The organism is Bacillus sp. 17RED48 (assembly GCF_019837545.1).
Taxonomy (GTDB): domain Bacteria; phylum Bacillota; class Bacilli; order Bacillales; family Bacillaceae_G; genus Bacillus_A; species Bacillus_A wiedmannii.
Genome location: NZ_JADAXG010000004.1, coordinates 57,672 through 173,014, shown reverse-complemented (window position 1 = coordinate 173,014; position 115,343 = coordinate 57,672). Strand labels below are relative to the sequence as shown.

Below are 115,343 nucleotides of genomic sequence, written 5' to 3'. Positions count from 1 at the left end.
TCAGTTTGTACAAGCTGTTGAAGAAGAAAAACCAGATGCGGTAATTATTGCAGGGGATTTATATGACCGAGCAATTCCACCTACGGAAGCAGTAGACTTATTAAATGATGTTTTACAAAAAATAGTGATTGATTTACAAACACCAGTTATCGCGGTTGCAGGAAACCATGATAGTCCAGATCGTATTCACTTTGGAAGTAGTTTAATGAAGAAACAAGGATTATTTATTGTGGGGCAATTTCAATTTCCATATGAGCCAATTATATTAAATGATGAATATGGCGAGGTTCACTTCCATCTCGTTCCATATGCGGATCCAAGCATAGTTAGACATGTTTTGAAAAACGAAGATGTACGTTCTCATGATGATGCGATGCGTATTTTTATGAATGAGCTTTCTGAAACGATGGATAAAGAAGCAAGACATGTATTTGTTGGTCATGCATTTGTAACTTCTGCGGGAGAAGCGGAAGAGAATACAAGTGATGCAGAACGATCACTTTCAATTGGTGGTGCTGAATACGTAAATAGTCATTATTTTGATAAGTTTCATTACACAGCGCTTGGACATTTACATCAAGCGCATTTCGTACGTAATGAGACAGTTCGATATTCAGGTTCTCCACTTGCATATTCTATTTCTGAAGAAAAACATAAAAAAGGATATTATATTGTGGAACTGGACGAGCAAGGTGAAGCAACAATTGAAAAAAGGTTACTTGCACCACGTCGTAAAATTCGAACAGTAGAAGCGAAAATAGATGAATTATTACAACATCCAGTAAGTGAAGATTACGTGTTTGTAAAATTATTAGACGAAAATCCTGTCTTGCAGCCAATGGAAAAAATACGCTCTGTATATCCAAATGCAATGCATGTTGAAAGATCTATTCAAAGACGAGAGTTCACAGAGTCAAATGAAGTAACTGTTTCAAGACATAAAACGGATGATTTATCGTTATTAAAGGCTTTTTATAAAGAAATGAAAGGCTTAGATTTATCAGAAGAGAAAGAACGTCTATTTGTAGAAGTACTACAAACAGTGCAAGAACGGGAAGGTGAACGAGGATGAGACCGATTCAGCTAATTATGACAGCATTTGGGCCATATAAACAGAAAGAAGTAATCGATTTTAACGATCTTGGAGATCATCGTATTTTCGCCATTTCTGGGAATACAGGAGCTGGAAAGACAACGATTTTTGATGCGATTTGTTATGTGTTATATGGTGAGGCAAGCGGAGAAGAACGTAGTGATACGAGCATGCTTCGCAGTCAATTTGCTGATGATAATATGTATACAAGTGTAGAACTAACCTTTCAGTTAAAAGGGAAACGTTATGAAATAAAACGACAACTTGGACATAAAAAACAAGGGAACAAGACAATTACGGGACATGCAGTAGAACTATATGAAGTGATTGATGAAGAAAATGTTCCAGCTGTTGATCGTTTCCATGTAACGGATGTAAATAAAAAAGTGGAAGATTTAATTGGTTTAAGTAAACATCAATTTAGCCAAATTGTTATGTTACCACAAGGGGAATTCCGAAAACTATTAACATCTGAGACAGAAAACAAAGAAGAAATTTTACGTCGAATTTTTAAAACGGATCGTTATAAGTTAATGCGTGAGTTACTTGATCAAAAACGAAAACAATGGAAAGACGTTTTACAAGAAAAGCAGAAAGAGCGAGAGTTATACTTCCGTAATGTTTTTAAATTACCAATCCGCGATGGAGCATTATTAGAGACATTAGTGGAACAAGAACATGTAAACACGCATCAAGTAGTAGAAGCATTAGAACAAGAAACAGCTGCGTATAAGGTAGAGGTTGAGCAATTACAACTAGAACAAGATGTTCAAACGAAGCAATTAAAAGATGCTGAAACTCGTTTTCATACAGCGAAATCTGTAAATGAGAAATTTATAGATTTACAACAAAAGAATGAGAAATATAATACTTTACAAGAAAATCGTACCGTTATTGAAATGAAAGAAACATCTTTTAAACGTGCGGAAGAAGCGAAGCGCTTATTACCATTTGAACAATGGTATGAAGAAGCAATGCAAAATGAGCAGAAGGCTGAAAGTTTGTTAAAACAAATAATCGCCAAAAAAGAAAATATAACGAGTAGCTTTGAACTTGCTCAGGAGAAATATGAAGCAGTAAAGAATAAAGAACCTGAGAGAGAAAATGCAAAAAAACTTGTTCAAAGATTAGAAGAGTTACAACCGATTATTGCATCATTGGCTGAGAAACAATTGAATTTAAAAAATGCAGAACTTCAAGTAGGGAAACTAAAAGAAAGTATGCAAAACTTAGATCGACAATTAGAGGAGCATACAAATCAAAAACAGCTAATGTCTGGTGAATTACAGCAATTAGAACGAGCACTTGAGCAATATGTAGCTAAAGTAGAAGAACTAACGAATATGCGAGAAGATGCAAAAGTTTTAAAGCAAGCATATGATGTTTGGCAAGAAAAACAAAAATTCGAGAACGAAAAAGAAGCGGCATACAATAAGATGCAAATGGCAGTGAACGCATATGAAAATATGGAACGCCGCTGGTTAAGTGAACAAGCTGGTATATTAGCTCTTCATTTACATGATGGTGGATCTTGTCCAGTATGCGGTAGTACGAACCATCCGAAAAAAGCTACAGAACAAAGTAATGCGATCGATGAAAAAGAGTTAAATGATTTAAGAGACAAGAAGAATATTGCTGAAAAGTTACATGTTCAATTAGAGGAGAAATGGAATTTCTATCATCTTCAATATGAGCAGGTAATAGAAGATGTTAAGAAGCGAGGCTATCGCTCGGAAGAATTAGTTGAAACATATAGTGCGCTTGTTCAAAAGGGAAAGCAATTAGCAACTGAAGTGAATACGTTAAAAGCAAGCGAAGAAACGCGTAAGCAAACTGCTGTGAATATAAAAAGCGTAGAAGAAAAAATAGATGCACTTCAAAAGCAAAAGCGTGAGGTAGAAACAGAGCAGCACCGTATAGAAATGGAGTGTATGCAGCTTCGTACGTCATATGAACATGATAAGAAAAATATTCCTGAAAACTTACAAACAGTCCAAGCTTGGAAAGTCCAGTTTGACCAAGCTATGCATGAACTCAAATTAATGGAGGACGAATGGAAGAAAGTGCAGGAAGCGTATCAACATTGGCAAAATGAAAATATACGAATTCAAGCAGAACAGGAAAGTGCTTCTAATCAATTTGAAGGTACAAAATTAAAGAAAGAAGAGACGTTTACGCGCTTTATGAAAGAGCTTGAACAGAGCGGATTTACAGATCAATCCACGTATAAAGAAGCTAAATTAAGTGATATTGAGATGGAGATGTTACAAAAAGAAATTCAAAGTTATTATTCATCTCTTGAAGTGCTTGCAAAACAAATTGAAGAGTTACATGCTGAATTAAAAGATAAAGAGTACATGGATATTACGGCGTTAGGTGAACACATAATAGAATTACAAATTAATCTCGATATAATAAAAGAAAAACGCCAACGTGCGCAAACTGCGGTAACATATATTTCTGATTTACATGAAAACATTAGACGAATTGATGAACAAATTCATGAGGAAGAAAAAGCTTTCCAAGAACTTGTTGATTTATATGAAGTAATGAAAGGTGATAACGAAAGCCGTATATCATTTGAACGTTACATCTTAATTGAGTATTTAGAACAAATTGTTCAAATTGCAAACGAACGATTACGTAAATTATCAAATGGACAATTTTATTTAAAACGAAGTGAACGAGTTGAGAAGAGAAATCGTCAAAGTGGATTAGGCTTAGATGTATACGACGCATATACAGGTCAAACACGCGATGTAAAAACATTATCTGGCGGTGAGAAATTTAATGCATCACTTTGTTTAGCGCTTGGAATGGCAGACGTCATTCAATCGTATGAAGGTGGTATTTCCATCGAAACGATGTTTATCGACGAAGGTTTTGGTTCATTAGATGAGGAGTCATTAACAAAAGCAGTTGACGCCTTAATTGACTTACAAAAATCAGGCCGATTTATCGGTGTTATTTCACACGTTCAAGAGCTGAAAAACGCAATGCCGGCTGTGTTAGAAGTAACGAAGCAGAAGGATGGGTGTAGTCAGACTAGGTTTGTGGTGAAGTAAGTTCAATTGTAATTCATGCACAAAGTATTGTTTGCGATTTTCTAGTAAAGAACTTATGAACAAACAAATGCCGTCTCTTTTTAGAGACGGCATTTGTTTGTTATTCAGAATTAAATAATTCACCTAAGAGTTATCTGTAGAAGGCGGTGTATTTTCCAAGCGATTATACGTTTTAAAGGCCGAAATTGCCGAGATAACACCACCGACTAAAAATAAAGCTGATCCACCGACCAATATGATACGACTGACATATGTTTCGTGCGCTTCTTCAACTTCTTCTTGTAACATTGTTGGCATTTGAAATCCCCCTAAACAACATTTATTTTGTAGATAGTATATACAAACGCCTAAAATATGTTAAAATCACTGGATAGTATTATGAGGATGTATATAGTTAGATGTGAATTGTTTGAAAAATCTTCATTACAAATTTATGCTAACTTCACATAGAGCACATATTAAAATTGTATTATGTATATGTACCAAATAAATAAAGTGAATTGTATTTCGTTCTGTTTTTAAAAATTTAAAATTCTATTATTTTTATATAAAGGTTTCACATCGGAGTTTTAAATATTTTGGAAATAGATCTAAATAAGAGGAATTCATATAAAAGGGGAATGTCTTATGACAACATATACGAATGAAATGAGAAAAAGTTTAGTTTCAGAAGAAGATGTAGATATTTTAAAAATCATGGCGCATCCAATCCGATTACAAATTGTAAATGAATTAAGTACGAGAAAAACTTGTAACGTAACACAATTAACAGAATTACTAAATATTCCACAATCGACTGTTTCGCAACATTTATCAAAAATGAAAGGTAAAGTGTTACGAGCTGAGCGAAGAGGTTTAGAAATTTATTATCATATTAATAATTTAAAAGCGAGTAAGATTGTAAGTGTTTTAGGATATATAAACTAATGAAGTGTTTTCATATAAAATAGCCGCTGCTGGTGAGCAGGGGCTATTTTTTGTTGTTTTATGTATTCGCATTTAAAATTTTATAGTTTTTATGATTTACAATTGTTCGATCAAATTCAAAAGTACCACCGCTTACATCTGTAATTTCAACTAAGACCGATTCAGTATAAAGTTTTAGTACAGATCCCGTAATTTTTAAATTATTTCGTTGAAAAAGTATAGTATCGCCTACGTTTGCTTTCATAGTACCTCCTCATTAAAGACAGAAATATTTTTTTATTATATATATTAAACCACGTAAAGCTATATTAGTGAATATTTAGTTTTATTTTTTTAAAAAATATTTGTTGTTTTATTGATTAATAAAACTAAAGTACATCGTAGTGTAAAAAGTGTTTTTTTCTGTTTGTATAGGAAAATCAAAATTTTGCAATCTAGCCATCATATAAATTGAGACATAATTTTTATAAAAGAAGATGATAAAACCGCTGTAAGTCGTATTGATGCAAAACATTATAATAGCTACTTACGTATTTAATAATTCGTTTTTTGTATTTCGACCTTCGTTTTCTGTAACTGATTCCATATTTTTGACGCTCTATCTTGTAAGTGCTTACATAATCAGGGACATCTTATACAATGAAGGTGTTAAATCAAATGAGGTGGCCAATATGAACATAAAAAAAGAAAATTTAGCGAATAGCATTGAAATAGAAAGAGGAGGCGGAATGATATGAAAAAATCAAATGTTAATCCATGGCTTGTTGTCCTTGGCACAGTCATAGTACAAATGGGACTTGGGACGATATATACATGGAGTTTATTCAATCAGCCTTTAGTTAGTAAATATGGTTGGAGTCTAAACGCTGTTGCTATAACTTTCTCAATTACTAGTCTTTCCTTAGCGTTTTCAACTTTATTTGCGAGTAAATTGCAAGAAAAGTGGGGACTTCGAAAACTTATTATGATAGCTGGACTAGCGTTAGGACTAGGATTAATACTTAGTTCACAAGCTTCCTCATTATTATTGCTTTATGTACTAGCAGGGGTTGTTGTAGGTTATGCAGATGGTACAGCATATATCACTTCACTATCCAATTTAATAAAGTGGTTTCCAAAGCGTAAAGGTTTAATTGCTGGTATTTCTGTCTCTGCATATGGTTCGGGTAGCTTAATCTTTAAATATATTAACGCACAGTTAATTGAATCAGTTGGTGTATCACAAGCGTTTATATACTGGGGTTTAATTGTTACAGCTATGATTGTCCTTGGCGCTTGTTTAATCCATCAAGCTGCAGATCAAGGAGCAGTTCATGAAACAAAAACTCAGGAATATACAACGAAAGAAATGTTAGGCACAAAACAAGTATACTTATTATTTATTATGTTATTTACATCATGTATGAGTGGCTTATACTTAATTGGTATGGTAAAAGACATTGGTGTTCAACTTGTAGGGCTTAGCGCAGCGACAGCAGCTAATGCGGTGGCTATGGTTGCAATCTTCAATACATTAGGTCGTATTATTTTAGGACCGTTATCAGATAAAATTGGCCGTTTAAAAATCGTTACTGGTACATTTGTTGTTATGGCAGCTTCAGTCTTGGTTTTAAGTTTCGTAGATTTAAATTATGGTATCTACTTCGTATGTGTAGCAAGCGTAGCGTTTTGCTTTGGTGGAAATATCACTATTTTCCCAGCTATCGTTGGTGATTTCTACGGTATGAAAAACCATAGTAAGAACTACGGAATTGTGTATCAAGGATTTGGATTTGGAGCACTTGCAGGTTCCTTTATCGGTGCTCTTCTAGGTGGATTCAAACCAACCTTCACGGTGATCGGTGTATTATGTGTCGTATCATTTGTTATCGCAATATTAATTCAAGCACCTAAGCAGAAAAAAGAAAAAGAAGAAGAGTATCGCAGTGTAGCATAAGTATATAAATCTTCTATCACACTATAAATACGAAAAAGCATCCTATTAAATAGGGTGCTTTTTTATGAATGGTTGTAACGAAGTTATATAATTTTTGGGATTTTTTGAGACAAAAAAGTTAGTGAAATACCAATTTGGATTATATTGGAATATTGAAAAATGATACATCATATTCGAAATACGAATTAAATCTTAAATTATAAACAAGACATACATTAGTAATTGCAAGATATATTTTATCGGTATTTTCAGAAAAATATTGAGAAAATATGTACTTGAGTTTTTGATAAGGCTTTGTAAATGAAGGTATCTACAGTTAATCTTCTACAAGTTTAAAAAGAGGGGGATGAATTAAATGTGTAATGTAAGTACTTATTAATGCTTTTAGATGTAATTGTATTGAGAATCACTAAAATTTTTTATCTGAAAAATAAAAATAGGTTGACAAGTTTATTGAGAAAGACTATCATTTCGGTGTAAGAATATTAAATGAAAAACATTATCAATGAATAATATTTTGATGAAAAGTACACTTGACCAATTAGTTTAGTAAGTGTATTATTTTTTACATCGATAATGATAATCGTTATCATTATTTGTTTAATTAGATTAATTTTCAAATGAAAGGATAGAGGAAATGAACATAGGGGAATTTGATAAGAAAACGGTTTTAGTAACTGGTGCAGCCCAAGGTATAGGTAGTGTTGTAGCAAACATGTTTTTAGAAAGAGGAGCTACAGTTATTGCGGCTGATCAAACTGAAGAGGGGTTAAACGTACTCTTAAATCAAAATGAATTAAATGAAACACGTGTGAAAACGTTTCGTTTAGATGTGAGTGATAGTGTCGCTGTTGAAGATATGGTAAAGAGTATTGAAAATGATATAGCACCGATAGATATATTAGTAAATGTTGCAGGAGTTTTACGTATGGGAGCAATTCACTCTTTAAGTGATGAAGATTGGAATAAAACATTCTCTGTAAATTCTACAGGAGTTTTCTATATGTGCCGAGCAGTAAGTAAATATATGATGCAAAGAAAGTCAGGGGCAATTGTTACAGTTGGTTCAAATGCAGCAAATACGCCCAGAATGGAGATGGCTGCGTATGCTGCATCAAAAGCTGCAACGACGATGTTTATGAAGTGTTTAGGATTGGAACTTGCAGCGTATAACATTCGCTGTAACTTAGTTTCTCCAGGTTCTACTGAAACTGAAATGCAAAGGTTACTATGGGCTGATGAGAATGGAGCAAAAAATATAATTGCGGGTTCTCAAGATACGTATAGACTCGGTATACCGTTACAAAAAATTGCACAGCCTTCAGAAGTTGCTGAAGCAGTATTGTTTTTAGCTTCAGATAAAGCGAGTCATATTACAATGCACAATTTATGTGTCGATGGCGGAGCTACATTAGGAGTTTAATAAAAAATTCAGGGGGTTACTATACTATGAATGAATTTACGGCTGTAAAGGAACTGTCAGAAAAATTACTAGAAGATTATAAGACTGAATCTTCATTCTTTTTTGCTTCACCAACTCGAACGATATTGACAGAAGGAGGATTTACTACAGTAAAGCATCGTGAAATTGAAAGTTTCCCAGAGCTTGTGCAAGCAGTATTACGTAATGCAAAACAAGCAGGAAATCCGAATCCTATCGTTGTCGGTGCCTTGCCATTTGATCGAAGAAAAGAAGTTCAACTTATCGTACCAGAATATAGTAGGATTTCCGAGTGTTTACAATTGGATACAACAAATCAGCTTGAAACACATGAGAACTTAACATTTGAAATGACGCCTGTACCAGATCCTGAAGTTTATATGAATGGTGTAAAGCAAGGGATTCAAAAAATAAAGGACGGCGATTTAAAGAAAATCGTTCTATCTAGATCGCTAGATGTTGAATCTTCCGAAAAGATTGATAAGCAAAAACTCCTTCGAGAATTAGCAGAGCATAATAAGCATGGTTATACATTTGCTGTGAATTTACCGGAAGATGAAAACGAGTGTAATAAGACATTAATTGGAGCAAGTCCTGAATTACTCGTTTCACGTAATGGTATGCAAGTTATTTCTAATCCGTTAGCTGGTTCAAGACCACGTAGTGATGATCCAGTAGAAGATAAGAGAAGAGCAGAGGAATTACTTTCTTCTCCGAAAGATTTACATGAACATGCGGTAGTAGTGGAAGCGGTTGCTGCTGCGCTTCGTCCATACTGTCATACATTACATGTTCCGGAAAAACCAGCCGTTATTCATAGTGAAGCGATGTGGCATTTGTCTACTGAAGTGAAAGGTGAACTAAAGGATCCAAATACTACTTCTTTGGAATTAGCAATTGCTCTTCATCCTACGCCAGCAGTTTGCGGTACGCCGATGGAAGAAGCGAGAGAGGCGATTCAAAAAATTGAGCCATTTGACCGTGAATTCTTTACAGGAATGCTAGGGTGGAGCGATTTAAATGGAGATGGTGAATGGATTGTTACAATTCGCTGTGCTGAAGTGCAGGAAAATACACTTCGATTATTTGCAGGAGCAGGAGTTGTTGCTGAGTCAAAACCAGAAGATGAGTTAGCAGAAACATCAGCTAAGTTCCAAACAATGCTGAAGGCTTTAGGATTAAGAGATAATTCGCTGAATCAAAAATAGGGGGAAGAAAGAATGTTAACAGGTTATACGGAATGGCCAGAAGAATTTGCAAATCGTTATCGAGAAGTAGGATGTTGGCCTGGAGAAACTTTTGGTTCGTTGTTAAGAGAACGTGCTGAAAAGCATGGAGATGAAATTGCGATTGTAAGTGGTGATACGCAAATAACATATAGTGAGCTTGATAAAAAAGTAGATCGCTTAGCTGCAGGCTTACTGGATTTAGGAATAAAGCAAGAGGATCGAGTTGTAATCCAATTACCTAACATTATCGAGTTTTTCGAAATATGCTTTGCGCTATTTCGCATTGGGGCACTTCCTGTTTTTGCACTACCTTCACATCGAAGCAGTGAAATTAGTTATTTTTGCGAGTTTGGTGAGGCGAGTGCTTACGTTATTTCAGATAAGGCTCTCGGCTTTGATTACCGAAAACTAGCAAGAGAAGTAAAAGAAAAAGTGCCTACTTTACAACATGTAATCGTAGTAGGAGAAGAAGAAGAATTTGTGAGTATAAATGAACTTTACATGGATCCCGTTCCATTACCAGAAGTTCAGCCAAGTGATGTTGCGTTTCTCCAATTATCAGGAGGGACAACAGGACTTTCTAAATTAATTCCTAGAACACATGATGACTATATTTATAGTTTACGTGTTAGTGCTGAAATTTGTAATTTGAATGCAGATAGCGTCTATATGGCTGTTCTTCCAGTAGCACACAATTACCCGATGAGTTCGCCTGGTACATTTGGAACTTTCTATGCGGGTGGAAAAGTAGTGTTGGCAACTGGTGGTAGCCCAGATGAGGCATTTGCTCTTATAGAAAAAGAAAAAGTTACGATTACTGCTCTCGTTCCACCATTAGCAATGATTTGGCTTGATGCAGCTTCTTCTCGTAATAACGATTTATCGAGCTTAGAAGTGATTCAAGTAGGTGGTGCTAAGTTTAGCGCTGAGGTTGCAAAGCGCATACACCCTACATTTGGATGTACGTTACAGCAAGTGTTCGGTATGGCAGAAGGGTTAGTAAATTACACAAGATTAAATGATCCTGAAGAAATCATCATTCATACACAAGGGAGACCGATGTCTACATTCGATGAAGTAAGGGTCGTTGATGAAAATGATAACGATGTGAAACCTGGTGAAGTAGGTAGTTTATTAACACGAGGGCCATATACAATTCGTGGCTATTATAAAGCGGAAGAGCATAATGCAAGGTCATTTACTGAAGATGGATTTTATCGCACAGGTGATCTTGTAAAAGTAAATGAACAAGGTTACATCATTGTAGAAGGTAGAGATAAAGATCAAATTAACCGTGGTGGCGAGAAGGTTGCTGCTGAAGAAGTTGAAAATCATTTATTAGCACATGATGCAGTACATGATGTAGCCATTGTATCAATGCCTGATGATTATTTAGGGGAACGTACTTGTGCCTTTGTTATAGCTCGAGGACAAGCTCCAACAGTAAGCGAATTAAAAATGTTTTTAAGAGAACGGGGTATAGCGGCTTATAAGATTCCAGATCGAATTGAATTTATTGATTCATTCCCGCAAACAGGTGTTGGAAAGGTAAGCAAAAAAGAGTTACGTAAAGTCATTACTGAAAAACTTATTACGGTAAAACAATAAAAAATATAAAAATTGGAAGGAAGTGATTAGATGGCTATCCCATCTATTTCAGTATACAAAATGCCAGTTGAATCAGAACTACCAAAAAATAAAGTGAACTGGAAACCAGATCCGAAACGTGCGGTTCTTCTAATCCATGACATGCAAGAATATTTTCTTGATGCATATAGCGATAAAGAATCACCAAAAGTAGAACTTATTTCAAATATTAAGGTGATTAGAGAAAAATGTAAGGAACTTGGTATACCAGTTGTTTATACAGCACAACCAGGTGGACAAACGTTAGAACAACGAGGGTTATTACAAGATTTCTGGGGGGACGGTATTCCTGCTGGACCAGATAAAAAGAAAATTGTCGATGAACTTACTCCTGATGAGGATGATATATTCTTAACAAAATGGAGATATAGTGCATTTAAAAAGACAAATCTATTAGAAATCTTAAATAAACAGGGAAGAGATCAACTTATTATTTGCGGTATTTATGCGCATATCGGCTGCCTTTTAACAGCTTGCGAAGCATTTATGGATGGTATAGAGCCGTTCTTTGTAGCAGATGCAGTTGCTGATTTTTCATTAGAGCATCATAAACAAGCATTGGAGTATGCATCTAATAGATGTGCAGTAACGACATCAACAAACATACTGTTAAAAGATTTACAAAGTGTAAAAAGTGATGAGAGTGAAGGAATCACTATACAGGAAGTGCATGAACTAGTTGCACAACTACTTCGTGAGCCAGTAGTGAGTATTGATATTGATGAGGACTTACTAAATAGAGGACTTGATTCGGTCAGAATTATGAGTTTAGTAGAGAAGTGGCGTCGCGAAGGGAAAGAAATAACTTTTGCAGATTTAGCAGAACGTCCAACTGTTTCCGATTGGTACAGTTTACTATCTTCACAGACAGCACAGGTACTGTAACAAATAGACTACATAATAAAGGGGTAGTAAAGAATGCCTAATAGTCAAAAGCTTCGCCATTCGTTATCATCTGCGCAGACTGGTATGTGGTTTGCACAACAATTAGATCCGCTGAATCCGATTTATAATACTGGGGAATATGTTGAAATAAATGGAAATATTAATCAAGGAATTTTCGAATTAGCAGTACGTAAAGTTGTAATGGAAGTAGAAGCACTACATGTTCGTTTCGAAGAGGATGAAATTGGTCCGTGGCAAGTTATTGAGAAATCGTCAAATTTTCATATGCATTTTATTGACGTTCGTAAAGAAGAAGATCCTGAAGAGGCTGCTAAAGTATGGATGAAAAATGATTTATCTATGCCTGTGGATTTAAAAGAGGATAAATTATTTACTGAAGCACTTATTCAAGTGGAAAAAAATCGGTTCTTTTGGTATCAGCGCATCCATCACATTGTGATGGATGGCTATGGATTTTCACTTCTTAGCCAAAAGGTAGCGAGAGAGTATACAAAACTTATAGAAGAAACAAATAAGAAAGAGAAACCATTTGGTACTCTTTCAAAGATTGTACAAGAAGATATTGTATATCGTGAGTCGAAACAATTTCAGGAAGATCGTACTTTTTGGTTAGAGAAGTTTGCTGATGAACCAGAAGTTGTAAGTTTAGCAGAAAGAGCACCGAGAACATCAAATGGATTTTTACGGGAAACAGCTTATTTATCTAGTTCTAGTACGAAAACTTTACTAGAAGATATTAATGTTTCGTTAACAAGTTGGCCAGAATTCATTGTGGCTGTAACAAGTATTTATATACATAAGTTAACAGGTGCAAATGATATTGTTTTAGGTTTACCGATGATGGGGCGTCTAGGTAGTGCATCAATTCATACACCGAGTATGGTAATGAATTTAGTACCACTTCGTCTCACTGTAACTCCAAATATAACTATTACGGAATTATTACAGCAAGTTTCTAAAGAAATCCGAGACGTACGTCGTCATCATAAATATCGTCATGAGGAATTAAGAAGAGACTTAAAGTTACTAGGTGAAAATCAAAGGTTATTTGGGCCGTTAGTGAATGTTATGCCTTTTGATTACGGTCTTAACTTTGCTGGGAATCGTGGTATTACACATAATTTATCAGCAGGACCTGTCGATGATTTATCGATAAATGTTTATAAACGTTTCGATGAAAATGAGCTAATGATTCATTTTGATGCGAACCCGGAAGTATATAATGGCTCGGAACTAGCATTGCATAAAGAAAGATTTATGAATGTATTAGAATTAGTGATAAATGATTATGAAAAAGGCGCGTCGATTGGAAGTATAAACATTACTCTTCCTGAAGAAAATCAAAAAGTTTTATTCGAATGGAATGAAACTAAAGAAGCGGAAGAGTTAATTTCTCTACCTATATTATTTGAAAAACAAGTACAAAAAAATCCAAATAAAATAGTAGTTACTTGTAATGGAATAAATCTTACGTATAAAGAGCTAAATGAACGAGCGAATGAACTAGCACACTATTTAGTAGAAGAAGGAATAGGGTCAAATCAGTTTGTAGCTTTAGTATTTCCAAGATCAACGGAAATGGTAGTTAGTATGCTAGCAGTATTAAAGGCTGGTGCAGCGTATTTACCGATAGATCCAGAATATCCAGCCGAGCGAATAAATTATATAGTAAATGATGCAAAACCAGCTTGTATTATAACGCATTTATCGGTTGCATCAACTTTAGTTATAGAAAATGATATAAAAAAGATCGAATTAAATAGTGAAAAAATGCAACTAGCGTTAAACACATATTCTCATATGAATCTACCATTTAGAAATGAAGAATCACTTTTAAAGCCTGCGTATACAATTTACACTTCAGGCTCAACTGGCAATCCAAAAGGTGTAATTGTTCCTATGAAAGCTTTAAGTAACTTTTTATTGTCCATGGATGATATGTTTTCATTACATGAAAATGATCATTTATTAGCAGTTACAACATTTGCGTTTGATATTTCTGCTCTAGAGATTTATTTACCTCTTGTTAGTGGTGCAAGTATAACAATCGCTCCAAAAGAGGTGATTCAAGAGCCTTCGGCGTTAACGGCATTGTTACAAGAAGAAAGAGTGACAATTATGCAAGCTACACCGACACTATGGCAGGCGTTAGTAACTGAATATCCAGAGAGGCTACAAGGACTAAATGTGCTCGTTGGTGGTGAAGCGCTTCCGGCCCATTTAGCAAATACATTAAAAGAATTAGGTTGCTCTATTACAAATTTATATGGACCAACTGAAACGACTATTTGGTCTACTTTCATGAACATCGATGAAAGGGAAAGTGGTATACCTCCTATTGGAAAGCCAATTTGGAGTACAGATGTGTATGTATTAGATGCAGGTTTACAACCAGTACCACCTGGAGTAATTGGTGAATTATATATTGCAGGGGAAGGGCTTGCGAACGGATATTTAGGAAAACCAGAGTTAACGGCTGAACGGTTTGTTGCAGATCCTTATGGAAAACCAGGGAAGCGCATGTACCGCACAGGTGATCTGGTAAAATGGCGTAACGATGGAGTGTTAGAGTACATGAGCCGCGCAGATCATCAAATTAAAATTCGTGGTTTCCGAATTGAATTAGCTGAAATTGAAATGGTATTACAACGACATGAATATATTCAACAAGCGGTAGTAATGGTACGAGAAGATCGCCCAAATGATAAACGAATCATTGCGTATATCGTTGCCGAAGGGAGTGAAGGGATTAACCTTTCAGAAATTCGTTCTTATGTTTCAGAAAGTTTAGCGAATTATATGGTGCCATCGGCATTTGTTGTGCTAGAAGAATTACCATTAACGCCAAATGGTAAGGTTGATAGAAAGAAATTACCTGCTCCTGATTTTAATGAAATGAATAAGGAGAGAGTTGCTAGAAATCCGAAAGAAGAAATATTATGTGATTTATTTGCAGAAGTACTTGGTGTTTCTCGCATTAGTATTGATGATAATTTTTTTGAAATGGGTGGCCATTCGCTTCTTGCATCTCGTCTAATGGCAAGAATCCGTGAAACGTTAAGTGTTGAATTAGGAATTGGAAAACTATTTGAATCGCCAACTGTTGCTGAACTTGCGAAACAATTGGATCAAGCAAAAACTGCAAGACCAGCTATTAAGAAAGTAAGTAGACCAAATGAAGTTCCACTTTCATTTGCGCAGCGCAGGTTATGGTTCTTAAATTGTTTAGAAGGTCCAAGTCCTACTTATAATATTCCATTAGTCATTCGTATTTCTGGAAAGTTGAACGAGGAATCATTGCAAGGTGCTTTTTATGATGTAGTTGAGAAACATGAAACGCTTAGAACGATTTTCCCTAACGTATTAGGTAGTTCCTATCAGAAAATTTTAGATATGGAAAATTTAAATCTAGAGATGATAATAACAAAAACATGTAAAGATGAATTAGAAAGTGTGCTTGTAGAGGCGGTAAGATATAGTTTTAACCTTGATGTTGAACCAGCAGTTCGTCTGCAACTATTTACAGTGAATGAAAACGAACATGTATTACTAATTCTATTGCACCATATTGTAGGGGATGGCTGGTCATTACAACCGTTAACGAGAGATTTTACAGCGGCATATAAAGCACGATGTCAAGGTAACAGAGTTCAGTTAGAGACACTTCCAGTTCAATACGCAGATTATGCACTTTGGCAACAACAGTTGCTTGGTGATGAAACTACACAAGAGAGTCTTATTTCAACACAATTAGAGTTTTGGAAGAAAGAGCTAGAAGGTTTACCAGATCAGCTGGAGTTACCTACAGATTATCAGCGTCCAATTGAAACGAGTTATCGCGGAGAAACAATTCATTTTCAAATAGATGCGGGTATGCATAGTAGGTTAGTAGAGCTTGCACGGAAAAACGGAGTTAGTTTGTTTATGGTGTTGCAAGCAGGACTTAGTGCGCTATTTACAAGATTAGGTGCAGGTACTGATATACCAATCGGTAGTCCGATTGCTGGAAGAAACGATGATGCACTCACTGACATAGTTGGTTTATTTGTAAATACATTAGTGTTACGTACAAATACATCAGGAGATCCAAGTTTTAAAGAATTATTAAATAGAGTGAAGCAGTCAAATCTTGCAGCTTATGAAAATCAAGATGTTCCATTTGAACGACTCGTTGAAGTGTTAAACCCAGTACGTACTCGAAATAGTCATCCGCTGTTTCAAGTTATGTTAGCTTTCCAAAATACGCCAGAAGCAACGTTTGATGCTCCGGATATAGAAGCGAACCTTGAAATTCAAAGCGTTGGTTCTGCGAAATTTGATCTAACATTTGAAATTAGCGAGAGTAACGGAGTTGATGGTACGCCAGACGGCTTAAACGGGTTACTAGAATTTAGTACGGATTTATATAAACGTGAAACGATTCAAAAATTGATTGAACGATTCATTTTGTTATTGGCTGATGCAGCGAAACATCCGGATCAATCAATTGGCACATTAGAAATATTAACTTTAGCAGAGAAAAATACAGTGTTAGAAAAGTGGAATGGTGGTTTTCAAATTGTACCAGAAATGACATTGCCACAATTATTTGAAAAGCAGGCTCATATAAATCCAAATTCTATTGCTGTCGTCTTTGAAGATGAAAAGTTAACTTATGAAGAGTTGAATAAAAAAGCGAATAAAATAGCTCGATTGCTAATTGCAAAAGGAGTTGGCCCTGATCAACTCGTTGCTTTAGCGATGCCGAGATCTTTAAATATGGTTGTAAGCTTACTAGCTGTTCTGAAAGCTGGTGCGGGATACCTTCCGTTAGATCCGGATTATCCGTCAGATCGTATTTCATTTATGCTCCACGATGCGAAACCATCATGTGTTTTAACAAATTCAGATGTGGAAATTGAATGTGATGAGGAACTGAAAATTTTAGTTGATGATGTGAAAGTAATAGGGGAAATTGAGAAATATAGTGAAGACAATATTGATGAAATGGAGCTCATGAAGCAGTTATCTCCTTCCCACATTGCGTATGTTATTTATACATCAGGCTCAACTGGTAGACCGAAAGGCGTTATGATACCTCATCAAAATGTAGTAAGACTTTTAGGCGCAACTGATCATTGGTTCCAATTTGACGAGAACGATGTATGGACAATGTTTCATTCATATGCTTTTGATTTCTCGGTTTGGGAAATTTGGGGACCTTTATTATATGGTGGGCGTTTAGTCGTAGTACCACATACTGTAAGTCGCTCACCGAAAGAATTTTTACAACTTCTTGTTAAAGAAAAGGTAACTGTTTTAAACCAAACTCCATCAGCGTTCTATCAATTGATGCAAGCAGATCGTGAAAATGAAGAAATTGGCCAAAAATTATCTTTACGATATGTTGTTTTTGGAGGAGAAGCACTTGAGCTAAGTCGATTAGAAGATTGGTATAGTCGACATTCTCATAACGCACCAAAACTTATTAATATGTACGGTATTACGGAGACGACAGTACATGTTAGTTATATTGAATTAGATGAAACAATCGTCTCTTTACGAGCAAATAGTTTAATTGGGTGTAGTATACCTGATCTTAAAGTGTATGTGTTAGACAACTATTTACAACCGGTGCCACCTGGAGTAGTTGGAGAAATGTATGTTGCAGGTGCAGGGCTTGCTCGTGGATATTTAGGAAGAGCAGGTTTAACTGCAGAACGTTTTATTGCAGATCCATTTGGTAAGCCAGGTACAAGAATGTATCGTACTGGAGACTTAGCACGTTGGCGTCAAGATGGGACGCTAGATTATATAGGACGTGCAGATCATCAAATAAAAATTCGTGGATTCCGAATTGAATTAGGGGAAATAGAAGCGGTAATAATGAAACATCCTAAAGTTGAGCAAGTAGCTGTTATTGTACGGGAAGATCAACCAGGGGATAAACGGTTAGTTTCTTATATCGTTGCATTAAATAATGAAATGATTGATACGAATGAAATGCGTAAGTATGCTGGAGGTAGTTTACCAGATTACATGGTTCCATACGCTTTTGTAGTAGTAAATGAGTTGCCTTTAACTCCAAACGGTAAATTAGATAGAAAGGCATTGCCGGCTCCAGAATTTATCGCATCATCTTCTAGTCGTGGACCAAGAACACCGCAAGAAGAAATGTTATGTGACTTGTTTACAGAAGTTTTAAGTGTGCCGCAAATTGGAATTGATGACGGATTCTTTGATCTAGGTGGCCATTCACTTCTTGCAGTGCAGCTTATGAGTCGTATTAAAGAAGCACTTGGGGTTGAACTAAATATCGGAACTTTATTTGCCGCACCTACTGTTGCGGGTCTTGCTGAAAGACTTGAGGTCGGAAATGGACAAAGTGCACTTGATGTGTTGCTTCCATTACGAGCAAGCGGAGAACAACTACCACTATTTTGTGTACACCCAGCAGGTGGATTAAGTTGGTGCTATGCAGGACTTATGAAATCTTTAGGGACAGATTATCCAATCTACGGTGTCCAAGCACGTGGTATCGCTAAAAATGAAGAACTTCCAAGAAGTTTAGAGGAGATGGCGGCGGATTATTTAAAACACGTTCGTGAAGTACAGCCTCACGGACCATATCGGTTACTCGGTTGGTCGCTCGGAGGAAATGTTGTTCATGCAATGGCGGCGCAACTGCAAAATGAAGGAGAAGAAGTAGAATTACTCGTTATGTTAGATTCTTATCCAGGTCACTTCTTACCGAATACGGAAGCACCTACTGAAGAAGAAGCGTTAATCGCATTACTTGCTTTAGGCGGATACGATCCAGATAATATGGATGGTAAACCACTTACGATGGAAAGTGCAGTAGAAATACTTCGTAAAGATGGTAGTGCATTAGCAAGTCTTGAAGAAGAGACTATTTTGAACTTGAAAGAAACATATGTAAATTCGGTAGGATTGTTAGGGAAATATGTACCGAAAGTTTATAACGGAGATATTTTATTCTTTAGATCTACTGTTATACCAGACTGGTTTGATCCTATCTCTCCAAATACGTGGCTAAATTATTTAGATGGGCAAATTGTGCAACACGATATTGATTGTAGACATAAAGATTTATGTCAACCAGGACCACTTACAGAAATTGGACAAGTATTAGCGAAATATTTGCAGAATAAGAAAGGGGTAAGTACAGTATGACGAATCCGTTTGAAAATGATAATTACACATACAAAGTATTAAAAAATGAGGAGGGCCAGTATTCTCTCTGGCCTGTCTTTCTTGATGTACCTATTGGTTGGAATGTCGTACATGAAGAGGCTAGTAGGAATGATTGTTTACAATATGTTGAAAATAACTGGAAAGATTTGAATCCAAAAAGTAATCAAGTTGGCGAAAAAATATTAGTAGGAAAACGATAATGAAGGCAAAAATAAATCCAAAAATAGTTGTAAGTATCGTATATATAACAGCGATGTTTATGGCTGCGATGGATGCAACGATTGTGAATGTAGCACTCCAAACAATAAGTAAAGAACTACAAGTGCCTCCATCTGCAATGGGGACGGTTAATGTTGGGTATTTAGTTAGCTTAGCTGTTTTCCTTCCGATTTCTGGTTGGTTAGGAGATCGCTTCGGTACGAAAAGGGTATTTCTAACTGCTCTTTTCGTATTTACAACTGCGTCTGTATTATGTGGAATAGCGAACGATATTACTTCATTGAATATTTTTCGTATCATTCAAGGTGCTGGCGGGGGGCTTTTAACGCCAGTTGGGATGGCGATGTTATTCCGAACATTCTCACCAGAGGAAAGGCCGAAAATTTCACGGTTTATTGTGTTGCCAATTGCTGTCGCACCGGCAGTAGGACCAATTATTGGCGGTTTCTTTGTAGATCAAATGTCTTGGCGCTGGGCATTTTATATTAATGTACCGTTTGGAATCTTAGCGTTACTATTCGGTCTTCTATTTTTAAAAGAGCATATTGAAAAATCAGCTGGTCGCTTTGATTCTCTCGGTTTTGTTCTTTCAGCACCAGGATTTGCGATGCTTATTTATGCACTTAGCCAAGGACCATCAAAAGGCTGGGTTTCTCCAGAAATTATGAGTACTGGGATAGCTGGGATTGTACTCATTACATTGTTCATCATTGTAGAACTTAGAGTAAAGCAACCGATGTTAGATTTACGCTTATTAAAAGAACCAGTCTTTAGAAAAATGAGTCTTATTTCATTGTTTTCATCCGCTGGTTTACTAGGAATGTTATTTGTTTTTCCACTTATGTATCAAAATGTAATAGGAGTTTCCGCATTGGAATCAGGTCTTACGACATTCCCAGAGGCGATTGGGTTAATGATATCGTCACAGATTGTCCCATGGTCATATAAGAAATTAGGAGCTCGAAAGGTAATTTCTATTGGACTAATTTGTACGGCGATTATTTTTGTTTTATTAAGTTTTGTAAATCACGATACGAACCCATGGCAAATTCGGGCATTATTGTTTGGTATCGGTATTTTCTTAGGTCAGTCTGTTGGAGCAGTTCAATTTTCGGCATTTAATAATATCACGCCACCTTCTATGGGGAGAGCTACGACTATATTTAATGTGCAAAATCGATTAGGTTCAGCGATAGGAGTTGCAGTTTTAGCTAGTATACTAGCCGGTTTTGGAAATAATAGTGTACAAAATAATGCTCAGTCAGATTTCTTACCATATCAAGCTGCATTAATTGGATCAGCAATATTTTTACTTGTAGCATTACTATTTTCTTTACGTATTTCTGATAAAGAGGTAATGGCAAAGAAGAAGAAAAAGCCGTTACCTGTATTACAAAAAGAGAAAGAAGCTGTAAACGAATAAGTTAATAGCATGATAATATTTTTGAAATAAAGTGATATTCGTACTAAGAAGGAGAGAGTTTACATGATAGAGAGTAAAGTTGTAGATTCTGTACCAACTCTTAATGAGAATAGTTGTCAAATATGGTGGGCAAGAATTTCAGATTTACAATCAGGGCATTACAATTTACTAAACGATGTTGAACGAGAGAAAGCAAATTCATATCATCAATCGGCAGATCGTGCACGATTTATAATAGGTTGTGTAATTAGTAGATTAGTTCTTGGAAAGATCCTTTCTATGTCGCCAGTTCAAGTACCGATTGATCGAATGTGCCCTGTATGTAAGTTACAACATGGTAGACCACAATTACCAGAAGGAATGCCGCAAATATCTGTTTCACATTCGGGTGAGTGGGTTGTTGTTGCATTTACAAAGTCTGCACTTGTTGGCGTTGATGTTGAACAAATGAATCCAAATGTAGATGTTATGAAAATGGCAGAGGGCGTATTAACAGACATTGAAATAGCACAAGTTATGAAATTACCTAATGAACAGAAAATAGAAGGTTTTTTAACATATTGGACTCGAAAAGAAGCAGTACTAAAAGCGACAGGTGAAGGACTAATGATTCCGCCAGTACATATTACTGTGTCGGCTCCAAATGATCCTCCAAATTTGTTAGTTTTTAAGGATAGGCAAGAATTAGTAGAAAATACAATGATGGCAGATATAAGGCCTAGTGTAGATTATATGGCTTCAATTGCAATATTTAGTAAAGAAGTAACTGAAATCACACAGTTAGATGCAGTAGCGCTTTTAAATTATAAATAAGTTAAATAAAAAATCTTATAGAAGAGGTGTTCCTCATGTTAGTAGCGGAAAATAGAACAAATGAATTCACTTATAATGTACAAGCAATAAAAAATATTTTATTTTCTGGAGATACATCATCTATTCATGCATTAGAAAAGCTTTTGAATGATACAGTTCAGTTTGATGTTCTCGAACAAGAGGTACTTGATAGACAGTACATCCCAAAAGAAGCAAAGAATTTCTTTGATAAAAACGGAACATTTCTTTACCGTGTATCCAATGTTAGTTATAAAGGAAAAGTGTTATCTGAGAATCTAATTTTTGCGGACACTTCGTTTTTACCAAATACAATTAAGAGTGAATTAGAGAGTGGAAATATTCCAGTTGAAAAACTTATAGAAAAGATGGAAGTAAGAAGAAACGTACTATACGAAGGATATCAGCCATCTGGGAATATTATTGAATTGTTTGATGGATGCTCTGTTACGGCGAATGTGTATCCAACTAGAAAATATCAAATTGTAAGTAACTGCAAATGTATATTTTATATTTGTGAAGTGTATCATGCTGAGAATATAAAGGAATTACTTAAATAAAACAAGAAACCAGCCTATAAAATGGCTGGTTTCTTGTTTATTTAACAGCTTCTTTTAACTCTTTACCTGCTTTAAATGCTGGAACTTTACCGGCAGCGATTTGAATTTCTTCGCCAGTTTGCGGGTTACGTCCTGTACGAGCAGATCTTTCGCGCACTTCAAAAGTTCCAAAGCCGATTAATTGAACTTTATCGCCTGATTGTAATGCAGTAGCAATTGTGTCAAATACGGATTGTACCGCTGCAGAAGCTTCCTTTTGAGAAATATCAGCGGATTGTGCCACGTTTTTAACTAATTCTGTTTTGTTCATGTTTTCACCTCATAAAAAGTTTTTTAGAATGAATGTTTTAGTATAATGGATAGTATAGAGAAAGCTATTTATATGGTTAGAAAGAATACTATATAGTTATGTTAATTTCGTTGTAAGAGACTGAATCCCTGCTAATAATTAGGGATTAATTAAGAATTGATGTATAGAAAACGCTGTAATATGAGGATGAGGGGGAGAATATGAATGATTTTTCGTGAAAAGAATGAGAAAGAAAGTATATTAATTCGTCAACATGATCATGGTTTTTTAGCTGGAGAGATTGCAAAGCATATAAAAGAAGATTTTTTTGAAGATGAAACATACTTAAAAGAGACAATTGATGCAATATATGAGCATGATAGAGGATGGATAGAACTTGATAAAGTACCAATTTTGAATGATGCTAAAAATATTCCATATACATTTATGGATTGTCCAAGTTCATTGCGTTTTGTTTTTTATACGATTGGTTTGAATGAAATTGAAGATTCAAATCCATACGGAGCATTACTTTGTAGTAAACATTTTTTATCATTTCCATTAAATGATGAAGATGAAGAGATGCTTTCATTTTATACAGGGGAATTGGAACGACAAAAAAGAATATTGAAAACGTTAACAAAAGAACAATTTGCGATGTTCGATAAACATTATAGATTATTAAAGTTTTGCGATGAACTTTCTTTATATGTGTGTATGAATAAACCTGGCGTAGAAAAGACAGATGAAATTGATTTGTTTAAAGATGGTTTTGAAGGAACAGAAATGTTTAATAGTAAAGTGGAGAAACCTATTCAAGCTGAATGGGTGGACGAGGAAACAATTCGGATTACACCGTTTCCATTTCAAACGGAATTTCATACGTATGTAAATTATAAAACAATAAATAAACGTGAAATTGAAGAAAAAGGAATTGCAAAAGCTGATAGAGAATCGGAAATGGAGAAACAAAACATTCGTTTCGTACAATAAGGAGGCGATTTAGATTGAAAGAGTACATGTTAAAACAGGTGGATTACCATGCTTGGGCTAATATACGGTTATTCAATCGACTAAAAGAATTACCAAGCTATGAGACTATTTTTAATGAACAGATACAGAGTGTATTTCCATCAATTAAGGATACTTTTACGCATATTTATATTACAGATCAAGTGTGGTTACACGTATTGCATGGTAAAAGTATGAATGAAGCAATACAAGACCGAGAAAATTTACGCAAACAAATCGAAACTAAATCGTTACATGAATTAGAAAAAATGTTTGAAAACATGGCAAATCAATATAAAGACTTCTTAATTACAATACAAGACGTGAATGCTGTATTTGTTATTGAGAATCCATATGCAGGGAAATTAGAAACTTCAATTTTAGAGTTAGTACAACATGTTGTAAATCATGGGACATATCATAGAGGAAATATAACAGCGATGATCCGTCAACTTGGTCATTCATCGACAATGACGGATTTTGTGCTATATTTACATATGGTTAAAAAGCAGGGGGAGTAATATAGTTTGTAAGAAGGAGAGGCTTTAATTGTAGAAGTCTCTCCTTCTATTTTATTTCGTATTAATGATAGATCGACTGATTAAAGTTTTGCTTTATTTCTTAAGAAGCTTTATTTTCTTGTAATTGCTTAGCGTATTGTACAGCCTTATATGCATTGACTCTACCGTTTTTCCAGTACGTACCTGTACCACTAATTTTATCAGTAGTAGACTCAATAATTTGGCGGATTTGTGTATTGCTATATCCTTGATTTGCTAAAAGAGCAGCGACTCCTGCAACATGAGGTGTTGCCATAGATGTACCACTTAATGATTGATACGTGCTTCCTTTATATGTGGAATATATATTTGAACCTGGTGCTGCAACATCTACCCAGCTACCATAAGTAGAAAATGAAGATTTCTTATCTGATTGATCTGTAGAAGCAACTGCAATCACTTCGCTGTAATAAGCAGGGTAATTAGCTTTTGTATTTCCAGCATTTCCAGCAGCTGCAACTATAACAGAACCTTTATTCCATGCATATTGAACGGCTTGTTGTAATGCAGTACCACCATTTGGAGCTCCTAAACTTAAACTAATTACTTTTGCACCCGAATCAGCAGCTTCTCGAATACCTTGCGCTACAGCATCAAGAGTCCCACTTCCTTGATTATCTAATACGCGGACAGCATAAATTGAAGTTTGTGGGGCAACACCAGCAATTCCGACACTGTTATTCGTAAGTGCTCCAGTAATTCCAGCGCAATGTGTACCATGACCATTACCATCATCAGATGTATTGTCGTTATCAACATAATCATGCCCGTAAATTACTTTCAAAGCCAAATCAGGGTGTGAGCCTTGAACTCCTGTATCAATAATAGCTACTTTTACACCAGGATCACTTCGTTGGCTATCCCAAGCTTGTGGAGCTTGAATCTTTTGCAATCCATATTGATTTTTAAAATATGGGTCGTTTGGAGTCCAAAAGGCGTGAACGTAATAATTCGGTTCTGCATATTCTACATCTGGATTATTTTTATAACTCTTTATTTTTTCTTTTACAGTACCTTTCGAAAATTGAACGACTTCAAAACCTAACTTATCATCTTTAGATAAGACATTGGCTCCGACAGATTTATGAAAAGATTGCACATTACTTAAAGATGCATTTTGCTTGAACTTAACGATTAATTGGTTAGGAACGTAATCAGTAGATGATGTTTCAGCGCTTGAAGTATTCGTGTTAAAGAAGAAACCACCAATAATAAAAGATAAAACAGATAGGAAAACAATGATTTTGTTTTTCAAAAGATTTTTCCTCCCTTTTCTTGTATGAGTTTTTCAGCGACACTTTAATGTCGCATTCTTTTTCAACTATATAGTTAGACCATACGATTTATGACATTTATGTGAAAAACTTTTGGAGGAATAAAAAGGAGTAAACATTGATATAAATATATTTTTAATGAAAGTAATTAAGTAAAAGAGGGGATAAAAAAAGGAATGCTCATCATGTATGAGTCATTCCTTTTTTCATAGATTAACTTGCCTGTTTTTTATGACTTTCTTTCAATTTTTCTGCTTGTAAAAAGCGATTTGTTTCAGCAACAACAATACCACTTAACCCAATAAGGCCAATTAAGTTTGGAATCGCCATAAGTCCATTTGCAATATCAGCAAACGTCCATACGATGCCTAATTTTAAATTCGCACCAATTGCAATCATGACGATAAAGATTGCTTTATAATATTTAACAGCACCTTCTCCAAACAAATAAGCCACGCACTTCTCGCCGTAATACGACCATCCTAAAATAGTAGAGTAGGCAAATAATATAATTGCGATACCAAGAATCATACTACCAGCAGTGCCAAATACAGATTGGAACGCAAGTGTCGTCGCTTCAACGCCAGTTTTACCTGATTTCCATGCACCTGTAGTAATTAATACTAGCCCTGTAATTGTACATACGATAAACGTATCTAGAAAAGTACCAGTCATAGAAACTAAAGCTTGCTTTGCAGGCGAATCTGTTTTTGCAGCCGCTGCTGCAATAGGGGCGCTCCCTAAACCAGCTTCGTTCGCAAATACACCGCGCGCCATTCCAATTTGAATTGCAGATGCAATTGTTGCGCCAATAAAACCACCAGCAGCTGCAGTACCATTGAATGCGCCAGAAAAAATAAGTGAAAATGCTTCTGGAATTTGATCGTAGTGATAGAAAATAATAATAAGTCCAGCAATGATATAAAAGAAAGCTTTAATAGGAACGATGTATCCTGTCACTTTCCCGATTTTTTTCACACCGCCTAAAATAACAATGGCGATTAAAAACGACATGAATATACCAGTTAAAGCAGGGGGGAAAGAGAAATTAATTCGCATTGCCTCTGCAACTGAGTTAGATTGCACCATATTACCGATACCGAAAGAAGCAGTTGTACCGAATATAGCGAATAAAACAGCAAGCCATTTCTTACCTAAACCACGTTCTAAATAGTACATTGGACCACCTGAATATTCACCATTTTCATTACTAACACGGTATTTCACCGCAAGAATGGCTTCGGCATACTTTGTTGCCATACCGAACAAAGCAGTAATCCACATCCAAAAGATTGCACCGGGTCCACCAATTGTCACAGCAGTTGCAACACCGGCTATATTCCCCATACCAATCGTTGCCGCCATAGCTGTCATAAGTGCTTGGAAGTGGCTAATATCTCCAGAGGAGGATGTATCTTCTGATTTTTTAAAAGCTAGTTTGTGAGCGTATAATAGTTTACTAAACTGTAAACCTTTTAAACGCACTGTGAGAATGATACCAGTACCAACGAGTAACAACAACGTTGGTAATCCCCACACATAGTGATTGATTTGTTCTAATACTGTACTTACTGTCTCCATCTGTATTCTCCTTTTTATGAAAAAATAAAAACCACTTCAAGAAAATGAAATGGTCTCTGGAGAAACAAGGGATAGAAAAATAAACCGATACAAATCGGCATTTTCTTTCGCTTGTCTCTGTCCTTTTACCTGAGAGATTATCCGCTATAGTAGCGGATTTGCTCCTTCGGTGCTCGTTTTCCTCCGCGCTATATAAAGCGAGAGGGAGTCTCTCCAGAGATTCGTCCCCATGCAGTTCTACTTGTAACCAAGACCTGAGAGTTTCAAAGTTGATTCAGCAACTTTTTGCCCCGTCGGTAGATCAATAGACCTTCTCCTGAATGGTTCATCCGAATTATAAAATTTATAAAAACATTGATTGTAAATCAATAAAAACATTATAGACAGACAAAATGTGAATTGCAATCTTTTTTTATTTTAAAATAGTAACCAGTTTTATTTTTTTGCGAGTCCTAATTTAACTTCAACTTCATTTAACGTAGATAAAGCGAGGACAATATGTTGGTCCGCAAGTCCTAAAGCATGTTTAGTATTTTCAATTGTTTCATTGGATGGAGTAGAGTTATTTGCTCCGTCTATAATTAAATCTGCTGCATTTTTCATAAATTTAGAAGCAGTCTTAAATTCAGTTTTGAAATAAATTAGTTGTTCTTGTATTTGTACTTCCGATATATTTTCTTTAATTTTCACAGTGTCTATTTCGTTTATAATTTTTTCATATTGCTTGGAAATAGCAGTCATTGTGACTAATAGTTTATTTCTGTCTACTGAATCTCCGTTCGTGTTAATCTCTTCCCAGGCAGGCAACCAATCTTTTTCGATGATGTCATTATAATTTGTAGTTAATTCATCAATTTTTGGTTGTAATTTAGTTTTAAAAGTTTTTGTATCAATTGTTTCTACGGTGGTTTTTTCGTTATTATTTTTATCTTTAGTTGTGTAGAAAATCGTACAGGTAATAATAAAAATAGAAATAACTATTGTCCATTTATTAAAAAATAATTTCTTCAATGGGTAATCCCTCCAAAAATAAACATCTTATAATTATAATATATAACAATAATATTATTAATGGTAGAGAATATAGTATGTAATTGATTTTAATTATATTTTTTATATACATAAATAACTAAGATTAGTAAAATGATGAAAGTAATATGTGAGAAAAGAGGGTTTTTAGTGAAAACGAATAGAAAAAAGCTAGTTTCAAATATTTCAATGGCTATGATATTAGTTGGCTTATTTGCACTCATATATCTGGACAAAGAATCTAAAATGGAAGATTTTCCAGTACCAATGTCAGCAATCCATATTAACGATGATAATGAAGCGGATTATAAATATATAAGTGTAATACCTATTACAAAGGCAAGTGGATGGGAGCACTTAGGGGAAAATGGGCATACTAATAGTTTTAAAAAAGGGGAGCGGAAGGTAACTGTATTACATTATCCAGGAGAAATTACATATTATTTATTTGAACAAAAGGTGAATAAGAAAGGGAGATAAGATAAAGTTGTAATTCGTTAAGGGTTACAGCTTTTCTTTTAATTCTGAATTATTTGAAATGAAATCAGATAAATGGTTTGATAGATGTAGTGATAAATATGATTAGTTCTATATGTCTATAAAGAGTATTAGAGGATTATAAAATTATTATGTGAACTAAATGTTGTGAGAAGAAAATAAATTATATTCTAAAGGGGGAATTAAAAATGTTACTAAAAACAATCTATTGTAAAGTGGAAGAAGAGAAAAAAGAGTTATTTTCAATCGCACAAGAAAAATGGCGTGATATACAGCATCTAGATGGTTTTCACGGACAATTTGGTGGATGGAATGAAGATGAGGCGTGTGTTTATACTTTATGGAATGATAGGGGTGCGTATCAATCATTTATGAATGGTGTTCACGATACCATTTATTTAAATAGTAATCAAGAGGATACGTTTCTTTCATGTGAAATTGAACTGTTTCAAACATTGTATGATATAACTGATATGCCTTTGAAAGAGGTTGTTACAGAAGGGTCATTTGTCAGAGTTGCTATATGTGATGTAAAACAACAGAGAGAAAAGCAGTTTTTACATAAGCAAGAGGAAATTTGGAATAAAGGAATGGAAAAAGCAAACGGGATGATAGGTGGAGTAGTTGGGAAGTCTTTAAAAACTGAAAATCGTTACATAGTGTTAACTTATTGGAAAGATGAAATGGCGCATCAAAATTATGTAGAAGAGATTTTCCCAGAGCTGTATAAACTAGCTAATATTCATGAGGATTTAAAAGACATAAGAGGTAAACAAGCTGTATGTAAGGAAGAGTGGCTTGTATATTAAGTGTTCAAAACGTGCATAAATGAATGTATAATAAAGATATTTTCTTATAAACGAGTAATTAATAGAAGACGTTATATACCCTTTCATGTTAATATATTTAAGTTATAATAGAAGGCTTACCCTTTTGTATTGTACGGTAGAATCAGTGTGAGCTAGAATTTTTTTGAAAAGGATGTGCCTAATTTGCGTATCAATAAATTTATTAGTGAAGCTGGAAAAGCGTCTCGACGTGGAGCAGATAAACTAATTAATGAGAGAAGAGTAATTATTAACGGTAAGGTTGCAAAAATTGGTGACCAAGTAAATCCAGGTGATGATGTACGCGTAAATGGAGAGCAACTTCGTATTGCTCGAGATCACGTATATATCGCTTTAAATAAACCAGTAGGTATTACATGTACGAGTGAAAAAGCTGTAAAAGGTAATATTATCGATTTAGTGAATCATCCATTACGAATTAGTCACATTGGACGTCTTGATAAAGATTCAGACGGTTTAATTTTATTAACGAATGATGGTGATATTGTTAATGAAATTTTACGTGCTGAAAACAAACATGAAAAAGAATATATCGTTTCAGTAGATAAGCCAATTACACCTGATTTTCTAGAGAAAATGGCAGCTGGTGTGAAAATTTTAGGAACGAAAACCCTTCCTTGTGAGGTAACACAGTTATCAAAATATGAATTCCAAATTATTTTAACTCAAGGGTTGAATCGTCAAATTCGTCGTATGTGTGAAGCTTTAGGTTATCAAGTATACACGTTAAAGCGTACAAGAATTATGAATATAGAATTAAATAATTTACCTGTTGGACAGTGGAGAGATTTATCGAAGAAAGAGAAACGACGTCTATTTTCAGACTTAAATTACGAACCACAAGATTGGTAAAATTGAGAAGAGGAAACCAAAAATCTATTTTTGGTTTCTTTTTTTATTTAATAAAAAATCATTTTTAAACACTTGCAAAAATAAAATGAATAAGATATAGTAAATAACAATTAATGGATGTACTTTTAAAAGCAAAGAAAAGGACACGAGTTATTTTATCCGGTTATACAGAGAAGGAAGGAAAGCTGAGAACTTCCTAACGCAGAAAAATAACTTACCACCTTAGAGCTGCACTAGGGAAACTAAGTATCTAGTGCCGTGTAAGCGACGTTATCGCAAAAGAAGCCATTATGTTTTTTTGTGATGGGAATCTGGGTGGAACCACGGATATAAGCATATTCGTCCCTATTTTAGGGATGAATATGCTTTTTTGTATTCAATTTCATAATAAGCGAAGAAAAGGACACGAGTTATTTTATCCGGTTATACAGAGAAGGAAGGAAAGCTGAGAACTTCCTAACGCAGAAAAATAACTTACCACCTTAGAGCTGCACTGGGGAAATTAAGTATCTAGTGCCGTGTAAACGACGTTACCGTAAAAGAAGCCATTGTATATTTACAATGGGAATCTGGGTGGAACCACGGGTAAAAGCACGCTCGTCCCTATTTTAGGGATGAGTGTGCTTTTTATTATGAAATGGAGAGATGAAAAATGAAAGAACAGATGATTGAAATGAAATTTCCGGATGGAAGCGTTAAAGAATTTGTAAAAGGAATTACTTTAGAAGAAATTGCGGGATCCATTAGCAGTAGTTTAAAAAAGAAAGCAGTTGCAGGGAAAGTAAATGATCAGTTATATGATTTACGCCGAAATATTGAAGAAAATGCGGAAGTAGAAATCGTTACTATAGATTCAAATGAAGGGGTAGAAATTGCAAGACACTCTGCGGCACATATTTTAGCGCAAGCTGTAAAGAGAATACATGGTAATGTAAACCTTGGTGTAGGACCTGTTATTGAAAATGGATTTTATTATGATATGGATCTTCCGAGTAGTGTAAACGTAGAAGATTTACCGGAAATCGAAAAAGAAATGAAAAAAATTATAAATGAAAATATAAAAATAGAGCGAGTTGAGGTTTCACGAGAAGAGGCAAAAAAACTGTTTCAAGAAATGAATGATCACCTGAAATTAGAATTGTTAGAAGCAATTCCTAGTGGGGAAAGTGTAACACTATATAAACAAGGTGAATTTGTAGACTTATGTAGAGGACCACATGTACCGTCAACAGGCTATTTGAAAGCATTCCAATTAACTCACGTTTCTGGTGCATATTGGCGAGGTGATAGTAACAATCAAGTGCTTCAGCGTATATATGGTGTTGCGTTCTCTTCTCAAAAAGAATTAGAAGATTATTTACATTTCGTTGAAGAAGCAGCAAAAAGAAATCATCGTAAATTAGGTAGTGAGCTGGAGTTATTTATGTTTTCTGAAGAGGCTCCGGGAATGCCATTTTATTTACCGAAAGGACAAATTATTCGTAATGAATTAGAAGCATTTTTAAGAAAAATTCAAAAAGAGTATAAGTATCAAGAAGTACGTACTCCGTTTATGATGAACCAAGAATTATGGGAGAAATCAGGACACTGGGGACATTACAAAGACAACATGTATTTCTCTGAAGTAGACAATAAAAGTTTCGCATTAAAACCAATGAACTGCCCAGGACATATGTTAATGTTCAAAAATAAATTACACTCTTATCGCGAATTGCCAATTCGTATGTGTGAGTTCGGTCAAGTACACCGACACGAATTTAGCGGGGCATTAAATGGATTATTAAGAGTACGTACTTTCTGCCAAGATGATGCTCATTTATTTGTAACTCCAGAACAAATTGAAGATGAAATTAAATCTGTAATGGCGCAAATTGATTACGTTTATAAAACTTTTGGATTCGAATATGAAGTAGAGCTTTCTACTCGTCCAGAAGATTCAATGGGTGATGATAAGTTGTGGGAGCAAGCAGAAGAGGCATTAGAAAATGTATTACATTCATTGAATTATAAATATAGACTAAATGAAGGTGACGGTGCATTTTATGGACCGAAAATCGACTTCCATATTAAAGACGCCTTAAATAGAAGTCATCAGTGCGGGACAATCCAACTAGATTTCCAAATGCCAGAGAAGTTTGATTTAAATTATATAGATGAGAAGAATGAAAAGAGAAGACCAGTTGTCATTCACAGAGCAGTTTTAGGATCTTTAGACCGTTTCTTAGCGATATTAATTGAGCACTTTGGAGGCGCGTTCCCGGCATGGGTGGCACCGGTTCAAGTGAAGGTCATTCCAGTTTCGAATGCAGTCCATGTACAATACGCAGATGAGATTGCGGATAAATTAGCACAAGCTGGCATTCGTGTTGAAAGAGATGTACGAGATGAAAAGTTAGGATATAAAATAAGAGAAGCACAAATGCAAAAAGTTCCTTATGTTCTTGTTATTGGGGATAAGGAAATGGAGAACGGATCTGTAAATGTACGTAAATACGGTGAAGACCAGTCAGAAGTTATTGAACTAAATGGGTTTGTGGAGAGTATAAAAGAGGAAATAAAAAATAAGAAATAGAGATTGAAAATAAAATACACCATTAACATGTATTACTGAATTTAAAGTAAGTAAAGAACCATAATAAATGATGAAGGGATAGCGATTAAGCTATCCCTTCATCATTTATTGCCATATACTTCACTTCATACTGTTAAATCATTTTCTGATTTTATATTAATGGCTTCTTGTAAGAGCTTTTGGAGAACTGCAGCAAAAATAGCAACCAAGATAGAGGTGAAAATAATGATTAGTCCAATTGGTATAAAACTTGGAGGATCAATTTTTTTTGCCATAAGATAGTAGAGCGGCATACCTAGTAAGTATATGGTACCGATCGTGAGAGCACAGTATTTTATATTTTTTAAAGACTTTACTGATAATTCCGAGAACGCTTTGTTCTTATCAATATAACTTAAAAGTTTAAAAACTTGATACAGAGCAAAGTAAAAAGGTATCGTTGCTACGTAAATATCGATTAAAACGAGAGATTTCATATAAGCGATAGCTGGATACAATTCTCCAGCAAAATTCCCGATTTTAGGCACTAAAAATATGCACAATGCAAGTACTACTATACCTATAAAAACAATAGCTAGTTTTAAAAAGAGTGTTGTAACTTGTTTCATAAAAAGCACCTCGTTTATTTAATAACAACATGATTTTATCATATAATTTATCGTTTTAAAATAAAATTATATTGTTTTTTAATTTGTTATTATTGTTATTTATGTCTCCTATTCATTTTGATGAAAATAAAAAGCTTTTTCATTACAAAGAAAATTCCCTTATAAAGTGGTCTGTCATATTTTTACCTTACAAAAATGTAAGGTAAATGTAAGCGAAATCGAAGGAACGAGTTTTAGAAAAGTGAGAATATGAAATAGGAAAAAGGTTTACGTTACTCGTGTAATCCTTACTGATTGAAAAATTAAAAAATTCTTAAGGGTTTACATGAGAAAAAGATAAGAAATATGTGAGAAAGTAATTTTATACAAAAGGGATGGAGTGAAAGAGATGTCAACAAATGTAGTTACTGTGGAAAGTGTAGAAAAAACGTATGGGAAAAGAAATGAGAATCAGTCAAAAGCATTAAGGGGTGTGTCATTAAGTATAAAAGAAGGAGAATTCGTCGGGATTATGGGTCCTTCTGGGTCTGGAAAAACGACACTACTTAATGTGATTAGTACACTGGATCAAGCGACAGGTGGCAGTGTGACAATAGCTGGCACAAATATTACTTCAATGAAGGGGAATGCTTTATCTGATTTTCGATCTCAAAAATTAGGATTCATTTTTCAAGATTTTAACTTACTAGAAAACTTATCAATTTATGAAAATATCGCTTTACCACTTTCTCTGCAAGGCGTACCTTCAAGTGAGATTACGGGGAAGGTAAATGAGGTTGCAAAGAAATTAGGGATTACTGAAATTTTAACAAAATATCCAACTGCTGTTTCTGGTGGACAAAAGCAAAGAACGGCGGCAGCACGAGCTTTAGTACATAATCCAGCAATCGTATTAGCAGATGAACCGACTGGTGCGCTTGATAGTAAAAATGCAAAAAGCTTATTAGAAGCGATGCAAGATTTACATGAAAATCACAATGTAAGTATTTTGATGGTTACACACGATGCATTTAGTGCGAGTTATTGTGAGCGTATTTTATTTATTCAAGACGGTCTTCTTTATAAAGAGTTAACGCGTCAAGGAACGCGAGAAAATTTCTATCAAGACATTTTAGGCGTGCTCGCTCATATGGGCTCAGCTGCTGAGTCTAAGTAGGGGGCGAGACTATGTTATTCAAATTATCACGTCATAGTATGAAAAAGATGTTAAAAGATTATATGGTTTTACTTATTGGTCTCGTTATTAGTATTAGTATTTTCTACATGTTCCAAACGATGGCGATGAATAGTGAATTTACGAAGGATAACAGTCTTATTAGTAGTATTAGACTCGTATTCTGGGTAGGTGCCATACTATTATCGTTCATTACTGTATTTTATATTATATATGCCAATTCTTTCTTACTCACATTAAGAAGAAAAGAACTCGGTATGTACATGATGCTCGGTGCGAAAAAGAAAAAAGTAGCACAGTTATTATTTATTGAAACATTCGGTATGGGGATTGTCAGTATTATTATCGGGATCTTAGTGGGGATGTTGCTTGCAAGTGTAGCAGGAAACTTTTTAATGAATGGTATGGAAATTTCAGCGAAAGGTAGTTATTCATCTGTATATACACCAGCAATCTTAGTTACAGCTATTTTCTTCTTAATACTATTTTTTATTACTGGTTTAATGAATAGCATCCGGTTATTACGTAAAACAGAATTGGAGTTAATTCGTGAAGATGAAACACTAGATGAAGTAAAGAAAAGTAAAACTCGCATTATTATAATGACGGTACTTGGTATATTGCTAGTAAGTATAGGATACTACTTTATGATCAATGTAAAAATATATGCTGAATTAGGCTTTATAATAGCGACAATCGTTACAACTCTTGGAACATATTTTATCTTTAGTTCATTACTCCCATTTTTTGTGATGAAAATTAAAGGGAATAAAAAACGAAATGAAACGGGCTTAAATAGTTTTACATATGCACAGCTGCGCTTTCGCGTAAATAGTTTATCGAGAGTATTAGGCACTGTAGCGATGTTAATTGCATTAGGCGCAGGTGCGATGACGGCAGGGATGGCATTTCAAAAAAATGTAGGTATTATGACAGACTTCTCACGTGTATATGATGTTGTAATTCATGATCCAAATGATCAAGATAAAGCGGCATTAAAAGAAATGGAAATTGTGGAAGAAAGCAAGTATAAATATAAAGTAGATGGAGAAGCGGTGTATTACTTACGTAACGACTTAACGGCGAAACCACCACTCGTTTCCGATCACTTTGATACAAAAACTTTAAAAGAGCCAGCTCGAAAACGTGTGGCTGAACCTTTAACTGAACCTGTTTATTCTGCTTTGGAAGCTCCCGAAGCAGCCAATAAACTTCCTCGTATGCCAAGGGATTGGGAAGATGCGGTTGTAAGAGAAATACAAATTACACATAATCAATTTAACGGAAAACCGGTAAGAATTGCTGATGAAGAACACTACAAAGCAGTTCAAGGAACGGAACATAGTGTAACATTAGCAAAAGTAGATGATATGAAAAAATATAAACCGTTGTTGCTCGATATAGATAAGAGACAAAAAGAACAAATTGAAAAAACAACAGGTACAAAAGTAGACTTATTTACAAAAATGACAATTTATCAGTTTATGAACAGTTTCATGAGTGGAACAATGTTTATGGGATTTTTCCTTGGAATTGCCTTTTTAGCAATGATGGCAAGTTCGCTAATGTTCAAAATATTAACAGGTGCTTCTCGTGACGTACGCCGTTATGAAATGTTACGAAAAATCGGTGTGAGACGTAGTATGTTAACGAAAAGTATTTATAAAGAAATTTCATATTTATTTATCTTCCCAGCAATTATTGGAATTTCCCACGTGTTAGTAGGGCTTAACTTATTTAGCTTTATATTAGTTGACCCGTTTGTGAAGGTATGGGTGCCGATAGGGATTTTCTTAGTCATTTATTTCATCTATTACTGGATTACTGTCCAGCTTTATAAAGGTATGGTAATGCCGAAAGAAGAGGTTGCGAAATAGTTAAAGGAAAAAAGTCTTTGTTTTGAAAACAAGGGCTTTTTTCTTTATTTTTAATACATTGTGATCGAGTCATTCTATGAATTTTATATTGAAAATTAAGGGAATATTAAGAGTTTATATAGCGGAAAGTTAAGAAGTGTATGGGATATTAAGAATGTGCAAAAGATCAAGGTGAAATTGTTGTATATTTATATTTTTTTGAGGTAGTTTTACTGAACTAAATTGATGTTTTTATAAATTTAAAAGAAAGGAAACTACTTATGAAGAAGATAAAAAAATTAATAAAACTTATTGGAGTCATCATTTTACTATTATTAATCGTAGCACTAATATTTCCTACATGGACCTCGCAAATAAAAGGGAAAAACAGTATAAGTACATTAGAGCAAGTAGAGATAAATGGAAGTGATCATGAAATTATGATACGCGGAAAAGATAAGAACAATCCGGTTATTATTTTTGTACATGGTGGACCAGGTACTTCAGAAATACCATATGCGCAAAAATACCAAAACTTATTGGAAGAGAAATTCACAGTTGTTAATTACGATCAAAGAGCGAGTGGGAAGTCGTATCATTTCTTTGAAGACTATTCGAATCTTACATCAGATCTTCTTGTAGAAGATTTATTAGCTATGACAGATTATGTTTCAAAACATCTTGGTAAAGAAAAAGTAATATTGGTTGGTCATTCTTACGGTACATATATCGGAATGCAAGCTGCCAATAAAGCCCCTGAAAAATATGAAGCATATGTTGGCATAGGGCAAATGAGTGATACAGTAGAAAGTGAAATGGATAGTTTAAACTATGTGATTGAACAGGCACAAAGTGCTGGGAATACAGATGAGGTTGCCTATTTAAATGAGTTGACTGAAAAAATTAAAAATGGTGATACATACACTCCGAGGAATTATGTTGCAAAATATGGTGGAACATCAAGACTCATTGAAAATCCAGATGGTGATAATATTGGGATGCTACTCAGTAATGAATATAACTTTTTAGATGTAATTCGTTATAACGTTGGATTATCACATTCTCAAACTGTCTTATTAGAAAAGGATTTAAAGAACCCATTGCCTACTAAGGTGACTGAAATGAAGCTACCGCTTTATTTCCTTATGGGAAAATACGACTATAATACTTCATTTCATGCAGCGAAAAAATATTTTGATATGATTGAAGTGAATCAAAAAGAATTCATTACTTTTGAAAAGTCAGCTCATTATCCGCAATTTGAAGAGAAGGAAAAATTTTATGAGTGGATGTGCGATACATTCATAAAATAAATAAAGTATATCCGAACTTTAGAGAATTAAAATAGTTAGCGAGACGTATAAAGATTTTAGCTACATATCATTACGTGAAGCGAAGTTAAATAAAAAGACTCTTGTATAAAAAACATGAGTCTTTTTTTTATTGTGCTCTATACAGAAGGAAAAGATTGGATAATGGTCGAAAAATATAATGTAACTTCCGAGAAATGACTGAAAAAATAAAATTTTGTCGAGAGAAAGGGTTAGAAGTATGAAAGAAATGCTACAGTTATTTCGTAACAAAGTGTATGCACGTTTTTTTCTAGCAAATATTTTAGAGCGACTCGGTTCTATGATTGCTGGAGTTTCTTTAATGTTTTATTTGTTAGACCAATACGGAAAACAACCAGTTTACGCAACGATGACACAAATCATGATGGCATTACCTGCATTAATCTTTTTTCTATTAGTAGGGACAGTAGTGGATCGTTTTGATAGACAACGTATTTGTACGGTAAGTAACATATGTTGTTCGCTCTGTAATATCGGAATTCTAATTTCGCTTTATTACGGAATGATTATACTCGTCTTTATATTTTTATTTTTGGAAAATGCATGTATACAATTTTTCTCTCCATCAGAACAGTCGATGATACAGGGAGTAGTTCAATCCGACCAATACGGTGCAGCAGCAGGTGTGAATCAAATGGTGAATAGTTTGTATGCTTTGTTTGGTGTAGGAATTGCAACGATGGTGTACTGGACTTTTGGAATATACGGGAGTATTTTAGTAAATACGCTCACTTTTATTATGAGTGGTATTTTGATTCAAACGATCTCCATTCCAGAAAAAGTGCGTTTGCCAAACGGTAGAACAAAATGGAAAGAAGTTAATTTGAAAATGTTAATAACAGAGTTTCAAAAAGGGATCAAGTATATATATCAAAATGACACTTTAAAAAAATTACTTTTAGGATTTATCGTGTTTGGACTATTAAATGGTATTTTAAGCGTATCCACAACTTACATATTAAAATATAAATTAGCACCAGCAACGTATGAAAGTTTAGCGATGGTGGGTGGTGTAGTTGGAGGGATTTCATTACTAATTGGAAGTGTAGTAGCAACAAGTGTAGGGAAGAAATATGCACCCAAGCCTATTATTGTCTTTGGTATGGCTGGCTCAGGGGTCTTTTTCGGTATGTGTTACTTTGTAAACCACGTATGGTCTTTTTATGTATGTATCGCTTTTGCGACTTTCTTTTTACCGTTTATTAATGTTGCAATTATGGGCTGGATGTATGAAATTGTAGAAGAATCATTCATGGGACGTGTTCAAAGTTTACTTAGTCCATTAACGACAGGATTCCAGCTGTTATCTCTCGGTGCGATAGCGATGTTGTTCCCGAAATGGATTCGTGCAGATACGTTGTATATTATTTTATTTGGTTTATTATTTTTTGTTACGTGTTTATATCAAACCATTTTACCGAGTGGGAAGAAACGGGTGCAAAGTATAGCTGAAGAGATGTAATATATGTGGTTTTTGATTTCTGAATATTCTATCGGATGGTAAGGGGAAATCGTTATGTTGATGCGAATTGCTAAATGGTGTGGGGTTACTTGTTTACAACTAGTAGCTGCAATTTTATGTATAATCTGTCTAGGCGCGCTACCGCGTTTATTTAAGGGATTGCAAATTGATTTAATCGGTTTTTGGAACACGATTGTCTTTCTTGGAGGGAAGATACTTCAACCGGGTGAAATTACATATGGATTTCGAGACTCAAGAAAATTATTTCCGCAAATATGGATTCATTATTTTAAAACGATGATTGTATTTCTATCAGCGTTTGTACTATCTTTGCTTATAGCGTATATACTTGTCGTTTGGGTATTGCAGCGTTCTTATATGAAACAGAAAATGTGGAACGGGGTTTTTCTTACGCTTGAGAGTATACCGGATATTTTACTTATTTTATTATCGCAACTTCTTGTCGTAAATATGTTTCAAAAAACAGGATTTATGCCGGTCAAACTGGCTGGATTAGGGGAAGAAAGGATACGTTTGTTACCAATTATATGTCTTACAATACCAACAACATTATTGTTTATTAAACTGTTGTTATTTCGGTTTAAAGAAGAATTAGAGAAAGATTATAGTTTGTTTGCCAAGAGTAAAGGGCTAAGCTTCCGGCATATTTTGACACATCATATTTCAAGAAATGTTTTATTAACGACAATTTATTACGCGAAAACAAATATTTTATTTATGCTTTCCAATTTATATATTATTGAATGGATATTTAATACATATGGTATGTTTGTTTTTGTGAAAGAAAATCCAAAATTAGAAATATTTACAGTGAGTCTAGTAATATTATACGTACCGCTTTTTATACTATTTCGTATATTACATACGCTTTTACAAAATGTTATAAAGGAGCGTGTGTAACATGTGGCAAGTTGTAAAAAGAGATGTGAGATTTTGGATAGGTATTACTTTTTTGAGTGTACTAATGATTGTTAGTATTGGATATACGGTGTTTTTTGATGGGAATATTCGTGAACTTACGATGATGTATAACGAAAAAGGGGAACTAGAGGCAGCACCATTTTCGCCATCAAGTAAATTTTGGTTTGGAAGTGATGTGAAAGGTCGTGACCTTGTTCAATTAATAATAGAAGGTGCAAAATGGACAGTTGGAGCGAGTATAATTATAGCGATTTTACGAGTTATAGTTGGAGGGGGAGTTGGTTTACTTCTTGGTATGTATGGTAAACGTTCTTTTCCAGTTATTTCATCCTTTTTTGATCCTTTTAGTATTGTACCGATGGTTATGATTTCTTATTTTATGTTAAATGAAGTTTTAACGTTTGATAGTGGAGCAGAAGTTGTGCCGTTGTATTTGCGTGTGGCATTTCAAATTATAGTTCTTGTATGTCTTGCTGTACCAACGGTTATGTTGTATGTAGCGCAAGAAGTAAAGCGTATTAAGAAAGAAGAATTTATGTTGGCAGCTACTGTGCTCGGCGGAAGTAAGTGGCATAGGTTGAAGCGCCATATATGGCCGCATATGTTACCGCCATTTCTTTTATTAGTAGCGCAACAATTTGTAAGTACTTTATTACTACTTTTACACCTTGGTTTGTTGCAATTATTTTTTGGTGGAACAATAATCTTCAGTGGAATGGATCCAGATAGTGTAACAAAAGAATGGACTGGCCTAATTGGTCAAAACTTCCGCCATTTAACTACACATACATGGATTGTACTTATACCAATTGCTTTTTATAGTATGACAATTTTAGCGGGAAATCTAGTTAGTCATAGTATGCAAGATGCGATTAAACTAGGAAATGTAAGAACACCAAGGAGCAAGGATAAAGAGGTAAAGGAAGAGAAGCGAGTACAAACTAATGTGAATGATTTTTCCTTTTATAGAGAGATACAAAAATAAAAAAGATAGCTGAAGACAAATTGTTTTCAGCTCTCTTTTTTGTTTATAGTGGTGGTAAATCAATCTTACCTTCTTCAAATAATTCTTTTATCATATGCTTCGTATAACCAGCGGCTTGACCAAAGGTGATTTTTGCTGGCATTGGTGCTTCGTTTGCATCTACAACTATATCAATAATACACGGTCTATTTTGTTTTACCGCATTTTCGAAAGCAGGAAGTAGTTCATCTAAATTCTCAACTCGGTATCCAATACCTCCGCACGCCTCTGCGTATTTTGCAAAATCAGGGTTTGTTAAGTCTGTGCCAAATTCGATATTCCCCATAACTTCTTGTTCGAATTTAATCATGGCGATCTTATTATTATTTAAAACAACGACCACGATCGGCAGTTTATATTTAACAGCTGTTACGAAGTCGTTCATTGTCATTCCAAAACCACCGTCACCACAAACTGCAAATACTTGTTTATTCGGGTAAGCAATTTTTCCAGCAAGTGCACCAGGTAAACCGCAGCCAAGTGTTGCGAGCCAACTAGAAATGATAAATTGTTGATTTGTCATACGGAAGTGTCTTGCTGTCCATACTGTTACATTTCCGACATCGACTGATAATATTGCATCATCTTGAGCTACTTGTTGCAGTGCATGCATAACACGTTGTGGCTTAATTGGAGTAGATGTATCGTCTTCTTGATTGTGTAATTTTTCCTCCCAATTTTTCATCATTTCTTGATGATGCTCTAAGAAGGAATGGTCCTCGTGTTTTTCTACATTTTCAATTAACCATTTTAATGTTTTATCAGCATCACCGGCTAAGCCGATATCTGTTACGTAACGTTTACCGATTTGGGCCGGATCAGTATCGATATGAATTGTTTTTGCTTTTTCGGGTAAGAAACCGGTGAATGGATAAGAAGTACCAATCATAATTAAAGTATCTGCATGTTTCATTGCATCATAAGAAGGTTTCGTTCCAATTAATCCTAATCCGCCGATGCAAAGTGGATGTTCATCAGGGATAATCCCTTTAGCTGGTAATGTAAGTACGATTGGAGCACCGATGTGTTCTGCGAAAGTAAGTAAAGATTCTCTCGCATGTTTCGCACCTTTTCCAGCTAAAATTACAGGCTTTTTCGCTTCACTTATTGCGAGTTTTGCAGCATGTAAATCTTCTTCTTGCGGAAATAACTCAGGTAATGTAAAAGAAGTATTTGTAACACGAGCACCACTTTTTACTTCGAATTTCGGAACATCATCTGGAATCGTAAGAACAGATACACCTTTTTTCGTATAAGCCATTCGAATCGCTTGATTCACGACAGCAGGCAACTGTTCTGCTGACATAATGCGCTGGTTATATACCGCAACATCATCGAATAATCTTTCTAAGTTTACTTCTTGGAAAAAATCCGTCCCGAGTAAATCTGTTTCTACTTGACCTGAAATTGCTAGAACAGGGGCTTTATCGAGTTTAGCATCATATAAACCATTTAATAAATGGATAGCGCCCGGCCCTGCGATTGCCATACAAACGCCGAGTTTTCCTGTTAACTTAGCATAGGCAGCTGCTGCTAGTGCACCAGCTTCTTCATGGCGGACTTGAATGAATTTGATTTTATCTTGTTTTTTTCTTAAAGCTTCAATTATAGAATTGATAGAATCTCCAGGCATTCCGTAAATGTGTTCTACTCCCCAGTCAATTAATAGGTCAACTAATGCTTCACCGGCTGTTTTCCCAAACATAATTTTTCCTCCTTATAATAGGTAGATACTATTATGTTTTGGAGAAAAAGGAAAAATATACAAATGATTATATTGTTATCTTTAATGATGACCAGTAAATAGTGTAAATACTGTTATTAGTAAAAACCCGCTAGTTGCCCATGTTAAAAATGTAAGGAAGGAGAGCTGTTTTTTAGCCTTCCAAAGCATTTCATGAATTGTGACATAGCCAAGTGAACCGATAGCGCTCCCCATAATGAGCCCTTGTAAATGTAGAGCCTTTCCTTCCATCAAAATACCAAAGACAGTACCAGTTCCGAGAATAAGTGAAAGTAATAAAGTCGTAAATAAAAATGAAATGCATTTATGCTTTGTAAAGAGGAAGGGGATGATTAATGCTAGGCCTTCAGGAATATGGTGAATTATAATCGCAAGTAAGAAAGGAATGGCAGAATCATTATGATTTATAAATGCTGTACCTAATGCAAAGCCACTCGGCAAATTATGAATAAATATAGCAAAAGAAAGAAAAAGGAAAGTTTGCCACGCTTGTTGATCTTTTTTATGTATCATTGGATGATGACAATAGTTATCTAATAAGTTCATAACCAAAATACCGATAGCTATACCAAGTATAGGCCCAATTATTTCATAGCTTGCAAATGTTTCAGGAATAATTTCAAGGGATAAAAGGCCAAGCAAAATTCCGCCACATAATGCATATAAACGATGCATTTTTTCTTCAATTAGTTGGCGCGTAGCAATGCCGACAGCACCGCCTAATAGTAATCCACCGAATGAAAAAAATGTAACTATCATAGGAATCCATAATCGTTCCATCGTATCACACTCCGATTCTTCCACTTATTTTTAGCTTACGAAAAGGAAAGTTAGATTAGTCCAAGTAATTGTGTTTGATTATAGAGAAAAAACTAATAATTCGTTATAATTTATATATTAAACTTAAGTGGAAATATGAAATGGGGAATACGTTTGCAAACAAAATGGAGTCTATCTGAATACGAAAATCCAAAACGATATGATATAGAAAATAAAAGTCTGTCAGATTTTCCGTTCTTACTATCATGGGCACAAAAACTAAATATACAAAATGAATGGATTCTAGATATTGCCTGCGGAACAGGAAGGGTTACAATTCCATTTATAGAAAACGGATATCAAATGATTGGTGTAGATATACATGAAGGTATGCTTGCTGAAGCGAAGAGAAAATCTATGGATTGTAAAAAAGTAAAATGGTTACAACAAGACTGTTTACAATTAAAGATTGAAGAAACAATTCTGTTAGCATTTATGGTTGGTCATGGATTTCAACACTTACTTACGAACACAGATCAAAATAAGTTATTAACATCTATTCATCATGTGTTAGCTGATAATGGTATATTTATATTCGATACACGTTTTCCTTCAAAAGAAGAATTAATACAACCATCTACAGAAGAATATTGGACAACTATTATTGATGAAAAGGAAAGAAAATGCGATCTATATACTGAAATGACATACGATTCAATTCAGCAAATACAGCATTACATAACAACAAGAAGGTTTTATGAGGATGATGTGAAAGTAGAAGAACTGAAAACAACGATCGATCTTCGCTATACATATCCGCAAGAGTTAGAAAGATTATTAGTAGTGAATGGTTTTGAATTATTACATATATATAATGATTGGGAAGGAAATAAGTTAGGGGAAGACTGCTATTCTATGGTAGTAGTTTGCCGGAAGAAAAAATAGTGTTATTTTTAAAATATGAGTGTGAAAAGCTTTTAAGGAGAGAAAAAGATGACTTGGTACTTAGATAATGTTTATGAAATAAACAAAGAAGCGCCCTATACATTCTATCTTCCTAGTTCAGAAGTGTTGGAGAAATTAAAGGTTGGAGATTTGGTAAAGCTAATTTTTGTATCTAAAAATGAGGAAGAAGATGGATTTCATGGTGAAAGAATGTGGGTTGTAATCACTGAAAGAAATGAGAAGAAGTTCGTAGGGGAACTGGACAATGATCCGTATCGTTTAGATTTAAAAATAGGTGATAAAATTTCATTTGGAATTGAAAATATATGTGATACGGAATATGATGATCCAGCTTCAAGTGATTGGGATTTTTATTTTGATACGAAGGTAATTGTTAGTGATGATGTACTTGAAAAAAGAGAATTTAACTTTATGCTTAGAGATAATCCAACAGCAGAAGGCGATCCAGGTTGGTCAATTTTAAGTGGCTATGAAAGTGATGACTATGTCAATAATCCTAAAAACTTTCAAATTATTTCAATTGGAGTTATTTTGAATATAGATGATTCTATTTTAAACTTTCTTGAGGAACCACCTTTATGTGCATATGAAAGAAATGATGAAGGTAGATTCTATAAAATTGAAGACTATGATTGGGATGCTTATTTAAATGGATAGATGAAGTTACTATGTTCTAAAGAAAGCGATATATATTATTTCATGCTATGTGCTGGATGAAGGTTTTACAGATAATAATTGAAGAGAATAGTAGTAAATGGAGGAACTAATTATGCAGCAAATAAAAAAAATAGGAAACTCATTTTGGTATATGACACCTGTTTCTGAAACAGATAGACCTATATTAGGAATGGTCGTTGGACAAGAAAAAACATTAATGATTGATGCAGGGAATTCAGAAGAACATGCACAATTATTTCTAGAAATGCTAAAAGAACAAAATGTATTAAGTCCTGATTTCGTAGCATTAACGCATTGGCACTGGGATCATATTTTTGGATTGCCTGTACTACAAGATGCATTAACTATTGCGCATGCTGAAACGAAAAAAGAAATGCAGTCACTAGTATCTTATGAATGGACAGATGAAGCGTTGGACGCACGTGTAAAAGAGGGTACTGAAATTGCATTTTGTGCGGATTGTATCAAGAAAGAGTTTGAAGAAAAAGTGAGAAATATTAAAATCATTCCTCCGGCCTTAACATTCCAGGATCAAATTGAATTAGACCTTGGTGAAGTGACATGCGTGTTAAAACATGTCGGTGGAGATCATGCACATGATTCAGTTGTTATTTACGTGAAAGAAGAAAAGATATTATTTTTAGGAGACTGTATATATGCAGATATCTTTTCTTCAAAATGGAACTATACGACGAAACGAACGTTCAAATTAATCGAAGAATTGGAGTCATTTGATGCTGAAACTTATATTCTTTCTCATGGGACAGCTATAAGTCGGGATGAGTTTTTACAAGAAATGCATTTGTTAAAAACAGTAGGAACTTATACAGAAATTCATAAAGGCGATGAAGAAAACATAAAGGAAGCGTATAAACGAGACGTAAATAGAGAATTAAATGAAGATGAATTAGAAACAATTACGTTTTTTGTAAATGGTTATGAAATGAATAATTAGTAAGACACTACACTAATCAAATATAATTAAACTGCATAAAAAGAGTATTGAAAGTTAATTCAATACTCTTTTCAATAGTTAAATATGTAGTTTCAAACAAATTCTAAATATGGGGTTTATCGTCTGAAATAATGCCATTCTATTTATTTTTCATATAGATAGTGGTTCAAGTGGAAGCTTTCTTCGCTAATTCAGTTATATAGTTAAAAAATCCATTGTGGTTTACATCATATACTACATTTACAGGTCGTCCAGCAACAGTTTCCACCGTACGCCCCTGGCTAGGTCCATATGTATGAATAATACTATTAATTGTTTGTAATTTTGCAAGGCCAGATTTCCCGATAAAGGCAGCAGTTAATACATCCCACAAATAGTAAGTAGAGTTAGTTGAGAAATGAACGAGGGGAGGAACCATTGCATAGCATTGACCAAGAAAATCAACACCAATATATTTACGCTCTTTTGCCCAACTTTCACGTATGTCTATAGTTAATGGAACTTGGTTTGTACTTTCTAGCGTTACTAAGTCGATTTTAATTTTTGATTCCCACACACGAGCTACTGCTTCAGGATCCCAAAACGAATTCCACTCAGCAGTTCCATCATGTTCTGGTTCATGTACATTGCCGGCAGTACGAAATGTTCCTCCCATCCAAACAAGGCGCTCAATTTTCCCCTCGATTACAGGTGCTTCATATAGTGCACGCGCTAAATCGGTAAGAGGCCCTGTAAATAATAAAGTTGTTTTCTCTTCAGTTTGTAGTAGGGTTTCAATTAAATGATGATGTGCAGGTTTTTCTGCTACGGGTGTTACAACTTTTCCAAACTCATTTAAAATTGGTAAAGCATCTACATAAAATGCATGCATCCGCCAGTCTTTTGGAAATGGATTTTTCGCACGGGAATTTGATGCAGCTACTTCAATATTTTCTTTGCCGAAGCGATCAATAATTTTGCGACTTGCAGACATTGCTGGTTCTAAATAGCAATCTGCAGGGATAACTGAAACACCTGTAAGCTCGACATTATCCATCTGTAGTAATAAAAATAGTGAAATTAAATCATCTACACCACCATCATGATTGAAGTACACTTTTTTCATCTTTGTTAATCTCCATCCTATATGATTTAGTTAGGAATTAAATATGAATTGCAGAAAAATCATCAATAATTTCCACCACTTCGATTTTTCCATTAATCAGTAACTCCGGAAGTTCATTATTTACATTTCCCTTCCAATATCCTCTAGCTTGCTCAATTTTTTGAGAGAAAGGAATACCGTCTTCTTTCGGTAAAAGATTTCCGTCACCTTCAAAACAATGTCCAATTACTCGTAGTTTAACAATCTGCAAAACTTCTCGATTGTAAGAATCAAATAATGCTTTCCATTTTAAAGCATCATCATAGCTCTTTGCAGCATATAAACAAGATAATCTTGAAGGGTATTCAGGAAATTCTTGTAGTCTAACCATTTCTACAATCGTTTCTCTAACCGCTCTAATTGTTTGATCGATATAACTCATAACTACTTTAGCATTTTCATTTTTTATATGTAATTCTTCATTTGTATAATGTTCTTTTAAAATTTGTATAGAATCTTCACCGTTAGAATTGAAATGTTCCTTTTCAAAAAAGAAATGAAATAGGGTATTCGTTTGATTTTTATCGAAATGAATGATTTGTCCGATGCTCATTTTTTTCCTTGTTACGATGTGATATGTGTAAAACTCTTGTTTATACATGGTTATCCTCCTAGTAGTAATGTAATTCAATGTTAAATTTAGTAATTCAACATTGAAATATATAAAACCTTTATAAGTCTTAGTAAGAATTTGATCAGAAAGTATAGTGAATATATGATAACGCTTTAAATTTGTTCACAAAATGTTCACTTACGAAGAGGTTTCCATAATCGATATAATGACAAAGACTTAAACAGAAAGGATGATAGAAATTGCCAACAACAAGAAAGGAAAACCTCCAATTTGGTATGATGATGTGCCTTGGGATGGTTATTGTAATGACGTTTTATAATTTATTACTGAATGGAGCAGGAGGGCCAATTCATATTAAGGAGATCACATTAGAACTACTAATTGGATTCATTATTGCATTATTAATTGAAATATGTATCGTTGGACCTTGTGCGAAAAAACTTGTATTCATGTTACCGTTTGATAAATCGAAGAAAATAAATATGATAGTTGCGATGGCGACAGCTATGGTAATTGGAATGGTTTTCTTTATGTCTTTTTACGGAATGGCTATGATGTATTTACATGGTGGACTACAAGGAGACTCATTTGTATCGATGTATTTTTCAATTTTCATTAAAAATTTCATTTTGGCGTATCCATTACAATTAATTATTATGGGGCCACTTGTGCGTTTCTTATTTGGAAAGTTTGTTATGAAGAATAAAACTGTTAATATAGCGTAGTTATAAATATTAAAATATTATATAACGATAAAACAATAAAAAACACATCTCAAATATTTTGAGTTGTGTTTTTTATTGTTCATTTGTAGCTATTTTCATACTGATGTGTCATTTGTCCTTTTGCCTTTATAGGATTATAACTTTTAATTAAGTCAGAAATAGAAGATTAGGAGATGATTTTTTGAAGGGCGTTGTATTTGCTATTTTAGCTGGCGTATTTATTACACTTCAAGGTACATTTAATGCGAAACTTAGTTCACATATCGGTATATGGTCAACGAGTATTATTACGCATTTCATTGGATTCCTTATTGCAACAACAATATTTTTGTTAAAGAAAGAAGAGAAAATAGCGGATTTAAAGGATGTGAAAAAAATATATTTAGTAGCTGGTGCACTTGGCGGATTAATTATTTGTGCAAAAACAGTAGCGATACATGAAATGGGAGTTACATTAACAGCTGGAACACTTATGGTTGCTCAATTATTAACAGCAACTCTAATTGAAATGAAGGGATTATTTCAAATAAAAAAGATACAGATGGAGAGATATCATATTGTGGGAACAATAGTAATGATTATAGGTATTGTTGTATTTAATATGTAAATGAAAGGAGGAAATGAAAATGGAGAATAGATCAGATTTAATTATCCATTATTTGAAAACTAATAAAATGCTTGAAATTTTTTCAGAGATAGATGCAGCTTATTTTCAAGTAAATCATTTTGAAAAAGGCGAGCTTATTTGCAATATAGATGACGCAATGGCTCGTTTATATTTTGTTGTTAAAGGTAAAGTAAAAGTTTATACGATTACACCAGAGGGAAAGAAACTGATCCTTCGTTTTATCAATCCATTGGCGGTTGTTGGCGATATTGAATTCATACAAAATAGCAAAGCGCATAATGTCGTTGAAGCTTGTTCAGATGTTATAGCCATCTCTATTTCTCATGCTGTAATTAGAAATAAGTTATTACATGATCCTATATTTATGAACTTCTTGCTTGAAAACATTGCAAACACATTAAAAATATCGACTCGTTTTACAGCACTTAATTTACTTTATCCAGTAGAAGTACGTGTAGCTAGTTATTTACTTTCTATTTCTACTGATAGTAACGGGAATATGTATAAAAAAGATTTGGATGCAACTTCGATATCAAGTATTGCGGATTTTATAGGAGTAAGTTATCGGCACGTAATTCGGTTGTTACAAAAATTTTATAAAGAAAAATTAATTGAAAAGAGAAATGGAGTTATTGTAATTAAAGATTTTTTTAGAATGAAGGAAGTTGCTAAAAATAATATATATGAGCAATGAAAAGGGGAGAGGGAGTATGATTGGATTTAGTTTAGCTATATTAGCTGGAGTATTAATTAGCTTACAATCTGTTTTTAATACGAAAGTGAATGAAAATGTAGGGCAGTGGTTAACAACTGCATGTGTTCTTGGAATAGGTTTCATAAGTTCTATTCTATTTTATATCATTACAGAAAACAGTATTAGCATTAAAGTGTATACTACAAATTATTTGTTTTATGTAAGTGGATTGTTTGGCATCGGGTTAATAATTTGTATAATGGGTGCAATAAAGAGTTTAGGTCCAGCTTATACGGTGCTAATTAGCCTTATTACTCAATTAGTTGTTGCTCTCTGCATTGATACATTTGGATTATTTGGAATAGAAAGGGTTCCCTTACAAATAAATAAATTACTTGGAATAGCTATATTAATTGTAGGGGTAGGAATTTTTAAAGATCTTTTTTCGAATAAGAAAGATATTAATATAAATGAGGATAGAGCTTAAATAAATTACAGGGAGAGTTGTAAATGGTTAGAGAAATAGTAGTGAATGCTCTTCTTGTGAAGATGTCACATTTATTTGAGGAAATCGTAAGTTAACAATTAGCATAGTTGAAAAATAAGTAAACAAGCCTTAGATAAATTGTGATCTTTTATATAGCACTTATTATTTTGAAGTTATGTGAACTATCGTAGTAGGAGAAGTGCTATAAAGTAGGGTATGATTAAAGTTAAATATTACCTAGTATATTTAACTAATGAATACAATGTCTTTTTCAGTTATTATGTTGTAAATAATTTTATGGTAAAATCTTTAACATAATGAAATAAAGGGGTAGTATTCTATGGGTTATTTCTCAAACAGTTTATTAGTTTTGTTTGTCCTGATCGTCTGTAGCTGTATGATTTTTGGTTAATAATATAATGATGGATTTATATAAAAGGAGTTAACTGAGGAGAGGTTAACTTCTTTTTATTTTAAGTTGAGAAGGAATAATATTATTCTTATGGAAGTTTGTATAAATTAATTTCAAAGTAAAGATAATTTTATGAAATAAAAACAAACGAGAAAATAAGGAGTATTTACATGAATAATAGTATAAATTACACATTTAAACACCCAACAAATTTCAATGGATTATTAACTGTATATGAATCTTTAGGATGGAATTCTCTTCAATTAACGGTTAACGAGTTAGAACAAATGTGTAAACAAAGTTGGTATGCAATTTATGCTTTTGATGATAAGAAGTTAGTAGGGATGGGGCGTATTATATCAGATGGCGTAATAACAGGCGTTATTTGTGGTGTTTGTGTATTGCCAGAGTATCAGTCCATTGGTATTGGAAAAGAAATAGTAGAAAGATTAATCCAGCACGGTGAACAAAACAAGGTTATTCCCCAACTTATGTGTGTAGAAAAATTGCAATCTTATTATGAATCTATAGGGTTTGAGGCATTCTCTATTGGGATGACAAAAACTATTAAAAGATAGTGTGGCTTTATATTTTCGGTGTAGTTGTGCATATTTTCAAACTTCATCATAAAGGAGACGGACTATATGGAGATTGCTAAAGGGGTAGAAATGTTACAACTTGAGTTTCAAGAATTTATTATTCACCCAATTCTTTTATGGGATGATGAAATGGCAGTGTTAATAGATACTGGTTTCCCTGGACAATTTGAAGATATACAAATAGAGATGGAGAAAGTTGGGGTATCTTTTGATAAGCTAAAAGTTGTGATTTTGACACATCAGGATATAGATCATATAGGTAGCCTTCCTGATTTATTGGAGAATGGTGTAAGTGATATTAAGGTTTATGCGCACGAGCTAGATAAACCTTATATTGAAGGGGAGTTTCCTTTACTGAAGGATGGACAAGTAAAGAATCTACCAAAAGGAAAAGTGAGTGATACTGTGATAAATGGGCAAGAAATTCCGTATTGCGGTGGGATACTAATTCTACATACCCCAGGACACACTCCAGGTCATATTAGTTTATATTTGAAACAAAGTAAAACCCTTATTACAGGAGACTCGATGTATAGTGTGAATGGAAAGTTAGAAGGAATTCACGCCCCAACAACTTTAAATGTTAAGGAAGCACAGCAGTCTTTGAAGAGGTATTCAAATCTAGATATTGAATCGGTAGTTTGTTATCATGGGGGATTAAGTAAGGAGAATATAAAGATTCAAATTCAAAATTTGTAAAAGTTGAAGAGGAATTTTTTGTTAAACTGTGCTGAAGTATAATCTAATTAATAGTAAATAAATAATAAAAGAGCATGTTTGAAAAAAATTCAAACATGCTCTTTTATTAAATGAAATCTATTTAAGATTAACGGCCTAACCCGTTCCAATAAAAAGAAACGATTTCTTGGGCTAATTCATCTATATTTGTAAGAATAGGATTGTGATTTTCATCTTTAAAATTCCCAATTGATAATAAAGATACGAATGCATGAGCCGCAAATGTAGCGTTTCCTCTTGGGATTTCTCCAATTTGCATTGCATCATCAAGTGCTTTTTCTAATACTTCATACATGTTGTCTTCAGCATTTTTTAATTGTTTCAATTGTTCTTCAGATAATGATAGTTTTGCATCTTTCATAAAATTCTTCATATCAATATCCATCGTTGCGTGTAAGTAGACTTTAGCGAAGTCCAATAATCTTTCTTTTAAAGTCTTATTTGTAGAAAGGATTTGAGACATATTTTCGCGTATACGTACCATCATTTGAATCATAGTAGCGGTAAATAAATCTGCTTTTGTTGAATAGTAATAGTAGACGGTTGCTTTCGTAACACCACAAACTTTTGCAACTTCATCCATGGAAACGACTTGATAATTTTGAGTAAGAAATAGTCGAGTTGCAACTTCCAAAATGGTTTCTTTTGTAGATTTTGTATTTTTATTTTGACGAGGCCTTCCGAGAGGACGTTGTTTTTGTTCCAAATCCATTCGCTCCTGACATGTATTGTTGAGATAATTATAACACAAAGTTTTATTCATTCTTGATTAATTAACCGACCAGTATATATAATTAATGTTAGAGGAAAAAAGGAAGGTGGGTTTTTATGAAAAAGCACCCGTTACATATGTTAGGGAGGCTTGTAGCAGGGAAGCATACACAGTGGATAACTTTATCGATTTGGATTCTTATTACATTATTACTTTCATTTACATTGCCACAAGTAAACAGTACGAAAGAACCGAATCCAAAAAATTTACCTGAAACAGCTATGTCGCAGCAAGCGGAAGCACTTATGAAAAAAGAGTTTCCGAATAATGCAGGGAATCCTTTATTAGTAGTATGGTATAAGGATGGTGGATTACAGTCACAGGATTATAAACTCATACAAGACGTTTATAAAGAGTTAAAAGCTAGTCCTTTAAAGGAGCAATCAACGTTACCGCCATTTGATACATTACCAGAACAAGTATTATCAAAAAGTGCATCAAAAGATGGTACATCATTTGTTACACCAGTATTCTTTAACAAGGCAGCTGGAACAGATATATTAAAAGGAAATCTTGATGATTTAAAAAACATAGTGAATAGTAAGATCGATGAAGATCCATTCAAACGAAAACTAAGTGACGCTGGTTTACACGTTCGATTATCTGGACCTGTAGGTATTCAAACGGATGCAGTTAGCTTATTTAGTCAAGCAGATGTGAAATTATTAATTGCTACTGTATTACTCGTATTAGTTTTATTAATTTTACTGTACCGTTCACCGATTTTAGCAATTTTACCCTTACTTGTTGTCGGCTTTGCATACGGTATTATTAGTCCTACACTTGGTTTTTTAGCTAATCACGGATGGATTAAAGTAGATGCTCAGGCAATATCAATCATGACAGTATTATTGTTTGGTGCTGGAACGGACTATTGTTTATTTTTAATTTCAAGATATCGAGAGTACTTGCTAGAAGAAGAAAGTAAATATAAGGCGCTGCAACTTGCAATTAAAGCTTCTGGTGGAGCAATTATAATGAGTGCGCTTACTGTTGTACTTGGATTAGGAACATTATTACTTGCTCATTATGGTGCCTTTCATCGATTTGCAGTACCATTTAGTGTTGCTGTATTCATAATGGGAATTGCTGCTTTAACAATTTTACCAGCATTATTATTAATTTTCGGTAGAGCTGCATTCTTCCCATTTATACCGAGAACAACTTCTATGAATGAGGAGTTTGCAAGAAAGAAAAAGAAAGTCGTAAAAGTTAAAAAATCAAAAGGTGCCTTTAGTAAAAAGCTTGGAGATGTTGTAGTACGAAGACCGTGGACAATAATTATGCTCACTGTATTTGTATTAGGTGGATTGGCTTCATTTGTACCACGTATTCAATACACATATGACTTATTAGAATCGTTTCCAAAAGATATGCCTTCCCGCGAAGGGTTTACGTTAATTAGTGATCATTTCTCAGCTGGTGAATTAGCGCCAGTAAAAGTTGTTGTTGATACGAAAGGAAAAGAGCTTCCTATTAAAGAAGAACTAGAGAAGTTTTCTTTCGTACAAACTGTGAAAGATCCAAAAGTGGGCACAGAAAATAAGCAAATACAAATGTATGAGGTTTCTTTAGCTGAAAATCCATACTCAATTGAAGCGTTAGATCAAATCCCTAAATTAAAAAACAGTGTAGAAAAAGTATTAAAAGATGCTGGGGTTAGTAATGCAGAAAATCAACTATTGATTGGCGGAGAAACAGCGTCATTATATGATACAAAGCAAATTACGGAACGTGATGAAGCAGTTATCATTCCAGTAATGATTAGTATTATAGCTTTATTATTACTTGTTTACTTACGATCAATTGTTGCGATGATTTATTTAATTGTAACTGTTGTATTATCGTTCTTCTCGGCACTAGGAGCAGGGTGGCTATTACTTCATTATGGTATGGGAGCGCCGGCCATTCAAGGTGCGATACCGTTGTATGCATTCGTATTTCTAGTTGCTTTAGGTGAAGATTATAATATCTTTATGGTTTCAGAAATATGGAAAAACAGAAAGACACAAAATCATTTGGATGCAGTAAAAAATGGCGTTATACAAACAGGTAGTGTCATTACATCCGCGGGTTTAATTTTAGCAGGAACTTTTGCGGTATTAGGTACACTTCCAATTCAAGTTCTTGTTCAATTTGGTATTGTAACTGCAATTGGTGTATTATTAGATACATTTATTGTTAGACCATTACTTGTACCAGCAATTACAGTTGTTCTAGGTCGCTTTGCTTTTTGGCCAGGAAAGCTTTCAAGAAAGAGTGAAGAAGTACAAAAGGTGGATGCATAGTTAAGAAAGCCAAGGATATTTTCCTTGGCTTTCTTCTATGTAGTAGTTTATTAATTTTTTGAAGTCAAATCATCAGTTACAGCATGATCAGCATCTTCAATAGCAGTTTCTGGCATTCCATATAAGCCATTCATTGCTTGTTCTTCTACATTAAGGTTTACAGTATTATTATTTTGAATAGGTGTATTGTTTGCGATAGCATTATCTTTTTTATTTACATTTTTGTCATTCATGTTTGAATCCTCCAAACGTCAGTTGATTTATTAATAGTATGTGGTTGGATTCCAATAAATATGTGAATGGATTTTTGCAGATGTTATATAATTAAATAAAAAACTTGAGGATAAATTTAAAATATAAGGAGTGAACAGGTATGGTGAAAACAAGAAAGTTAGCCTTCTAAAATAAAAAAATTTTAGGAGGCTATTACAATGAAGTTTCATATAATTGACATAGAAAATTGGAATAGAGAGCAGTATTTTGAACATTATTTAAAATTGAAATGTACGTTTAGTATAACTGTAAATATTGATATAACGATGTTGTTAAAGGAATTACATCAAAAAGGAATAAAATTTTATCCCGTTTTTATATATTTAATTTCTAGAGTAGTAAATAATCATAAAGAATTTCGAACATGTTTTAACGATGAAGGAGTTTTAGGCTATTGGGAGGAAATGATACCAAGTTATACAATCGTCCATAAAGATGATAAGTCTTTTTCAAGTATATGGACGGATTATTCTAGTGATTTCCACATTTTCTATAAAAATTATGAAGAAGATATGAGATGCTATGCTAATGTTCATGGTCTCTTCACGAAAGAGAATATTCCGCCAAATACTTTTCCTATTTCTAGTATACCTTGGGCTAGTTTTACTGGATTTAATCTTAATATTAATAATGATGGTGATTTTCTATTACCAATTATAACTTGTGGGAAATATTTTAATGAAGAAAATAGGGTTATACTACCAGTTTCATTGCAAGTCCATCATTCGGTTTGTGATGGGTATCATGCGAGTCAATTCCTAGAGGATTTACAGGAGTTAAGTAATAGTTGCAACGAGTGGCTAAAGTAATATCTAATTTTTAATAATATACAATTAAAAATAAATAAAAGAAGAGAACATGTTTATATTGCATGTTCTCTTCTTTATTCATTAATATTGAGTTACAATGGAAAATATAGGTTTATTTGTAGTTTAATAGTAAATGAGATGATTAATTTTAATTTTCTTTATTTTATAACTATAAAGTTCATAAAACTTATTATTTTGTAACAATGAAGGGGAAAACAAAAATGACGATAATATGTATAGAAAAAGCTACAATTTTAGATGCTGAAAAGTTAACAGAAATAATGACAAGAACATTTGATGAAGAAGCAAAACGATGGCTATGCGGTCAAGGTGATGTAATTGACTATAACATTCAACCACCAGGTTATTCTTCAGTTGAAATGATGAAATATTCGATTGAAGAATTGGATTGTTACAAAGTGATAATGGATGGAAAAATAATCGGAGGAATTATAGTTACGATCTCAGGTAAGTCATATGGCCGAATTGATCGTATTTTTGTAGAGCCTGTTTATCAAGGAAAAGGAATTGGATCACATGTTATTAAATTAATAGAAGAGGAATATCTAAGCATAAGGATTTGGGATCTCGAAACATCTAGTAGACAAATTAATAATCATCATTTTTATGAAAAAATGGGCTATGAAATAATTTTCAGATCTGAAGATGAGTATTGTTATGTAAAAAGAATAACTGTAGAGTCAGCTAAAGAGAACCTGATTAAAAATAATGATATGAAAAATAGCCAATATGAAAACTGTAATCTAGCAAATACAGAGTATTATCAAGTGAATTTAAAAAATAGTTCCTTTGTTGGTAGTAATATAATGCATATGAATATGAGTAATTGTAATGTAAGTCAATCAAAGTTTAGAAATATAAATTTAAAAAGTTCTTTATATGCAGATTTAAATCTTTCCGGTAGTAAATTTTCTTTTGTGACTTTAGGTGGAGTTCATTTTAAAGATACAAGCCTTGGAGAAGATAAACATCCTATTTCATTTAATAGATGTGATTTGGAAGGTAGTACGATAAGTAATAGTAATCTCAAAAATATGGAAATAGAAAATTGTGATATAACTGGTATGAAAATAAATGGTATTCCAATTGAAAATCTGCTTGAGTTATATAATAAAGTGAAAAGTTAACCCGCATGTGAATTGTAGATAAGCTGGTCGTAATTTGGATATTATACCGAAATAATTGTGTAAAAATAACATAAAGAAATATAGAAGGGAAGGGGTTTCACCCAGGGGTCTAGAATGATATGTATTGTTATGAATATGGAGGGGAGAAAATATGGAGATTAAACTAAGAGCGGTAGAAATACAAGATGCTAGAGCAATTCATCGTATATGCATACAAGATGATGTTTTACCTTATATGGTTTTCTTACCTAGTATGCGTGTAGATGCGATGGAAAATAGAATTCGTAATTTAGCGCCAAATCAATTTGAATTTGTTGCAGAGTATGATGGAGAAGTTGTTGGATTTGTTGGGTTAACCCAAAGCCCAGGACGTAGATCTCATTCGGGTGATTTGTTTATGGGGGTAGATAGTGAATATCATAATAAAGGCATTGGGAAAGCACTTCTTACAAAAATGCTTGATTTGGCTGATAATTGGTTAATGTTAGAGCGAGTAGAGCTTGGTGTTTTAGCAACGAATCCTAAGGCGAAATCGCTATATGAAAAATTTGGATTTGTAGAAGAGGGAATAAAAGTAGGGAATTTGAAGGCTCACGGAAAGTTCATTAATGAAATTATGATGAGTCGTTTTAGACCTGATGGTTTAATCATACATAATGGATAGTGAAAAGCATGACAGTATACTGTCATGCTTTTTATTTGTTAGTTGTTGTTAGGCAGTTTTGGCTGCACTAAAAATAATGCTAAGCCAATAAAAATAACTGTAATGCCTAGTCCTTGTTGTAAAGAAATAGTCTCATTTAATATAAAATACGCTAGTATACAAGTTCCAATCGTTTCTCCTAAAATACTCATAGAAATAACAGTAGCGCTCATCCATTTTAGTAACCAATTGAATATCGTTTGACCTAAAATCGTAGCAATGAAAGCTAAGCCAATAAAGCACAACCAAGTTTGTATAGAGTAATGGATGAAAGATTCTTGCTGCATGTAGGCAAATATACCGAGAAAACAGGCGCTACTTCCATAACTAATTACCGAATACGGTATAAGTGATAAATCTTTACGAACATGTTGGCTAATGAAAAAATAAGCGGTAATAATTCCGGCCGCAATAAATGCTAAAATATCTCCGTATAATGCTTCTCCGCTGATTTGGAAGTCTTGCCATCCGATGACGCTACTTCCTGAAATAGCGATGAGGCAACCAATAACCGCTCCTTTCGTAAATCTCTCTTTAAATAGAAAGTAACCACCAATCATTGAAAATAAAGGTTGTAATGTTACGATAACTGTAGAACTCGCTACAGAAGTGTATTGTAATGATTCAAACCATAGTACATAATGTGCAGCTAAAAATAGCCCGGATATGAATCCGAATCCCCATTGTCCTCTTGTTACTGTTTTTAGCTCGTTTCGATTATTTTTATTAAATAGTAATAACGGTAATAGAATCAGTGTAGCAAAGAATAATCGGTAAAAAGCAATGATAGCCGCAGGAGCATCTGCCAATTTTACGAAAATTGCTGAAGTTGATAGGGCGAATACGCCGAAAAATAAGATGCAATATGAAAGAATAGGTGATTTCACAGTTTGTCCCTCCGATAGACTGTTTATTATAATGAACTAAATAAGATATAATGTACAAAGGTAAGTATATAAGTCCCAGAGATGATAGGAAAGGATTATTTACTTTTGTTTACTATGTCAGCACAAAGGCAATGAAACATGCAATATGATGGACGAAAGGAAGTTTTTATTATGATACATGATAGACTCGGACAAACTGTATTAAGTTATCGTAAGAAAAATAATATGACAATTCGGGAATTTGCTGATTATGCAGGGATTAGTACTTCACTAATTAGTCAAATTGAACGAGGATATGCGAATCCCTCTTTAAGTGTATTGGAATTAATTGCGAAAGCATTAAATGTACCACTATTTACACTTTTTATTAATGAAATTGATACAGATTCACTCATTTCTAAGAAAAAAGATCGAAAAAAAGTATATCGGGAGAACAATGATCACATTGTATATGATGTATTAACACCGGATTTTATGAAAGCACGTATTGAAATGTTAATAATGGATTTAAATAAACAAGCAAACACAACGGAAAGTCACTATTCACATGAAGATAAGGAAGAAATTGCTGTTGTTATGAAAGGGGAAGTGTATGTGGAGTTAGAAGGAAAAGAATATTTTTTAGAAGAAGGCGACGTTGTACGTATACCGCCAAACGTGAAGCATCGGTTTTTAAATAAAAGTGATGAATCCAATCATATTTTATTTGTATTGACGCCATCTTTAGGATGAGTATTAAATGATTTTTATTACGGGGGAAAAATAGATGGAAAATAAAATCGTTTTAAAAAGTGGCCTTTCAATTATTTCTCAATGTAAAAGACAGACAAATAATATTTGGCATGCGCATTTTGGAGCAGCTGCAATTGCTAGTTATTTCTTTATGAAAGACAACAATATGGATGAAGAGATAACTCATAATATGTATTACCAAACAAAAAGGATGCTGAACAAGCAAAACTTAGGTGAAGTCATTGATGATAAAGAGGAAATTGATTTTCAAAGTGCTGAAAAAATGATTATAAAATCATTGGAACATACAATTGATGAACTTCATTGGGTGGGGCATAATGTCATTTATGCTGCATTAAGTTTATTAGCTATGAAAGAGTTACAAAAATGGGGCGATAATCAAGAGATTGAAGGGATTACTAACCTTATAATATCGTTTCGAAAAACAATTCCTGGTAGATCATGGATTGGTTTTACAACAAAGGAAGTAAAACAATTAAGTATAAAAGATGAGATAGAAAGTGAATTAAGAAATCCGAAACAATTATCTACGTTTATTTTAAACGAGCTCTCGCAATTTAATATTATTTATAGAGCGGAATCACATCATGATTTAATTGGTCATTTACTTACTTTTTCTCATGCAATTAATATTATGTATGACTTAGGTCATAGAGATATATTCCAACGAGGTATACGTCCGCTGTTGAAACTAGTATACGTGTTACGTGCTAGTCAAAAATTAACGTCAAATAGTAAAATAACTTTACACTCACCGATAGATTTTTTACCTTTAGTCGAATCTAAACGAGCTCATGTATTACCAACAGAAAAAGAATTTTGGCTAAAAGACTATAGTACATTTGATTGGGATTTCGGACATATCTTTAAATTCTCATATAGTTATTTTGATCATATTAAGAGAGCTCCAAAATATAAAGATATAACATTAGAGAAATTCCGATTTATTATTAATGCGTAATGGAGTCTAATGATCTGTATAAAGGGCTAAATTAAAAAATTCTTTGTTGAAAATATATTATTTTGATATTTGTAAGATTTTACATACTTATTTTACTTTTACTAATTATGTAAGTAGGCTATACTAAAATACATACATTTTATTATTGGAGAGAAATAAAACGACATGGAATTAGTGAAATTAGAGAAAGTAATAGAAATTAAAAAAGAAGAGCTGTTATATTTAGTATCGGATTATGGAATTCAACATGAAAAAGTACTGGCATTAAGCCAAGAAATAGACAAATTGATTAATTACTTTATGTTTTTGAAATAGAAAGAACTATGACATGATGTGAAAATGTTATAGTTCTTTTTATTTGGAAATTCAGATGAATATTCTATATACTGATAGTTAATGGAATATTCCGTTTCAAAGGAGGGGCATATATGATTTTACATACTAACATTTCAGGCGAAGGGGAACCAATTGTGCTTTTACATTCTGGTGGTATGACAGGTTTAGAAGAATTTGATGAGCAGGTAGCATTTTTTCGAGAAAAAAATTATCAAGTCATTCGTCCGGATTTAAGAGGACATGGAAGATCAGGCGGGACATTGGAGAATTATTTCCTACGTTCTGTAAAGGATTTACATGATACGTTAGTGCATTTACAAATTGATAGATGTCATATAGCTGGTGTTTCCCTAGGAGGATTAGTCGCTTTATTATTCACAAAAAAATATCCAGATAAAGTGAGAACATTAACTTTTTCTGGTATCTTTCCGCTTAAGGGAGAAAATTGGGAGGAGTCTCAGGAGTATGAAGCGAATTGCCATCAGCAATTGATGGAAAATGAAGAAGTTGTAACTTATATGAATCAAATTCATGAAAAAAGTGATTGGAAAGCATTGCTTGAATCGTGGCAAGTTAAAGATTGGTACCCATTCGATGAAACTGGTGATGTAGCTAATCTTCAAGTACCTACACTTTGTATTGCAGGGGGAGATTCGGAAGATGAAGTTACAGCTGCTACAATGTTCAAACAATTAAATGAAAATATTCATATTGCTATTATTCCGTTTGCTGGTCATTTAGTGCACAACGATCAACTAGAAATATATTCGAATATATTGTCTAATTTCTTACAGAATGCACAAGCTGCTAGTCGAATATAAGGACTTTTGGGTATAATAATAAAGGAATTATTAATTGTATCGGTTAGGAGCGCAGCACATATGAAAACAGTTGTTGTTATCGGTGGAGGTATAACGGGACTTTCTACTATGTTTTATTTAGAAAAATTAAAAAAGGATAATAATATCGATTTAAATTTAATCCTTGTAGAAAAAGAAGAGTACTTAGGTGGTAAAATCCATAGTGTAGAAGAAAAAGATTTTATTATGGAATCAGGAGCAGATTCTATCGTTGCTCGTAATGAACATGTTTTACCGCTTGTAAAAGATTTAAATTTAGAAGAAGAAATGGTATATAATGAAACGGGTATTTCTTACATATATTCTGATAATACTTTACACCCAATTCCATCTGACACTATATTTGGGATACCGATGAGTGTGGAGTCGTTGTTTAGCAGTACGCTAGTTTCAACGAAAGGGAAAATTGTTGCTTTAAAAGATTTCATAACGAAAAATAAAGAGTTTACAAAAGATACTTCGCTTGCTGTATTTTTAGAAAGCTTTTTAGGGAAAGAGTTAGTGGAAAAACAAATTGCTCCGGTGCTTTCAGGTGTATATTCCGGTAAATTAAATGAGCTTACTATGGCATCGACATTACCGTATTTACTGGATTATAAAAATAAATATGGAAGTATTATTAAAGGTTTTGAAGAGAATAAAAAACAGTTTCAATCAGCAGGAAACAAAAAGTTCGTATCATTTAAAGGTGGACTATCTACGATTATTTATCGTTTAGAAGAAATGCTGACTGAGACAGTCGTTAAGAAAGGCGCTGTAACGACTGCTGTAAGGAAACAAGGTGATCGCTATGAAATCTCCTTTGCAAATCATGAATCAATCCAAGCTGATTATGTTGTATTAGCAGCTCCTCACGATATCGCACAAACTTTATTACAGTCTAATGAGTTAAACGAGCAGTTTCATACATTTAAAAACTCATCTCTTATAAGTATTTACTTAGGATTTGATATACTTGATGAACAATTACCGGCGGACGGCACAGGATTTATCGTAACGGAAAACAGTGATTTACATTGTGATGCGTGTACATGGACAAGCCGGAAGTGGAAGCATACATCGGGAAAACAAAAGCTATTAGTAAGAATGTTTTATAAGAGTACAAATCCAGTATATGAAACGATTAAAAATTATAGTGAAGAAGAATTGGTACAAGTCGCTTTATATGATATTGAAAAGAGCCTAGGAATTAAAGGGAAACCAGAAGTAGTTGAAGTTACAAATTGGAAAGATTTAATGCCGAAATATCATTTAGAACATAATCAAGCTGTTCAAATATTACAAGAAAAAATGACGGATCTTTATCCTAATGTATACTTAGCTGGAGCCTCATATTACGGTGTCGGAATTGGTGCGTGTATTGGAAATGGAAAAAACACTGCAAATGAAATAATTGCAACATTAAAGGAACTGTCAAAATAGAATACATATATAAATAAAACGTCCCTCCAGTATATTGGAGGGACGTTTTATTTATTTCACTTGAATTGAGATTTTTTTATTAGTTGTATTATTCTCAGTAATCGTTAATGTTATGTTCCCGGATTCTTTAAATGAATAGGATGAGAGTTGATAAAGCTCTTTTATGCCATGTTTCTCTTTTAATTTATTGGCTGGAAGTGATGTTATGTTCGGTTTCCATGATTCTTGCTTACCTGAAGGATAGTTAACTATTATTTCTGGATTATTTAATTGCATTGGTTCCCATGAGGCAAAATATAGTTCAATTTCTGTATCTTTTTTTAGTAATTCTTCTGAGAAATACCCAAGCTCCCCAACATTACCGAAAACAGTAAAGTTTTGATTTTGTAACGTGATATCTAAATGTTTAGGTTGATATGTTGCTGCGTGGTAGATACCATAGGAAAGTGAAAGAGTGGCGGCGATTAACATGCCAATTGAAAATGTTTTAAAGCTATTGCCTTTAAAACTAGTCATCATGAATGAGTTTGGAGCGAACTTTTTTGCAAATAAAAATATGAGTAATATGAGTAAGAGGGATAAACTGATGAATATATACATAGAAAATATACACCTCCATAACAAAATATATTTTAACTATATTTTACCATAAATGTATGGAGGAGGGTGTTATTTTAGAAGGGAAAAGTGAGTGTGGAAACGAAATTATAAGATATGTTATTACGAGTGGAGTGATGGAGATGAAAAGAAAACAATTAATTTTTATAAATAAAGGTAAGAACAGGATAATAGGAGGGGATGTGATTGTATCCTTTTGTTAATGAGTTAGATACACTACTTAGAGAAACTGGTTTTTCAAGTATAAACTGGAGACAAACAGCTCCATGTCATTGGGCATTAGTTGCATATAAATAGAGTATAAAGAGATGGTCAAAATACTATGATCATCTCTTTATTTTTTCTAATCATGTAAAAGCAAGAAGGGTTACTTTTAGTTCGTATTGAATTAAGAGAATAAGCTTCTCTAGAAATATTTGATTAATGGGACATTAAGGACTTTCCTAATTTGAAATATTTTTTCTGCTATAATGAATGTGTAGAAAGAAAGGAATGATTCTATGGCGTTTCCTATATTAGAAACTGAACGTTTACGTTTAGTTGAAATAGAACAATCTTATTGTCAAAAAATATATGAAATTTTTTCATTGGATGAAGTAACATGTTATTACGGTATGAATTCCTTTACGGAGTTTGGACAAGCGTCGCGTATGATTGAATCTTTTTCAAAAAATTACTTTGAGAAAAAGGCAATACGATGGGGGATTGTATTAAAAAAAACAAATACGTTAGTCGGTACAATTGGATTAAATAATTTACAACTATGGAGTAAACGATCTGAAATTGGATATGACTTACATCCTCGTTATTGGGGAAATGGTTATGCCTCAGAAGCGGCTCAAGAAATTATTCATTATGGATTTCGAGATTTAGGCTTATTTAGAATTGGAGCTATTACATACCCTGAAAATGTTACTTCTTGTAGAATGTTATCTAAAATAGGCTTTCATAAGGAAGGGTTATTACGTGGATATATTCATCAAGGAAATAAGCAACATGATGCACTATTGTATTCTATAATTCGAACGGATATAGAGGATATAAATTTATAATAAAAAACCCCTCTTATAAAAGAGGGGGTAAGTAAAAATTAACCTATTTTAGGTAATAAACGTTCTCCGCTTTTCATGCTACTTTTACATAAAGGGCATTTAGGCTCTTCTTCAAATGAAAAGTTCTTTCTCATCCATCCTAAACAATCCTCTGATTCACATTCCCAGACAGGGGTTTGTTCTGGTGGTACTTCTGCTACATCATTCTTTCGATTGCGATACATATAACCACTCCTTTTATGTAAAAAATTTTAGTTATATATTAAAAAGGCTGTTAACCGAGCTGGTAACAACCTTTTTATTGTTTGAATTATAGCTTTACAACGTTTTTAGCTTGAGGTCCACGGTTACCGTCTTCAACTTCGAAGCTAACTTCTTGACCTTCGTCAAGAGATTTGAAGCCGTCGCCAGTGATAGCTGAGAAGTGAACGAATACGTCGTTACCGTCTGCAACTTCGATGAAACCGAAACCTTTTTCGCTGTTAAACCATTTTACTTTACCTGTTAATGTCATGGTAGTGCCTCCTAAAATTTAAAAAGATTACAATATGATCGGCCTTATTTGAATGAAAAATAAAAGTTCACATATTATCAAACACCCATAAGGAGTATAAAATAATCCTGATTGATACTTGATAATATGCAAAGGAAATATGGTGTTAAATTGACCTTAATTACTATCTTACAACAAATGGTGGGAAATAGCAAGTGCTGGTAATACCAGTGTGCAATAGGATGGAGATAATGGGAAAAGACACAAAGACATCTCTTTTATTTATATATTATTCCTAATTTTGGTTTATGCTAAACGGAGAACATTTTTATTGAAAGTTTGCATTAGAGAAACAATATATAGTATTAATATATTTGTTAAGGAGGCGAGAATATTGCAATTTATTCAATTTAAAATAATTGAAGCAGCCAAAGAAGGAAGAAGAAAAATTCATCCAGTATTCGCTGTTATACTTGCAATTGTATTTTTAACTTTAGGTGAATTGTTCATGTTATTTATGTTGTTTTTACCGAAAGCAGAAACACTTTTAATGAAGGCGATTTATAGTGACATTGAGATGATATTGACGTTTGGCGGAGCTGTATTTTTTGTTTTTTTATGGGTTAGATTTGTAGAGAAAAGATCAATTTCATCCATTGGGTTTTGGAGAAATCAGTGGATAAGAAAATATTTGAGAGGTGCATTATTAGGGTTTGTTTTCATTTCAATACCAGTAATGATACTTTTATTAACAGGAATTGTACAACTACAAATGCAACAAATTACGCCAACCGCTATAATTGGAATTGTGGGATCTTTAGTTGCTTTTTTAATACAAGGTGCAACAGAAGAAATTGTTGTTCGAGGTTGGTTATTTCCGGTCCTATCTGTTAGAAGTCGTATATGGATTGGGATTGTTGTGACTTCTTTTTTATTTGGTTTTCTTCATTTACTAAATCCAGGTATTACAATTCTTTCAATATCGAATATAATATTAGTTGGTGTATTTGCAGCTTTTTACGTTTTGAAAGATAGTAGTCTTTGGGGGATATGCGCATGGCATTCCATTTGGAATTGGGCACAATATAACGTATTCGGATTTGCAGTAAGTGGAATGGCAATGTATTCTACACCACTTTTTAAACCTGTAACAAAAGGATCGGAAGTCCTTCATGGGGGCTCGTTCGGTATTGAGGGGAGTATCATTACAACAATCATGCTTTCTATCGCTTCCATTGTTTTATGGAGACAGTTATGGGGGAAAAATGCGAAGCAAAGAGATTTAAGTTAATGAAAGTGGGAGAAACTATGGGGATTATAGCGTTTGAGGGAGCGAGTGCGGTTGGTAAGAGTAGCACGTGTCGTGAATTAGAAAAAAATTATGGTGCGTACATTATACCTGAAGTGAATGTTTTATTTGAAAGACCAAAAAACGAACATAGAACATGGTATTTTGAAAAACAAGTAGAGCGCTGGAAAATAGCAGTGCAGAAATCAGAGCAATATGAATTAGTAATACTTGATGGCGACATTTATCAACCACTTAGTTATAATTGGTGTTTCCATTTTGATATATTTAATCAGCCGTTATCTTTAATAGAAAACTTTTATAAAGAAAAGCTAATACATAGGGAAATTGGTTTTCCCAATCAATATTTTTATTTATATACGAATGATGAAGAACTTAGAAAAAGGAAAGAATCTGACGAGACAAAAAGAAGAAGAAACTTTGAAAAGCATTTACATATATCAAAATCGTTTCAACGTTATTATGAAAATTTAAATGCTGTTACAGACGGGTACTGCAAAATGATTGATGCGAAAAGTGTAAAATCGAATGAATTAGAAATTGTGAAAAGTGTAAACAGTTTAAATGTGTGTGAAGAGACACGTTTTGATGTTTCGAGGTTAGATGCGATTACGAAGTGGTTAAAAGAATATCGTGCATAAAAACAACGAGTGCCTAATAAGGTACTCGTTGTTTTTTATGTATTATATATTGATTTTATAATTTGTAAGTTTGCTTTTTCATTTTTCTTAATAGCATTTGCATATTTAGCTAGAAAGAGCTCAGAAGGATAAACCGGTAGTTCACCACAAATGTCGATACCATAGACATTTTTATTCCTAATAAGAGAATGTAAACATTTTAATAGTGTAGAAAGTTTCATATGTCCTTGATCCCAATTTGTAATAGTTACTTTTGCATCTAAAACATCTTTATCAATGCTTACATATACAGTCTTTGTATGAATATGCGAAAGTATTGTATGTGCAGATATTTCATTAGCTGTATCTATTGGGAACACTTCTACGCATGAATAATCATTAGAATGAATGGTTAAAGAAGAAGGTCCAATAATAATTACTTTCTTTAATTTCGAATTATTTTGAAGAGCGAATGATACCTATGACCCGCAAGAAATAAGAGTATGTTCATTTTCTTCTTTTAAGTTCATATCAGTGTGATGATCAAATAAAATAAGGCTAAATGGTTCATCTATTTCTTTTAGTAGCAAATCAGATACATAATGATAATTTCCAGAACCGATAAAGGTGATTCCTCTTTGCTTTCTACGATATAACTCCCGTTTTATACGCTTTAAAGAAGGAGTCTCGCAATACAGGTTTGCGTGCTCTAAATGACTAAAATCAATATCTTCATGTGAATAAGAATGAAGGTTATTTTGTAATAAATACGTATCATCAAAGTTTAAAAAAGTTAAACCGATATACAATAAACTCATATTTATTCATCTCCTTTATATGTAGGCTAGCATATATTTTTATAAAATTAAAACGAAATGCTTAGAGATGGATCTGCATTTGAAAAAGATCGAGATTTTTGACGGAATAATCTTTCAATTTATAAAGAAAAGAAATACAATATAAGGAAATATACATGTGGTTCAAGAAATAGAAAATATGAATGGGATATGTGGGAGGAAACAAGCAATATGAAAACATTTTTTAAAATAATAGGTATTTTAGCTGGTATGGCGGTAATCGGCGTAGGTTTAACATATGGTATGCTGTATTATCTAAATAATAGTAAACCAGCTGCGAAAAAGGCATCACCAGCTGCTCCGGCAGCAGAAGTACTAGCGGATAGTAAAGTAAAAGCTGAAGATGCAAAGCTTTTAGAAAATGGCAATCATTCATTACCAAATAGCGGTTTTAATAAAAATTTTAAATGGACAGATGAGAACATACAGACAGCATTACATGAAATGGCACATCAAAAAACGAAAGCTGATCAAAAGTGGGGCTATATTTTTATCACACAAGAACGAATTGAAAGTTTACTTGATATTGTAAAGAGTAATGATCTAGTACAAGGAAATACATATACAGATATTTTAGAGAGATGGAAACAAGGGAAATATGAAAAGATGGACGCGGATCACAACAAGATTTGGAAATTACAAAGCGGGAATTTAGGCGAAGGAAAAGGTGTAATGTCAGAAGCGGAACAAAAAGAGTTAATTAATCAATTGTTTATGCAAAAAGGTACATATTCAGGCAGTAAATTAATTGCAGGTGGGGGACAGACTAATAAATAAGATAATATTGGAAGAGAGTAAGTGCTTATTAGGCAGTTACTCTTTTTTGTGTGCAGCTTTTAGTCTTGTTCTAGTAAGGAAAGAAATGATTGTAAAACGGGTGAAATCCATCTAGATTTATGATAGATTACATAGCTTTGAATAACTGCTGGAGTTTCGATAGGCTGAAAACAGAGTTGTTCTTTTTGACAATTTTCTTGTACAACGATGTAAGGAAGAATTGAAATTCCTAACTCACACATTACAGATTGTTTAATGACTTCAACGTTGGAAGTTTCAAATGTTTTAGCTGGAATATTTCCGCTTTGACGTAAAAATCGATCTACCATTGGTCTATAGCCGCAGCTTTGTTCTGTAAAGATAAATTGAGTATCATTTAGTAAACAAAATGGATTAGAGTGTGTAGAGTAATGTGGAGGTAAAATCCATCCAAATGCTTCATTACAAAAAGTACGCGTAATAAAATCATTATGTTCCATACTTTCTCCAATTATGAAAATAACATCTGATTCTCCTTCACGTAGCTTATTCATTGCTTGTTCGTTTGTAGTTGTTTCCAGTACGATATTTACTTTCGGATTCTCCTGTTTGTACATACGTAATAATTGTGGTAATCGGTACACTGCTAATGATTCGTTAGATGTAATCGTTAATGTTCCCTCTAAATCATCACTATTTTGAGGGATTTCTTGCGCTTTTTCATAAATAGCTAGTAATTCTAGAGCATAAGGATGAAATTGATGACCTGCTTTTGTAAGAAGTACTTTTTTCCCTAATCGATCGAAAAGAGGGAGATGTAAATCGTTTTCTAATGCTTTCATATGCGCTGTTACAGTAGATTGCGCATAACCTAACGCATGAGCAGCTTTAGAAAAACCACCATATTTAACAATCGCACAAAATGTTTTAACGTGTCTCATTTCCATAAGCAATCCCTCTTTTATTATCATGATTTGTGAATGATTATATCACGTATTTCAATTTTCCAAATGGTTAAATTCTTTATAAAATGAAATTGTAGAAATATTCATTTAAGTGATATTGGAGGAGAAAAGATGATCAAAAAGGGCTATCATGTAGCTGTAGTCGGGGCTACAGGTGCAGTCGGACAGAAAATTATTGAACTGTTAGAGAAAGAAACTCAATTTAATATAGTTGAAGTTACATTGCTTTCGTCAAAACGATCCGCTGGTAAAGTAGTGCGATTTAAAGGACGGGAGATAATAATAAAAGAGGCAAAAACAACTAGCTTTGAAGGTGTAGATATTGCCTTTTTTAGCGCTGGAGGAGAAGTTTCTAGACAATTTGTCAATCACGCAGTCTCTAGTGGTGCTATCGTAATTGACAACACGAGTGAATACCGAATGGTACATGATGTACCGCTCGTTGTTCCAGAAGTAAATGCGCACACTTTAAAGAAGCATAAAGGGATCATTGCAGTTCCGAATTGTTCAGCATTACAGATGGTGACGGCACTTCAGCCAATTCGAAAAGCATTCGGATTGGAACGAATTATTGTTTCCACATACCAAGCTGTATCAGGTTCAGGAATTCATGCGATTCAGGAATTAAAAGAACAGACTAAGTCAATGCTTGCAGGTGAAGAGGTTAAGGGTACGATATTACCTGTGAAAAAAGATAAAAAGCATTATCCAATTGCGTTTAATGTACTGCCTCAAGTAGATATATTTACAGATAATGATTTTACATTTGAAGAAGTAAAAATGATTCAAGAAACGAAGAAAATTTTAGAAGATCTCAATTTAAAAATGGCAGCTACTTGTGTGCGTGTTCCAGTTGTTTCAGGGCATTCAGAATCGGTTTATATTGAACTTGAAAAAGAAGCGACTGTTGCAGAAATAAGAGAAGTGTTGCTGGATGCACCAGGTGTTAGACTGCAAGATAATCCTAGTGAACAGCTGTACCCAATGCCAGTATATGCAGAAGGGAAAATAGATACATTTGTCGGGAGAATTAGAAAAGACCCTGATACACCAAAAGGATTCCATCTTTGGATTGTTTCCGATAATTTATTAAAAGGGGCCGCTTGGAACTCGGTTCAAATTGCAGAAACGTTGGTGGAGGAAGGGATAATATAGTATAGGTAAACTAGGAGACTGTTAATGATTACAGTTTCCTAGTTTTTATTTTATAATTGTTTTCTTTATTCCAGCCAAATTTGATTTGAAAGACAGTAAAAAACATCAAGAATGAATAAAGTCCTTTTAGTATGATATAGATATAATCAATACGAGGGGGAAATATGATGTATGAAGTAAAGGGGTACTTTTCATCATTAAAAGGAAGTCATTATGATATTGGAAGGCAACAAGGAGAGTTTGTGAAAAGTCATCCGTATCTCATTCCACAATTTATACAACAAGAACATTTAGTATCAGATAATTATTGGACAGAATCTAGAAATATATTACATCAATATTGTCCTGGAATTAATGATGAAATTGAAGGTTTTTGTGAAGTGTTGAAAATTCCTGCTAGAAATATGATGTATTATTATCAAACACTATTAAAAGCAGGATGTAGTCATTGTGTCGTATTACCTAAAAAGACAGATTCAAAGCACACATATGTATTAAGAAATTATGATTTGTCACCAAAAATAGATGATATGCGTTTTTGCTCTACACATGTTGAAGGCGCGTATGCCCATAGTGGATTTTCTACTTTTTATTTTGGTCGAACTGAAGGTGTTAATGAGCATGGGTTAGCTGTTACATTTTCAGCATGTGGTCAACCAGTAGGGAGTATTGAAGGCTTACGAGAGCCGGTGTTAAATGGTTTACAATGTTTTGCGGTAATTCGAGTATTATTGGAGAAATGTAAAAATGTGCGGGAGGCGATATCACTAGTTGATGAAATGCCAATTGCAAGTAATATTAATCTAATTGTAGCAGATCCTTTAGACGCAGCGCGTATTGAAATATTTGACGGTTTTAAATCAATAACCACAATTGATGAGGAAAGCCATGATTTTATCGTATCAACAAACCATGCGATTAGTTTACCTATTCAAAAATTGAATAATAGAAGATTAGAACAATCTACAAACAGATATCACACATTGTATGAATATTTAAATCAAAATGAACTAGTGAGCATGAAGTCTTTAAAAGGATTAGTAGAAAAAGAGTATCCTACTGGGCTGACAGTACATAATTATGAAGAATGGTTTGGAACTTTGCATTCTGTCTTATTTGATTTGCATAACCGTACAATGAATATTTGCTTCGGATCTCCACTATTCAACGACTGGTACTCATTGAAAGTTGGAGAGAGCCTATCCTTTTCTAAGTTGAATGTGAAATTTAATAATAAAACGTATACTGACTTTTGGAAAGAAGAACGCTATTAATTGATTCAAGAAGAATAAATGAGATAAAATGGTAATAGTGTATATACGAGAGGGATTGCCATTGCTAAAAGTAATGTTACCGATTGTTCTTATCTTATTTGTTGTCGTTTCAATGTATATTACTTATGAAAAAAGAAAAAAGCAGGGGTAAAAGGATTGAAGAGTGCGTTACCTTCAATTTGTTTCTTTGCAATTGCGATTTTAAATTTCTTTGCATATTGGTTTAGCTTTGGCGGTATGTTTACTTGGTTGTTTTCAATCGTATTATTGCTAATTGGAGCATATTTCACGAAATATATTCCAATATCTAAAAAGGTACATTGAAATCTATATGAATCTTAATATGATGTTTTATTTTGAAAAGAGATTATTCTACTAGGTCGTTGTGAAGCGATTTTATAGGATAATCTCTTTTGTTCGTTTAGCTTTGTAAAGAACGTACTGTTCTATTTAGTTGCTCAATAAACTCTCGAGTTGCAGCACACATATATTTATCTTTTCTATATATAAGTCCAATTTCTATTGTTGGAGTAGGATTTTCTATTTTAATAGCTTGAATGTTTTTATTTTGTAAAAAGTCTATATACGGTTTTGGTAACACTGTAATTCCCATTCCTTTAGAAACCATTTGGATTAAAGATTCCATCGTACTAATTTCTAAAATTGGTTTTGGTTTAAAATTGAATTTTTGACAATGAGATGTAATTAGTTCGGTTAAAAAGAAATTTTTAGGTAATAGAATTAAAGGGTAGTTCTGTAATTCAGCAATAGATACATGATTACGTTCAGCTAATCGATGACCGGTTGGTACGACTAATGTAAGTTCACTTTTGTATAGAGGGATAGAAATAATCTCCTTATCTTGCACCGGGAGAAATGTAATGCCAATATCAAGTTCGTTTTGTAATAATTTTTCGCGAATATCTCCTGTACGAAGCCCTAATACAGAGAGTTCTATATTAGGATATAATTGATTAAAATTTAAAATAGCGGGTGGTAGTAAATAATTTACGACGGTTAACAATGATCCTATTGTTAAGGAACCTTGTTGTAACCCGTTTAAATCTTGAATAGCAGAACGAGCTTGTTCGACTTCATGAAAAATGGTTTTACTATGTAATAATAAAATCCTTCCTGCATTAGTTAAAGATATTCTTTTACCAATGCGATCGAAAAGCGGCATTCCTACTTCATGTTCTAATGCACGTATTTGCTGACTTAGAGAAGGTTGTGAAATATTTAATTTCTCAGCTGCTTTTGTAAAATGCAATTCTTTTGAAACAGCTAAAAAATATTCAAGTTGTCGTAATTCGATTGGAATCACCTCAAGTTTAATGATAGGTTATACCTATCATTATTATATAAATAATTGGATTGAACAATGATTTTGTTGAGCTTATAATCACTTTATTAGAGAGGGATTGAAAAGTTTTTGAAGTAAGGATAGATAAGTATCGGAGCAAGGATATTTGAGTGGTTATTACATTTGCTGATCTTTTGTCATTTTAAATGAAAAATAGACAGAGAGTTTGAAAGTATAAATTAATCTATTGAAAAATTGTGGGGTAAGTAAGAGGAGCGATTAAGATGAATAAAGTATATGAGGTACTATCTTTAAACATAGGGTTACCAAAAGAGGTTACATACGGCGGAAAGGTAATTCATACAGGTATAAATAAGAATCAAGTAAGGGAACCAGTGTTTTTATCCTTTTTAAAATTTAATGGAGATGGGCAAGCGGACTTAGTTCATCATGGCGGAGTAGATAAAGCAGTTTGTGTGTATTCTGGAGAACATTATAGATACTGGGAAAAAGAGTTGAATGAAGACCTTGTATATGGAGCATTCGGAGAAAATATAACAATTAGTGGTCTGTGTGAAGAGGATGTTTGTATTGGTGATACATTTCAAATTGGAGAAGCGATTGTACAAGTGACGCAACCAAGACAACCTTGTTTTAAATTAGCTAAGAAATACAATATTCCAAAGTTACCACTATATTTTCAAGAAACAGGATATACAGGATTTTATTTTCGCGTATTAAAAGAAGGATGGGTATCACCTACTGATACGTTAAAATTACTGAAGTCTGATCCAAAAGGTGTTACGGTAGCATTTGCTAATCGTATCATGCATAAAGAAAAACAAAATGTAGTAGGGCTAAAAAGGATTTTAGAAGTACAGGCGCTTTCTACGAGTTGGAGAAATACATTTGAAAGGCGAATGAGGGGAGAAGAAATTAACACGCAGGAGAGACTAGAAGGAAAAAAATAATAAAAAAATATTTTTTATAAATGGTGCATTTCTATTAGTAAAAACGACTTAGAAAGCACTATTTTTATATAACAAACTTATTAATATTCAAAAATCCTAATATTATTTTATTCGACTTATTTTCAAATAGTCAAAACATAAAATAAATTAGACTTTTTTTTTATATTTTATGATAGTATATTGATTGGTAAGACCTATTACTTTAAGAGTAGGTTCTACAACTACATCTAATTTGATGGAATTAACGTATGGAGGGACAACATGGGGAATGTTGAAAATTTTGAAAAACTTCTTTTAGAAGAACCGAAAAGAGAGCAGTTATTTCCTTTATTTGAAGAAGTGTTTGGGATTACAATTCAAACATTGAATGATTTTTCAGAGAGAGGTTATTGGGATGATACATACAAAGCTTTATCATTTTTACAAGAAGATAAAGCAATTGCAAATGTTGCGGCATTTTCGCTACCATTGCTAGTAAATGGTGAAAGAATAAATGCAGCGGGAATTCAATCGGTAATGACACACTCTAATTTTCGTAGACAAGGACTCATGACACAATTAATGAGTAAAATGATAGAAGAAATCGATAAGAAATGTGAATGTACTTTATTGTTTACGGAAATACCTGAACTATATGCATCATTTGGGTTTAAAGTTGTGCAGGAGTATTTGATGACTATTTCATATGATAAAAAGAATAATAATGATTCTTTACTTAGAAAGTTAGATTATTATATGGAAGAGGATAGAAAGTTAATACATGAAACTATTGATAGTAGCCAAAGACTTTCAAATAATTTTGCAACATTAAACTTCCACCCTTCGTTTTATTTGAATATGTATGACTCGGAATGGAATGAGAAATTGTATTATTCAGAGAAGCTAGATGCTCTTATTGTGTATGAAGTAGATAATGAAATGTTGAAATTATATGGAGTGTTTGCACCAGTACTTCCAGTTTTAGATGAAATATGCGAGGAAATCGCTGAAAGATTTACAGAAATCGAATTTTACTTCTCACCAGATCAATTAGGGATTGAGGATGTACAATTTACAGAATTACAGTCAAGTAAGTGTTTAATGGTTCGAAGTAATAAAGAGCTAGATTTTAAAGGATTTAAATTCCCAGTGTTAACGGAATTTTAAATGTTTATATAGATATTTTTGAGGGGGATACAAGTATACATACTATTAAAATAGGTCTATACATATGAAGTCCACTTGAAAAAATGAATTTGAGATTGAATTTTGCAAGCTAATAAATAAATAGAAAAACCGTATTCTTTCTATTTGAGAATACGGTTTTTCTATTTGCGTAATATAAAGCACATTTATTGACCGGAAAGTCATAAATGCTTATCATTTAATAATGTTAAATATTAATTTGCATAATATAATAGAAGTACTGGAAAACTCAAAATTATATAGCTTAAGTAAGGAGGGTATGAATTATTAAATGGTAATTTCATAGGAAAAAGGAGATGAAGTATGAAATCATTTCGCAAATTATTACATTATTTAAAACCATACATGTTCTTCGCTATTATTGGACCACTATTTATGGTACTTGAGGTTGCGATGGACTTAATTCAACCGACTATTATGCAACATATTATTGATGTTGGGATAGCAAATCGTGATTTGAATTATGTAATAAAAATGGGGCTTCTTATGATAGGAGCTGCAGCACTCGGTTTAGTTGGAGGACTTGGGTGTATGATGTATTCTACAAAAGCAGCTGTTAATTTCGCTACAGACATACGAAAAGATGTATTTGCGAAAATAGAAACATTTTCTAGTGAAAATCGTGATTCATTTGGAACTGGGAAATTATTAACGATTGTGACAAATGATATTACTTCTATTCAATCGGCGATGACGATGACATTACGTGTACTTGTTCGTGGTCCTTTGTTATTTATCGGAAGTATAATAATTGTTTTTGTAACAGCACGCGAGTTATTTCCTATATTACTTGTAGTTGTTCCAATTTTATTACTTGCGATTATATTCATTGCAAGTAAAGCGAGCGGAACGTTCAAAAAAGTGCAAGAAGCATTAGATAAAGTGAATACAAAGCTACAAGAAAATTTATCTGGAGTACGTGTTATTAAAGCGTATGTAAGACAAAAATATGAAATTACTCAGTTTGGAAATGTTAATACAAATTTAACGAAGATAAATATTCGAGCGGTGCAGCTTATTTCTTTAATGATGCCAATCATTATGTTAGTTGTAAGCGGTGGGATTGTCGCAACATTATGGATTGGTGGAGAAAAAGTATTTGATGGAACGCTTCAAGTAGGAGCTATTTTAGCGTTTATAAACTATTTGAATATTATTTTAATGTCACTTATGTCTATAAGTATGGTATTTATGCAAATCGCGCGAGCATTTCCATCTGCGGATCGTGTACAGCAAGTTTTAAATACTGAGGTTGATATTACGACGGAAACAAATGCAGTTGCACCTAATCAAATTGAGGGACAAATTGACTTTAAAAATGTTAGTTATAGTTACACGAAAAATAATGAATATGTTTTAAAAGATATTTCATTTAACATATGTAAAGGTGAAAAAGTAGGAATTATCGGTTCTACAGGAAGTGGTAAATCTACTTTAGCAAAACTGTTACCGCGTTTATACGATGTTGATCATGGGGAAGTATGCATTGATGGAATAAATGTTAGAGCATACGATTTACAAAAACTTCGTGCTTCAATCGGGTTTGTACCTCAAAAGGCATTATTGTTTTCAGGTAGCATAGAAGAGAACTTACGTTATGGTAAAGAAGATGCAACGAATGACGAACTGGAAGTAGCGGCTTCATCAGCTTGTGCGACTGAGTTTATTAACAAGTTGGAAGATTCATATCAATATCATTTAACACAAGGTGCGACGAATTTATCAGGTGGACAAAAACAACGTGTATCAATTGCAAGGGCACTTGTGAGAAAGCCATCCATTCTTATATTAGATGATTCTACATCAGCAGTTGATGCGAAATCAGAATCTAACATTCAATCGGCATTAAGAACAGAATATAAAGGAACAACAACATTATTAATCGCCTCTAAAATCTCATCTATAATAGATGCTGATAAAATTCTCGTTTTAGATAACGGTGAATTAGTTGGTGATGGTACACATGAAGAATTGTTAGAACAATGTGAGGTATATCAAGAAATCTATCTTTCCCAAGGTGGCAATTTACATAAAGAAGGTGGGAAAGAACATGCGTAATTTTCAAGGGCAATTTGCTAATAAAGGTGGACGTAAAGCCCCTAAGATGGGTAAAGCTAGAAATACTAAAGGAACAGTACTGCGAGTATGGAACTATATGGGGTATCAAAAGGCTGCTCTTACGTTCGTTATATTTTTAGTATTTGTTACGACGTTACTTGGATTATTAGGTCCTTATTTAATGGGAGTAATTATAGATCAATATATTGTACCGAAAGATTTAAGTGGAACTGCAAGAATGTGTATGTTACTTATCGCCATTTACGGTGTTACAGTGTTTTTAACATGGTTACAAACATTTGTTATGATTAATGTTGCATTAAAAACAATACAAAAAATACGACAAGATATTTTTGAGAAAATCCAAACGCTTTCTTTACGGTTCTTTGATGTACGTTCTCAAGGGGATTTAATGAGCCGTGTTACAAATGATATAGATAATTTGAATCAAGCGTTGACGCAAAGTGTTGTACAAATTATTTCATCAGCATTAACCTTTATAGGTGTAACGATTGCAATGTTCGCATTAGATTGGATTTTAGCAATTGTTACTTTAATTACAGTACCTATTATGTTTTTCGTTACAAAAAAACTAGTTACTTATAGTGGTAAAAACTTTGCAAAGCGTCAACGAGATTTAGGAGAATTAAATGGTTTTATTGAGGAAGCTATAACAGGAGCGGATGTTACAACGTTATATGGGAAAGAAAAAGAAACCGTACAAAATTTCAATAAAATTAATGAACAACTAAGAGTTTCAGCTACGAAGGCGGATACATTTTCAGCTTTTATTTTTCCAAGTATGAACTTTATAAATAACTTAGGTATGGGGCTTGTAATTGGGACTGGTTCAGTTATGGTTTTAAATGGAATGACAACAGTAGGTGTCATTGCGGCTTTTATTAATTATTCTCGTCAATTCTCAAGACCACTCAGTCAATTCGCAACTTTAATGAATACAATTCAAGCGGCAGTTGCTGGTGGAGAGCGTGTATTTGAAATTATGGATGAAGTACCGGAAATTCAAAATAAAAAAGATGCATGCATTGTACAAAATTTACAAGGGCATGTTGCACTCGAGAATGTTTCATTTGGTTATGAGGAAAATAAAACGATTTTAAAAGAAGTGAGTCTTAAGGCACAGCCAGGGGAGACAATTGCTTTAGTTGGTCCAACTGGATCGGGCAAAACAACAATCATTAATTTGCTAACTCGCTTTTACGATATACAACAAGGGCAAATTCATATCGATGGAAAAGATATAAAAGAGTATGATATGAATTCGTTGCGGAGTAAAATAGGGGTAGTTTTACAAGATACGTATTTATTTGCTGGGACAATTATGGATAATATCCGTTATGGTCGACTAGATGCTAGTGATGAAGAAGTAATCAATGCAGCTAAGGCAGCATCTGCACATTCTTTTATTAAACATTTACCGAATCAATATGAAACAAAAATTGCTTCAGAAGGATCGAATTTAAGTCAAGGACAAAAACAACTTCTTGCGATTGCGCGGGCGATTTTAGCAGATGCAGATATATTAATTCTTGATGAAGCGACATCTAATATTGATACGAGAACAGAATTACAAATACAAGAAGGACTAAACAATTTAATGAGAGGTCGAACAAGTTTCGTAATCGCTCATCGACTGAAAACGATTGAAAAAGCAGATCAAATCCTTGTTATAAAAGATGGAAGTGTTTTGGAAAGAGGGAATCATGAATCTCTTATGGAAGATAGAGGGTTTTACTTTGATTTGTATACGAGTCAGTTTAAAATTTAATAAAAACTTTAATATGATGCGGTTTCTCTAGGAAAGAGAAACCGTATTTTTATATTTGTAAACATTATTATCCAAATAGTTGTTCACTAAATGTTTTACCTGCGTATTCTTGCATCCAAGGTAAAACATGCGTAAGGTTATGAAAACACCTTTATGACCCCAATCGTTCACTTGTAATTTTTGGATGTAAAAATTGTTCCAAAAAAGTGTTGTATGAGGAAACTTAAATAGGTGAATTTAAGTTTCTCTATAATATATGAAACTACAATTAGAAAATCACTTATTTTTTAAAGGAGTTAATGGGTAATTGTACGTGCTAAAATCTTTATTAAAAATATCTTGTACTAATTGGATAGTTTCATAATCATAAAAACTATCGTATGTTGGGAGGCGTGGGAATAAAGGATCGGTAATATCAGCATCTGCAAAATCACCTCTAAAAATCGCTCTTTCCTTCTGATGATGCCATGATTTGGTTAGTATGTGTAAAGGAGAAGTTTTTAATTGATATGTTTGTTCTAAGTGCGCAATTTCAGTAGAGAAATTTTCAAGGTAGATATACTTCGTAACAAACTCCTCCTCAGCTGGTTCATATTGCTGCATTAAATGTGGATCTACTTGTTGTAAATCTTTCATTTGCGCTTTTAAATAGTAGAGAAAGATTTTAAATGAAATAGGCTTATTACAAAATTCATTACCATAATAAAAATTCCGAATAGGATTCCATGCTGGGTTTTCTATGTGAGGGGGGGCAATTAGTGAAAAGAATGAACTTACAGCTCTTGTATAGGGGTTTCTTACTAATTTATAGGAATCTTTTCCGTTTGTATATAAAGCCGCAGCTAGTTCAATAAAGTAGTCGGAGGAGTTTTTGTATATTTCATTTTCATAATTATGGATGAAGGAATCGTATTTTATGGCTTGTTTAAATAAATTTATTTGATAAAAAAACCAATGTGCAAGTGAAGTACAGCCACTTTTCTGACTCCAAAATAAAATCAAAGGGAAGTTAGAGTTAAAGTGCGGAACGCGTCCGTATTTAATAATATTTGCAAAATACATAGTTAGCCTCCATTCAGTTATGTCAATTATTTTTAATTTATGAATAAACAACTCGGCATATGAACAAGAGAAGAGGGGTAGAATAGATAATTTAATAACAATATAACTTTGAAATGAAAGCGTTATTTTATAGGGATATGAAAAGAGCACACAAAAAATGTGTACTCATAACAATCTAAATTATTTTAAGGACCATGATATATCATCAAGGGCTTTATAAATATAACTATACATGCGGTAAAAGAGATACTTTGGATTGTATTTTTGTTTCCAATTTATATTGATCACCTCTCGTTAGCAAAAACTAGCAGCTTCAGTGACAAATGGAAGTATTAATTTACGCGGAATTGTAATAATCTCAAGTGCCATCTGTGCTGAATAGAGAAGTATTGGAGTTAATTCTAAAGCGTGAGTTAATAATAATATAAAGCTTGTTAGGATTGCAAAGCTCCCCAAAAAGAAATTTTTTGAAGTGTTACGGAAATCTTTTATTTAGGAAAAGAAAGAAAAAAATACTGTAACAATGAGTATCAAAAATTTATATTTATCAGCCATTAAACCCCTTCTAAAGAACAGAAACTTATATTATAGCTTATTTTTGTGTATTAATATAAAAAGATTTTAAAATGAATAGTTTAAATACGTGAATGCCGCAACTTAAAAATATTAGTTGGGGTATTTATGAGATCTTTGTTTTAGAAAATAAATAATCTTGAATTAAAAATTTAAAAATAGATTAGTGCCCAAATTTTGTTTGCTGGAGATGTACAGGATATTTGACCGGACAATAAGACGAGCTTTGAATATAGTAATAAAAAAGGGGATGTTGAACAATGGCTAGATATAGTTTACATGCAGGTCACAATAGTATTGTACAGGGTGCGAATTATGGAAATCGGAAAGAACATATTATGGATCGCCAAGTGAAGGATGCAGTTGTTGCTAAATTAAGAGCATTGGGGCATACAGTGTATGATGATACTGATGAAGTAGGGACAACGCAAGCTCAAAATTTAAATAATATTGTATCAAAAACAAACTCACATGATGTAGATTTAGTAGTTTCATTTCACTTAAACTCATATGATACGAAAGCTAACGGTGTTGAAGTTTTGTACTATGACCAACAAGCTTTATCAGCAAAAATAGCAGCGCAACTTTCAAAAGATATTGGCTGGTCAAATCGTGGTGCAAAGGAACGAAAAGACCTTTATGTGTTATCGAATACGAAAGCACCTGCAATCTTAATTGAACTTGGATTTATTGATAATGAAGCAGATATGGCAAAATGGGATCCAGATAAGATTGCTAATTCAATTGTATATGCATTAACGGGGCAATCTGGTGGGACAACTCCGCCAGCCCAAAAAAATATCATTCAATCAGGAGCTTTTTCACCATATGAAACACCCGATGTAATGGGAGCATTAACGTCACTAAAAATGACAGCTAACTTCATCTTACAATCTGATGGTTTAACATATTTTATCTCTGAACCAACTTCAGATACGCAACTTAAAGGAATGACAGATTATCTTGATCGTAAAGGCTGGTGGTATGAAGTTAAGTAAAGATTTTAGTTTAGTGGAACAGAATATTTAAAAATCAATAGTCCGAAAAAGAGGATTACTTATAATGAGTAATCCTCTTTTAAAATTTTTATCTCGTATGAATAAGGTTAGATATAGGAGACGCCCGCCTTGAAAATTGATAAGTAATGCATGTAAGTGGGAAATTCATTGGGCATCTTAGCAATATTTTTAAAAAGAAAAGAAATTTAGAATTTGAATTTAAGTGATTACAATTGAAATAGCACTGAAAACTAATAAAACGGCCATAATGATGTTAAATGATTTAGTATGTTTTAATAAAAGTTTTTGGAACATGGAACCAAATAAGCTCCAACTAAATGTGCTCATTAACCCGACTACACCTAGAAATAATGAGGAAAGTAGAAAACTTGAATATGAATTATAGTAAGGGAGAATAAAAGTTGACACTACAGTCAGCCCGAATAGTATCCCTTTAGGATTGACAAATTGAAGAAAAATCCCCACTGTAAATAAGTTTTTATTATGTTTTTCATCGGGATCTGTACTAGTTTTACTAGTGAGTATTTTAAAAGCTAAATATAGCATGTATGCTACACCTAAAATTTTTAAAGGGAATTCGATTATGGGTAGGATATTAATTAGTACAATATTAAAGAAGCTACATAAGGAAGTGAGGATGAAAAACCCGAAAGCTACTCCAAAACAAAATTGCATACTCCTTTTTAAACCATGTTGATTGGCGTATGTCATAGCTAAAAAATTGTTAGGTCCGGGTGTGAAGCTACTTATAAAAACAAATAACAAAAAAGAAAATATAGGCATTTCAAAACCCCCTAAATATATAGTGTGTGTTATAATGACCGAAAAGAACAATATAACGTGTGCTTTTTATTATACATAACGGTCGTTATATTGTATATAGTGTAGGGGTGTTTCTTATGGAAGAAATTCAACTTATTTTAGCAAAAAATTTAAAAACAATACGTGAAAAAGAGAAAATGAGTTTAGAAAAGGTCTCTCAATTAACAGGTGTGAGTAAAACGATGATTGGACAAATTGAACGAGGAGAGTCAAGCCCAACATTAACAACGATATGGAAAATCGCTAATGGTTTGAAAGTGTCTTTTACTTCTTTAATCAATAATCCGCAACCAGATACGAAAGTTGTTTTACGAAATGATGTACAAGTATTATCAGAAGACAATGGGAGATATAAAGTGTATCCTTCCTTTCCTTTTCAAGATGATAGGAACTTTGAAATCTATACGGTTGAAATTGAAACAGAAGGAAAATTAAGTTCGGAAGGCCATAAAGAAGGGACCGAAGAATTTATTACGGTGTTTGAAGGGGAATTGACAATTGAAATAAATGATTGTCAATATAAATTAAATAGCGGGGATGCAATTCGCTTTAAGGCGGATAAATCGCACTCGTATTATAATTCCGGACGAACGCTAACTCGGTTAAGTATGACCATTTATTATCCAACTTCATAAACTTGCGATTACTTTAAGGATATAAAGAAATGTGTGTTGATAAACCATCTATAAGAGATGGTTTTATTTTATGAATTCATAAAAAAAAGACACTCGTTTGAGTGTCAACATAGTATTGCTCTCGCGTATAGGATTGGAGTAGGTTTATCAAATACATATTGAGATGGTTCGCAATTGATAAACTGTCTTCTTACTCAATGTAACATTGGCAGGGAGAAGTGTAAATTGATAATATATATACGGAAAATTTAGTATAGATAATTTCTACTATCAATATAGTACAAATTGTTTTTATTGCTTAATCACTGTCGTGAAATTATTGAAATATTATTAGATTTAGGAATGACGTAATAGTTACTACTTTAGCAGCTAAGAATGTTTATTATAAAAAAGAATGAATCATTTATTAATCGATTCGTATAATTGTTAAAGAGGCACCTGTTGAACCACCTCCAACTAAATTAACTATGGATAATACGCCGAATAGTTGAAGGGAAATTGTATTACCAGCAATTAAATTGGTTATTAAATTATTATTATAATTTGAAGTTGATATTGCGGGTGAAAAAATAGATCCGGGAAGTGGAGTCGAAGAGTTTAATAGTAGCCTTGTACCAGCAAGTAGTGCAGTTGTCGTATTAACTTGGTAGGTTAAATAATATCTCCCAGTAACAGGAATTGTAAATATATCATTTGTAGCGTTCACTGTAAAATTACCGAGACTTTGGTTATTAGAAAGTGGAATATTAGTTCCACCTAATATGACTGAGATGGGACCACCTAACGTATTATTAGCGAACATAGAGTTTGTTGTAATAATGGGTCCAGTAATGCCTGTGGGACCGGTATTACCTGTGGGACCAGTAGGACCTGTAAGTCTGTATGGAAGAATAATTTCAAGAGCCAGTGATAATAGTTCTTTTTTTATTTTTTCATTCTTATCTTGAATATAAATCACCTCATTTTTAAATTAGAACGTAACCGTTTTAGTATTTTGAAATGGACCTATCATTTTATTATATTAATACTACTAGCTATAGCAACGGTAAAAAGTTTATTATATGTAAAAGTCATTTTAGTATGAAAAAGTAGTTATAGAATTTTTCCAAAATGATAGATGTTATATTTTGTTAATTAGTAAACAAAAATGTGGAATGAGGTATTAAATTGAACCGCAATGACAAATTATCGTTGAATAAAGGTATGGTAAGATTTGAAAATATTGGACCTACCTTTCCAGTTCTTCCGCCAATTTATATTCCAACGGGAGCAACAGGTCCAACGGGAGTAACAGGAACAACGGGAGCAACAGGTCCAACGGGAGTAACAGGAACAACGGGAGTAACAGGAACAACGGGAGCAACAGGTCCAACGGGAGTAACAGGAACAACGGGAGCAACAGGTCCAACGGGAGTAACAGGAACAACGGGAGCAACAGGTCCAACGGGAGCAACAGGAACAACGGGAGCAACAGGTCCAACGGGAGTAACAGGAACAACGGGAGCAACAGGTCCAACAGGAGTAACAGGAACAACGGGAGCAACAGGTCCAACGGGAGTAACAGGAACAACGGGAGCAACAGGAACAACGGGAGTAACAGGAACAACGGGAGCAACAGGTCCAACGGGAGTAACAGGAACAACGGGAGCAACAGGTCCAACGGGAGCAACAGGTCCAACGGGAGTAACAGGAGCAACAGGCTCAACAGGTTCAACGGGTCCAACGGGAGTTATTGGTCCCATAACAACAACTAATTTATTATTTTACACTTTTTCAGATGGAGAAAAACTTATATATACAGATTCAGATGGGATAGCTCAATATGGTACAACACATATATTACCTCCTGATGAGGTTTCCTATATTAATTTGTTTATTAATGGAATACTTCAACCACAACCATTATATCAAGTTAGTAATGGTCAGCTAACTTTATTGGATAATCAACCACCAACGCAAGGTTCTTCAATTATTTTGCAATTCATCATTATTAATTAAAAAAGACAGATTCTTAAATAACAAGAATCTGTCTTTTTGTTCTACATTAAAGTAGTTAAACTAAGTGACGATAAATTCGATTGTAATTGGAATTCCGCCGTCTAATGCATCTCCGCCAGGAATTGTAATAGCACCAGTAGGTCCAGTAGTAATACTGGAGTTCACACTAGGTTGAAGAATACCGTTTACATAAAAGTTGTAATACGTAAAAGTCGGAAAAGCAGTTGCAGTAGTACCAGCATCGTTTAAACAAGCTGTAGCAGCAATTGCAAAAGCTGCACCTGTTCCTGTTCCAGCTCCTAGTGTAGATGTAAATCTTCTAGATGCCATAAATGGTTGGATGATTGGCAATTAATTCTCACCTCCTACATTATTTTTTGAACGAAGTGTAGAATAACTTGTCCGATATATTGTATGAGAGTTTTCTATAATAGAAACGGCTTCTTAATTATTGAGAGAACATAATTTTAGTAAAGATATTGTTACTTATCTGAAAAGATGGTGTTGTTACTTGTTGGTTATATGCAAATGCTTAGTTTTAAGATTTAAATTAAAATGTGCTTTTGGACCTAAGAGATAAACGTGGAAAATTAAAATAAACTCTTAAGTTTAGGTGTTTAATCTAAGCAGTCAATTATTAAAAACATATAATTAATATGTGAGTCATGAACATAATTAAATATCGTTTTTTCAGTTTAATTATAATTCATGTTTCCTATTTTAAGTGAATGAAACCTATACACAATTTTATAGTTCTTATAATAGGAAAACACTCAAATATAAGATAAGTAAGGAGGAAATAAATGTCACATAACAATTGTTTTGGTCATAACAACTGCAATAATCCGATTGTTTTCACTCCAGATTGTTGTAACAATCCACAAACGGTTCCAATTACTAGTGAACAATTAGGAAGATTAATAACTTTACTAAACTCTTTAATTGCGGCTATTGCAGCGTTTTTTGCAAATCCAAGTGATGCAAACAGATTAGCTTTACTCAATTTGTTTACTCAACTATTGAATTTACTAAATGAATTAGCACCTTCTCCAGAAGGGAATTTCTTAAAACAATTAATTCAAAGTATTATTAACTTACTACAATCTCCTAACCCAGACCTAGGTCAATTACTTTCTTTATTACAACAATTCTTCAGTGCTCTTGCACCATTCTTCTTCTCTTTAATTATTGATCCTGCAAGCTTACAACTTCTATTAAACTTATTAGTTCAACTAATTGGTGCTACTCCAGGAGGTGGCCCAACAGGTCCAACAGGTCCAACAGGTCCAGGAGGCGGAGCAACAGGAGCAACAGGGGCAACAGGGGCAACAGGAGCAACAGGCCCGACAGGAGCAGGAGTAACAGGCCCAACGGGAGACACAGGAGCAACAGGAGCGACAGGCCCAACAGGTCCAACGGGAGACACAGGAGTAGCAGGCCCAACAGGTCCAACGGGAGACACAGGAGCAACAGGAGCGACAGGCCCAACAGGAGACACAGGCCCGACAGGAGCAACAGGCCCAACAGGTCCGACGGGAGACACAGGTCCAACAGGAGCAACGGGAGCAACAGGATTAACAGGAGCAACAGGAGCAACAGGAGCAACAGGTGGCGGAGCTATTATTCCATTCGCTTCAGGTACAACACCATCTGCGTTAGTTAACGCATTAATAGCTAATACAGGAACTCTTCTTGGATTTGGATTTAGTCAGCCTGGCATAGCTTTAACGGGTGGAACAAGTATCACATTAGCGTTAGGTATAGGTGATTATGCATTTGTAGCACCACGTGCAGGAACTATTACGTCATTAGCAGGTTTCTTTAGTGCAACAGCTGCATTAGCTCCATTATCACCTGTTCAAGTGCAGATACAAATATTAACTGCACCAGCAGCGAGTAATACGTTTACAGTACAGGGCGCACCTTTATTATTAGCACCAGCATTTGCTGTAATAGCGATTGGTGCTACAGCATCGGGAATCATTCCTGAAGCTATTCCAGTAGCTGCTGGAGATAAAATACTGTTATATGTTTCATTAACAGCAGCAAGTCCAATAGCTGCAGTTGCTGGATTTGTAAGTGCAGGTATTAATATCGAATAACTTGTGGTAATGTATTCTGTATATAGCCCTTCCTAATTTTATTAGGAAGGGCTATATTTTATGGGAAGATAGGTGATAAATCAAAATGTATGATTTATACTTTATTATTTATGGAATAAGTTAAATGATTTGAAAAAATTACCTATAAATAAAAAAGATGAATTCTATTAAAAATAGAATTCATCCATTACATAAACGGTATACAAGGAAAGTAAGGTATTTATCGTGAACGTTGAAATGTTATAGTTCAAATTAGTAATAAACTATTTGTTTTTATTACAGTTACATCCTTTTTTCTTTACATAGCCTTGCTCGGCTAAATCTCTTTGTGATTGGGAATTGGAAGATTGAGAATTCGAAGACTGAGAGGATGCTGATGAACTACTATTTTTATTATTAGAGTAGTTTTTTCGATAGTTATAATTACTCATAGTACTATCACCTCCAATTAAATATATAAATATTATATGTATGTACTCTATTAATTGTTACGAAAAAAATAGGAATGGTGGATATACAATAAAAAATCTCCTACGAATTTTCCGAGGAGATAAAAAATTGTCTATTAATGAAATAAATTAATATCCCCAGTAAAGAGGGAAATAGTATGAATCTTGGTAATATAAATTTTGTTGTGGATTAGGAGGCTGAGTTGTTGGGTTTATCGTGCCGCGGTTTTGATTACAGTTTGCTGGGGGACCAATTACTGTAGTGGATTGAATAGGGGATATCGCTTGTTTCCATTGTTGTTCATCGAGACAGTAAGTATGGGCCATCATATTAGCGGGAGTTAGTCTTAAAATATCAGAACCAAAAATAACTTCTGGGGTTGGGGCATCGAAAATAGCTAATAAATGAGTACCATCTGCTGTAGCAATTTCATAATGCCACCACGCTTGTGGAATGTTGGCAACTTGCCCTGGTTTTATCGGTAAGTTTAATATTTGGTTTGTAAAAGGATTAAGTAAGGAAACAACAGCAGATCCTGAAATACAGTAAACAAGTTCAGCTGCATTTTGATGAATATGCGGCTCTATAACATTTCCTGTACTTAAATAGATATCTAATAAAGAAGTATTTTCTAACGTATTTAATTGTTTCATGCCAAGTACGTTTATATAATTTTGGGCATTTTTCTTAAAAAAATTACTTTTACTTAAATCATGGGTGAAATTAGTTGTGGGGGAAGTGTAGTCGATATTAGAAGTCATTTGTATTACCCGCCTTTCTATAGGTAAGTTAGGTTACAAAATTAGGATATGTGTCTAGTCTTTGTTATGTGCCGTTTTCCGTAGCTTAATAAATTTACATATCCCATAAAGAATATAGATTGTACTTTGTACTTACTTTAATATTGATACGGATATATAACAGTTAATATCGATGTTGGGTTAGGGTTGAAGAATATAGAAATTTATTTCATCAATTTTGAAAAAATGGTTTCATTACGATAAAAGACGACTCCCATTTAGAAAGGTAGTCGTCTTTTATTTAAGATAGTTTTTGCTTAATATTTAATTGTGCTTTAGCGGTATTGGCATAATTGAGCCAATCTAATTCCAAGTTTAGTTTAAAATCAAAATGTATTTCGATGATGTCAAAATGAGAAACCTTTGTTTTAAGTGGAACAGTGATCCCATTTACTTTTGCTTTTTTCATCTTATGTGCAATTTTTGGAAATGCAGAGAAAGAAAAATCAATGATTGTAGCACCATCAGGTAAATAAACTGGTTGTAAATCTGTAGTATAAGCTGTAATAGTATTTTCAAATAGTTCATACGATACTAAACTACGGAAAGTGATTGGATCTGTAGTTAATAAATTGTTATTCACAATTGTATCATCCATTATTTTATAAGATATTGCTTGAATATTTGCAGTTCTATCATTCAATAAAGAAAAAATCCCGTTATCTTTCAACGTTTTTGCTATTTGTGTTTGAATGATAATTGTTTGTTCAGCATCATTCATATTGACTTTAGTTTTTAAGTTGTTATTAAAATGGCTATTTTCAAGTGCTATATTATCCTCGAAATAGTTTATAGTTGGTTTATATAATTGATGTATTATTCCAAGAATTTTATAGCAATCTAGTACACTTGTAGTTGTAATACAAATTTGTGAAATACCTGATACATTTTGTATTTCTTGTAATTGTGAGTATGTAGTATATACTGGGGGGAACTCATAGTTTATTTCAAATGAAAGGTTTGTATTAGAAAAAGAATGTATCCCTTTTCTTAAATGAGTTATATTTTTTTGAAGATGTGGCACATATTCGGTTAAAAATTTATGTACTTCAGTATATCTTCCTTTATGTAGATATTGAAATGCAAGATTTTCTAATTCATACTGGATTGTATATAACCCTAATCGCTTTGCAAGTGGTGCAAATAGTGTTAATGTTTCATTCGCATAAGCTACTTGTTTTGCGGTTTTTTTAACACTCAATGTTTTTATATTGTGAAGGCGATCTATAACTTTAATAATGCCAACACGTATATCTTGTTGAGAGGATACTAGTAATTTTTTAAAATTAATGGCTTCGTACAATACTTTGTTTTGATCTTGTAGTTTTTTTCCTTTTGTTAATCCGTTTACAATATATTGAATAGTCGCACCAAAATGTGATTCAATTTCTTCTAGAGAGTATTCGGTATCTTCTACAACATCGTGTAATAAAGCAGCAATCAATGTTGTAATGTCAGCTTTATAATTTAGCAGTATTTCTGTAATCGCGAAAGGGTGAATAATATATGGTTCTCCAGTTTGACGGTATTGTCCATCATGTGCTTTCTCTGCAAAATGTATAGCTTTTTTCAAAAGTTTTAATTCATCAGATCGTAGATAATTTGCCTTTTGTAATAATACCGTGCTCATATATATCCATCCCTTAAATTTATTTTTAATAATAATTCTATATAATAGAATAAATACCCTTTGAAATTGTTTTAAGTGTGTAAAAAAATAAAGATATTGAGATTAAACTATATTCGTATATCCATTCATACTTTGGATTGATGGAAAAAAGTAATGAACGTGTTAATTTAATATTACATCAATCATTAATAAGGGGTGAAGGTTCATGTCATTTAGTGAAATGATTAGAAATGAAGTACTTGGCTGGGCAGGTGTTTCTGAAAAACCGCATCGATTTGGTGGTATTGAAATAAATTATGGTAAGAAAGAACTTGGTCATTTGCATGGCGATAAGTTAGTTGATTTACCATTTCCAAAGGTAAAGCGGGATGAATTAGTGAGCCAAGGATTGGTGAAACCACATCACGTATTACCTGAATCAGGATGGATAAGTTATTATATAAAGAGTGAGGAGGATATTCCATTTGCAATTGAGTTATTTCGTATGCAATATGACAGAATAAAAAAATAATGAAATAAAATAGATAAGTAAAAATATATTTTCATGTCACATCCCTCCTTAATCGTTCGTCTTGTATGTAGAACGGATAAGGAGGGATTTTATTATGAAACATTTTGATATAGCAATTGTTGGTGGTGGGCTTGCTGGATTAACAGCATCTATATATTTAGCGAAAGCTGGAAGGAAGGTTATTGTATTAGAAAAGTCCAGTCACTTCGGTGGTCGAGGGATCACTATAAATAAAAACGGCATTTGTATGAATCTTGGTGCACATGCTTTATATAGAGGTGGAGAAGCGTTTATAACTTTTAATGAGCTAGGAGTAGATCTTCCAGGTGGAATCCCATCTACAAAAGCACATGGAATATGGAAAGGGGATATTTATACCATTCCAACAGATTTTCGCTCTATTTTATCAACACCGTTACTTTCATGGTCTGCAAAAGTCCAGTTTGCTCGTCTTATGATTCATTTAGGAAATTTAGATGTAGGAAAAGTTCCAAAAATGAGTCTAACTACATGGGCAGAAAATGAAATTAAAGATCCAATGGTTCGAAATATATTTTATGCATTATGTCGAACAACAACATATACGTATGCTCCTACAATACAATTAGCATCTTCCGTACTAAAACAAATACAGTTTTCTATGAAAGAAGGAGTACTTTATGTAGATGGTGGTTGGGAGACGATAATAACAAATTTAAGAGGAATAGCGAATAATAGTGGTGTACAATTTCTGGCTAAAAAGCATGTTTTGAAAATAGAGCATTGTCAAGGAAAACAAAGAATACATTGTTTTGACGATGAAGTATTTGAAGCAGGTGCAGTCATTGTAACAACTCCACCGAAAGAGGCATGTAAAATTATAAAAGGTACAGAAGGAACAAGTTTGCAAAAATGGAGTGAACAATCTATACAAGTGACCGTGGCAGCTTTAGATATTGGTTTAAAACAATTACCGAATCCTTTGCATCATTTTGCATTGGGATTAGATCAATCTATATTTTTCACGAATCAATCGAGAGCAGCTAAATTAAGTGAAGATGGATCAATTGTAGTGAGTCTAATTAAATACCATAACCCTGTACTAGAACTGAATCATATTCAAGAAGAGAAAGAACAGTTAGAAAATATGATGGAATTGTTACATCCGAATTGGAAAAGAGAAGTTGTTGCACAGCAATATTTACCGAAAATAACGGTAGTATATGATTTTCCTCATATTGACCGTGTTGAAAAACCAGGCCCTAATATACCTGGAATGCCAGGTGTTTATGTTGCAGGAGATTGGGCTGGGCATGATGAAATATTAGCTGATGCTGCGGTGGCAAGCGGAAAACGTGCAGCGTTACACATATTAAAGCAATCCGAAGGTGAGGCAATTCATCATGGAAACGGAGCAATTATATGAAGCGTATCAATCATTATTATTTTCGTTAGCATATAGAATCCTTGGGAGTGTTATGGATGCTGAGGATATCGTTCATGACGTTTTTATCTCGCTAAATAATATAGAGGACGTTCAATCTATAGAAAATATGAAAGCATATTTATGTAAAATGGTAACAAATCGCTCAATTGATAAATTACGTTCGGCGGCACATAAACGGAACGTATATGTTGGAATGTGGTTGCCAGAGCCATTTGTGGAAGAGACTGATGATCCATCAGAGTCATTTGTAATGAAAGAATCCATTTCTACGGCATATTTATTACTTTTACAACAATTGTCTGAGGCAGAGAGAGTTGTTTTCATATTAAGAGAAGTTTTCGGTTATGACTACAGAGAAATCGCTTCAATTGTAGATAAGAGTAGTGCGAACTGCCGAAAAATCTTTCAACGTGCACGAAAAAGTATTTTAGATAAGCCGAAGCAGTCAAAGTTAAGTACGAAGAAAATGGCTGCCTATGTGGAGAAATTTGTATCATCATTGCAGTGTGGGGATGCGCAAGGCATGTTAGAAGTATTAAAAACAGATGCGATATTAAAAGCTGATGGTGGTGGTAAAGCTACAACTGCAATCCATCCAATCTATTCTGCAGATAGAATTATACGTTTATTCTTTGGAATTGGGAAGAAGTTTCCGGGAGAATACAATGTTGATTATAAGATAGTAAATGGCGCCCCAGGTGTTCTTGTTAAAGTGAAAAATAAAGTGACCTATGTGCTTTCATTTACATTTGAGAATGAAAAAATCGCAAACATTTATATGATGGTTAATCCGGAAAAACTTATTCACTTAAATATAATAGTATAAAAAAGACGCATTTCTTTAGAAGTGCGTCTTTTTTATTATTTCTCTAACATTTCAAGAGGTACATCTTTTTCGCCGGCTACCTCAAATTTAATTTCCCCGTCTTCTTCATAAATACGTGAAATAATCGGTATAGTAATCATTAATTTTTTATGTTGTTTGCGCTTTCGAGCAGCATCTAAGCTAATCACGTTCATTGTAAGCATCCTTTCTTCTAGAAATATATAAACAAAAGAAAATGCGTCCGGAAAGGGCGCTTAATTGAATTTGAAATACCGATTCATTTAATTGGGGTTTGTATTTTTTAATAACTGCAATCGAATTAAAAATAGTATGAATGGAATAATTGCACGTAGAAATTAACTTTACCAAAAAACGAAACAATATGCTATAAAAAAATTCAAATCTTTGTCATATAACGGGAAAAAGGTTTTTGTTTCGCATATAATGAAAGTAGACGGGCAGCAAGAGCTTTTTCATCATATTGCTTTGGAAAGGCGATGAAAAAATGGATACGTTAGATTCATTATTATTTCAACTTGAACAATATGGAGAAGAGCATGATCGAAATAAAAAAACACGGGAAGAAAAATTACGGAATATTACTCGTGAGATGGGGCAGTTTTTATCGATTTTAGTAAAAGGGTGTAGCGCAAAAAACATTTTAGAAATCGGAACTTCTAATGGTTATTCTACATTGTGGTTAGCTAACGCGGTAGAAGAAACAAATGGAAATGTAACAACTGTAGAGCTTTCTTCAGAACGAGTTGGAGAGGCACTTGTCAATTTTGAAAAGGCAAACCTTTTACAAAGGATTGATGTTCATAATCAAGAAGCAGGGGCATTTTTAGATGCACAATTAGATCACTCATTTGATTTTATTTTCCTAGATTCAGAGCGTACGCAATACATGTGGTGGCTTGAGCATATAAAACGCATTTTACAACCAAAGGGTTTTCTTGTTGTTGATAATGCAACCTCTCATGCAAGTGAGTTAGCCGAGTTTAGAAAAATGATTGAAGAAGATGAAATGTTTGAAACGGTCTTATTGGCATTTCAAAATGGAGCATTTGTAGCGCTTAAGAAGAGTTAGGATTAAGCGTAATATAATTATCACATTTAAGAAGGGTGTATGTCAAAAGATTGAGTACAGTAGGATGGGAAGGACGTAATTTATATACGTAACATACGAAGAATCCGCCTTCAGCATGTTGTTCTCTAGGTCTTAAGTCTGAGGAAAATAATGTTGAGAACAGGTATACTTATACTAAGAAACAGGGAATGACTGCATAGACAGGCATTTCTAAAAAAATCGATTTCAAGCAGTTAGAATGTATATGAAATACGATATAATAGATGAAATATAGTGCATATAAATTCGCACATATAAATAAAGGAGCGATTTTGTTGACTGAACTCGAGAAAAAAGAACCTGTATCCATTGTGAAAGATAATAATGTAGAAGTAGTAGTAGATACAGTTATAAAAGATCAAGAATTAGAGGAACTGAATAAAGAAGCTGATCTTTATGTACAAAAATTAAATAGCGAGCAAAATACGGATTTATCAAAAGTATTGTCACAGCTAGGAGATTTAGGGGATAAAGAGCAACAAGCAGCAGGACAAACGTTATCAGCATTAAAACGTCCTGTAACAGCGATGATGAATGGAAAGAATGAAGAAATTCCAAATACATTGTTAGAATTACGCAAAGTGGTATCAGAGCTTGATCCGAATTCATTAAAAGCAAGTGGTATGAAGAAAATTATGTTTAAAGTATTCAAGAAAAATCCACTTGAAACATACGTGCATAAATATCAATCTATAGATAAACAAATTGAAGAGATTATAAGATCCCTTCTAATTGGTCGTGACAACTTACAAGAAGATACAGTTGGCCTTGAGATGCTTAAAGAACAATCGCACGATAAAATTCACGCTCTGGATAAACAAGTATACTTAGGAAGAAAACTCGCTGGTATGCTGGAAGCTGAGAAACAAAATCCAGAACGTCAAAGAGATATTCCATTAATTAATGATGCATTAGAAAAAATTCTAGTACGTACACGAAATATGCAGCAAGCGAAAAGTGTACTATTACAATCTATCGCATCTGTAGACATTATTAAAAAAAATAATGAAAAGTTAACAGAGGCAATTCGTAATGCAATTACGATGACGCAAAACGTTGTAACAGTTTCAGCTGCTATCCAGTTAGCCCTAACAAATCAACGTAAAACAATTGATGCAGTGAATGCGACAAATGAAGCAATTGAATCAATGGTATTAAGTAACTCACAAGCATTAAAACAAAATACAGAAGAAACAACAAAACTACTTGAAAATCCTGCAATTAGCATGGATAAATTACGCGAATCATTCCAAAACGTATTTGCTGCGATTGAAGCTTCTGAGAAATCATCAGAACGTATTATAGAGTCAAGTAAGAAGTTTGTTATTGAACTAGACACATTTAATGATGAAATGAAACAAAAACTCATTCAGCGTCCAAGGAAATAACAGACTTTTAGAGGAGGTGAAAAAATGAGTTTCATTCAAACAGTATTAGTACTATTGGGTACATTGCTTTTAATCGCATTTACTGTCGTTGTTTTAGTTGTATATTTCGGACGCAAACTGTTTTTTTCATGGACGAAACCATATAAAAGGGCACACGATTCTTTAGATAAGTTATCGAATAAATCTTTGCCGTTTCTACAAGAATTTACACAACATCCACTTTTTTATCGCTGGATTCGTACGGAAGGAAAGAAAGAACAATATACATTAAACACGCTTTTCTGTGCATCGGGTCAACGTACGAGAGAGCAAGTATTCTCAATGTTACCGAAAGAAAAACAGAAAAAAGTACATGTAATGGCAAAAACAACGAAAAAACTTACAAATGAAGATATTGATGTAGCGGCGATGAAAGTAAAAGATTTTTTAAGACAAGAAACGCAGCAAACAGTAAAACCGACAGACTTATCGTTTTATAAATTGTATTTTTATGATCGATATCCAGATGCATTAAATACAATTCAAGCGTATAAACGCTCAATAAACCCTTCATTACAAAGAACGGTTGATGAAATTACAATTTCAGTATTAAATGCCTTGCCGTATTATCAGGAGCAGCGTATGTTTGAACAACAACATAAACTTGAAACATTCTTAATGAAAGATTTAACAGCGATGCTATCGTTAGTCGTACAATTACCACCTTCACAACGACCAGAAAAAGAAGAAGAATTAAAAATCTACTTGCAAAATTTCCAAAAAGAAATGGAAGTAGTCGAGCGAGATATTCGTGACTCGATTGATCACGATTTGAATGTGAAGATGAGAGCAGCGACTGAGAAATTTAAGAATAAATAAAAAAAGCGCCTTAAAGCTATAGTTCTTAGCTTTTAAGGCGTTTTTTATTAGTTGTTATTTTGCTTTAACGGTAGTATGACTAGATGCAACACTTTCATTATGCAATCGATCAACTGCAGTTACTACATACGTATATGTTTCTCCAGAAATAGCTGTTTTATCTACATAAATTTCTCCAAGTTTTGTTTTTCTTACAGTAGTAAGTAAATGTTTCGGATTTTCTATATCCACTTCATTTTTTCCATTCACACGGTAAATGGCGTAATAAGCAGAATCATTCTCTCTATCATCAATGATACCTACAGCAATACCTTCTTCTCTTGGAATGGCCCCTTTTAAAGTCGGTTGTTTTGGTGGATCATGATCAAGCCAAGGCATAGATGGGATTAATGCAGGATGTTTATATATGTCTTTTGCGAGTCTATCTTTAACCCCTATTGGATTGTTATTAATATCTTTTAAGCTAAAATGCATACTACCTTTTATTTCAGGATATAACCGGTTTAATGCAATTTGTCTTGGATATTCTTCAGGATTAGACCAAGCTGGGACAGAATTATTATTAATTTTATAGGCCGCCTGACCGATGTATAGGTGAATCGGTTTATTATTTGTTTCTTTTACCCACCAATCTACTAATATGTCATATGCAGCTGGTGTGAAACCAATATTCCAATAAATTTGTGGTGTAATGTAGTCAATATATCCTTTTTGTATCCATTCACGTGTATCGGCATAAAGGTCATCATAGTTTCTTTGACCTGCAGTTGTGTTAGAGCCAGTTGGATCGTCAGCTATATTTCGCCATACGCCGAACGGACTTATGCCAAACTTTACGTATGATTTTTCTTGTTTTATAGCAGTATTTAAACCTTTGACAAGTTCATTTACATTGTCACGTCGCCAATCTTCTATATTTGTAAATCTACCATTATTATACGTTTCGAACGTTTTTTGATCGGGGAATTGTTCACCCGCTACTTTATATGGATAAAAATAATCATCCATATGCAGTGCATCAATATCGTAATTTTGTACGATTTCTAAAGCGCCTTCTGTAATAAATTTTTTCACTTCTGGAATACCAGGGTTGTAATATAACTTTCCTCCATAAGGTACAACCCAATCCGGATGCTGTTTTGCAGGGTGGTTATCCGATAACCGATTTATATCAGTGTGATTCATCGTTATTCGGTATGGATTAATCCATGCGTGGAATTCTATATTTCTTTTATGTGCTTCTTCAATCATAAATGCGAGCGGGTCGTATCCAGGATCTTTTCCTTGTGTACCTGTAATGTATTCAGACCAAGGACCGTAATTGGAAGGGTAAAAAGCATCAGCGGTTGGTTTTATTTGTACAACAACTGCATTCATACCAGTGTTTTTTACATCGTCTAATAATCTAATAAACTCTTGTTTTTGATTTGCGATAGGTAAGCCAGTTTTTGAGGGCCAGTCAATATTAAGTACAGATGCAATCCATACAGCACGTAATTCGTGTTTTTTATACGTAGTATTTACTTCAGCGTAAGTAGAGTGAGGAGAAATGAAAGAGAAAGGAATAAAAAAGATGCCGATACAACATATCACTAATAAACGTTTCATGATTATTTATACGCCTCCCTATTATATGGTTAGCTAATATGATATCCGAGGTGAGGTTGTACTTACAATTGAGAAAAATAAATATTGAAACATTAATTTAATAGGAAAAATATTTTTACTGAAATTTACTTTCAATATAACTAAATTCTTTTACTTCTTCATATGCTTGTTAGTAAAGTGAAACTTCCTTTCATCCGAAGGGGATAATTTATAAGTATAGGAGGATTAATAAATGAAGGTTTTATTCGTTTGTTCTGGAGGGATGTCCAGTGCAATTGTTGTAAACGCTTTAAAAAAAGAGGCGGAGAAAAAAGGTGTAAACATGGAAGTCTATGCCATTGGAACAAGTGAGATAGAGGAAGAAGTAAAGAATGGCTGGGACGTTGTAATGGTTGCACCTCAAGTAAGACATAGATTTGACTCTGTTAAATAATTCGCAGAAGAGGAATCTATCCCGTGCGGTATCATACCGCCACAAGCATACACGCCGCTTGGCGGACCGACTTTATTAAAAACTGTAAATGATTTAATTAGTTAGGGGGAAGCGTTATGAATAAATTTGTCACGTTTCTTGATAGAAACTTATCTGGACCGATGGCAAGGCTTTCTGAACAGAGGCATTTACAAGCAATCCGTGATGGAGTTATTTCAGCGTTACCATTTATTATTGTAGGAAGTTTCTTTTTAATCGTAGCATTTCCACCATTACCGAAAGATAGTTTCATATCTGTTTGGGCATTAAAAAATCAAACAAGTATATTAATACCATATCGTTTAACGATGTTTATTATGTCTTTATATATAGCATTTGGAATAGGGTATAATTTAGCGAAAAGTTATAAGCTAGATGCTTTATCAGGAGCACAGCTTGCAGTATGTTCATTACTATTAACATTAACGCCTGAATTAATTGATAAAAAAGGGTTTATGCTTCCGATGACAAATCTCGGAGGTCATGGATTATTCGTGACAATGATTGTTTCTATTTTATCAGTTGAGATTTTAAGATTTTGTAAGACGAAAAATGTAATGATTAAAATGCCAGAACAAGTACCGCCGTCTGTTTCACGTTCGTTTGAAGCACTTATACCTGCTGCATTCGTTATTATTTTAATGAGTTTAGTAACTGTCGTTTTTAGTATTGATTTACATCATGTAGTTGATAAATTAGCGGCACCGTTAGTAAAAGCTGGTGATAGTTACTTCGGTGTAATCATTCCAGTATTTTTAATTACATTTTTTTGGTCATTCGGAATACATGGTGTGTCGGTTGTTGGAACTGTTGCCCGGCCATTATGGGAAGTATATTTAGGGAAAAATGGTGAAGCAGTTGCTAGTGGCGCAAATCAGTTACCATTCATTTCACCAGAACCATTATACCAATGGTTTATATGGATTGGTGGTTCTGGTGCGACGTTAGGACTTGTATTAGCTATGATTGTATTTGGTCGATCAAAATATTCGAAAGCATTATCAAGAACTTGTATTGTGCCTGGTATTTTTAATATTAATGAACCTGTTATTTTTGGATTGCCAATTGTACTAAACCCAATATTAATTATCCCATTTATCATTACACCACTAGTAACAGCAACTATTGCATACTCAGCAACCGCGATGGGGTTTGTTACACCAACACATATAATGCCTCCATGGACATTACCAGCTCCAATTGGTGCATATTTAGCAACAGGTGGGGATTGGAGAGCGATTGTACTCGTATTTATAAACATAACAATATCATTCCTTATTTATTTACCATTCTTTAAAATGTACGACAAAAACATGCTTGAAATTGAGAAAAATGGTGATGGGGAATCTGTTAATCCGTAAGTTTTATATTTTATTTTGAGTGATAGGCATTTTGTCTATCACTTCTTTCACATGAAGTCCAGAGAGGGTGAAATGGAATGAATATAAAATTTAGTTATAAAGGTGTATTTTTATTACTATTTGGAGTGATATGTGCGAATTTCCTTTTCGTACCTTTATTAAGAATGCTACATCTATCACAAATGCATAGTATATGGCTCGTTACAAGCATTGCGGCAAGTATTTTGCTTACAGTAGTTGTTTCTTTTATTGATGGATCGTTTGCATCAAAAGCTCAGTTATTTTATAGATTTATATTATTTTCGATCGGTTGTACGTTTGTAACTTACATGATTGTTTTTTAGTAAAGGGGAGGTCATGCATGCTATGTATATTGCAGGGATTATGTCCGGTACTTCATTAGATGGAATAGATGTAGCACTCGTTCATATAGAAGGAAGCGGTGTAGGTTCTAAAGTTGAACTCATCCATTTTACTACTGTGCCATTTAGTAATGATATGAAAAATGAGATCCAGCAGGCATTATCAATAGAAAATTCAAATGTACAACTCATATGCAGTTTAAATTTTAAACTCGGTTTATGCTTCGCCAATGCTGTAAAGGAAGTTTGTAAAGAGGCCAATTTTCCTTTGGGACAATTAGATGTAATTGGTTCTCACGGACAAACGATTTATCATCAGCCAAAGCAAGATGGTAATATGATTCCTTCCACATTGCAAATTGGAGAACCAGCAGTTATAGCATATGAAACGAATACGACGGTTATTTCTAATTTTCGAGCGATGGATATCGCAGCAGGGGGACAAGGTGCACCACTTGTACCATATTCAGAGGTTATTTTGTATCGTCATCCAACTAAAAATAGACTACTACAAAATATTGGCGGGATCGGTAATGTTACCGTAATACCAAGTCACCTAAGTGATAAGAACGTTATAGCTTTTGATACTGGTCCAGGTAATATGGTAATTGATGAAATGTGTCAAAGGCTATTTCAGTTGTCATATGATCAAAATGGTAAAATTGCAAAACAGGGAGTAGTTGTAGATGAAATTTTGACATATTGTATGAACCATCCATTTTTGAAAATGAATCCACCAAAATCAACTGGTAGAGAACAGTTTGGAGAAGAATTTGTCAGTGAGTTATTGAAGCGGTATGAAAAGCATAGTAAAGAAAATATAGTGACGACTGTCACGATGTTTACAGCAAGTTCAATTGTTCATCAATATAAGGAGTTTATTCTGCCGTATTATGAAATCGATGAGGTGATTTTAGGCGGTGGTGGCAGTTATAATCGTACACTTGTTGAAATGATACGGTATGGATTGAAGGATGAAAAATGCGCCATATTCATTCAAGAAGATATAGGCTATTCTTCAGAGGCGAAAGAAGCAATCGCCTTTGCCATTTTAGCAAACGAAACGTATCATCGTAATCCGAGTAATGTGCCAAGTGCAACAGGTGCAAAGCAATCTGTAGTTTTAGGGAATATAACATTCCCTCCAATTCGAAGAGAATGAGGCGAACATATGAAATATATGATTGGAGTAGACGGCGGGGGAACAAAGACAGAAGCAATTGCATTTGATCAAGACGGAAGTGAACTTGAAAGGGCTACGAGTGGTTTTGGAAATATATTAATAGATTTTGAAGAAGCACTTTTTCATATTATGGAAGCGATTGATCAATGTCAAGAAGGTTTATTAAATGGGCATTGCGTTTGTATTTGTTTAGGATTAGCGGGTGCAAGCGGAGCAAATACAAATGAATTAACATTACGTCTAAAAAAGAAGTATGGAACACAAATTGAAGTTTTTAATGACGCAATGATTGCTCATGCAGCTGCTTTAAAAGGAAAGGATGGAATTTTAACAATTGGCGGTACAGGTGCGATTTGTATAGGAAAGAAAAGGGAAGTGTACGAGTATAGTGGGGGATGGGGACATATTTTAGGAGATGAAGGAAGTGGATATTGGATTGCATTACAATGTTTAAAGAGAATGGCAAATCAATTTGATCAAGGCGTTGCACTTTGCCCATTAAGCTTAAGGATTCAAGATGAGTTTCAACTTTTGACGTCGTCTCATATAAAAAGACTAGTTTATAGTTCATCAAAAGATAAAGTTGCAGCAATCGCACCATTCATTATTGAGGAAGCGAGAAATGGGAATGATGACGCACGTGAAATTATGGTGCAAGCGGCTACGGAATTAACGAGAATTACGGTGAATATTTACAATAAGATGCAGTTTGATTTATCAATTCCAATTGCAGTAAGTGGCAGTATATTACGTTTCGTTCCTGAAATATATGCTGAATTTAAGAAATGCTGCGAGAAAAGTATGGGAGAAGTTATATTTGTATCACCATCAGAACTAGCAGTGAAAGGAACCTATTACTTAATGAAGAATTTATATTTTAATAAATAGCTGTATGAGAATTTTTGTATGATTTGTAAAAATATGATGTTAAAATGTATAAAGGGATGTAAAGTAAGAAAAGTACAATATACATAGTCATTGAATATTGTATAAGTACTCCCATGTAGAAAGTGAATGATTACATGATTAATAGTATGCAATTTTTGTATTTGGTGGCTTCTTATTTATTTGGAAACATATTGACCGCTTATATAGTGACGAAATGGAAACATAATGTTGATATTCGTCAGGAAGGAAGCGGTAATCCTGGCGCAAGAAATATGGGGCGGGTATATGGAAAAGGGTATTTCATCGCTACATTTTTAGGTGATGCGATCAAAGGGGCAATCGTAATTTCTATTGCAAAATCCCTTTTTGAAGATTCTACATTTGTAATGTTAGCTTTACTGGCTGTTTTACTTGGACATATTTACCCGATTTTATTTAAAGGCAAGGGTGGAAAAGGCATTTCAACATTTATTGGAGGATTAATTGCATTTGATTATTTGATAGCGCTTACCCTTGTTGCTGTTTTCATTATATTTTATTTTATCTTTAAAGGATTTACTAAGCCAGGACTAATTACCATCGCTTGTTTACCAATTTGCATGATTTTGTATTCTTACTCTATTGTTACGACTATTTTAAGTGCACTTATCATTGTACTTATTTTATATGTAAATCGAGAATGAAATGAACTTTTTATAAGTGGAGTTAATCTCCACTTATAATTTTTATTAAATACATAAAGGAGATACAACATGGGGCTAATTTATAAAGTTGCTGATCAAGCTTGGGAATTTGAAAGTATACATAAGTTGAATTATAAAACATTTGTAGAAGAAATTCCGCAACATGAAGAAACGAAAGAGCGTGTTCGTATAGATCGTTTCCATGAAGAAAATACATATTTAATTTGTTTAGATGACGATAAGTTAGTAGGTATGGTTACATTGCGAGGAAAACGACCATTCTCGTTAGATAATAAAATTCCAAATCTAGATTATTATTTGCAAAAACATGGAGAAAACGTATATGAAATTCGTTTACTTTCAGTAGAACGTGAATATAGAAATGGAAGAGCGTTGTTAGGTTTAATTCGCTTTTTACATCGTTATTTGCTCCTAAATGGATATGAATTGGCACTCATTTCTGCTACAACACGTGAACTACCTTTATATGAGCAAATGGGATTCAAATCTTTCCATATGTTAGTTGGTACAGAAGAAGCAGCCTTCCAGCCAATGTATGTTACCCCTGCTATGTTTGAAGCATCGAGTGTTGGGGGAATTATGACGAAAGAATATACGTTTTTACCTGGTCCAGTAGATATTGAAGAAAATGTTCGAAAGGCATTTTCTACTAAGCCTATTTCGCATCGTTCTAAGTCATTTCACGTGACGATGGACAATGTGAAAAAACGGTTACTTCACATGACAAAAGCAAAGCATGTACAACTTATGTTAGGAACAGGGACGTTAGCAAATGATGCCATTGCTTTACAGTTACGTTCTTTAAAAGGGAAAGGACTAGTATTAACAAATGGGGAATTTGGTAATAGATTAGTTGGACATGCAGCACGCGCGCAATTACATTTTGATACGTATAAAAAAGAAATGGGAGAACCGTTTATTTATACCGAATTAGAAAAAATAATGGGAACTGGCAATTATGAATGGCTTTGGTTTGTTCACCATGAAACATCAACCGGAATGTTAAATGATTTAGACGAGCTAAATGTTTTAAGTAAAAAGTATAATGTGAAGCTATGTGTAGATTGTATCAGTTCGATTGGAGCAATACCGATAGACTTGAAGGATGTATATTTTGCAAGCGGTGTTAGCGGAAAGGCAATTAAATCGTTTACTGGATTATCTTTCGTTTTTTATAATCATAATGTGAAAGTAAACGAGACATTACCGGCCTATATGGACGTTGGTATGTACGAAGAAAATGAAAGTATTCCATATTCTCATTCATGGAATTTAATTTATGCACTGCAAGAAGCATTAAAGAGATTTGAAGATGCAAAAGCATTTGAAAAAATAAACGAGACGTATGCATATATTGAACAAGCTATTACTAATATGGGTCTAAATCTTGTTTCACCTAAAGAACATGCCGCGCCAATTATAGTTACCATTCAATTAAATGAAAATCAGTCTTCTAAGGCGATTGGCGATGCGTTAGCGTTACAAGGATACATTGTTCATTATGAGTCATCTTATTTACAAAAAAATAATTGGGTCCAAATTGCATGTTTAAATGATTATAAAGAACGCGATATGAAGAGGATGTTAAATTGTTTGCAAATGTGTGTATTACAGAGTGGGGTACATATATAAAGACTTTTTCTTAATATAGATGGTTTCGTATAAAGGAGTTGCTACATACGAAAACTTAGGAATAGACCATTGGAAGAGGTGTTAGTATGATAACTAAAAAACTACCGTTACATATAGATGATATTAAAAAAGCCCAAACCATTTTAGACAGAAATGCTCGTAAAACGCCACTAGTAAAATCTTTTTATTTGACTAGTAAAACAGGTGGAGAAATTCACTTGAAATTAGAAAATATGCAATTAACCGGTTCTTTTAAATTTCGTGGTGCGTTTAATAAAATGTCACAGTTGACAGATCAAGAAAAAGAGAGAGGAGTAATTGCTTGTTCCGCTGGTAATCATGCGCAAGGAGTTGCTTTATCTGCTCATTTACTTGGTATTAAGAGTAAAATTGTGATGCCAATTTCTGCCCCTCAGGCGAAAGTTGAAGCAACTAGAGGATATGGATCAGAAGTGATTTTATACGGTGAAACTTTTGATGATGCGAAGGCAAAATGTGAGGAGATTATTAAGGAAACAGGTGAAACATACTTACATCCATATGACGATATAGAAGTAATGGCTGGTCAAGGTACAATAGGATTAGATATTCTTGATGATATGTGGGATGTAGATACTGTCATTGTACCAATTGGCGGAGGTGGAATTATTTCTGGTATTGCTGTTGCATTAAAATCTTTTAATCCATCCATTAATATTATTGGTGTCCAAGCAGACAATGTTCATGGGATGAAGGCATCTTATGACAAAGGTACGATTGTAGAGCATTATGAGGCACCTACTATAGCAGATGGTTGCGCAGTTAAAATACCAGGCGATTTAACTTTTGAAGTAGTAAAAGAATTAGTAGATGATATTGTAACTGTATCAGAAGGTGAATTAGAAGTAGCGATGAAAGACTTATTACAACGCGGTAAAGCTGTTGTAGAAGGGGCTGGCGCATTAGCTACTGCTGCTCTACTTGCAGGGAAAGTGGATCCATATATTAAAGGGAAAAAGGTAGTCGCGGTTATATCTGGTGGAAACGTAGACCTGCAGCGCATTTCCAGTGTTTGTGAGCAATTTTTTGTAGCCAATGAAGTGAAATAGTATTTAAAAAACATAAATTTTATGGAAGAAGAGCTAAGACAACTAATCTTAGATCTTACTTTTTGTTTACCGTGTAGGGCATATTATAATATACATGCTTTATTTTCCGTATAGTGAATTATTATATTTTATCGTCTACTTTCATAGATAACTCAAATAATTATATCAATATTGTCGAAACGGAAACAGAAATTTAACGTATTATCCGAAAGAAGCCTCCTTCCTCAAGCGTGTGAAAGACGAAAGTCTAGCGGTAGGTGGGGGATGAATTTCGATTTGGCGTAGCCAAACATTTGGTTTTCCTATTTTTTTCGCCTCTGATATAATCATTCTTATAAGAGGTAAAGTTTGGTATAACAATGAAAGTAGATAATAATAATGTAATGTTCAGGTTGTATAATCACCTTCATAGCTTATGGGAAATGAAGCGAAAACTGAGGTGAATGGAAATGATAAAGCAGAATAAGGCGTACAAATTTCGTCTGTATCCTACAGAAGAACAAGCACATCTCATACGTAAAACGTTCGGATGTGTACGCTTTGTGTATAATAAAATGCTGGCTGAGCGGAAAGAAATATACGAAACATATAATGAGAACAAGGAAGAGCTGAAGAAACAAAAATTCCCTACTCCTGCGAAATACAAAGTGGAGTATGAATGGCTGAAAGAGGTCGATTCCTTAGCATTGGCTAACGCGCAATTAAACTTGCAAACTGCGTATAAGAACTTTTTTAGTGGTCAAAGTGATTTTCCTACATTCAAAAGTAGAAAGAGTAGAAAATCTTATACAACGAATCGCGTAAACGGAAATATTATGTTATTTCATGGTTATATCAAATTACCGAAATTGAAAATGGTGAAACTGAAGCAACATAGGGAGATACCGCCAAGTCATATCATCAAATCGTGTACGATCTCGATGACACCTACTGGTAAATACTATGTGTCCATCTTGACTGAATATGAAAAAGAGATTGTACAAAAAGAAGTACAAAATGTAGTTGGATTAGACTTCGCAATGGCTGAATTATATGTGAGTAGCGAAGATGAGAAAGCCAATTATCCTCGCTTTTATCATCAGATGTTAGACAAATTAGCGAAGGAACAACGAGTATTAGCCAGACGTGTGAAAGATTCGGTACGCTGGAATAAACAACGCATTCGTGTAGCGAAGTTGCATGAAAAGGTCGCAAATCAACGTAAGAATTTCCTTCATCACAAGTCTAAAGAATTGGCTACTCATTTTGACGTTGTAGCAATCGAAGATTTACATATGAAAGGAATGTCACGAGCACTTCGCTTTGGTAAGAGTGTAGCTGATAACGACTGGGGGATGTTAACGACATTTTTAGCATATAAGCTACAAGAACAAGGAAAACAGCTTGTGAAAATAGATAAATGGTTTCCTTCTACAAAGATGTGTAGTCGTTGTGGAAACAAAAAAGAAATGTCACTATCTGAACGTACGTATGCGTGTTCGTGTGGACTAACAATCAGTCGTGACTATAACGCAGCTATCAATATCAAAAAAGAAGCCATGCGGTTATTCGCATTGATATAAAACGTAAGAAATAACCTTTGGAACAAGGGAGTTTGCTCGGCTGTCTTAAGACAAATTCGTTAGCTATCAAAAGTAGCGATGAACCGAGAAGCCCCCACTCGGGGTAAGCTCGTAAGAGATACTAAGTGGTGGGTAGTTCACTATAATGGTTTTAACGTATGAATGAGCTGTTAGGAGGATAGACCATGAATAAGGAAGAACAGGTCATGAACGGTTTCAGGGAATTATATAATAAGATGGTTTGGCTTAATAAGGATAAAATGGAAGAAGGTCTTAAAGGTTTTAAGTCTTCTGAAGTACATTGTATTGAATACATTGAAAACAATTCCGATTCTAACGTGACACAACTTGCAGAGGCTTTTTATGTGACTCGCGGTGCAATAAGTAGAATGACTAAGAAGCTCATAAACAAAGGCCTTATCGAAAGTTACCAGAAATCAGAGAATAAAAAAGAAATCTATTTTAGGCTTACTGAACAAGGGAAAGAAATATATAAAATTCACGAGGAGTTGCACAATGAGTTTCAACAGCGGGATAAAGCTGTATTTGAGCAAGTAACCGAGGCAGAATTCGACAGTATAATTAACTTCGTGGAAAAGTATAGTAGGCATTTGGATGCAGAAATAAAGAAACAAGGTATACATATTAAGTCGTAAATTTGCCTGTTAATGCGAGATATATTTAAATAATAAAAAGGTAGCCTATTCACGGTAAGGCTACCTTTTTATTATTTTATTTTTGTTGACTAATCAACAAAACAGAGTTATTATTTTTGTTGACAAAGCAACAAAGTGTTTTGAGAGGAGAAATTAAATGTCTATTTTTAAATCAAAAAATGAAACTGAAAAAAACATAGATAAACATGCTTTAATATTCGGTCTTATTTCTGTATTTCTTTGTGGTATAGGTTTCAGTATCATTATGCCTGTAGTGCCATTCTTAGTGGAGCCTTATATAAGTAGTCCGGAAGAACAGGCTCTAGTTGTTACGCTACTGACCTCTGTTTATGCGGTCTGCGTGTTTTTCGCTGCTCCTGCACTCGGAGCTTTGAGCGATAAATATGGCCGTCGTCCATTACTTTTAATATGCCTTTTCGGTTCTGCAATCGGGTACTTAGTTTTTGGTATAGGAGGGGCTTTATGGGTACTATTTGCTGGACGTATAGTAGAAGGAATAACAGGCGGGAGCATCAGTACAATTTTTGCATATTTTGCAGATATCATTCCCTCAGAACAGAGAACGAAGTATTTTGGGTGGGTGAGTGCAGTGGTAGGTGCAGGAACCATTATCGGACCAACTCTTGGGGGATTACTTGCAAAGTTTGGTCATTCTGTACCTTTATATTTCGGAGCACTTATAACTTTATTAAATGTTTTATATGGGATGAAATATATGCCTGAGAGTCTTGACAAAAATAATAGGCTAAAAGAAATTACTTTTGTAAGGTTAAATCCTTTTGCACAGATGGCAAACATACTTTCCATGAAAAACTTAAAATGGTTACTTGTCTCAGCGTTTTTGCTTTGGATACCTAACGGATCTTTACAAGCAATTTTTACACAATTTACGATGGATACTTTTAGCTGGAAACCTGCACTAATCGGACTTATGTTTTCAATTATGGGCTTTCAAGATATCATTTCACAAGCTTTTATAATGCCAAAGCTTTTGATCAAGCTTAGTGATAAACAAATAGCAATACTTGGGATGGTTTCGGAGATTATTGGTTATAGTTTTATTGCAGCATCTGCTTTGTTTTCACTGTATCCACTACTTATCGTTGGAATGTTAATGTTTGGTTTTGGGGATTCAATTTTCGGGCCTTCATTCAATGGGATGCTCTCAAAGTCTGTCGATTCTAGTGAACAAGGAAGGATCCAAGGCGGTAGCCAATCTATTCAAGCTTTGGCAAGAATGATTGGTCCAATTATTGGAGGACAAATTTATGTATCGCTTGGTCATGCTGCACCTGCTTTTATGGGGATGATGCTTATAGTAGTGGCAATAGCAGTTTTGTATAGGGGGACGCATGTAACTGTATAAACTATCTGCACTAATATGGTCTTTCTTTATATAAGGATGTCTCTGCGGGAATCTTTCCTGAATGAATTGAATAACAGATAAATATAAGAACAAATAATAGGGAGTCAGAACTTAGGAACAAGTGCTGGCCCCTATTTGTTTACGGCTTGAGAGCTAAGAGAAATTAAGAAAGTATTCTGTAATGATCTCATGGTGAAGGTTAAATAGAACTATCAATAATTAAAGTTAGCTTTTTTGAAAGTAAAAAGCTAGGTAAATGACTAGACAGTATCATTATACTTGTACTGAAGTAAATAATGACTCCATTTTTACTTTGCTCTTTTCTCGAATTTCAGCGTCCGCATGGCGCATTACAAATTTATGCGCTATAGCAATTGCTAAAACATCATCTAATAAGCCAATCCCAATAATAGCAGCTATATCTGGAATGAAGTCGATTGTTAATACGTAATAGGATAAAGCGGCTAAAATTATAAATTTCGCTTTAGTAGGTAACCCTTTTTTTCTCATTGTGTAGTATAAAATAATACTTTCATATACGCTAGATTTCCCGAGGCTTGCTGAGCTTTGTTTGAATTTTTTCCAAAGTGTCTGTTTCTCCATATAAACACTCCTTTTACAAAAACATAGATTTTTTAAAAGGATAGACAAAAAAGTGAAGGAATAATCAATTTTATTATTTATCTTATTGTATATTTCCATAAAAATAAGGAATTACCTGTTCAAAATAATAGAATGTTTGTTATGTAACGACTCACATTGTTTCGTTACATAAGTATGTACAGTAAAATGTATGTGGATGATTTATTTATTATTAAACATTTAATAAGCGGTATGGGGGAAGAAAAATGAAGATAATAGAACTACCAATTGAATTCGAATTTAACGGTGCAAAACAATGTATTTATCCGAGCTTACTTATATTAAACAAGGAATTAACTTTAGTGGATACGGGTTATATCAATTTTTTACCTTTAATTGAAGTCGCAATTGTAAAACATGGGTATGAGATGAAAAACTTAAAAAATATAATTATTACTCATTATGATGACGATCATATAGGATCTTTATATGATTTCAAAGTGAAATATCCTCACGTTAATATTATTGCTAGTGAAATTGAATCCAACTACATTAATGGTGAAATAAAATCGGAGAGACTAGTCCAAGCTGAAGAAATGTTACAACGTATGCCAATTGAAGAAAAAGAATTTGGTAAGTGGTTTATACAACAATTAAAAAATATAAGACATATTTCCGTCGATGAAAAAGTATATGATGGTCAAATGATTTTGAATGATGAATGTCAAATAGTAGCGACCCCTGGACATACTTCGGGGCATATTTCATTATATTTTCCAAATTTAAATTGTGTAATTACAGGGGATGCGGCCGTTCAAAATAATTGTGAATTAGAAATAGCTAATCCGGATTTTTGCTTAGATATAGAAAAAGCGGAAGAATCTTTAAAGAGAATTAAAAACCTTAAAGCAGCAAGGTATTATTGCTATCATGGAGGAAAACTCACTGTATGAATTAAAAAACCGATCTTTCCTATATCGAAAAGATCGGTTTTTTAATTCATAGATTTTGCAAGTCTAATCAAATCATTAACACTGTATTTTCTTTTTATGTATAGTTTGTTACCAATGGCGATTTTATATTGAAAACCGTCCTTCTGAAAGATAAGTTCATATGCTAAATCAAAATGAGGATTATATACTGCCTTTATATTATGTTTTAAAATGTAAAATTTAGTTCCCTTATGTACATATTGATCTAATTTATGTTGAACTGGTGAAACAGTGATTTTAAAAATCCTATTACTATCTTTATTGTAGTATCGTAGTTCTAAGTAATCGTTATAGATGTACCCTTGAAATTCGTGAATTTCGAACGGGAATTTTGTAGGTGTTAGTATATGACGCTTAATCTTCAATTCATATTCTTTTACAATAGTAGCTTCTTTCATAAGAGGGTTAGTTCCATCATAAATTTGATTAATTCGAGATATTTTATTATTCTTTGTTACTATTTCTAAAATGCAACCGATAGTAAATCCATCATCAGTGTCTTTGGAATAAGAAATAAGGACTGTGGTATCTTCTTTTGGAGATGGTACTATTTTAATTTCATGAATAGGTTTTTCCTTTTGGAAAGTAGGTAGTTCAATCCCTTCTGTTACATATGACTGCATTAATTTTTTATCATTTTTGAATAAAGCATGTTTAAATTCACTTATCACATTTGTTTGAGATTTTGCCATAATAATTGAGGTCGATTGAAAATATAGTAAGAAAAATATGCAAAATATCTTTATGAATGTAGTGGTCAATTTCATCACCCTTTAACTATGTTTCCGTAAATTTGAAATATATATGTATAGGAGGGGAGAAGATGAGTTTATTGCTTGATGTAATAATGGCTATAATTACATTTTACCCTCGAAATGACATGAAATTAAAACATCATATTGCCAACTTAAGTGAATTTGAGTGGTTTCGAAGGCTACACGAAGATACAAAGTATACAAGATTAATTTGGAGTAATAGAAAAATTAAGAAGTATATTTTGAATTCGGCAAATATGGAAGCATTAATAAATTTCGAGAAAAAACAAAAACAATTTGTCCAACTAGTACTCGATGAATATAAAAAAAGAAGATAAGAATTTTTTTATTTTTCATATTTGGCGAAACAAATGGTACAATGAAAGCTAATGTGAAAAATAAGGAAAAGAAGTGGTCTATTTGAAAAACTTTTTAGAATTAGGAATTAGTGAAACTTTTAATCATACATTACGTGAAAATGGAATTACAGAAGCAACACCAATTCAAGAGCAGGCAATTCCTGTTATTATGTCAGGTAAAGATATTATTGGGCAGGCGAAAACAGGAACGGGTAAAACGTTAGCATTCGTGTTACCGATTTTAGAAAAAATCAATCCAGAGTCTAGTGATGTTCAGGCTTTAATCGTTGCACCAACAAGGGAACTAGCACTGCAAATTACAACTGAAATTAAAAAAATGCTTGTTCAAAGAGAAGATATTAATGTACTAGCGATTTATGGCGGGCAAGATGTAGCACAACAATTGAGAAAATTAAAAGGCAATACACATATTGTTGTTGCGACACCAGGACGATTATTAGATCATATACGTCGTGAAACAATTGATTTAAGTAATCTTTCAACAATTGTACTAGATGAAGCGGATCAAATGCTTTATTTCGGTTTCTTATATGATATTGAAGATATTTTAGATGAGACACCTGATAGTAAACAAACGATGTTATTCTCAGCAACGATGCCAAAAGATATTAAAAAATTGGCGAAACGTTATATGGATGAGCCGCAAATGATTCAAGTACAAAGTGAAGAAGTAACGGTAAATACAATTGAGCAGCGTGTCATTGAGACGACAGATCGTGCAAAGCCAGATGCACTTCGTTTTGTTATGGATCGTGATCAGCCATTTTTAGCAGTTATTTTCTGTCGTACAAAGGTTAGAGCAAGTAAGCTTTATGATAATTTAAAAGGACTAGGTTATAATTGTGCTGAACTTCATGGTGATATACCTCAAGCGAAACGTGAAAGAGTTATGAAGAGTTTCCGTGAAGCTAAAATTCAGTACTTAATCGCAACCGATGTAGCAGCTCGTGGACTTGATGTAGATGGTGTAACGCACGTATTTAACTTTGATATCCCTGAAGATGTAGAAAGTTATATTCACCGCATTGGCCGAACAGGACGTGCAGGTGGATCAGGTCTTGCAATTACATTCGTTGCAGCGAAAGATGAAAAACATTTAGAAGAAATTGAAAAAACGCTTGGTGCACCATTGCAAAGAGAAATAATCGAACAACCGAAGATAAAACGTGTAGATGAAAATGGAAAACCGGTACCAAAGCCGGCTCCAAAGAAATCAGATCAATATCGTCAAAGAGATAGCCACGAAGGTTCAAGAAGTGGTTCAAGAGGTGGCCCAAGAAACGATTCAAGAAATAGTTCGAGAAATGATAACAATCGATCATTTAATAAGCCAAGTAATAAGAAAAGTAGTGCAAAACAAGGTCAGCAAAGACGTGGCCGTTAAATAGTTATAATTTTAAAAGAGTCGCAAAATATTGCGGCTTTTTTTGCTTGTATACAACAAGGGTGATACCGAGAAAAAACGGAAATTTCATTCACCGTATTTAAAATGAATTTTAAAACTTATAAAGGGAATTTTATAGTCCAAAACCAGTAGAGCAAGGGTATTACTACCATGTCGCAATTCAAGAACAAGTGCAACTTATGTACGAACAATATTTAATCGAAAAAAAAATCGAGAGAAAACAATTCGTACTAGCGCCCTGATGATGATACGGGTTATGAAAAAATCAATTGGTATAACGATAAGAAAACATTTTTTGCTAACAAAGAATTGGACGATTTGGTGAAAGAAATTCGTAACACATTCAAACGGTACGGGAATGTTATGCTGCAGCAAAAAGAGAACGGAACTTATTATGTCTACTATTTCGGCAGAATACTTTGGTTGAAAGAAAAGGTAATGTAGCGAGCGAGTATTTTCATTACACATTCCGCAATTATCGAAATGGAACAAGAGAAGTTTATGAAGGATTTAACTCGTATTGGGATACGATCGTTGGAAACTGGAAAACTAATTTGTTCGTTTTGCTCGATGGGGAACTTGAGAAGCACAACTGCCATCCTTATTGGGAAATTGCTTACTACGACGATGAAGGTAATGTAGTACGAAGTTACCTGAAGGGATAGTATGCGATATAAGAAAAAAGGACTAGCAGTCGTACCTGCCGTCCTTTAATAGGAGAAAAAGTATTCTTGTTTAGAACTACGCATAAACAGAAAATCTGCTTGTAATTAGCTTTACCTTAAATGTACGTGTCTATACAAAAAGGGATAAGTAAAAAATACTTATCCCCAGGAAGGGAAATCCCAAGCACCAAAATGGTTCGTATTGGTCTGCAGGTTCAAAAGTAGTATATGTAAAACGAAAAATCTCATACAAAAAGCAGACAACGATTTTGGTTGTCTGCCAGTGAGTTCAATGAGTTAGCTAATTGT

Annotated in this window: 106 protein-coding genes, 5 pseudogenes, 1 riboswitch and 2 other annotated features (1 of these 114 only partly in view); of the genes and pseudogenes, 80 read left to right on the top strand and 31 right to left on the bottom strand. The window is 33.7% G+C overall.

Going from position 1 to position 115,343, the window contains the following annotated elements; translation table 11 throughout:
• Together ILT06_RS17930 and ILT06_RS17925 are read left to right on the top strand one after the other, a co-directional pair.
• Positions 1 to 1,072, top strand: partial view of an exonuclease SbcCD subunit D gene (locus ILT06_RS17930; protein WP_098102830.1) — the 3' portion only. It extends 86 nt beyond the left edge of the window; only the last 1,072 of its 1,158 coding nucleotides appear in the window; its start codon lies off the left edge, out of view; its stop codon occupies positions 1,070 to 1,072.
• A complete protein-coding gene (locus tag ILT06_RS17925) occupies positions 1,069 to 4,158 on the top strand; it encodes an SbcC/MukB-like Walker B domain-containing protein (RefSeq protein ID WP_098102829.1) in 3,090 nt (1,029 codons plus the stop codon). The genes ILT06_RS17930 and ILT06_RS17925 overlap by 4 nt, the downstream gene beginning before the upstream one ends.
• Before the next feature lie 123 nt (positions 4,159 to 4,281).
• Here the strand turns inward: ILT06_RS17925 and ILT06_RS17920 are convergent, their stop codons facing one another.
• On the bottom strand, positions 4,282 to 4,455 hold the full coding sequence (locus ILT06_RS17920) for a hypothetical protein (protein WP_064477291.1): 174 nt from the start codon (positions 4,453 to 4,455) through the stop codon (positions 4,282 to 4,284).
• A gap of 330 nt (positions 4,456 to 4,785) precedes the next feature.
• Between ILT06_RS17920 and ILT06_RS17915 the strand changes: the two genes are divergently transcribed.
• Positions 4,786 to 5,085 (top strand): ArsR/SmtB family transcription factor, encoded by a 300-nt coding sequence (locus ILT06_RS17915; RefSeq protein WP_064477290.1) that lies wholly within the window; start codon positions 4,786 to 4,788, stop codon positions 5,083 to 5,085.
• Positions 5,086 to 5,143: 58 nt separating this feature from the next.
• Here the strand turns inward: ILT06_RS17915 and ILT06_RS17910 are convergent, their stop codons facing one another.
• On the bottom strand, positions 5,144 to 5,329 hold the full coding sequence (locus ILT06_RS17910) for a YkvS family protein (protein WP_000646787.1): 186 nt from the start codon (positions 5,327 to 5,329) through the stop codon (positions 5,144 to 5,146).
• 489 nt (positions 5,330 to 5,818) lie between these two features.
• Here ILT06_RS17910 and ILT06_RS17905 point away from each other — a divergent pair, with 489 nt between their 5' ends.
• The 10 genes from ILT06_RS17905 to ILT06_RS17860 all read left to right on the top strand — a co-directional run bounded on the left by ILT06_RS17905 (position 5,819) and on the right by ILT06_RS17860 (position 22,471).
• Positions 5,819 to 7,021 carry an L-lactate MFS transporter gene (locus ILT06_RS17905; RefSeq protein ID WP_064477288.1) on the top strand — a complete coding sequence of 401 codons (1,203 nt, stop codon included), beginning with the start codon at positions 5,819 to 5,821 and terminating at the stop codon, positions 7,019 to 7,021.
• A gap of 637 nt (positions 7,022 to 7,658) precedes the next feature.
• Positions 7,659 to 8,444 (top strand): 2,3-dihydro-2,3-dihydroxybenzoate dehydrogenase, encoded by a 786-nt coding sequence (gene dhbA / locus ILT06_RS17900; protein WP_064477287.1) that lies wholly within the window; start codon positions 7,659 to 7,661, stop codon positions 8,442 to 8,444.
• Between the two features lie 26 nt (positions 8,445 to 8,470).
• Positions 8,471 to 9,670, top strand: coding sequence for an isochorismate synthase DhbC (gene dhbC / locus ILT06_RS17895; RefSeq protein ID WP_098102828.1), 1,200 nt, complete (start codon positions 8,471 to 8,473; stop codon positions 9,668 to 9,670).
• Positions 9,671 to 9,682: 12 nt separating this feature from the next.
• Positions 9,683 to 11,299, top strand: coding sequence for a (2,3-dihydroxybenzoyl)adenylate synthase (locus ILT06_RS17890; protein WP_222655339.1), 1,617 nt, complete (start codon positions 9,683 to 9,685; stop codon positions 11,297 to 11,299).
• Positions 11,300 to 11,329: 30 nt separating this feature from the next.
• A complete protein-coding gene (locus ILT06_RS17885; RefSeq protein WP_064477284.1) occupies positions 11,330 to 12,223 on the top strand; it encodes an isochorismatase family protein in 894 nt (297 codons plus the stop codon).
• Positions 12,224 to 12,256: 33 nt separating this feature from the next.
• On the top strand, positions 12,257 to 19,417 hold the full coding sequence (locus tag ILT06_RS17880; protein WP_222655338.1) for an amino acid adenylation domain-containing protein: 7,161 nt from the start codon (positions 12,257 to 12,259) through the stop codon (positions 19,415 to 19,417).
• Positions 19,414 to 19,638 carry an MbtH family protein gene (locus ILT06_RS17875; protein WP_000184070.1) on the top strand — a complete coding sequence of 75 codons (225 nt, stop codon included), beginning with the start codon at positions 19,414 to 19,416 and terminating at the stop codon, positions 19,636 to 19,638. Before ILT06_RS17880 ends, ILT06_RS17875 begins: the two co-directional genes overlap by 4 nt.
• Entirely contained in the window at positions 19,638 to 21,080 is a 1,443-nt protein-coding gene (locus ILT06_RS17870; RefSeq protein ID WP_088046888.1) for an MDR family MFS transporter, read from the top strand. Before ILT06_RS17875 ends, ILT06_RS17870 begins: the two co-directional genes overlap by 1 nt.
• 63 nt (positions 21,081 to 21,143) lie before the next feature.
• Positions 21,144 to 21,893, top strand: a complete 750-nt coding sequence (gene sfp / locus ILT06_RS17865) for a 4'-phosphopantetheinyl transferase Sfp (RefSeq protein ID WP_000573029.1) — start codon at positions 21,144 to 21,146, stop codon at positions 21,891 to 21,893.
• 35 nt (positions 21,894 to 21,928) lie between these two features.
• Positions 21,929 to 22,471 carry a hypothetical protein gene (locus tag ILT06_RS17860; protein WP_000959141.1) on the top strand — a complete coding sequence of 181 codons (543 nt, stop codon included), beginning with the start codon at positions 21,929 to 21,931 and terminating at the stop codon, positions 22,469 to 22,471.
• Positions 22,472 to 22,508: 37 nt separating this feature from the next.
• On the opposite strand, the gene ILT06_RS17855 is transcribed toward ILT06_RS17860, so the two are convergent.
• Positions 22,509 to 22,781, bottom strand: a complete 273-nt coding sequence (locus ILT06_RS17855) for an HU family DNA-binding protein (RefSeq protein ID WP_001043960.1) — start codon at positions 22,779 to 22,781, stop codon at positions 22,509 to 22,511.
• Positions 22,782 to 22,985: 204 nt separating this feature from the next.
• Here ILT06_RS17855 and ILT06_RS17850 point away from each other — a divergent pair, with 204 nt between their 5' ends.
• Entirely contained in the window at positions 22,986 to 23,753 is a 768-nt protein-coding gene (locus ILT06_RS17850; protein ID WP_000577278.1) for a DUF3891 family protein, read from the top strand.
• Positions 23,754 to 23,767: 14 nt separating this feature from the next.
• A complete protein-coding gene (locus tag ILT06_RS17845) occupies positions 23,768 to 24,292 on the top strand; it encodes a DinB family protein (protein WP_000666442.1) in 525 nt (174 codons plus the stop codon).
• Between the two features lie 100 nt (positions 24,293 to 24,392).
• On the opposite strand, the gene ILT06_RS17840 is transcribed toward ILT06_RS17845, so the two are convergent.
• The 3 genes from ILT06_RS17840 to ILT06_RS17830 all read right to left on the bottom strand — a co-directional run bounded on the left by ILT06_RS17840 (position 24,393) and on the right by ILT06_RS17830 (position 28,197).
• Positions 24,393 to 25,586 carry a S8 family peptidase gene (locus tag ILT06_RS17840; RefSeq protein ID WP_000790928.1) on the bottom strand — a complete coding sequence of 398 codons (1,194 nt, stop codon included), beginning with the start codon at positions 25,584 to 25,586 and terminating at the stop codon, positions 24,393 to 24,395.
• 232 nt (positions 25,587 to 25,818) lie between these two features.
• Positions 25,819 to 27,186, bottom strand: coding sequence for an alanine/glycine:cation symporter family protein (locus ILT06_RS17835; protein WP_000451054.1), 1,368 nt, complete (start codon positions 27,184 to 27,186; stop codon positions 25,819 to 25,821).
• A gap of 107 nt (positions 27,187 to 27,293) precedes the next feature.
• Positions 27,294 to 27,413: riboswitch (glycine riboswitch) on the bottom strand.
• Between the two features lie 208 nt (positions 27,414 to 27,621).
• Positions 27,622 to 28,197: a hypothetical protein gene (locus ILT06_RS17830; protein ID WP_064477280.1), complete on the bottom strand. Its 576-nt coding sequence runs from the start codon at positions 28,195 to 28,197 to the stop codon at positions 27,622 to 27,624.
• Positions 28,198 to 28,329: 132 nt separating this feature from the next.
• On the opposite strand from ILT06_RS17830, the gene ILT06_RS17825 reads away from it, so the two are divergent.
• The 4 genes from ILT06_RS17825 to thrS all read left to right on the top strand — a co-directional run bounded on the left by ILT06_RS17825 (position 28,330) and on the right by thrS (position 32,985).
• The gene (locus ILT06_RS17825; RefSeq protein WP_098102826.1) at positions 28,330 to 28,695 is read left to right on the top strand and encodes a hypothetical protein; all 366 of its coding nucleotides are present in this window, start codon (positions 28,330 to 28,332) and stop codon (positions 28,693 to 28,695) included.
• A gap of 206 nt (positions 28,696 to 28,901) precedes the next feature.
• Positions 28,902 to 29,522 carry a YdbC family protein gene (locus ILT06_RS17820; protein WP_222655337.1) on the top strand — a complete coding sequence of 207 codons (621 nt, stop codon included), beginning with the start codon at positions 28,902 to 28,904 and terminating at the stop codon, positions 29,520 to 29,522.
• 183 nt (positions 29,523 to 29,705) lie between these two features.
• Positions 29,706 to 30,413 (top strand): 23S rRNA pseudouridine(2604) synthase RluF, encoded by a 708-nt coding sequence (rluF, locus tag ILT06_RS17815; RefSeq protein ID WP_001222161.1) that lies wholly within the window; start codon positions 29,706 to 29,708, stop codon positions 30,411 to 30,413.
• A gap of 125 nt (positions 30,414 to 30,538) precedes the next feature.
• Positions 30,539 to 30,763: a binding site (T-box leader), on the top strand.
• A 35-nt stretch (positions 30,764 to 30,798) separates the two neighbouring features.
• Positions 30,799 to 31,021 (top strand) — a binding site (T-box leader).
• Between the two features lie 44 nt (positions 31,022 to 31,065).
• On the top strand, positions 31,066 to 32,985 hold the full coding sequence (gene thrS, locus ILT06_RS17810) for a threonine--tRNA ligase (RefSeq protein ID WP_098102825.1): 1,920 nt from the start codon (positions 31,066 to 31,068) through the stop codon (positions 32,983 to 32,985).
• A gap of 125 nt (positions 32,986 to 33,110) precedes the next feature.
• On the opposite strand, the gene ILT06_RS17805 is transcribed toward thrS, so the two are convergent.
• The gene (locus ILT06_RS17805) at positions 33,111 to 33,593 is read right to left on the bottom strand and encodes a DUF2975 domain-containing protein (protein ID WP_064474092.1); all 483 of its coding nucleotides are present in this window, start codon (positions 33,591 to 33,593) and stop codon (positions 33,111 to 33,113) included.
• A 388-nt stretch (positions 33,594 to 33,981) separates the two neighbouring features.
• Here ILT06_RS17805 and ILT06_RS17800 point away from each other — a divergent pair, with 388 nt between their 5' ends.
• The 6 genes from ILT06_RS17800 to ILT06_RS17775 all read left to right on the top strand — a co-directional run bounded on the left by ILT06_RS17800 (position 33,982) and on the right by ILT06_RS17775 (position 41,364).
• A complete protein-coding gene (locus ILT06_RS17800; RefSeq protein WP_098102823.1) occupies positions 33,982 to 34,749 on the top strand; it encodes an ABC transporter ATP-binding protein in 768 nt (255 codons plus the stop codon).
• 11 nt (positions 34,750 to 34,760) lie between these two features.
• Positions 34,761 to 36,644 carry an FtsX-like permease family protein gene (locus ILT06_RS17795; protein WP_098076260.1) on the top strand — a complete coding sequence of 628 codons (1,884 nt, stop codon included), beginning with the start codon at positions 34,761 to 34,763 and terminating at the stop codon, positions 36,642 to 36,644.
• Positions 36,645 to 36,904: 260 nt separating this feature from the next.
• On the top strand, positions 36,905 to 37,936 hold the full coding sequence (locus tag ILT06_RS17790) for an alpha/beta fold hydrolase (protein WP_088046884.1): 1,032 nt from the start codon (positions 36,905 to 36,907) through the stop codon (positions 37,934 to 37,936).
• A 238-nt stretch (positions 37,937 to 38,174) separates the two neighbouring features.
• Positions 38,175 to 39,437, top strand: a complete 1,263-nt coding sequence (locus ILT06_RS17785; protein ID WP_374453068.1) for an MFS transporter — start codon at positions 38,175 to 38,177, stop codon at positions 39,435 to 39,437.
• A 54-nt stretch (positions 39,438 to 39,491) separates the two neighbouring features.
• Positions 39,492 to 40,358: an ABC transporter permease subunit gene (locus ILT06_RS17780; protein ID WP_222655335.1), complete on the top strand. Its 867-nt coding sequence runs from the start codon at positions 39,492 to 39,494 to the stop codon at positions 40,356 to 40,358.
• Position 40,359: 1 nt separating this feature from the next.
• The gene (locus ILT06_RS17775; protein WP_088046882.1) at positions 40,360 to 41,364 is read left to right on the top strand and encodes an ABC transporter permease subunit; all 1,005 of its coding nucleotides are present in this window, start codon (positions 40,360 to 40,362) and stop codon (positions 41,362 to 41,364) included.
• Between the two features lie 43 nt (positions 41,365 to 41,407).
• On the opposite strand, the gene ILT06_RS17770 is transcribed toward ILT06_RS17775, so the two are convergent.
• Together ILT06_RS17770 and ILT06_RS17765 are read right to left on the bottom strand one after the other, a co-directional pair.
• Positions 41,408 to 43,108 carry a pyruvate oxidase gene (locus tag ILT06_RS17770; protein WP_064474098.1) on the bottom strand — a complete coding sequence of 567 codons (1,701 nt, stop codon included), beginning with the start codon at positions 43,106 to 43,108 and terminating at the stop codon, positions 41,408 to 41,410.
• An 81-nt stretch (positions 43,109 to 43,189) separates the two neighbouring features.
• The gene (locus tag ILT06_RS17765) at positions 43,190 to 43,927 is read right to left on the bottom strand and encodes a ZIP family metal transporter (RefSeq protein WP_064474099.1); all 738 of its coding nucleotides are present in this window, start codon (positions 43,925 to 43,927) and stop codon (positions 43,190 to 43,192) included.
• Between the two features lie 135 nt (positions 43,928 to 44,062).
• Between ILT06_RS17765 and ILT06_RS17760 the strand changes: the two genes are divergently transcribed.
• The 3 genes from ILT06_RS17760 to ILT06_RS17750 all read left to right on the top strand — a co-directional run bounded on the left by ILT06_RS17760 (position 44,063) and on the right by ILT06_RS17750 (position 46,505).
• Positions 44,063 to 44,851, top strand: coding sequence for a class I SAM-dependent DNA methyltransferase (locus ILT06_RS17760; RefSeq protein ID WP_088046881.1), 789 nt, complete (start codon positions 44,063 to 44,065; stop codon positions 44,849 to 44,851).
• Between the two features lie 48 nt (positions 44,852 to 44,899).
• On the top strand, positions 44,900 to 45,529 hold the full coding sequence (locus ILT06_RS17755) for an immunity protein Imm33 domain-containing protein (protein WP_088046880.1): 630 nt from the start codon (positions 44,900 to 44,902) through the stop codon (positions 45,527 to 45,529).
• A 112-nt stretch (positions 45,530 to 45,641) separates the two neighbouring features.
• A complete protein-coding gene (locus ILT06_RS17750; RefSeq protein WP_098102819.1) occupies positions 45,642 to 46,505 on the top strand; it encodes an MBL fold metallo-hydrolase in 864 nt (287 codons plus the stop codon).
• A gap of 166 nt (positions 46,506 to 46,671) precedes the next feature.
• Here the strand turns inward: ILT06_RS17750 and ILT06_RS17745 are convergent, their stop codons facing one another.
• Together ILT06_RS17745 and ILT06_RS17740 are read right to left on the bottom strand one after the other, a co-directional pair.
• The gene (locus ILT06_RS17745) at positions 46,672 to 47,610 is read right to left on the bottom strand and encodes a nucleoside hydrolase (RefSeq protein ID WP_098102818.1); all 939 of its coding nucleotides are present in this window, start codon (positions 47,608 to 47,610) and stop codon (positions 46,672 to 46,674) included.
• A 37-nt stretch (positions 47,611 to 47,647) separates the two neighbouring features.
• Positions 47,648 to 48,250: a DUF2441 domain-containing protein gene (locus tag ILT06_RS17740; RefSeq protein WP_098102817.1), complete on the bottom strand. Its 603-nt coding sequence runs from the start codon at positions 48,248 to 48,250 to the stop codon at positions 47,648 to 47,650.
• A 212-nt stretch (positions 48,251 to 48,462) separates the two neighbouring features.
• On the opposite strand from ILT06_RS17740, the gene ILT06_RS17735 reads away from it, so the two are divergent.
• The 6 genes from ILT06_RS17735 (at position 48,463) to ILT06_RS17710 (ending at position 52,467) form a co-directional block, all read left to right on the top strand.
• On the top strand, positions 48,463 to 48,948 hold the full coding sequence (locus ILT06_RS17735; protein WP_098102816.1) for a DUF2798 domain-containing protein: 486 nt from the start codon (positions 48,463 to 48,465) through the stop codon (positions 48,946 to 48,948).
• A gap of 181 nt (positions 48,949 to 49,129) precedes the next feature.
• On the top strand, positions 49,130 to 49,555 hold the full coding sequence (locus tag ILT06_RS17730) for a DMT family transporter (RefSeq protein WP_098102815.1): 426 nt from the start codon (positions 49,130 to 49,132) through the stop codon (positions 49,553 to 49,555).
• Between the two features lie 19 nt (positions 49,556 to 49,574).
• Positions 49,575 to 50,270, top strand: a complete 696-nt coding sequence (locus ILT06_RS17725; RefSeq protein ID WP_142315054.1) for a Crp/Fnr family transcriptional regulator — start codon at positions 49,575 to 49,577, stop codon at positions 50,268 to 50,270.
• Positions 50,271 to 50,286: 16 nt separating this feature from the next.
• Positions 50,287 to 50,757 carry a DMT family transporter gene (locus ILT06_RS17720; protein ID WP_098102813.1) on the top strand — a complete coding sequence of 157 codons (471 nt, stop codon included), beginning with the start codon at positions 50,287 to 50,289 and terminating at the stop codon, positions 50,755 to 50,757.
• A 582-nt stretch (positions 50,758 to 51,339) separates the two neighbouring features.
• Entirely contained in the window at positions 51,340 to 51,747 is a 408-nt protein-coding gene (locus ILT06_RS17715; RefSeq protein ID WP_222655334.1) for a GNAT family N-acetyltransferase, read from the top strand.
• 66 nt (positions 51,748 to 51,813) lie between these two features.
• Positions 51,814 to 52,467 (top strand): MBL fold metallo-hydrolase, encoded by a 654-nt coding sequence (locus ILT06_RS17710; RefSeq protein ID WP_098102812.1) that lies wholly within the window; start codon positions 51,814 to 51,816, stop codon positions 52,465 to 52,467.
• Between the two features lie 127 nt (positions 52,468 to 52,594).
• On the opposite strand, the gene ILT06_RS17705 is transcribed toward ILT06_RS17710, so the two are convergent.
• The gene (locus tag ILT06_RS17705; protein WP_081257100.1) at positions 52,595 to 53,218 is read right to left on the bottom strand and encodes a TetR/AcrR family transcriptional regulator; all 624 of its coding nucleotides are present in this window, start codon (positions 53,216 to 53,218) and stop codon (positions 52,595 to 52,597) included.
• Between the two features lie 116 nt (positions 53,219 to 53,334).
• On the opposite strand from ILT06_RS17705, the gene ILT06_RS17700 reads away from it, so the two are divergent.
• Positions 53,335 to 55,566 (top strand): MMPL family transporter, encoded by a 2,232-nt coding sequence (locus ILT06_RS17700; RefSeq protein ID WP_064474109.1) that lies wholly within the window; start codon positions 53,335 to 53,337, stop codon positions 55,564 to 55,566.
• A gap of 50 nt (positions 55,567 to 55,616) precedes the next feature.
• Here the strand turns inward: ILT06_RS17700 and ILT06_RS17695 are convergent, their stop codons facing one another.
• Complete coding sequence (locus ILT06_RS17695) at positions 55,617 to 55,799, bottom strand: DUF4021 domain-containing protein (protein ID WP_000998381.1); 183 nt, start codon at positions 55,797 to 55,799, stop codon at positions 55,617 to 55,619.
• A gap of 198 nt (positions 55,800 to 55,997) precedes the next feature.
• Here ILT06_RS17695 and catA point away from each other — a divergent pair, with 198 nt between their 5' ends.
• The 3 genes from catA to ILT06_RS17680 all read left to right on the top strand — a co-directional run bounded on the left by catA (position 55,998) and on the right by ILT06_RS17680 (position 58,460).
• A complete protein-coding gene (catA, locus tag ILT06_RS17690; RefSeq protein WP_098102811.1) occupies positions 55,998 to 56,648 on the top strand; it encodes a type A chloramphenicol O-acetyltransferase in 651 nt (216 codons plus the stop codon).
• A gap of 221 nt (positions 56,649 to 56,869) precedes the next feature.
• Positions 56,870 to 57,796 (top strand): GNAT family N-acetyltransferase, encoded by a 927-nt coding sequence (locus ILT06_RS17685; protein ID WP_064474111.1) that lies wholly within the window; start codon positions 56,870 to 56,872, stop codon positions 57,794 to 57,796.
• A gap of 151 nt (positions 57,797 to 57,947) precedes the next feature.
• Positions 57,948 to 58,460 carry a GNAT family N-acetyltransferase gene (locus ILT06_RS17680; RefSeq protein WP_048529052.1) on the top strand — a complete coding sequence of 171 codons (513 nt, stop codon included), beginning with the start codon at positions 57,948 to 57,950 and terminating at the stop codon, positions 58,458 to 58,460.
• Positions 58,461 to 58,498: 38 nt separating this feature from the next.
• Here the strand turns inward: ILT06_RS17680 and ILT06_RS17675 are convergent, their stop codons facing one another.
• Positions 58,499 to 59,386: a DMT family transporter gene (locus ILT06_RS17675; protein WP_064474112.1), complete on the bottom strand. Its 888-nt coding sequence runs from the start codon at positions 59,384 to 59,386 to the stop codon at positions 58,499 to 58,501.
• Positions 59,387 to 59,524: 138 nt separating this feature from the next.
• Here ILT06_RS17675 and ILT06_RS17670 point away from each other — a divergent pair, with 138 nt between their 5' ends.
• The 5 genes from ILT06_RS17670 to ILT06_RS17650 all read left to right on the top strand — a co-directional run bounded on the left by ILT06_RS17670 (position 59,525) and on the right by ILT06_RS17650 (position 63,718).
• Complete coding sequence (locus ILT06_RS17670; protein ID WP_306461236.1) at positions 59,525 to 60,118, top strand: helix-turn-helix domain-containing protein; 594 nt, start codon at positions 59,525 to 59,527, stop codon at positions 60,116 to 60,118.
• A 34-nt stretch (positions 60,119 to 60,152) separates the two neighbouring features.
• On the top strand, positions 60,153 to 61,100 hold the full coding sequence (locus ILT06_RS17665) for a hypothetical protein (protein ID WP_064474113.1): 948 nt from the start codon (positions 60,153 to 60,155) through the stop codon (positions 61,098 to 61,100).
• Positions 61,101 to 61,265: 165 nt separating this feature from the next.
• Positions 61,266 to 61,415 (top strand): aspartyl-phosphate phosphatase Spo0E family protein, encoded by a 150-nt coding sequence (locus tag ILT06_RS17660; RefSeq protein ID WP_000424361.1) that lies wholly within the window; start codon positions 61,266 to 61,268, stop codon positions 61,413 to 61,415.
• Positions 61,416 to 61,528: 113 nt separating this feature from the next.
• Positions 61,529 to 62,257 carry an alpha/beta fold hydrolase gene (locus ILT06_RS17655; RefSeq protein WP_222655333.1) on the top strand — a complete coding sequence of 243 codons (729 nt, stop codon included), beginning with the start codon at positions 61,529 to 61,531 and terminating at the stop codon, positions 62,255 to 62,257.
• A 60-nt stretch (positions 62,258 to 62,317) separates the two neighbouring features.
• Complete coding sequence (locus ILT06_RS17650; protein WP_064474115.1) at positions 62,318 to 63,718, top strand: protoporphyrinogen oxidase; 1,401 nt, start codon at positions 62,318 to 62,320, stop codon at positions 63,716 to 63,718.
• Between the two features lie 51 nt (positions 63,719 to 63,769).
• Here the strand turns inward: ILT06_RS17650 and ILT06_RS17645 are convergent, their stop codons facing one another.
• Positions 63,770 to 64,318, bottom strand: a complete 549-nt coding sequence (locus tag ILT06_RS17645; RefSeq protein ID WP_064474116.1) for a hypothetical protein — start codon at positions 64,316 to 64,318, stop codon at positions 63,770 to 63,772.
• A gap of 518 nt (positions 64,319 to 64,836) precedes the next feature.
• On the opposite strand from ILT06_RS17645, the gene ILT06_RS17640 reads away from it, so the two are divergent.
• A complete protein-coding gene (locus ILT06_RS17640) occupies positions 64,837 to 65,388 on the top strand; it encodes a GNAT family N-acetyltransferase (protein WP_064474117.1) in 552 nt (183 codons plus the stop codon).
• Positions 65,389 to 65,426: 38 nt separating this feature from the next.
• On the opposite strand, the gene ILT06_RS17635 is transcribed toward ILT06_RS17640, so the two are convergent.
• Positions 65,427 to 65,612, bottom strand: coding sequence for a cold-shock protein (locus tag ILT06_RS17635; protein WP_000286202.1), 186 nt, complete (start codon positions 65,610 to 65,612; stop codon positions 65,427 to 65,429).
• Positions 65,613 to 65,698: 86 nt separating this feature from the next.
• Entirely contained in the window at positions 65,699 to 65,902 is a 204-nt protein-coding gene (gene cspD / locus ILT06_RS17630) for a cold-shock protein CspD (protein ID WP_000176365.1), read from the bottom strand.
• A gap of 373 nt (positions 65,903 to 66,275) precedes the next feature.
• On the opposite strand from cspD, the gene ILT06_RS17625 reads away from it, so the two are divergent.
• A complete protein-coding gene (locus tag ILT06_RS17625) occupies positions 66,276 to 67,172 on the top strand; it encodes a CPBP family intramembrane glutamic endopeptidase (protein WP_064474118.1) in 897 nt (298 codons plus the stop codon).
• 17 nt (positions 67,173 to 67,189) lie between these two features.
• Positions 67,190 to 67,831, top strand: coding sequence for an AAA family ATPase (locus tag ILT06_RS17620; RefSeq protein ID WP_098112037.1), 642 nt, complete (start codon positions 67,190 to 67,192; stop codon positions 67,829 to 67,831).
• Positions 67,832 to 67,866: 35 nt separating this feature from the next.
• Here ILT06_RS17620 and ILT06_RS17615 read toward each other — a convergent pair.
• A pseudogene (locus tag ILT06_RS17615) lies at positions 67,867 to 68,628 on the bottom strand (arginase family protein).
• Positions 68,629 to 68,838: 210 nt separating this feature from the next.
• On the opposite strand from ILT06_RS17615, the gene ILT06_RS17610 reads away from it, so the two are divergent.
• Positions 68,839 to 69,444, top strand: coding sequence for a PRK06770 family protein (locus tag ILT06_RS17610; protein WP_149173313.1), 606 nt, complete (start codon positions 68,839 to 68,841; stop codon positions 69,442 to 69,444).
• A 59-nt stretch (positions 69,445 to 69,503) separates the two neighbouring features.
• Here the strand turns inward: ILT06_RS17610 and ILT06_RS17605 are convergent, their stop codons facing one another.
• Positions 69,504 to 70,394: a LysR family transcriptional regulator gene (locus tag ILT06_RS17605; protein ID WP_098102520.1), complete on the bottom strand. Its 891-nt coding sequence runs from the start codon at positions 70,392 to 70,394 to the stop codon at positions 69,504 to 69,506.
• Positions 70,395 to 70,499: 105 nt separating this feature from the next.
• Here ILT06_RS17605 and ILT06_RS17600 point away from each other — a divergent pair, with 105 nt between their 5' ends.
• From ILT06_RS17600 to ILT06_RS17590, 3 genes and pseudogenes are all read left to right on the top strand, one after another.
• The gene (locus tag ILT06_RS17600) at positions 70,500 to 71,543 is read left to right on the top strand and encodes an aspartate-semialdehyde dehydrogenase (protein WP_064474121.1); all 1,044 of its coding nucleotides are present in this window, start codon (positions 70,500 to 70,502) and stop codon (positions 71,541 to 71,543) included.
• Between the two features lie 167 nt (positions 71,544 to 71,710).
• A complete protein-coding gene (locus tag ILT06_RS17595) occupies positions 71,711 to 72,817 on the top strand; it encodes a C45 family autoproteolytic acyltransferase/hydrolase (RefSeq protein WP_088046633.1) in 1,107 nt (368 codons plus the stop codon).
• 61 nt (positions 72,818 to 72,878) lie between these two features.
• Positions 72,879 to 73,141, top strand: a pseudogene (locus ILT06_RS17590) (hypothetical protein).
• Between the two features lie 97 nt (positions 73,142 to 73,238).
• On the opposite strand, the gene ILT06_RS17585 reads toward ILT06_RS17590, so the two are convergent.
• A complete protein-coding gene (locus ILT06_RS17585; protein WP_088046634.1) occupies positions 73,239 to 74,141 on the bottom strand; it encodes a LysR family transcriptional regulator in 903 nt (300 codons plus the stop codon).
• Positions 74,142 to 74,404: 263 nt separating this feature from the next.
• Here ILT06_RS17585 and ILT06_RS17580 point away from each other — a divergent pair, with 263 nt between their 5' ends.
• The 4 genes from ILT06_RS17580 to ILT06_RS17565 all read left to right on the top strand — a co-directional run bounded on the left by ILT06_RS17580 (position 74,405) and on the right by ILT06_RS17565 (position 80,123).
• Positions 74,405 to 75,091: an MOSC domain-containing protein gene (locus tag ILT06_RS17580; protein WP_088046635.1), complete on the top strand. Its 687-nt coding sequence runs from the start codon at positions 74,405 to 74,407 to the stop codon at positions 75,089 to 75,091.
• A gap of 261 nt (positions 75,092 to 75,352) precedes the next feature.
• A complete protein-coding gene (locus tag ILT06_RS17575) occupies positions 75,353 to 76,237 on the top strand; it encodes a GNAT family N-acetyltransferase (protein WP_064474125.1) in 885 nt (294 codons plus the stop codon).
• A gap of 342 nt (positions 76,238 to 76,579) precedes the next feature.
• The gene (locus tag ILT06_RS17570) at positions 76,580 to 78,334 is read left to right on the top strand and encodes an ABC transporter ATP-binding protein (protein ID WP_088046636.1); all 1,755 of its coding nucleotides are present in this window, start codon (positions 76,580 to 76,582) and stop codon (positions 78,332 to 78,334) included.
• Positions 78,327 to 80,123 carry an ABC transporter ATP-binding protein gene (locus ILT06_RS17565; protein ID WP_222655332.1) on the top strand — a complete coding sequence of 599 codons (1,797 nt, stop codon included), beginning with the start codon at positions 78,327 to 78,329 and terminating at the stop codon, positions 80,121 to 80,123. Before ILT06_RS17570 ends, ILT06_RS17565 begins: the two co-directional genes overlap by 8 nt.
• Positions 80,124 to 80,399: 276 nt before the next feature.
• Here the strand turns inward: ILT06_RS17565 and ILT06_RS17560 are convergent, their stop codons facing one another.
• On the bottom strand, positions 80,400 to 81,185 hold the full coding sequence (locus ILT06_RS17560) for a sulfotransferase family 2 domain-containing protein (protein ID WP_064474128.1): 786 nt from the start codon (positions 81,183 to 81,185) through the stop codon (positions 80,400 to 80,402).
• A gap of 294 nt (positions 81,186 to 81,479) precedes the next feature.
• Positions 81,480 to 81,740: pseudogene (locus tag ILT06_RS17555) on the bottom strand (hypothetical protein).
• A gap of 278 nt (positions 81,741 to 82,018) precedes the next feature.
• Here ILT06_RS17555 and ILT06_RS17550 point away from each other — a divergent pair.
• A complete protein-coding gene (locus tag ILT06_RS17550) occupies positions 82,019 to 82,756 on the top strand; it encodes an N-acetylmuramoyl-L-alanine amidase (RefSeq protein WP_064474129.1) in 738 nt (245 codons plus the stop codon).
• Between the two features lie 219 nt (positions 82,757 to 82,975).
• On the opposite strand, the gene ILT06_RS17545 is transcribed toward ILT06_RS17550, so the two are convergent.
• Complete coding sequence (locus ILT06_RS17545; protein WP_064474130.1) at positions 82,976 to 83,560, bottom strand: LysE family transporter; 585 nt, start codon at positions 83,558 to 83,560, stop codon at positions 82,976 to 82,978.
• Between the two features lie 59 nt (positions 83,561 to 83,619).
• Between ILT06_RS17545 and ILT06_RS17540 the strand changes: the two genes are divergently transcribed.
• Complete coding sequence (locus ILT06_RS17540) at positions 83,620 to 84,234, top strand: helix-turn-helix domain-containing protein (RefSeq protein ID WP_098103702.1); 615 nt, start codon at positions 83,620 to 83,622, stop codon at positions 84,232 to 84,234.
• 406 nt (positions 84,235 to 84,640) lie between these two features.
• Here the strand turns inward: ILT06_RS17540 and ILT06_RS17535 are convergent, their stop codons facing one another.
• The gene (locus ILT06_RS17535) at positions 84,641 to 85,192 is read right to left on the bottom strand and encodes a BclA C-terminal domain-containing protein (protein WP_064474132.1); all 552 of its coding nucleotides are present in this window, start codon (positions 85,190 to 85,192) and stop codon (positions 84,641 to 84,643) included.
• Positions 85,193 to 85,401: 209 nt separating this feature from the next.
• On the opposite strand from ILT06_RS17535, the gene ILT06_RS17530 reads away from it, so the two are divergent.
• Positions 85,402 to 86,232, top strand: a complete 831-nt coding sequence (locus ILT06_RS17530; protein WP_222655331.1) for a DUF4183 domain-containing protein — start codon at positions 85,402 to 85,404, stop codon at positions 86,230 to 86,232.
• A gap of 60 nt (positions 86,233 to 86,292) precedes the next feature.
• Here ILT06_RS17530 and ILT06_RS17525 read toward each other — a convergent pair whose 3' ends face one another.
• The gene (locus tag ILT06_RS17525) at positions 86,293 to 86,583 is read right to left on the bottom strand and encodes a DUF4183 domain-containing protein (RefSeq protein ID WP_001121646.1); all 291 of its coding nucleotides are present in this window, start codon (positions 86,581 to 86,583) and stop codon (positions 86,293 to 86,295) included.
• 452 nt (positions 86,584 to 87,035) lie between these two features.
• Here ILT06_RS17525 and ILT06_RS17520 point away from each other — a divergent pair, with 452 nt between their 5' ends.
• Positions 87,036 to 88,334 carry an exosporium glycoprotein BclB-related protein gene (locus ILT06_RS17520; RefSeq protein ID WP_222655330.1) on the top strand — a complete coding sequence of 433 codons (1,299 nt, stop codon included), beginning with the start codon at positions 87,036 to 87,038 and terminating at the stop codon, positions 88,332 to 88,334.
• 578 nt (positions 88,335 to 88,912) lie between these two features.
• Here ILT06_RS17520 and ILT06_RS17515 read toward each other — a convergent pair.
• Together ILT06_RS17515 and ILT06_RS17510 are read right to left on the bottom strand one after the other, a co-directional pair.
• Complete coding sequence (locus ILT06_RS17515; RefSeq protein ID WP_064474135.1) at positions 88,913 to 89,545, bottom strand: cupin domain-containing protein; 633 nt, start codon at positions 89,543 to 89,545, stop codon at positions 88,913 to 88,915.
• A 280-nt stretch (positions 89,546 to 89,825) separates the two neighbouring features.
• Entirely contained in the window at positions 89,826 to 91,214 is a 1,389-nt protein-coding gene (locus tag ILT06_RS17510; RefSeq protein ID WP_064474136.1) for an HD domain-containing protein, read from the bottom strand.
• Between the two features lie 205 nt (positions 91,215 to 91,419).
• Here ILT06_RS17510 and ILT06_RS17505 point away from each other — a divergent pair, with 205 nt between their 5' ends.
• The 3 genes from ILT06_RS17505 to ILT06_RS17495 all read left to right on the top strand — a co-directional run bounded on the left by ILT06_RS17505 (position 91,420) and on the right by ILT06_RS17495 (position 93,977).
• Positions 91,420 to 91,725 carry a luciferase domain-containing protein gene (locus tag ILT06_RS17505; RefSeq protein ID WP_002035104.1) on the top strand — a complete coding sequence of 102 codons (306 nt, stop codon included), beginning with the start codon at positions 91,420 to 91,422 and terminating at the stop codon, positions 91,723 to 91,725.
• 94 nt (positions 91,726 to 91,819) lie between these two features.
• Complete coding sequence (locus ILT06_RS17500; protein WP_064474137.1) at positions 91,820 to 93,130, top strand: phytoene desaturase family protein; 1,311 nt, start codon at positions 91,820 to 91,822, stop codon at positions 93,128 to 93,130.
• Positions 93,108 to 93,977 carry a sigma-70 family RNA polymerase sigma factor gene (locus ILT06_RS17495; protein WP_064474138.1) on the top strand — a complete coding sequence of 290 codons (870 nt, stop codon included), beginning with the start codon at positions 93,108 to 93,110 and terminating at the stop codon, positions 93,975 to 93,977. Before ILT06_RS17500 ends, ILT06_RS17495 begins: the two co-directional genes overlap by 23 nt.
• Before the next feature lie 35 nt (positions 93,978 to 94,012).
• On the opposite strand, the gene ILT06_RS17490 is transcribed toward ILT06_RS17495, so the two are convergent.
• Positions 94,013 to 94,171: a hypothetical protein gene (locus tag ILT06_RS17490; RefSeq protein ID WP_001100983.1), complete on the bottom strand. Its 159-nt coding sequence runs from the start codon at positions 94,169 to 94,171 to the stop codon at positions 94,013 to 94,015.
• A gap of 311 nt (positions 94,172 to 94,482) precedes the next feature.
• On the opposite strand from ILT06_RS17490, the gene ILT06_RS17485 reads away from it, so the two are divergent.
• The 3 genes from ILT06_RS17485 (at position 94,483) to ILT06_RS17475 (ending at position 97,352) form a co-directional block, all read left to right on the top strand.
• The gene (locus ILT06_RS17485) at positions 94,483 to 95,067 is read left to right on the top strand and encodes an O-methyltransferase (RefSeq protein ID WP_000380142.1); all 585 of its coding nucleotides are present in this window, start codon (positions 94,483 to 94,485) and stop codon (positions 95,065 to 95,067) included.
• Between the two features lie 314 nt (positions 95,068 to 95,381).
• The gene (locus tag ILT06_RS17480) at positions 95,382 to 96,494 is read left to right on the top strand and encodes a toxic anion resistance protein (protein WP_000137410.1); all 1,113 of its coding nucleotides are present in this window, start codon (positions 95,382 to 95,384) and stop codon (positions 96,492 to 96,494) included.
• A gap of 24 nt (positions 96,495 to 96,518) precedes the next feature.
• Positions 96,519 to 97,352: a DUF3974 domain-containing protein gene (locus ILT06_RS17475; protein ID WP_064474139.1), complete on the top strand. Its 834-nt coding sequence runs from the start codon at positions 96,519 to 96,521 to the stop codon at positions 97,350 to 97,352.
• Positions 97,353 to 97,406: 54 nt separating this feature from the next.
• Here ILT06_RS17475 and ILT06_RS17470 read toward each other — a convergent pair whose 3' ends face one another.
• The gene (locus ILT06_RS17470; protein ID WP_088048199.1) at positions 97,407 to 98,966 is read right to left on the bottom strand and encodes a glycoside hydrolase family 10-like protein; all 1,560 of its coding nucleotides are present in this window, start codon (positions 98,964 to 98,966) and stop codon (positions 97,407 to 97,409) included.
• A 226-nt stretch (positions 98,967 to 99,192) separates the two neighbouring features.
• Between ILT06_RS17470 and ILT06_RS17465 the strand changes: the two are divergent.
• From ILT06_RS17465 to ILT06_RS17415, 11 genes and pseudogenes are all read left to right on the top strand, one after another.
• A pseudogene (locus ILT06_RS17465) lies at positions 99,193 to 99,498 on the top strand (PTS sugar transporter subunit IIB).
• An 11-nt stretch (positions 99,499 to 99,509) separates the two neighbouring features.
• The gene (locus ILT06_RS17460) at positions 99,510 to 100,793 is read left to right on the top strand and encodes a PTS sugar transporter subunit IIC (protein ID WP_001032306.1); all 1,284 of its coding nucleotides are present in this window, start codon (positions 99,510 to 99,512) and stop codon (positions 100,791 to 100,793) included.
• Between the two features lie 77 nt (positions 100,794 to 100,870).
• Positions 100,871 to 101,137: a hypothetical protein gene (locus tag ILT06_RS17455; RefSeq protein ID WP_016126936.1), complete on the top strand. Its 267-nt coding sequence runs from the start codon at positions 100,871 to 100,873 to the stop codon at positions 101,135 to 101,137.
• Between the two features lie 22 nt (positions 101,138 to 101,159).
• Positions 101,160 to 102,317 (top strand): anhydro-N-acetylmuramic acid kinase AnmK, encoded by a 1,158-nt coding sequence (gene anmK, locus ILT06_RS17450; protein WP_064474164.1) that lies wholly within the window; start codon positions 101,160 to 101,162, stop codon positions 102,315 to 102,317.
• 9 nt (positions 102,318 to 102,326) lie between these two features.
• Complete coding sequence (locus ILT06_RS17445) at positions 102,327 to 103,226, top strand: BadF/BadG/BcrA/BcrD ATPase family protein (RefSeq protein ID WP_064474142.1); 900 nt, start codon at positions 102,327 to 102,329, stop codon at positions 103,224 to 103,226.
• Positions 103,227 to 103,360: 134 nt separating this feature from the next.
• Positions 103,361 to 103,909 (top strand): glycerol-3-phosphate 1-O-acyltransferase PlsY, encoded by a 549-nt coding sequence (gene plsY / locus ILT06_RS17440; protein WP_064474143.1) that lies wholly within the window; start codon positions 103,361 to 103,363, stop codon positions 103,907 to 103,909.
• Positions 103,910 to 103,978: 69 nt separating this feature from the next.
• Entirely contained in the window at positions 103,979 to 105,562 is a 1,584-nt protein-coding gene (locus ILT06_RS17435; protein ID WP_088048198.1) for an aminotransferase class V-fold PLP-dependent enzyme, read from the top strand.
• An 86-nt stretch (positions 105,563 to 105,648) separates the two neighbouring features.
• Positions 105,649 to 106,650: a bifunctional threonine ammonia-lyase/L-serine ammonia-lyase TdcB gene (gene tdcB, locus ILT06_RS17430; RefSeq protein WP_064474145.1), complete on the top strand. Its 1,002-nt coding sequence runs from the start codon at positions 105,649 to 105,651 to the stop codon at positions 106,648 to 106,650.
• 449 nt (positions 106,651 to 107,099) lie between these two features.
• Positions 107,100 to 108,212 (top strand): RNA-guided endonuclease TnpB family protein, encoded by a 1,113-nt coding sequence (locus tag ILT06_RS17425; protein WP_064474146.1) that lies wholly within the window; start codon positions 107,100 to 107,102, stop codon positions 108,210 to 108,212.
• Positions 108,213 to 108,397: 185 nt separating this feature from the next.
• Positions 108,398 to 108,868, top strand: a complete 471-nt coding sequence (locus ILT06_RS17420; protein ID WP_064474147.1) for a MarR family transcriptional regulator — start codon at positions 108,398 to 108,400, stop codon at positions 108,866 to 108,868.
• Between the two features lie 157 nt (positions 108,869 to 109,025).
• On the top strand, positions 109,026 to 110,255 hold the full coding sequence (locus ILT06_RS17415; protein ID WP_064474148.1) for an MFS transporter: 1,230 nt from the start codon (positions 109,026 to 109,028) through the stop codon (positions 110,253 to 110,255).
• A gap of 273 nt (positions 110,256 to 110,528) precedes the next feature.
• Here ILT06_RS17415 and ILT06_RS17410 read toward each other — a convergent pair whose 3' ends face one another.
• Positions 110,529 to 110,858 carry a YkvA family protein gene (locus ILT06_RS17410; RefSeq protein ID WP_064474149.1) on the bottom strand — a complete coding sequence of 110 codons (330 nt, stop codon included), beginning with the start codon at positions 110,856 to 110,858 and terminating at the stop codon, positions 110,529 to 110,531.
• Between the two features lie 245 nt (positions 110,859 to 111,103).
• On the opposite strand from ILT06_RS17410, the gene ILT06_RS17405 reads away from it, so the two are divergent.
• On the top strand, positions 111,104 to 111,790 hold the full coding sequence (locus tag ILT06_RS17405) for an MBL fold metallo-hydrolase (protein WP_064474150.1): 687 nt from the start codon (positions 111,104 to 111,106) through the stop codon (positions 111,788 to 111,790).
• A gap of 41 nt (positions 111,791 to 111,831) precedes the next feature.
• Here ILT06_RS17405 and ILT06_RS17400 read toward each other — a convergent pair whose 3' ends face one another.
• A complete protein-coding gene (locus ILT06_RS17400) occupies positions 111,832 to 112,590 on the bottom strand; it encodes a hypothetical protein (RefSeq protein ID WP_098625554.1) in 759 nt (252 codons plus the stop codon).
• A 62-nt stretch (positions 112,591 to 112,652) separates the two neighbouring features.
• Here ILT06_RS17400 and ILT06_RS17395 point away from each other — a divergent pair, with 62 nt between their 5' ends.
• The 4 genes and pseudogenes from ILT06_RS17395 to ILT06_RS17385 all read left to right on the top strand — a co-directional run bounded on the left by ILT06_RS17395 (position 112,653) and on the right by ILT06_RS17385 (position 115,011).
• Positions 112,653 to 112,922 (top strand): hypothetical protein, encoded by a 270-nt coding sequence (locus tag ILT06_RS17395; RefSeq protein WP_064474152.1) that lies wholly within the window; start codon positions 112,653 to 112,655, stop codon positions 112,920 to 112,922.
• Positions 112,923 to 112,995: 73 nt separating this feature from the next.
• Positions 112,996 to 114,348: a DEAD/DEAH box helicase gene (locus tag ILT06_RS17390; RefSeq protein WP_064474153.1), complete on the top strand. Its 1,353-nt coding sequence runs from the start codon at positions 112,996 to 112,998 to the stop codon at positions 114,346 to 114,348.
• Between the two features lie 191 nt (positions 114,349 to 114,539).
• A pseudogene (locus ILT06_RS33095) lies at positions 114,540 to 114,813 on the top strand (hypothetical protein).
• A gap of 39 nt (positions 114,814 to 114,852) precedes the next feature.
• Positions 114,853 to 115,011 carry a hypothetical protein gene (locus tag ILT06_RS17385; protein WP_218012029.1) on the top strand — a complete coding sequence of 53 codons (159 nt, stop codon included), beginning with the start codon at positions 114,853 to 114,855 and terminating at the stop codon, positions 115,009 to 115,011.
• Positions 115,012 to 115,343: the final 332 nt, after the last annotated feature.

Bases quoted from the DNA above. Each gene is read 5' to 3' on its own strand.
- ILT06_RS17925 (WP_098102829.1), top strand. From the start codon at position 1,069: ATGAGACCGATTCAGCTAATTATGACAGCATTTGGGCCATATAAACAG.
- ILT06_RS17920 (WP_064477291.1), bottom strand. From the start codon at position 4,455: ATGCCAACAATGTTACAAGAAGAAGTTGAAGAAGCGCACGAAACATAT.
- ILT06_RS17915 (WP_064477290.1), top strand. From the start codon at position 4,786: ATGACAACATATACGAATGAAATGAGAAAAAGTTTAGTTTCAGAAGAA.
- ILT06_RS17910 (WP_000646787.1), bottom strand. From the start codon at position 5,329: ATGAAAGCAAACGTAGGCGATACTATACTTTTTCAACGAAATAATTTA.
- ILT06_RS17905 (WP_064477288.1), top strand. From the start codon at position 5,819: ATGAAAAAATCAAATGTTAATCCATGGCTTGTTGTCCTTGGCACAGTC.
- dhbA (WP_064477287.1), top strand. From the start codon at position 7,659: ATGAACATAGGGGAATTTGATAAGAAAACGGTTTTAGTAACTGGTGCA.
- dhbC (WP_098102828.1), top strand. From the start codon at position 8,471: ATGAATGAATTTACGGCTGTAAAGGAACTGTCAGAAAAATTACTAGAA.
- ILT06_RS17890 (WP_222655339.1), top strand. From the start codon at position 9,683: ATGTTAACAGGTTATACGGAATGGCCAGAAGAATTTGCAAATCGTTAT.
- ILT06_RS17885 (WP_064477284.1), top strand. From the start codon at position 11,330: ATGGCTATCCCATCTATTTCAGTATACAAAATGCCAGTTGAATCAGAA.
- ILT06_RS17880 (WP_222655338.1), top strand. From the start codon at position 12,257: ATGCCTAATAGTCAAAAGCTTCGCCATTCGTTATCATCTGCGCAGACT.
- ILT06_RS17875 (WP_000184070.1), top strand. From the start codon at position 19,414: ATGACGAATCCGTTTGAAAATGATAATTACACATACAAAGTATTAAAA.
- ILT06_RS17870 (WP_088046888.1), top strand. From the start codon at position 19,638: ATGAAGGCAAAAATAAATCCAAAAATAGTTGTAAGTATCGTATATATA.
- sfp (WP_000573029.1), top strand. From the start codon at position 21,144: ATGATAGAGAGTAAAGTTGTAGATTCTGTACCAACTCTTAATGAGAAT.
- ILT06_RS17860 (WP_000959141.1), top strand. From the start codon at position 21,929: ATGTTAGTAGCGGAAAATAGAACAAATGAATTCACTTATAATGTACAA.
- ILT06_RS17855 (WP_001043960.1), bottom strand. From the start codon at position 22,781: ATGAACAAAACAGAATTAGTTAAAAACGTGGCACAATCCGCTGATATT.
- ILT06_RS17850 (WP_000577278.1), top strand. From the start codon at position 22,986: ATGATTTTTCGTGAAAAGAATGAGAAAGAAAGTATATTAATTCGTCAA.
- ILT06_RS17835 (WP_000451054.1), bottom strand. From the start codon at position 27,186: ATGGAGACAGTAAGTACAGTATTAGAACAAATCAATCACTATGTGTGG.
- ILT06_RS17825 (WP_098102826.1), top strand. From the start codon at position 28,330: ATGATGAAAGTAATATGTGAGAAAAGAGGGTTTTTAGTGAAAACGAAT.
- ILT06_RS17820 (WP_222655337.1), top strand. From the start codon at position 28,902: ATGTTACTAAAAACAATCTATTGTAAAGTGGAAGAAGAGAAAAAAGAG.
- thrS (WP_098102825.1), top strand. From the start codon at position 31,066: ATGAAAGAACAGATGATTGAAATGAAATTTCCGGATGGAAGCGTTAAA.
- ILT06_RS17805 (WP_064474092.1), bottom strand. From the start codon at position 33,593: ATGAAACAAGTTACAACACTCTTTTTAAAACTAGCTATTGTTTTTATA.
- ILT06_RS17800 (WP_098102823.1), top strand. From the start codon at position 33,982: ATGTCAACAAATGTAGTTACTGTGGAAAGTGTAGAAAAAACGTATGGG.
- ILT06_RS17795 (WP_098076260.1), top strand. From the start codon at position 34,761: ATGTTATTCAAATTATCACGTCATAGTATGAAAAAGATGTTAAAAGAT.
- ILT06_RS17790 (WP_088046884.1), top strand. From the start codon at position 36,905: ATGAAGAAGATAAAAAAATTAATAAAACTTATTGGAGTCATCATTTTA.
- ILT06_RS17785 (WP_374453068.1), top strand. From the start codon at position 38,175: ATGAAAGAAATGCTACAGTTATTTCGTAACAAAGTGTATGCACGTTTT.
- ILT06_RS17780 (WP_222655335.1), top strand. From the start codon at position 39,492: ATGTTGATGCGAATTGCTAAATGGTGTGGGGTTACTTGTTTACAACTA.
- ILT06_RS17775 (WP_088046882.1), top strand. From the start codon at position 40,360: ATGTGGCAAGTTGTAAAAAGAGATGTGAGATTTTGGATAGGTATTACT.
- ILT06_RS17770 (WP_064474098.1), bottom strand. From the start codon at position 43,108: ATGTTTGGGAAAACAGCCGGTGAAGCATTAGTTGACCTATTAATTGAC.
- ILT06_RS17765 (WP_064474099.1), bottom strand. From the start codon at position 43,927: ATGGAACGATTATGGATTCCTATGATAGTTACATTTTTTTCATTCGGT.
- ILT06_RS17760 (WP_088046881.1), top strand. From the start codon at position 44,063: ATGAAATGGGGAATACGTTTGCAAACAAAATGGAGTCTATCTGAATAC.
- ILT06_RS17755 (WP_088046880.1), top strand. From the start codon at position 44,900: ATGACTTGGTACTTAGATAATGTTTATGAAATAAACAAAGAAGCGCCC.
- ILT06_RS17750 (WP_098102819.1), top strand. From the start codon at position 45,642: ATGCAGCAAATAAAAAAAATAGGAAACTCATTTTGGTATATGACACCT.
- ILT06_RS17745 (WP_098102818.1), bottom strand. From the start codon at position 47,610: ATGAAAAAAGTGTACTTCAATCATGATGGTGGTGTAGATGATTTAATT.
- ILT06_RS17740 (WP_098102817.1), bottom strand. From the start codon at position 48,250: ATGTATAAACAAGAGTTTTACACATATCACATCGTAACAAGGAAAAAA.
- ILT06_RS17725 (WP_142315054.1), top strand. From the start codon at position 49,575: ATGGAGAATAGATCAGATTTAATTATCCATTATTTGAAAACTAATAAA.
- ILT06_RS17720 (WP_098102813.1), top strand. From the start codon at position 50,287: ATGATTGGATTTAGTTTAGCTATATTAGCTGGAGTATTAATTAGCTTA.
- ILT06_RS17715 (WP_222655334.1), top strand. From the start codon at position 51,340: ATGAATAATAGTATAAATTACACATTTAAACACCCAACAAATTTCAAT.
- ILT06_RS17710 (WP_098102812.1), top strand. From the start codon at position 51,814: ATGGAGATTGCTAAAGGGGTAGAAATGTTACAACTTGAGTTTCAAGAA.
- ILT06_RS17705 (WP_081257100.1), bottom strand. From the start codon at position 53,218: ATGGATTTGGAACAAAAACAACGTCCTCTCGGAAGGCCTCGTCAAAAT.
- ILT06_RS17700 (WP_064474109.1), top strand. From the start codon at position 53,335: ATGAAAAAGCACCCGTTACATATGTTAGGGAGGCTTGTAGCAGGGAAG.
- ILT06_RS17695 (WP_000998381.1), bottom strand. From the start codon at position 55,799: ATGAATGACAAAAATGTAAATAAAAAAGATAATGCTATCGCAAACAAT.
- catA (WP_098102811.1), top strand. From the start codon at position 55,998: ATGAAGTTTCATATAATTGACATAGAAAATTGGAATAGAGAGCAGTAT.
- ILT06_RS17685 (WP_064474111.1), top strand. From the start codon at position 56,870: ATGACGATAATATGTATAGAAAAAGCTACAATTTTAGATGCTGAAAAG.
- ILT06_RS17680 (WP_048529052.1), top strand. From the start codon at position 57,948: ATGGAGATTAAACTAAGAGCGGTAGAAATACAAGATGCTAGAGCAATT.
- ILT06_RS17670 (WP_306461236.1), top strand. From the start codon at position 59,525: ATGCAATATGATGGACGAAAGGAAGTTTTTATTATGATACATGATAGA.
- ILT06_RS17665 (WP_064474113.1), top strand. From the start codon at position 60,153: ATGGAAAATAAAATCGTTTTAAAAAGTGGCCTTTCAATTATTTCTCAA.
- ILT06_RS17660 (WP_000424361.1), top strand. From the start codon at position 61,266: ATGGAATTAGTGAAATTAGAGAAAGTAATAGAAATTAAAAAAGAAGAG.
- ILT06_RS17655 (WP_222655333.1), top strand. From the start codon at position 61,529: ATGATTTTACATACTAACATTTCAGGCGAAGGGGAACCAATTGTGCTT.
- ILT06_RS17650 (WP_064474115.1), top strand. From the start codon at position 62,318: ATGAAAACAGTTGTTGTTATCGGTGGAGGTATAACGGGACTTTCTACT.
- ILT06_RS17645 (WP_064474116.1), bottom strand. From the start codon at position 64,318: ATGTATATATTCATCAGTTTATCCCTCTTACTCATATTACTCATATTT.
- ILT06_RS17640 (WP_064474117.1), top strand. From the start codon at position 64,837: ATGGCGTTTCCTATATTAGAAACTGAACGTTTACGTTTAGTTGAAATA.
- ILT06_RS17635 (WP_000286202.1), bottom strand. From the start codon at position 65,612: ATGTATCGCAATCGAAAGAATGATGTAGCAGAAGTACCACCAGAACAA.
- cspD (WP_000176365.1), bottom strand. From the start codon at position 65,902: ATGACATTAACAGGTAAAGTAAAATGGTTTAACAGCGAAAAAGGTTTC.
- ILT06_RS17620 (WP_098112037.1), top strand. From the start codon at position 67,190: ATGGGGATTATAGCGTTTGAGGGAGCGAGTGCGGTTGGTAAGAGTAGC.
- ILT06_RS17610 (WP_149173313.1), top strand. From the start codon at position 68,839: ATGAAAACATTTTTTAAAATAATAGGTATTTTAGCTGGTATGGCGGTA.
- ILT06_RS17605 (WP_098102520.1), bottom strand. From the start codon at position 70,394: ATGATAATAAAAGAGGGATTGCTTATGGAAATGAGACACGTTAAAACA.
- ILT06_RS17600 (WP_064474121.1), top strand. From the start codon at position 70,500: ATGATCAAAAAGGGCTATCATGTAGCTGTAGTCGGGGCTACAGGTGCA.
- ILT06_RS17595 (WP_088046633.1), top strand. From the start codon at position 71,711: ATGTATGAAGTAAAGGGGTACTTTTCATCATTAAAAGGAAGTCATTAT.
- ILT06_RS17580 (WP_088046635.1), top strand. From the start codon at position 74,405: ATGAATAAAGTATATGAGGTACTATCTTTAAACATAGGGTTACCAAAA.
- ILT06_RS17575 (WP_064474125.1), top strand. From the start codon at position 75,353: ATGGGGAATGTTGAAAATTTTGAAAAACTTCTTTTAGAAGAACCGAAA.
- ILT06_RS17570 (WP_088046636.1), top strand. From the start codon at position 76,580: ATGAAATCATTTCGCAAATTATTACATTATTTAAAACCATACATGTTC.
- ILT06_RS17565 (WP_222655332.1), top strand. From the start codon at position 78,327: ATGCGTAATTTTCAAGGGCAATTTGCTAATAAAGGTGGACGTAAAGCC.
- ILT06_RS17560 (WP_064474128.1), bottom strand. From the start codon at position 81,185: ATGTATTTTGCAAATATTATTAAATACGGACGCGTTCCGCACTTTAAC.
- ILT06_RS17550 (WP_064474129.1), top strand. From the start codon at position 82,019: ATGGCTAGATATAGTTTACATGCAGGTCACAATAGTATTGTACAGGGT.
- ILT06_RS17545 (WP_064474130.1), bottom strand. From the start codon at position 83,560: ATGCCTATATTTTCTTTTTTGTTATTTGTTTTTATAAGTAGCTTCACA.
- ILT06_RS17520 (WP_222655330.1), top strand. From the start codon at position 87,036: ATGTCACATAACAATTGTTTTGGTCATAACAACTGCAATAATCCGATT.
- ILT06_RS17515 (WP_064474135.1), bottom strand. From the start codon at position 89,545: ATGACTTCTAATATCGACTACACTTCCCCCACAACTAATTTCACCCAT.
- ILT06_RS17510 (WP_064474136.1), bottom strand. From the start codon at position 91,214: ATGAGCACGGTATTATTACAAAAGGCAAATTATCTACGATCTGATGAA.
- ILT06_RS17505 (WP_002035104.1), top strand. From the start codon at position 91,420: ATGTCATTTAGTGAAATGATTAGAAATGAAGTACTTGGCTGGGCAGGT.
- ILT06_RS17500 (WP_064474137.1), top strand. From the start codon at position 91,820: ATGAAACATTTTGATATAGCAATTGTTGGTGGTGGGCTTGCTGGATTA.
- ILT06_RS17495 (WP_064474138.1), top strand. From the start codon at position 93,108: ATGGAAACGGAGCAATTATATGAAGCGTATCAATCATTATTATTTTCG.
- ILT06_RS17490 (WP_001100983.1), bottom strand. From the start codon at position 94,171: ATGAACGTGATTAGCTTAGATGCTGCTCGAAAGCGCAAACAACATAAA.
- ILT06_RS17485 (WP_000380142.1), top strand. From the start codon at position 94,483: ATGGATACGTTAGATTCATTATTATTTCAACTTGAACAATATGGAGAA.
- ILT06_RS17475 (WP_064474139.1), top strand. From the start codon at position 96,519: ATGAGTTTCATTCAAACAGTATTAGTACTATTGGGTACATTGCTTTTA.
- ILT06_RS17460 (WP_001032306.1), top strand. From the start codon at position 99,510: ATGAATAAATTTGTCACGTTTCTTGATAGAAACTTATCTGGACCGATG.
- ILT06_RS17455 (WP_016126936.1), top strand. From the start codon at position 100,871: ATGAATATAAAATTTAGTTATAAAGGTGTATTTTTATTACTATTTGGA.
- anmK (WP_064474164.1), top strand. From the start codon at position 101,160: ATGTATATTGCAGGGATTATGTCCGGTACTTCATTAGATGGAATAGAT.
- ILT06_RS17445 (WP_064474142.1), top strand. From the start codon at position 102,327: ATGAAATATATGATTGGAGTAGACGGCGGGGGAACAAAGACAGAAGCA.
- plsY (WP_064474143.1), top strand. From the start codon at position 103,361: ATGATTAATAGTATGCAATTTTTGTATTTGGTGGCTTCTTATTTATTT.
- ILT06_RS17435 (WP_088048198.1), top strand. From the start codon at position 103,979: ATGGGGCTAATTTATAAAGTTGCTGATCAAGCTTGGGAATTTGAAAGT.
- tdcB (WP_064474145.1), top strand. From the start codon at position 105,649: ATGATAACTAAAAAACTACCGTTACATATAGATGATATTAAAAAAGCC.
- ILT06_RS17425 (WP_064474146.1), top strand. From the start codon at position 107,100: ATGATAAAGCAGAATAAGGCGTACAAATTTCGTCTGTATCCTACAGAA.
- ILT06_RS17420 (WP_064474147.1), top strand. From the start codon at position 108,398: ATGAATAAGGAAGAACAGGTCATGAACGGTTTCAGGGAATTATATAAT.
- ILT06_RS17415 (WP_064474148.1), top strand. From the start codon at position 109,026: ATGTCTATTTTTAAATCAAAAAATGAAACTGAAAAAAACATAGATAAA.
- ILT06_RS17410 (WP_064474149.1), bottom strand. From the start codon at position 110,858: ATGGAGAAACAGACACTTTGGAAAAAATTCAAACAAAGCTCAGCAAGC.
- ILT06_RS17405 (WP_064474150.1), top strand. From the start codon at position 111,104: ATGAAGATAATAGAACTACCAATTGAATTCGAATTTAACGGTGCAAAA.
- ILT06_RS17395 (WP_064474152.1), top strand. From the start codon at position 112,653: ATGAGTTTATTGCTTGATGTAATAATGGCTATAATTACATTTTACCCT.
- ILT06_RS17385 (WP_218012029.1), top strand. From the start codon at position 114,853: ATGGAACAAGAGAAGTTTATGAAGGATTTAACTCGTATTGGGATACGA.